We start from the raw sequence: 115,343 nt of genomic DNA, 5'->3' as shown, positions 1-115,343 counted from the left end.
GAAAGGCGCTGGAGACCAGTGGTCATGACAAGATGGTTCAAACCGTTCGGGGCACCGGTTATCGGTTCTCAACGCGCTACTGACCGCGCAGCGCTGGAGAATTTACCGTGTTAGAACGCTTATCCTGGAAGAGGCTGGCGCTGGAGCTGGCCCTTTTTTGTTTACCTGCTTTTTTGCTGGGGCTGATTTTTGGCTATCTGCCCTGGTTTCTGCTGGCTTCGGTGCTGGTTGCCTTGGTCTGGAATTTTTATAACCAACTCAAACTTTCCCACTGGTTGTGGGTCGATCGCAGCATGACGCCGCCGCCTGGGCGCTGGAGCTGGGAGCCACTGTTTTATGGCCTGTATCAGATGCAACAGCGTAATCGCCGTCGTCGGCGTGAGCTGGCGCTATTAATCAAACGTTTTCGCAGCGGGGCGGAATCTTTGCCGGATGCGGTCGTTATGACTACCGTTGAGGGCAACATTTTCTGGTGTAACGGATTAGCGCAACACCTGCTGGGTTTTCGCTGGCCGGAAGACAATGGCCAGCACATTCTCAACCTGCTGCGCTACCCGGAATTCAGCCAATATCTGCAACAGCAGGCGTTTGCCAAGCCGTTGACGCTGCAGTTGAATAACGATCACTTTGTAGAATTCCGTATTATGCCCTATTCCGAAGGGCAACTGTTGATGGTGGCACGTGATGTCACCCAGATGCGCCAGTTGGAAGGGGCCAGACGCAACTTCTTTGCCAACGTCAGCCATGAACTTCGTACGCCGCTAACCGTATTGCAGGGGTATTTGGAGATGATGAGCGATGAAGAGCGGGAGGGGTCATTACGCAGCAAGGCTCTCAATACCATGCAAGAGCAGACCAAACGCATGGATGGACTGGTGAAGCAACTGCTGACTTTGTCACGGATCGAGGCTGCGCCAAACATAGATATGAATGAGAAGGTCGATATTCCGTTGATTTTGCGCATATTGCAGCGTGAGGCGCAGTCACTCAGCGGTGGTCGTCATGAGATCAGCTTTCGGGTGAACGAAAATCTGAAGGTGTTTGGTAACGACGATCAATTACGCAGTGCGGTATCCAATCTGGTGTATAACGCGGTAAATCACACCCCGAAAGGCACCAATATTGAGGTGAGCTGGCAGCAGACTCCGCTGGGGGCGCAGTTCCAGGTCAGTGATAATGGGCCGGGCATCGGTGCAGAGCATATCCCTCGTCTTACCGAGCGCTTCTACCGTGTTGATAAGGCCCGCTCACGCCAGACTGGCGGCAGTGGGTTGGGTCTTGCTATTGTCAAACACGCCCTCAGCCACCATGATTCGCGCTTGGAAGTGCTCAGCGAACCAGGGCTTGGTACGCGTTTTATCTTTACCTTGCCTAAGCGGTTGATTGTCGCCGCAGATCTGTCAGAGAATGCAGTGAAAAATTAATGTGTGTCCCGCCATGACCCGACTTACCCAAACTCTGCTGTTCTGTTTGATGCTATTGCTTAGCCGAGGCGTTCAGTCTGCGCCCGAAGGTATGCTCTCAGGCAATCTTTCCAGCGTTGGTTCGGATACGCTGGCCAACCTTATGGCGCTGTGGGCGCAGGATTTCAGCCAGCATTATCCCAATGTGAATCTGCAACTCCAGGCGGCCGGTTCCTCTACCGCGCCAACTGCACTGGCAACAGGAGCCGCTCAACTTGGGCCTATGAGCAGGCCGATGAAAGCGGCGGAAGTGTCGGCGTTTGAACACCGTTACGGCTATTCCCCTCTGGCAGTGCCGGTGGCAGTCGATGCGCTGGTGGTGTTGGTTCACCAGGATAACCCGCTGCGTGGGCTTAATCTGCATCAGCTCGATCAAATCTTCTCGGCAACCCGCCGCTGTGGTGAGGAGATGCCAATCCGGCATTGGGGAGAATTGGGGCTACCCGGCAGTTGGCAACAGCGAACTCTGCAACGTTTTGGCCGCAATTCGGCTTCCGGCACTTACGGTTATTTCAAGTTGCGCGCGTTATGTGGTGGTGACTTTATGACTTTGGTGAATGAACTGCCCGGTTCGGCATCGGTGGTCCAGGCGGTAGCAGGATCGTTAAACGGTATTGGCTACGCCAGTATCGGTTTTCGCGTCAGCGGGGTGCGGTTGCTGCCATTAGCTGAAACTGGCGATCGCTATGTTGTGCCAAATGAAACCAATGTGCGCAATGGGAGTTACCCACTGGCACGCTATCTGTACATCTACATAAACAAGGCCCCCAATCAGCAACTGGAACCTCTGACTGCCGCTTTTCTTGACCGCGTACTTTCGGCACAAGGGCAGCGCCTGGTGAGTCAGGATGGCTATCTGCCGCTACCCCCGGATACGTTGCGTAAAACTCGTACTCTGCTGGGATTAGACAGCGAACCATAACGGTTGATGAATGGTATGTGAGTACTGACGTCGCTACTCTGCCTTGTGTCTGTCACTGGTTGATGAGTTACAAAATATGGGGGTATTGCGCATTTTTTGGTGGTTTACTGTTTTTTTCTTGCGTTAGTTAACACTTTGTTTCACATTTCGTGAGTTGGTTGTTTAAAAATAACACAAATCATGTAGTGTATATTTATTGATAACCCCTACGATCAACTGGGTGCGTGGTATTATCTGGTTTATCGCTCTGCTTTTGGCGATGAGTATTGCCTTTCAGCACTATAAATATTTAACTTAGCCCCCGTTGCTGGACTAATCTCCGCTTATCCCGCTGTTTTCAGAACACAGTATTGTTGGCAGCGAGGGAGCAATAACAACTAAAACCCTGCCCGTTATCACCAGTGGTTACCGTTTGATAAGGTCAAAATACCCGTTAGCGTGGGTTTTGTGTCTATCGGTCTGGTAATGAAAGGGCAGCCAGCAGCCTGAATGCGTTTTCTCAACACCATATTGGTAATTTTTTACTATTTAACAGGCAACACAACATCGTATGAGTCATCGTTTAGCATCAAAAGATATTCTGGCTTTAGGTTTTATGACCTTTGCCTTATTCGTCGGCGCTGGGAACATTATTTTCCCGCCAATGGTGGGTTTGCAGTCAGGTGAACACGTATGGACCGCCGCTCTTGGTTTTCTGATCACCGCCGTTGGCTTACCGGTGATCACCGTGATCGCATTGGCGCGCGTAGGCGGCGGTGTTGATGCACTGAGTTCGCCGATTGGCCGCAGTGCTGGTTTGCTGTTGGCAACGGTTTGCTACCTTGCCGTCGGCCCACTGTTTGCTACCCCACGTACTGCCACCGTTTCCTTTGAAGTGGGTATAGCGCCATTGACTGGCGACGGTGCGATGCCGCTGTTTATCTATAGTCTGGTCTATTTTGCGCTGGTGATCGGTATCTCGCTGTATCCGGGCCGCCTGCTTGATACTGTGGGCCATATATTGGCCCCGCTGAAGATTTTAGCCCTGGCCGCGCTGGGAATTGCTGCGCTGCTTTGGCCTGCAGGTGCTCCGATCCCGGCCGTTGAGGCTTACCAGAGTGTCCCGTTCTCTTCTGGCTTTGTTAATGGCTATCTGACGATGGACACGCTAGGGGCCATGGTCTTTGGTATCGTCATAGTGAATGCTGCACGCTCCCGTGGTGTGAAGGATGCCCGTTTGTTGACCCGCTACACTATCTTGGCCGGTTTGATCGCCGGGGTGGGGCTGACGCTGGTATATTTAAGCCTGTTTAAGCTGGGTTCCGGTAGCGGGGTTTTGACTCCTGACGCGACTAATGGCGCGGTGATCCTGCATGCTTATGTACAAAATACGTTCGGTAGCGTTGGGAGCTTCTTCCTGGCCGCATTGATCTTCATTGCATGTATGGTGACTGCGGTCGGCCTGACTTGCGCCTGTGCGGAATTCTTTGCTCAGTATCTGCCGCTGTCATACAAAACTCTGGTGTTCGTTCTTGGTGTGTTCTCAATGGTGGTTTCCAATCTGGGTCTGAGCCATCTAATTCAGATTTCGATCCCGGTACTGACGGCGATCTACCCACCTTGCATTGTGTTGGTGGTCTTGAGCTTCACTTTACGTTGGTGGAATAGTGCGTCACGAATTGTTGCCCCAGTGATGTTAGTCAGCCTTTTGTTTGGTATTCTTGATGCCGTGAAAGCGTCCAGCTTCCAGCACTTGATGCCAGCATGGACTGCTCACCTGCCGCTGGCAGCGCAGGGCTTGGCTTGGTTGCCTCCTTCGCTGTTGATGCTGGTATTGGTCGCAATTTATGATCGGGTTTTTGCGCGCAGCCAAGTGACTGCTCACTCTTAAACCGACGGTCTTGATTTTGGGCCACGGACTTGTCCGTGGCTTTTTTACGTTTAAAAAGACAGGTCACTTTCATGCCACAACAGTCACTCACTACAGCCCCAGCCAATAAGCTGAAGCGTGGTCTCAGTACGCGCCACATCCGCTTCATGGCGCTAGGTTCTGCTATTGGAACCGGTTTGTTCTACGGGTCTGCCGAGGCCATCAGAATGGCAGGCCCTAGCGTTCTACTGGCTTATCTGATCGGCGGTATCATTGCTTTCATCATCATGCGCGCACTGGGCGAAATGTCGGTCAATAACCCACAGGCCAGTTCGTTCTCACGCTATGCCCAGGATTACCTGGGACCGATGGCCGGTTACATTACCGGTTGGACCTATTGTTTTGAGATCCTGATCGTTGCTATTGCCGATGTAACGGCGTTCGGTATCTATATGGGGGTCTGGTTCCCGGAGGTGCCGCACTGGATTTGGGTATTAAGCGTGGTGCTGATCATCGGTGCCATCAACTTGATGAGTGTTAAGGTTTTCGGTGAACTTGAGTTCTGGTTCTCGTTCTTTAAAGTGGCGACTATTATCGTCATGATCGTGGCGGGGATTGGGATCATCGTCTGGGGCATCGGCAACGGTGGGCAACCCACAGGGATACACAACCTGTGGAGCAACGGTGGTTTCTTCAGTAACGGCTTTGTCGGCATGATACTGTCGTTGCAGTTGGTGATGTTTGCCTACGGCGGTATTGAAATCATCGGTATCACGGCGGGTGAAGCCAAAGATCCGAAAGTGTCGATCCCTAAAGCGATTAACTCGGTACCATGGCGTATTCTGGTGTTCTATGTCGGGACGCTGTTTGTGATTATGTCCATCTATCCATGGGATCAGGTCGGCACCAACGGCAGTCCGTTTGTACTGACCTTCCAGCACATGGGGATCACCATCGCGGCGGGTATTCTCAATTTCGTGGTGATCACCGCGTCGTTGTCGGCAATCAACAGTGACGTATTCGGCGTTGGTCGTATGATGCACGGTTTGGCAGAACAGGGGCATGCACCGCAGGTATTCAGCAAAATCTCCAAGCGCGGCGTCCCTTGGGTGACGGTGGTGGTGATGATGTTGGCAATGCTGGTCGCTGTGTACCTCAACTACATCATGCCTAAAAGCGTGTTCCTGGTGATCGCTTCACTGGCGACTTTTGCGACCGTATGGGTGTGGATCATGATCCTGTTCTCGCAGATTGCTTTCCGTCGCAGCCTGAGTAAAGAGCAGGTCAGCCAGTTGGCATTCCCGCTGCGCGGCGGCGTGTTTACGTCGGTCGTTGCCATCGTCTTCCTGGTGTTTATCATCGGCCTGATCGGTTACTTCCCAACGACGCGTGTTTCCCTCTATGCCGGGCTGGTATGGGTGGTGCTTCTGCTGCTGGGATATTACGTCAAGATCAGCCGGCAGAAGAAACAGAGCGTGCCGGTAGCTCAACAAGAGTAAGCTAATCTCTATCCGAGTAGACACGTTCCCTCTGGGAACATGTCTACTTACCATCCTAGTTGCAATCCACACCTATAAACGCGCGTCTAAAAAGCCGCTCAACGTCTCCGCCCCTCGCCTCATCCCCGAGTTTGTCGTTTAAAGATGAGGGGGAATTACACTCAACGTGGCATTGTGCCCGGCACATGCACAATGTTGTCGATTTCGTTTTGTACATCAGGAGAAGAGTCATGCTTAATGCCTGGCACCAACCGGTTCCACCCTTCTTGGTTAATAAGGGGCATCGTCTGGAGATCACGCTGTGGTTACAGGGTGATGATTTACCCGAGCAGGTACTCCTGCGCGCTGAACCGGACAATGAAGAGTGGCTGCTGATTATGAAAGGGCAGGCTGCTGATGGGTTATGGCGCTATCGGGCCAATCTGTCACTGCAGCAAGGGGAAGCGGTGCGCCGCTATTGCTTCAAGTTGCTGTGGGCAGATCGTCAGTTGTGGTTTGGCCCATTGGGCATGTCGTTGGTGCCACCGGGGCAACTGGCGCAATTTGCGCTGGATGAGCCGGACAACAGCCCATCCTGGGTAGCCGATCAGGTGTTTTATCAGATCTTCCCTGACCGCTTTGCCTGCAGTGGAGGAGCGCACGGCATTAAGAGTGGCAGCTATCATCATCATGCTGCGGGTTGTGATGTGGTGCGCCGTGACTGGCAACATCCGTTGGAAGATAAGGATGCTGCCTCTACCTTCTATGGCGGGGATTTGGACGGTATCAGTGAGAAATTGCCCTATCTGCAGCAATTGGGTGTCACCGCACTGTATCTGAACCCGATCTTCACCTCGCCGAGCGTGCATAAATACGATACCGAAGATTACTACCATGTCGATCCTCACTTCGGTGGTGATGAGGCATTACAGCGTTTGCGAGTGAGCACTCACAAGGTAGGGATGAAACTGGTGCTTGATGGCGTATTTAACCATACCGGTGATTCGCACCCATGGTTTGACCGTTATCAACAGACGGATAATGGGGCATGTCACAATCCTGACTCCCCATATCGCAGCTGGTTCAACTTCTACCCAGATGGAACACCGCTGACCTGGAAAGGGCATACTAACCTGCCCAAGCTTAACTTTGCCGAGCCGCAGGTGGTTGATGCGATTTATCGGGCGGAAAACAGTGTAGTGCGCCATTGGCTGCGGCCTCCGTACAGTATTGATGGCTGGCGGTTGGATGTGGTGCATATGCTGGGTGAAAACGGCGGAGCAGAGGGCAACCTGCATCACTTGGCCGGGATTTATCAGGCGATCAAGCAGGAAAACCCGCATTCCTATGTGTTAGGCGAGCATTTTGGTGATGCGCGCCGTTGGCTGCATGCCGGAGTAGAAGACGCCGCCATGAACTACATGGGCTTTGCCTTACCGGTGCGAGCTTTTCTGGCGGGCGTGGACGTAGCCTATCATCCTATTCGACTGGATGCGGCCACCTGTGCACAGTGGATGGATTGCTATCGCGCGGGGTTACCGCATAATCTGCAGATTATTCAGTTCAACCAGTTGGACAGCCACGATACTGCGCGTTTTCAGACGCTGCTGAAGAACAATCCGCAGCGCATGCAGATGGCTGCGGTATGGCTGATGGCGTGGATCGGCGTCCCTTGTCTCTATTATGGCAATGAAATTGGCCTGGATGGCGACAATGACCCCTTCTGTCGTAAAACCTTCCCGTGGGATGAGGAACAGTGGGATCGGTCTCTGTTGGCTCTTTTCACACGCCTGTCCGCATTGCGTAAACAGAGTAAGGCGTTAAGACGCGGCGCTTGCCAGGTCCTCTATGCGCAAGGGGAATCGCTGGTGTTTGTGCGTACTTACCAGCAAGAGCAGGTATTGGTCGCGCTTCAACGTAGCGGTAAAGGAGAAATAACCTTGCCCTATAATCCATTGCTGCGAAAGGGCAGATGGCAACGGTTAGAAGGTGAGGCCGAGTTGACTGCCACGGAAAAAGGCTTACAACTTACGCTAGCGGCTGAATCGGCCAGCGTATGGCGGCTACCGGGTTAATGCGAACCCCCGTTAACCCACCTATTGATGGGTTAACGGTACTCAAATATCAATATCCCACGGCGGATCCCGCAGGACGGCGAACGTCATTGGCTCCGTAGATAAAACCTTCGCGTACCCGGCCAGACACGGCAGAGTCATTGCCAGAGTCAGGCGGGCTGACCCCTGCCGCGCCGGGCAAACCAACCAAGATTAGCTCAGCGGCTCCCCAAGGGGTTTGCTCGACCATGTTGTACCCCATCTCTTTGAGTATTTTCAGGGTATCCATAGAAATGCCACGTTGTTCATAATACACCTCATCCGGTAACCACTGGTGATGGATCCTCGGGGTGTTTACCGCTTCCTGTGGAGGCATTCCGTGGTCAATCACGTTGAGGGCTGTCTGCAATGTGATAGTGATAATACGTGAACCGCCCGGCGAACCCAGCACCATAAAGATCTTGTTGTCTTTGGTGACCAGTGTCGGGCTCATTGAGGATAGTGGGCGCTTACCGGGGGCGATGGCATTTGCCGTTCCCTGTACCAGACCGTAGAGGTTTTTATCGCCCACTTTAACCGTAAAATCATCCATCTCATCATTGAGGAAGAATCCGGTACCCGGCGCGATCACCACCGCACCGAAGCGGCCATTAACGGTATAGGTGGTCGAAACGGCATTGCCTTGATGATCGACAATCGAATAATGGGTTGTTTCCGGTTTTTCGTGCGGTTCCATGCCTGGCTGCACGTTGACCGAAGGCGTGGCTTTATCCGCAACGATTTTTTTACGGATTTCGTCGGCGTAGCTTTTACTCACCAGACGATCGATTGGATTGCGGATAAATTCAGGATCGCCCAGATAGGTGTTGCGGTCCATATAGGCATGGCGCATCGCCTCGCTCATGACATGGATGGTGGCTGCCGAGTTAATGCCCATGCTCTTCAGGTCGTAGCCCTCAACAACATTGAGAATTTCACACAGTGTCACGCCTCCTGAACTTGGAGGCGGTGCCGAAACGAACTTATAGCCGCGATAGCTACAGGTGATAGGCGCGGTTTCGGTGACTTTGTAGCTGGCAAAATCGGCGGCAGTGAGGATACCGCCACCTTTTTTTGCGGCAGCTTCTACCGCCTGTGGGATTTTGCCCTGATAGAACGCGGAAGGCCCCTGTTTGGCGATGGCTTCTAGCGTGTTAGCCAGATCGGCCTGTACCAAACGGTCGCCCGGCTGGAGAGGCGAACCATCTGGGCGCAGGAAAATTCGGGCGGATTCCGGGTCCTGTCTGAAACGAGCGATCGTGGTATCGAGAATATCGGTATCGGCACGCGTCAGGATAAATCCCTCCCGCGCCAGTTTGATCGCCGGAGCAATGACCTGTTCACGGCTCAGTTTTCCGTACTTTTCCCGTGCGGTTTCCATCCCCATGACGGTACCCGGTACTCCTGCTGCCAGATAGCCGTAAAGACTGGCATCCTTTTTGACGTTGCCATCAGCATCCAGATACATGTTGGCACTGGCCGCTGCCGGGGCCGTTTCGCGGAAGTTGATAAATGTATCGGTACCGTCTGCCAGGTGCAGGGTCATAAACCCGCCTCCGCCGATATTACCGCAGCATGGGTTGACTACGGCCTGTGCATAGCCAACCGCAACGGCGGCATCCACTGCATTGCCGCCCATTTTAAGAATGTCTACGCCGACCTGTGAGGCTAGATGTTGCGATGTAACCACCATTCCATTCCGGGCTTCCACCGCCGGATTGGAGGCCGCGTACAGTTGGCTGCCCAGCAGACATGCTGTCAAAGCCAGTGGTTGACTCCATTTTTGCATAAACATGATGACTCCTGTCTGATTTTTTTATCGTGATTGGTACTCCCGCCAGTGAAGCAACGAGAAGGCGAACGTTTAAGAATAGCGATGGATAGGCAATGACGCGTGATAAAGGGGCAGGAAATGTGAAGCGAAATAGAGAAATACAGCCTAGCAGGCATAAAAAAACCGGCCAGCAGGGCTGACCGGTTTCAGACAGTTACAGGCTAAAATTACAGCTTGGAAGCGTTTTCGGACAGGTATTTTGCAACACCGTCTGGAGATGCGCCCATGCCTGCTTTGCCTTTTTCCCACTGAGCTGGGCATACTTCGCCGTGCTCTTCGTGGAATTGCAGTGCATCAACGGTACGGATCATTTCGTCGATGTTACGGCCAATTGGCAGGTCGTTAACGATCTGAGAACGAACGATGCCGTTTTTGTCGATCAGGAAAGAACCACGCAGCGCAACGCCTGCATCTGGGTGTTCGATGCCGTAAGCTTTCTGAATTTCGCGCTTAACGTCAGCAACCATTGCGTATTTCACTTCACCGATGCCGCCTTTCTCGACAGGGGTTTTACGCCATGCGTTGTGGACGAATTCTGAGTCGAAAGAAACACCTACAACTTCAACGCCACGCTTCTGGAATTCTTCATAACGGTGATCAAACGCGATCAGCTCAGAAGGACATACGAAGGTGAAGTCCATCGGCCAGAAGAACAGTACGGCTGGTTTGCCATTCAAGTGCTTCTTCAGGTTGAAGTTTTCTACGATTTCGCCACTACCTAATACTGCAGCTGCAGTGAAGTCAGGGGCTTGACGAGTTACCAGGACCATAATTACTCCTGTAATAGTAGTTCAAGGGGTTGATGTAAAAGCAGAGGCCAGTATAAGGGCCGCTACCCGGTGAATAAAGGGTAAAAGACCAATCAATGAGATAGTTTTTACCTATCAAACCGAGAATTTAAATGTGGCTGGCTTTAAAAATAACCTTTCCGTACAAAAGAGCAAGCGCTAAAAGCCACAGACTATTTGAACCAGACTATCACAATGTCTTGTTTTTGGCCTGTTGCATCATGCGCGGATAAAACTGCCAAAAGTGGGTCTCAAGCTGCTGATAATGGCGCTCCACTTCGCTAAAGGAGCCTGCCAGTGCTGCCAAACGTGGGCGGCGGCTGGCCATGCCTTGTAGCACTTCGGCAATAAACGGCAATTCAGCATAACGCTCCAGCCAACGCTCGGGCCAAAGATAGCTGTTCAGATTCTGGAAACGCGGTGGTGTTAGCAATAGATGGGGTTCGATCAGGCTTTGTGCTTGCTGCGTGAAATTCTGCAGGCTGCAGGTTGGTTCGAGTTGTTGCCAGTGGCGAGCCAGAAAATGATCCCAAACCACATCAAGCGTTATAGGTGCGACGCGGCGGAATTCTGCACTGAATGCGTCGCGGCAGGCTTTCACTTCCGGCAGCGTATCGGTGAGAACATCGACGCGGCGGTGCATCATGATGCCGGCAACCACCGTAGGATCGTAGGTACCTGTGGGATTACCGCGCACGAAGTCGGCGAGCAGGTTGCCCAGCAGCGAGCTTTCCGCAAGTTGGGCCAAATGGAGATGAGCAAGAAAATTCATCTGACAACTATACGCTAAATAATTCGTATTGCGTAAAAGCGTACTGCGCGTTTAACGCATCTGCAACATAACAAATAGTGAGGCAGTAATCTAAGTGGTGCAATTGTTCCTTATTCCTTGCTGCTAACCGCACACGGCTTTAGACTGTAGCGCTTGTTTTTCTCCAACCAGCTAATTATTGAATAAGTGAATATCCATGCGCGTTGCCGATTTTTCTTTTGAGCTTCCCGAATCTTTGATTGCCCGCTATCCGCAATCTGAGCGCAGCGCTTGTCGTTTGCTACAGTTGGATGGACCGAGCGGAGCCTTGACGCATGGTGTGTTCACCGATCTGCTGGACAAGCTGGAAGCTGGCGATCTGCTGGTATTCAACAATACTCGAGTGATCCCCGCGCGCATGTTTGGCCGCAAGGTCAGCGGTGGCAAGATAGAAGTGTTGGTGGAGAGAGTGCTGGATGAGCACCGGGTGTTGGCACATGTGCGCGCCTCCAAATCTCCCAAGCCTGGGGCCGAATTGTTGCTGGGTGACGACGAAAGCATTGCGGCGACCATGGTCGCCCGTCACGACACGCTGTTTGAGCTGCGTTTCAATGATGATCGAGACGTGTTTACCCTGCTGGATGCGGCTGGACATATGCCGTTGCCGCCGTATATCGATCGCCCTGATGAAGAGGCTGACCGTGAACTCTATCAGACCGTCTACAGTGAAAAACCGGGTGCCGTAGCAGCACCGACCGCCGGGCTGCATTTTGATGAACCGCTACTGGCGGCGTTGCGTGCCAAAGGTGTTGAAATGGCATTTGTGACGTTGCACGTTGGTGCAGGCACTTTCCAACCCGTGCGGGTGGAGACGATTGAAGAGCACGTGATGCATGCCGAGTATGCAGAAGTGCCGCAAGAGGTAGTGGATGCGGTGCTGGCCTGTAAAGCGCGCGGTAAAAGGGTGGTCGCCGTGGGCACCACTTCCGTGCGTTCGCTGGAAAGCGCTGCCAATGCCAGCCAGGATGCGCTGATCGCACCTTTCTTTGGTGACACCAGTATCTTTATCTATCCTGGATATCATTATCAGGTGGTCGATGCATTGGTAACCAACTTCCATCTGCCGGAATCGACTCTGATTATGCTGGTTTCGGCGTTTGCAGGTTATCGCAACACCATCAATGCCTATCAGCAGGCGGTGGCTGAGCAGTACCGGTTCTTCAGCTATGGCGATGCTATGTTTATCAGCCGTAATCCATTGGCGGAGAGTGAATCCGTCGGTGAATGCCCGTAATCTTTCAAATAGCCGCAGTGTTGACTGCGCTAGCTGTAACTTGAAATCCATAGGGTATGAATTCCCGGGCTATGCACACTGCGTGGCCCTGTTTTAAAGACGTTAGACTGTTTCTCTAACGCTGGAGGTTTTGTGAAGTACGAACTACAGACAACCGATGGCCGCGCTCGACGTGGCCGCCTGGTTTTTGACCGTGGCGTAGTGGAAACCCCGGCCTTTATGCCGGTAGGAACCTATGGCACGGTCAAGGGTATGACACCGGAAGAAGTGAAAGAAACCGGTGCTCAGATCCTGTTAGGCAATACGTTCCATTTGTGGCTGCGCCCAGGGCAGGAGATCATGAAACTGCACGGCGATCTGCATGATTTTATGCAGTGGCACGGCCCGATCCTGACCGACTCCGGTGGCTTCCAGGTTTTCAGCCTGGGTGCGATGCGTAAAATTAAAGAGGAAGGCGTTTATTTCCGTAACCCGATTAACGGCGATAAAGTTTTCCTGAGCCCGGAAAAATCGATGGAGATCCAGTACGATCTGGGATCTGACATCGTAATGATTTTCGATGAATGCACGCCTTACCCGGCAGATTGGGATTATGCCAAGCGTTCAATGGAAATGTCGCTGCGCTGGGCACAGCGTAGCCGCCAGCGTTTTGATGAGCTGAATAACAAAAATGCGTTGTTCGGTATTATTCAGGGCGGAGTTTACGAAGATTTACGAGATGTTTCCGTAAAAGGGCTGGTGGATATTGGCTTTGATGGTTACGCTGTGGGCGGTTTGGCGGTAGGCGAACCAAAAGAAGATATGCATCGCATTCTTGAGCATGTCTGCCCACAAATTCCGCAAGATAAGCCACGCTATCTTATGGGGGTTGGTAAACCGGAAGATCTGGTTGAGGGTGTTCGTCGTGGCATCGACATGTTTGACTGTGTGATGCCAACGCGTAATGCGCGTAATGGCCATTTGTTCGTGACTGACGGTGTGGTAAAAATCCGTAATGCCAAGCACAAGGATGATACTTCCACGCTGGACAAGGAGTGTGATTGCTATACCTGTCGTCATTATAGCCGTGCCTATTTGCATCATCTCGATCGTTGCAACGAAATACTCGGTGCGCGGTTGAACACGATCCATAACCTGCGTTATTACCAACGTTTAATGGCGGGTTTACGCCAGGCTATTGAAGAGAGTAAATTAGAGCAGTTTGTTACGGATTTTTACGGTCGGATCGGCAAACCGGTTCCGCCTTTAAATACCCAATAGATTTCAAGCTGTAGCAAGGCGGCGGCCGAGCGAATCCCCAGGAGCTTAGATAGCTAAGTGACTGGGGTGAAAGAGGGAAGCCAACACCGCTTCAGCTTGAAAGATGACGGGTATAACACTTGAATTAATAATTGATAACTTAATGAGGGAATTTCAATGAGCTTTTTCATTTCTGACGCCGTCGCATCCGCAGGGGCTCCGGCTCAGGGAAGCCCGTACTCTCTGATCATTATGCTGGTGGTGTTTGGTCTGATTTTCTATTTCATGATCCTGCGCCCACAACAGAAACGCGCTAAAGAGCACAAAAAACTGATGGACTCCATCAGCAAGGGCGATGAAGTGTTGACCACCGGTGGCCTGATTGGCCGTGTCACCAAAGTGGCGGACACTGGTATCATTGCCATCGCGCTGAATGACACCACGGAAGTGATGATCAAGCGTGACTTCGTGGCGGCCGTTCTGCCGAAAGGTACTATGAAGGCCCTGTAATTTTGTTTTCCCTAAGGGAATTGCCGTGCTAAACCGTTATCCTTTGTGGAAGTACCTGATGTTGATCGTTGTGATCCTCGTCGGTCTGCTTTATGCGCTTCCCAACATTTACGGTGAGGATCCGGCCGTACAAATCACTGGCGCGCGCGGTGTCGCCGCCAGTGAAGCTACGCTGGACCAAGTCCGTATCGTATTAGAAAAAGAGAAGATTACGAGCAAGTCGATTGCGCTGGAAAACGGTGCCATCCTCGCTCGTTTCAGCGATCCTGATATCCAGTTGCGTGCCCGTGAAGCCTTGATGGCGGAATTGGGTGACAAATATGTTGTGGCATTGAACCTCGCTCCTGCCACACCAGCTTGGTTGAGCTTGCTCAATGCAGAACCGATGAAACTGGGTCTGGACTTGCGTGGTGGTGTTCACTTCCTGATGGAAGTTGACATGGACACCGCACTGGGCAAGTTGCAAGAGCAAACCATGGATACCCTGCGTAGCGAACTACGCGAAAAAGGTATTCCTTACGCCTCAATCCGTAAGCTGGAAAACAACGGCGTAGAAGTCCGATTCCGTGACGATGCTGCCCGCGATCAAGCAATCGGTTTTATTGCACCGCGTCAGCGCGATCTGGTGCTTTCTGCCAACGGGGCCAACACCCTGAAAGCGACAATGACAGACGCTCGTTTGAGCGAAGCGCGCGAATACGCGGTGCAGCAGAACATTACTATCCTGCGTAATCGTGTTAACCAACTCGGCGTTGCCGAGCCGTTGGTACAGCGTCAGGGTGCTGACCGTATCGTTGTTGAACTGCCTGGTATTCAGGATACGGCACGCGCCAAAGAAATTTTGGGGGCGACCGCTACGCTGGAATTCCGTCTGGTTAATACCAACGCCGATGCGACTGCTGCAGCCAATGGCCGTGTTCCTGGTGATTCTGAGGTGAAATTTACTCGTGAAGGTCAACCTATCGTGCTGTACAAGCGCGTGATCCTTACCGGTGACCACATCACTGACTCCACCTCAAGCACCGATGAATACAACCAGCCACAGGTTAATATTTCGCTGGACAGTGCCGGTGGTACAACCATGTCGAACTTCACCAAGGATAGCATCGGTAAGCCGATGGCAACCCTGTTCGTGGAGTACAAAGACAGCGGCAAGAAAGACAGCAATGGCCGTTCAATTCTGGTGAAGCAGGAAGAAGTGATCAACGTGGCGAATATTCAGTCGCGTCTGGGTAACAGCTTCCGTATCACCGGTATCAATAACCCGAACGAAGCTCGTCAGCTTTCGCTGCTGCTGCGTGCCGGTGCGTTGATTGCCCCAATCCAGATTGTGGAAGAGCGGACTATCGGGCCAACGCTGGGTCAGCAGAACATTACCCAGGGCTTGGAAGCTTGCCTGTGGGGCTTGGTGGCATCCATCGTGTTCATGGTGGTCTGGTATCGCAAGTTTGGTCTGATTGCTTCAACCGCACTGATGGCCAACCTGGTGCTGATTGTCGGCGTGATGTCACTGTTGCCGGGGGCTACGTTAACCATGCCGGGGATTGCCGGTATTGTGCTGACGCTGGCGGTGGCGGTTGACGCCAACGTACTGATAAATGAACGTATCAAGGAGGAACTGAAGAATGGACGATCCATTCAGCAGGCCATCCATGAAGGCTATAAAGGCGCGTTCTCCAGTATCGTTGATGCCAACATTACTACCCTGATTACCGCGATCATTCTGTACGCAGTAGGTACTGGTTCGATCAAGGGCTTTGCCATCACCACCGCAATAGGTGTGGCGACGTCCATGTTCACCGCGATTGTCGGTACTCGTGCCATTGTCAACCTGCTTTACGGCGGCAAGCGCATTAACAAGCTGTCTATCTGAGGAGTGCGTTGTGGCACAGGATTATACTGTTGAACAACTCAACTACGGCCGTAAAGTCTATGACTTTATGCGTTGGGATTACGTGGCCTTCGGCATCTCATTGGTGCTGTTGATTGCGTCTATAGCCATTATGTCCGTGCGTGGTTTTAACTGGGGGCTCGATTTCACCGGTGGTACGGTGATTGAAATCAACCTGGAACAACCCGCAAATCTGGATCTGATGCGCGATACGTTGGAGAAAGCCGGGTTCAAAGACCCGATTATCCAGAACTTTGGCAGCAGCCGTGACGTTATGGTGCGCATGCCGCCAGCAACTGGCACCGCAGGTCAGGAACTGGGTAACAAAGTCATCAGCGTTATCAACGCTGATGTCGATAAAAATGCAACAGTTAAGCGGATTGAGTTTGTCGGCCCAAGCGTAGGGAGTGAATTGGCGCAAACCGGTGGCATGGCGCTGCTGGTGGCGTTGATCTGTATCCTGATTTACGTGGGTTTCCGTTTTGAATGGCGCTTGGCGCTGGGGGCAGTTATCGCTCTGGCGCACGACGTGGTCATCACCATGGGTGTATTGTCTCTGTTCCATATAGAGATTGACCTGACTATTGTCGCTTCTCTGATGTCGGTTATCGGTTACTCTCTGAACGATAGTATCGTGGTATCTGACCGTATTCGTGAGAACTTCCGCAAAATACGCCGCGGTACGCCTTATGAAATCATGAACGTCTCGCTGACGCAGACCTTGAGCCGTACCATCATGACCTCGGCTACCACGCTGATGGTGGTGCTGATGCTGTACATCTTCGGCGGCGCGATGCTGCAGGGCTTCTCTCTTACCATGCTGATCGGTGTGTCAATCGGTACCATATCCTCTATCTACGTCGCCTCTGCGCTGGCGTTGAAACTGGGTATGAAACGTGAGCACATGCTGCAGCAGAAAGTAGAGAAAGAGGGGGCAGATCAGCCCTCTATCTTGCCGTGATTTAATCTGTTGTACCTTCGACTAAATAAAATGAGCGCCAAAGCGGCGCTCATTTTATTTGCCAGTCTTGCCCGATTACTGCGTAACCGCCGGTGCTGCCGACTGTGGGGTTAAACCGTGCAGGCGAATATAACCCAACTGCTGTGGCGTGACTCCGCTCAATCGTAACTCAAACACCTGCTCGGTTTTCGGTAACAGTGAACTGCGGCTCTGAAGCGGTTGTGACTGAGCTTCCGCCGAGATCGGCATACCGGTTGCGGTATCCAACGGCCCCCATTCCACGGTAGCGGTAAAGTTGGGGAGGAATTGACCGGGCAGCGCTCGGATCGACAGCATCGCCTGGCTGCCGTTAGCTTCGCTCTTGACCTCGCTCAGTGAAACACTCAGTTCGCCCACGCTGCTGTTTAATCTGGCGGCACTGTTGGCATTCGGCAACAGGTAAACGCCAGTGGAAGAGTTCTGGTTAAGCCTGTTCTGGCGCTCTAGTGCAAGAGCCTGCTCGGCTAACGTGCCCAACATTTGTTTCAGCTCAACCACCTGGCTTTTTAGTTTCGGTACTTCACGGTTCTGCGCGCAACCCGCCATAAGAATCAAGGCAGCGATCATACAGACCTTACGATAACTGATTGTCATGTTTGCGATTTCCTTTTAGTCGTGCCTGTACCAGCTTAACGATATAGGTCGGTAAAGTCATACTGTCATCCTGTTGTGGCTGGTTTATCACTCATCCTGGCTTCAAAATGCAACAAATGGCCGGCGGTCTTTGTTGTGGCCGCAGTTCGGGGTAAACTGTTATTAATTATAAGAACACTTATCAGGACGAGTTATGCACTGCCCTTTCTGCGCTGCCATTGATACCAAAGTTATTGATTCCCGCCTGGTGGGTGATGGCTCGCAGGTGCGCCGTCGTCGCCAATGTGTGGTTTGTAATGAACGTTTTACTACTTTTGAAGTGGCTGAGCTGGTGATGCCACGGGTGATCAAAAGTGATGAGGTTCGTGAACCCTTTAATGAAGAAAAGTTGCGTCGTGGCATGCAGAAAGCACTGGAGAAACGCCCGGTCAGTGCCGATGACGTGGAGAATGCCATCAATCACATCAAATCCCAGTTGAGAGCGACTGGCGAACGTGAAGTGCCTACCAAGATGGTCGGTAATCTGGTGATGGATGAGCTTAAAAAATTAGATAAAGTGGCTTATATCCGTTTTGCTTCGGTTTACCGCAGTTTTGAAGATATTCGTGAATTCGGCGAAGAGATTGCAAAACTGCAAGACTAACAGGATCCTCATGCATAACGATGAGTTTTACATGGCTCGCGCTTTTGAACTGGCGCGACTGGGGCGCTTCACCACCACACCGAATCCGAATGTAGGTTGCGTTATTGTGCGCGATGGCAATATCGTCGGTGAAGGCTATCACTTGCGAGCTGGTGAACCCCATGCTGAAGTTCATGCCCTGCGTATGGCAGGCGAACGCGCTCAAGGCGCTACGGCTTATGTCACGCTTGAGCCTTGCAGCCACCATGGCCGCACACCGCCTTGTGCTGATGCGCTGGTTGCCGCTGGTATCAGCCGTGTGGTTGCTGCGATGCAGGATCCCAACCCGCAAGTTGCCGGTCGTGGATTATACCGGCTGCAACAGGCGGGGATTGAAGTCTGTCACAGCGTCATGTTGGCAGAAGCTGAGGCGGTCAACCTTGGGTTTCTTAAGCGTATGCGCACAGGATTCCCTTATGTACAGCTTAAGCTAGGCACATCGTTGGATGGCCGTACAGCCATGGCATCTGGTGAAAGCCAGTGGATCACTTCACCGCAGGCTAGGCAGGACGTGCAGCGGCTGCGGGCTGAAAGCTCGGCGATCCTCAGCACCAGTGCTACCGTTCTGGCAGACGACCCTTCGCTGACAGTGCGTTGGGATGAACTGGGCGATGAAATCCGCCAGATCTACCCGCGTGAAAACCTCAGGCAGCCGCTACGGATTATTTTGGATAGCCAGAATCGGGTCAAGCCGCAACATAAAATCATACAACAGCCTGGCACCACTTGGTTGGCGCGGCTGCAGCCGGATGACCAGCTCTGGCCGGAAACTGTAGAACAGCTGTCGTTTCCTGCTCACGGCGGCGGCATCGATCTGGTTGTGATGATGATGCAATTAGCTAAACGACAGGTAAATAGCATTTGGGTTGAGGCTGGGGCACATCTTGCCGGTGCACTATTACAAGCCGGGCTGGTGGATGAACTTCTGTTATACGTTGCACCCAAATTATTGGGTGACAATGGCCGAGGTCTATGCTGCCTGCCGGGGTTGGATCGCATTGCCGATGCACCGGAGTTTGTCTTCAGTGAAGTACGCCAGATTGGTCCCGATTTGCGCCTGCGCCTGCGTTTAAAAGCCTGAAGTCGCCTTTGCATGCTGGCGTGGTTAGTGTTTTGCAAAACCGCCGCGCAGGCAGGCAAAGAATATGATAGAATCCGCCCCCCTGCGGGGTTATTGAACCCATTTTTAAGGAAAGCCCATGAAAGTTATCGAAGGTGTTGTTGCTACTCCTAATGCCCGTGTGGCGATCGCAATTGCACGTTTTAACAATTTCATCAACGACAGCCTGCTGCAAGGCGCTATCGACGCGCTGAAACGTATTGGCCAGGTTGCTGATGACAACATAACTGTTGTCTGGGTCCCAGGAGCATACGAATTGCCATTAACCGCACGTGTGCTGGCTAATACCGGCAAGTATGATGCGGTTATTGCTCTGGGTACCGTGATCCGTGGGGGCACCGCGCACTTCGAATATGTGGCGGGCGAAGCCAGTTCTGGCCTGGGTAATGTCTCACTGAACACTGAGATCCCGGTTGCCTTTGGCGTTCTGACCACCGAAAGCATCGAACAAGCGATCGAGCGTGCAGGCACCAAAGCAGGCAATAAAGGTGCAGAGGCAGCCCTGACCGCACTTGAAATGATTAATGTTATCAAAGCTATTAAAGCCTGAATTTAGTTTAAGGGGAATTCCGTGAAACCTGCTGCTCGTCGCCGTGCTCGTGAGTGCGCTGTTCAAGCGCTTTACTCTTGGCAGTTGTCTAAAAATGACATTGCCGATGTTGAACACCAGTTCCTGACGGAGCAGGATGTCAAAGATGTTGACATCGCCTATTTTCGTGAACTGCTGTCTGGCGTGGCGGTGAACGCTGGTATGCTGGATGGCCTGATGGCTCCATACCTGTCACGCCTGCTCGACGAGTTGGGCCAGGTGGAAAAAGCCGTGCTGCGTATTGCGCTGTTCGAGCTGAAAATGCGTGAAGATGTCCCTTACAAAGTGGCTATCAATGAAGCCATCGAGCTGGCGAAAACCTTCGGGGCCGAAGATAGCCATAAGTTTGTGAATGGCGTGCTCGATAAAGCGGGCCCTAGCATTCGTAAGAAAAAGTGAAAAATCAGGGCCGGGAAACCGGCCCTGATTCATTGGGAATATCAAACATGGCATGCGGCGAATTTGACCTCATAGCCCACTATTTTGACCGGTTCAAGAGTTTGCGCCGGGATGTACAGTTGGGCATTGGAGATGACTGCGCACTTCTGACAGTGGCAGAAAAACAGCTTTTAGCCATCAGTACCGATACCCTGGTTTCAGGTATTCACTTTCTGCCGGACATCAATCCGGCAGATCTCGGTTACAAAGCATTGGCGGTTAACCTGAGCGATCTGGCTGCCATGGGCGCCGATCCTGCTTGGCTTTCGCTGGCATTGACGCTACCTGAAGTAGACGAAGAGTGGCTTAAGGCGTTCAGCGATAGCCTGTTCGAACAGCTTAATTACTACGGTATGCAGTTGATCGGTGGGGATACCACCCGTGGGCCGCTCAGTATGACGTTGACCATTAATGGCCTGATCCCTGTAGGGCGAGCATTGACCCGCTCGGGGGCCAGGATCGGTGACTGGATTTATGTGACCGGTACGCTGGGGGACAGCGCCGCTGGGTTAGCGATCCTACAACAACGCTTGCAAGTGAATGAGCGCGTTGCCCGTGAATATCTGCTGGCAAGGCATCTGCGCCCGCAGCCGCGTGTATTGCAAGGCCAGGCGTTGCGTGATTTGGCCAGTTCGGCGATCGATATTTCAGATGGCCTGATTTCAGATTTAAAACATGTGCTTAACGCCTCTCAGTGCGGTGCGCGTGTTGAACTCGATGAGTTACCCATGTCGCAGGTTCTGACCGGTAACACTGATGCTGAGCAAGCTCTGTGCTGGGCTTTGACCGGTGGTGAAGATTATGAGTTATGCTTTACTGTGCCCGAGATCAATCGTGGTGCGCTGGAAGTGGCGCTCAGCAATTTAGGCGCAGATTACACCTGTATTGGTCAAATCGGCCCGCAGTCCGAAGGGATGAAGTTCTACCGCGATAATCGAGAGATCGTATTACCGTGGGGAGGGTTCGATCACTTCAGTGGTGAGCAAAAATCATGAAGGATGAAGCCAAAAGCCGGTTACGCATGAGTAACCCGTGGCACTTACTGGCTACCGGGTTTGGCAGTGGGCTTTCGCCAGCCATGCCTGGAACCATGGGGTCGCTGGCCGCTATTCCATTCTGGTGGTTGCTGATCCAACTGCCATGGCAGCTTTATTCGTTACTGGTCATGTTCAGTATCTGTATCGGCGTGTATTTGTGTCACCGGACAGCCAAAGACATGCGGGTACACGATCACGGTAGCATCGTCTGGGATGAGTTTGTCGGTATGTGGATCACTCTGATGGCGCTGCCGGTAAACAGTTGGCAGTGGGTGGCTGCCGGATTTGTGCTATTCCGTATTCTGGATATCTGGAAACCCTGGCCGATCCGTTGGTTTGATCGTAACGTGCATGGCGGTATGGGGATCATGGTCGATGATATTGTTGCTGGTGTGCTTGCTGCCGTTATCATCTATCTGATTGGTCATCATTGGCCGATAGGGCTATTCTAAGCTGAGCCGATCAACGACCAGCGGAGTAAATCCGCTGGTTTGCCGCAGTTTTATTCAAAACCTATCACACGATGTGGCACATAGGCCGCTTCCAATAACGCCATCTCTGCAGGTTTCAGCACTAGCTCAACGGCGGCAACGGCGTCTTCGAGATGCTCACTGCGTGATGCGCCAATTGATTACAGCTTTACCAAGCAGAGCAGCTAAGCCAGCGCAATCTGTGCCCGCAAAACGCCGCGCTCTTCCGCAAGCGCTGCGACACGCTCGGCAATCAAGGCATCAATGCCTTCTGCCGCGCATAGCGGGTGCATCTCGCGCCTTTTAAGTCGGGTAGGCGTTAATTAACCCCAATTTATAGCAACCAAGTCTCGATCTGACGTTGAATACCGGCAGCATCCAGGCCCAGATCGCTGCGGATCTCTTCCTGGCTACCTTGCGGGATGAAATAATCAGGTAGGCCAATGTTTAGCACGGGTATCACACGGCGTTTCGCCATGAGCAACTCGTTAATACCGCTGCCTGCCCCGCCCATAATGGCATTCTCTTCCAGTGTCACCAGTACCTTATGGCTTGCAGCCATCTCCAGCACCAGTTGTTCATCCAGCGGTTTTACAAAGCGCATATCTACCAGCGTGGCATTCATCGCTTCGGCTACCTGTTGGGCTTCGGGTAGCAAAGTGCCGAAGTTGAGGATCGCAACTTTCTCGCCTTCGCGGCGTACGATACCTTTGCCAAGTGGCAAGGAAGCTAATGGCTCCAGATTTGCGCCTGTACCGCTACCCCGAGGATAACGGACTGCCGTCGGGCCATCATTATAGTGATAACCGGTATACAGCATCTGACGGCATTCGTTCTCGTCACTAGGCGTCATGATCACCATATTCGGGATACAGCGCAGGAAAGAAATGTCGAACGCACCCTGGTGAGTTTGGCCGTCGGCCCCCACTATACCGCCGCGATCTATGGCAAACATCACCGGCAGATTCTGGATCGCCACATCATGGATCACCTGATCGTAGGCGCGCTGCAGGAAGGTGGAGTAGATCGCCACAATCGGTTTATAGCCGCCAATTGCCAGGCCAGCGGCGAAGGTAACTGCGTGCTGCTCGGCTATTGCGACATCAAAATATTGCTGCGGATATTCACGCGAGAACTTCACCATACCTGAACCTTCGCGCATGGCCGGTGTGATAGCCATCAGTTGGCTATCTTTGGCTGCGGTTTCACACAGCCAGTCACCGAAAATCTTTGAATATGTAGGTAATCCACCGGCACTTTTCGGCAGGGTGCCACTGGCGGGATCAAATTTGGGTACGGCGTGGAAGCTGATGGGATCCTTTTCCGCAGGGGCATAACCACGGCCTTTCTTGGTCATGATATGCAACAGTTGGGGGCCTTTCAGATCGCGCATATTTTTCAGGGTAGCGGCCAGCCCCTGCACATCGTGGCCGTCTACTGGCCCAATGTAGTTGAAACCCAGTTCTTCGAATAGCGTTCCAGGCACAACCATACCCTTTAGATGCTCTTCGGTTCTTTTTAACAGCTCTTTGATCGGGGGGAGGCCCGAGAGTACCTTTTTGCCGCCTTCACGTAGCGTGGAATAGAGCTTGCCTGATAGTAGCTGAGCCAGATGATTATTTAGGGCACCGACGTTTTCGGAGATCGACATTTCATTATCGTTCAGTATCACCAGCATATCCGGGGTGATGTCACCAGCATGGTTCATAGCCTCAAAGGCCATGCCCGCGGTGATGGCACCGTCACCGATAACACAGACGGTACGGCGATTTTTACCTTCACGTGCTGCCGCTACGGCAATACCCAAACCAGCACTGACCGAAGTCGAGGAGTGGCCAACAGACAACACGTCATACTCGCTTTCTGCACGCCATGGGAATGGATGCAAGCCATCTTTTTGACGGATGGTGGAGATACGATCCCGTCTGCCTGTCAGGATTTTATGCGGGTAGGCCTGGTGGCCAACGTCCCACACCAACTGGTCGAATGGCGTATTGTAGACATAATGCAGTGCCACCGTCAGTTCGACGGTACCCAGTCCAGACGCAAAATGACCGCTGGAACGGCTAACGCTGTCCAGCAGATATTGCCGCAGTTCGTCACACAGCTTCGGCAGGCTTTCTTTTGGCAATAAGCGGAGTTCTTCCGGTGTTTCCGCGAGTGCCAAGGTCGGGTATTTGGCTATATCAAGACTCATTCGATACTCATATCAGAGGTGTTGACGTCATACGTTAATTGTCGCGTTCAATAATGAAGCTGGCTAACGCACGCAATGGCGCTGTGTTATAAGATTGTGTTTCTAAAGAGGCTAATGCTGCCAAGGCTTCCTGATAGAGATCCCACGCTTTTAACTTCGCGCTGTCAAGCCCGAGTAGGGCAGGATAGGTACTCTTTCCAAGTTGCTGGTCTGAGCCTTGACGTTTACCGATTTTTGCGGTTTCACCAACCACGTCAAGAATGTCATCCTGAACTTGAAATGCCAGGCCTATTGCGGCTGCATAACGGTCAAGCGCTGGCAACGCTGCGCGGCCTGGTTCACCGGCTGCCAGCGCACCCAGACGAACTGCCGCGCGGATCAGCGCGCCCGTTTTATGGCGGTGGACCTGTTCTAGCGCCTGTAGGTCTATCTGTTTACCTTCGGCTTCCATATCCAGGTATTGACCCCCACACATACCCGCTACGCCGCTGGCACTGGCCAGTTCGGAAATCATCGCCAGACGATCGCGCAAGGCAACATCAGGCATATCTGCATCGGCCAGGATCGAGAAAGCCAACGTTTGCAGAGCATCGCCCGCAAGAATGGCGTTGGCCTCACCGAATTTTATATGACAAGTTGGCTGACCACGACGCAAATCATCGTTATCCATGGCAGGTAAATCGTCATGGATTAGCGAGTAGGCATGAATGCACTCCACAGCCGCAGCGGGAGCATCCAGATTATCCAGACTCAATCCAAACATCTGCCCGGTGGCATAAACCAGAAAAGGCCGCAGCCGTTTGCCGCCTAACAAGGCACCGTGGCGCATGGCTTCAACCATTTTGCCATTATTGAACGGTAACGGCGCGATGTAGTCCAGCAGTGCGCGATCGCTGCGCAGGCGGAAGGCCTGTAACTGTTCGTGGAACTCAGACATTGTAATTACTCAGCGTCCGGGGTAAAGGGAGTCAACACAGCATCGTCGCTGTGGTCGTTAAGCAGGATCTGGACCCGCTGCTCGGCCTGCTGCAGTTTTTGTTGACCCTGACGTGCCAGCTGTACGCCGCGCTCAAACTCATTGAGCGCATCCTCCAGCGGCAACTCACCAGACTCCAGCCGCGTCACGATACTCTCAAGTTCACTCAGGGAGTTTTCAAAGCTGATGCTTTGTTCTTTACTGTCTGACGGTACTGGTTTTTTCGGCATAGTTTTCTTTCTACATCAATATGTGAACCGTGGGGCCAGAGCCTATCCTAGCGGATCCTGATTAGCAAATCATGGCACGTCTGTATGGTTTTTCGCGCGGGATACCATCAGATGATGATATACTTCGCGCCCGGATAAAATTGATAAAACTGCGGGCTTGCCGAACGTTTTATCAATCTTATCGTCATTGTATACCTAATAGCTTGTAAGTTGCAGCCAACCGCCGCCGCTCGGAAGATTGAGGGTATTAAACTTTTACCCCGTAATTTCTTATCAGATAATAAAGACCGCCATGAAGTTTATCATTAAATTGTTCCCGGAAATCACCATCAAGAGCCAATCTGTGCGGTTGCGCTTCATTAAGATCCTGACGACCAATATCCGTAACGTCCTGAAGCAGTATGATGAAACTCTGGCGGTGGTCCGCCACTGGGATTTTATCGAGGTACGCGCCAAAAACGAAGAACGGCGTCCAGTGATAACGGAGGCATTAACGCGTATTCCCGGCATTCACCATATTCTGGAAGTGGAAGATCGTGCTTATACCGATGTGCATCATATCTTTGAGCAGGCGCTGGAAACCTATCGTGAACAGTTGGAAGGCAAGACATTCTGTGTGCGAGTTAAGCGGCGTGGCAAGCATGATTTCAGTTCACAGGATGTAGAACGTTATGTCGGTGGGGGCCTGAACCAACATATCCAAAGTGCACGCGTTAAGCTTTCGCACCCACAGGTAACGGTGAATCTGGAGATTGAAGACGACAAATTGCTGCTGGTCAAATCCCGCCGTGAAGGTATTGGTGGCTATCCGATCGGCACGCAGGAAGATGTGTTGTCATTGATTTCTGGCGGTTTTGATTCCGGGGTTTCCAGCTATATGCTGATGCGGCGCGGTTGCCGTGTACACTATTGCTTCTTCAATCTGGGGGGCGCAGCGCATGAAATCGGTGTGAAGCAGGTGGCGTACTATCTGTGGAACCGCTTTGGCAGCTCCCATAAAGTGCGTTTTGTCGCCATCGACTTCGAGCCTGTTGTGGGTGAGATCCTGGAGAAAGTGGATGATGGCCAAATGGGCGTGGTGCTAAAACGTATGATGGTTCGTGCCGCTTCTCAGGTTGCCGAGCGCTATGGTGTGCAGGCTCTGGTGACCGGTGAAGCGCTGGGGCAGGTTTCCAGCCAGACGTTGACTAACCTGCGCCTGATCGACAACGCTTCCGATACCTTGATTCTGCGCCCGCTGATTTCGCATGATAAAGAACATATCATTGATGTTGCACGTGAAATCGGCACGGAAGACTTTGCCAAGACCATGCCGGAGTATTGCGGTGTGATCTCGAAAAATCCAACGGTTAAAGCGGTAAAAAGCAAGATTGAAGAAGAAGAAAACAATTTTGACTTCGAGATCTTGGAGCGTGTGGTACGCGAAGCGCGTAACGTTGATATCCGTACTATTGCTGAAGAGACGCAGCAGCAGATCGTTGAAGTAGAAACCGTTGCCGAGTTTAGCGCTGATGAGGTGATTCTAGATATCCGCTCTATAGACGAACAAGAAGAGAAGCCGTTACAACTGGTACAGGTAGACGTTAAACCTTTGCCGTTCTACAAGTTGAGTAGTCAGTTTGGCGATCTTGATCAAAGCAAAACCTATCTGCTGTATTGTGACCGTGGAGTGATGAGCCGCCTGCAAGCGCTATATTTACATGAGCAAGGTTACACCAACGTTAAAGTGTATCGCCCGTAACCGTCTCTAAAAATAGCAACACCGTGTTTTAACGGTATTGAGGTTGATGACAAAGTCGCCTTCTGACCCGAGATACCCGGGCCTAGCGCACCGAGGGGCGCTCCGACGGTTTACGTCGTTACGACCCCATCGGCACGCTCTCCCTAATAACGGGGTTTGTCAGCAGTCTGAATACCGTATTTTAACGGTATTGCTATTTAGTCATTCATCCTTAATCGCGGAAATCGTACATACCGGGAATGAGTACCAATTGTGCTGCTATCTCTGCGGCTTTGGCTTTTCCCAGAAGTAAATCGATTAGCTTTAAGGCGAACTCCATGGATGTACCTGGCCCTTGGCTGGTTAACAGATTGACGCGTGGATCGAAAACCACGCGCCTTTCCATCCACTGCTCCTGTGGGATCTGCTCCTTCAAACCGGGGAAACCGGTCATATTGCCCACAGGGAACAGGTTGTGATGCTGTAATACCAGTGCCGGGGCAGCGCAGATGGCGGCTACAATTTTGCTCTGCAGATGCATTTGACGCACTTTCTCTACCAATAACGGACTATCACGGAAGCACTCCGCACCTTTTAAGCCCCCTGGCAATACGATCGCGTCAAAGGCTTCGTCCACGATCGCGACGAGTGGTGCATCGGCCAGCAATTTCACACCGCGCGAGCAGACAATAGTCAACCCGCCATCTCCGGCAACGCTGGCAGTCGTCACTTTTACACCTGCACGAACCAGCAAATCGATGACAGTAACGGCCTCGGTTTCTTCACTACCAGGTGCCAGGCAAACCAGTGCCGAAACGCTCATACTCATTTTCCTTTTGTTTAACCATTTCAAATAGATGGGTGTTCTCTGTCAAGGTCAAGCCATGGCTTCGCCCGCGGCGGAGCAAATACCCGGTAATGTAGTCGATTTCGGTATGCCGCTGAGCACGAATGTCCTGCAGCATAGAGGATATGTTGTCTGCTGTGCTCTGGATAACTTGCATGACATAGAATATCAGGCCTTCGCATGAGGTATGGTAACCCTCCATCTCCATCACGCTGATAACTTCACGGCAGATGCGTTCTATCTGTTCTGGGTAACGTTGTAGATCACCATTGCGGCAGTTATACATGACAGTCAATGGATTGATAGCACAGCTTACTGCCAGTTTACGCCAATTGGTTGCCGCAATGTGGTTATGCCAAGCTACATCAGGCAATGCCTGATGTAGTATTTCTGCCAAGTGGCTGAGGTGTGTAGCCTGCGGTGTTGTAGGGCCAATATGAGTGATCCCGTTGGCGACATGAACAATAGCGTTACCTTCATGGCGTGCAGCATGGGTAGTGGTACCATGCAGTATCGGTTGATTGTGCGGTGGCAATTCATTCTGAGCACCCATGCCATTGTGCAGCAGTAAAATAGCGCATCGAGGGTTTAGTTTGGGGAGCAATGGGGTCACTGCGCCAGAAATCTGCCAGGCTTTCAGTGTTACCAGTAATAGTTCACTCTGCAACAGGTGCTCAGGATCGTTAGTTGGCAAATTACGGTTGAACGTGGTGCCGTCGGGCTCAATCACGTTCACCGCACAAAACGGCTGTGGTACCCGTAACCATCCCTGTACATCGTGGCCCTGTTGATAGAGCCTTGAGAGCCAAAGTTGTCCGAGCGCACCGCAACCAAGAATTGTTATTTTCATTCAATCTCCTTGGTGTCCGGGAATACCGCTGATTAATCTTGCTGATTATAGGCTTTTCTGGGGCTGAACGTCTTGTTTAGCTGTGTGATCAGAATTTTGCCTGAGGCTACAAAGCAGGTATTATGCACCGCATCTAAATTATTGCGCCACAGCAGGCAGGCGCCTATTCAGGAGGAAGAAGTATGCCATCTTTCGACATCGTTTCCGAAATCGATATGCAGGAAGTTCGCAATGCCGTTGAGAATGCCACTCGCGATCTCAGTACCCGCTGGGACTTCCGCAATGTGCCAGCCAGCTTTGAGCTGAATGAGAAAAATGAGAGCATTAAAGTGGCTAGCGAGTCTGACTTCCAAGTGCAACAACTGCTGGATATTTTGCGTGAAAAATTGAGTAAACGCAGTATTGATGGCGGAGCACTGGAGATCCCTGAAGAGATGACTCACAGCGGTAAAACTTACAGTGTTGAAGCGAAACTGAAGCAAGGTATTGAAACCACATTGGCGAAGAAAATCGTTAAGCTGATCAAAGACAGTAAGCTGAAAGTGCAGGCACAAATTCAAGGAGATGAAGTACGTGTTACAGGCAAGTCACGCGATGACCTACAGGGCGTGATGGCACTGGTACGCGGTGCCGATCTCGGGCAGCCTTTCCAGTTCAAGAATTTCCGCGATTAAGATGCGTATAAGGGCCGGTTTATCGGCCCTTTCCTTTAAAGCTAAAGCGATTCTACCAGTGCTTCCAACTGACCACGGTTAGTCTGTCGGGTATCGACTTTCACGTAGGCGCTGCGCTCCTCAGGTACCACCACCGCTTCCGCTACGCCTGGCTGCGCCATCAGGCGGGTTTGCAATGCGGAATCCTGCACTGCCAGTTCAGACAGCGTAATACGCAGGCTGCTGACATAAGGCGGTTCTTTCATTGTGCTACTGATCATAAACCAGATTGCTGCAATGATGGCACCGGCAATAAATACCAGCCCCGCACCCTGCAGACCATATAGCCAACCACCAAGGCTGCCGCCGATAGCGACACCAATAAATTGGCTGGTAGAGTAAACCCCCATTGCTGTCCCTTTATAACCTGCTGGAGACTCTTTGCTGATCAGTGAAGGCAGAATGGCTTCCATCACGTTAAATGCCATAAAGAACAACTGCACGCCCGCAATGATGCCCCATAGATGCATGCCGGAGAACCATAGCAGTACTTCTGCACAAAACAGCACAGCTACGCAGCCCATAAAGACCTGTTTCATGCGACGGTATTTTTCTGCGTAGATGATAAAGGGCACGACGGCAGCGAAGGAAACCAGCATGGTTACCAGATAGACCTTCCAATGCGCACTCGCCGCCAGCCCGGCTTTCTCCATTGCCAGAGGCAGCGCGATAAAGCTCGACATCAGCAAAATATGCAGGCACATGATGCCGAAATTGAGTTTGAGCAGACGAGAATTGCTAAGTACCTTGCTGAAACTGCCGCGTACGATGCTCGATTCGCGGTTTAAAACGTGATCGCTCGCGGAAGGAACCACGGTCACTGTGATCACGATCCCCGCCAGAGCTAACACGGCAATCATCCAGAACAGCGCATGCAAGCCGAAAGCATGGGTGACTATCGGGCCAACGACCATGGCAATGGCAAAGGTGATGCCGAAACTGACGCCAATAAATGCCATCGCTTTGGTGCGATTTTGCTCACGGGTTAAATCTGACAGCAATGCCATAACTGCCGCTGCAATAGCCCCGGAACCTTGTAACGCTCGGCCAAGGATGATCCCCCAGATGGAACTGCTGACAGCCGCTACCACGCTGCCCAGGGCAAAAACCAGCAGCCCGCCAACGATCAGCGGTTTGCGGCCAATACGATCGGAAACCAACCCAAATGGTATTTGGAAGACCGCCTGTGCCAGGCCATAGATGCCAATGGCTATACCAATCAGTGCTTCGCTGGCACCGTTCAGTGCCATGCCATAAGTGGTTAGAACCGGCAGCACCATAAACATGCCAAGCATGCGTAGTGAAAAAACGGTTCCTAGGCCCCAGGTTGCACGACGTTCCTGGGGCGTCATTACATTGTCGTTCATTGTGACCTCAGTATACCCGGCGTCTTTCAAGCAGTGGCGTTAATAATTGAAGAAGTTTGGCATTAGCCTGACAACGCAACGGTTTAGTCCCCAGACAGCTTGGCTGAACAGCGTGAACCTGAAGGAATAATGCCTACAAATCTGCGCTATTCTAGTGTGTGGGGCAGGGGGGGTAAATCGAATGTTGTTTAGCAGATATTTCATCAACAGCGGGAGAAATAAAATGGGCCGCTGAGCGGCCCATTCACACAGAAATTCACTTACCAGGCATAGGTTAACAAGGTTTCTGGCGTTGCACTTGCACTAAAGTCGATAGACATCATCACACTCAATGAAGTAATAGCAACGATTGAGAACACAAAGAGTTTTCTTGCCCAAACGCTGTCATTTTCGGTTTTGTAACCGCGCAACGCCATACCCAACCACCATACGCTGACTGCCGCCGCGACGATCAGGTATTTGTAACCGGCATACCCGCCAAGAGTCAGCATCAGAGTGGCAATCATAAACGCCAGAATGTACAGAGTGATGTGGTTCTTGGCTACAGAGATCCCTTTCACCACCGGCAATACCGGGATATTGGCTGCCTGGTAATCTTTAAAGCGGAAGATGGCAATCGCATAGGAATGCGGCATCTGCCACAGGCTGAAGATTGCCAGCAGGATCAATGCACCAGCGTCAAACTCATTGGTCACCGCGCAATAACCAATCACTGGTGGCGCGGCTCCTGATAAGCTGCCGATTAACGTGCCGTATACCGAATGGCGTTTCATGTACAGGCTATAGACTCCGACATAAACCACAAAGCCCATTACCGCCAGCCACATGGCCAGCGGGTTGGCTGCCATATACAGCAGAACAAAACCAGCAATACCCAGAATGGTAGCGTAAACCAGGCTGGCACTCGGCGCGATCAGGCCTCTCACCAGCACCCGGTTCTTCGTTCTCTCCATTTTCTTGTCGATGTCACGGTCAATGTAGTTGTTAAATACACAGCCCGATGCGACCACCAACGAGACGCCCAACAGGGTGGCGAGAAACAGGGGATAGTCAATGCTCCCTTTGGAAGCAAGCAGGAACCCCCCAACGACAGAAATTAAATTGCCGAAAATAATTCCTGGTTTAGTTACTTGCAGGTATTGCTTAATCATCACGTCCAGCTCGGCTCTTAATCGACCATCATATTGATGTTGAGGTTGTACATAATCCACAGTGAACCCACAACAACGATACCGATGATCAAAGCAGTGAACAGCAATGCCACCAGGTTCCAGCGTTCTTCCGATGAAGTGTTCATGTGCAGGAAGTAGATCAGATGAACGATCACCTGGATCACTGCCATACCGACCACTACCGCCAGGATGGTAGAATGAGAGGCTGAGCCACTCATCACCATCGCAAATGGAATTACCGTCAGGATGATCGACAGAATAAAGCCGATCAAGTATGACTTCACGCTGCCATGGCTTGCGCCGCCGTGAGAGGTTTCATGGGATGAATGGCTCATTACATAACCCCCAGCAGGTAGACAACGGTAAATACACAGATCCAGATCACGTCCAGGAAGTGCCAGAACAGACTCAGACACATCAGACGGGTTTTATTGGTTGGATTCAGGCCACGCTTGCTTACCTGAATCATCATGACAATGATCCACACCAGACCAGTGGTCACGTGCAGACCGTGGGTGCCGACCAGCGCAAAGAAGCTGGAAAGGAACGCACTACGGTCCGGGCCGAAACCTTCTGCAATGAGGTGATGGAATTCATAGATCTCCATCGCTACGAAGCCGAGACCGAACAGGAAGGTGAGGAACAGCCAGCTATTAACGCTGCCAACCTTGCCCTTGTTCATGCCGATCATCGCCATACCGTAGGTAATGGAGCTGAATAGCAGCAAGAAAGTTTCGACCAGAACAAATTTCAGGTCGAAGATATCTTTCCCTGAAGGACCGCCAGCAGTCCCATTTACCAGTACTGCATAAGTTGCGAACAAGCTCGCAAACAAAATACAGTCGCTCATTAGGTAGATCCAGAATCCGAAGACCTTGGTATCACCTGCGTCGTGGTGCCCATGCTCTGCATGGGCTGCGTTATGCTTAGTCAGGATATCAGTTGACATGTTTCACGCCTGCTTTGCTGATTTGTTCATAGCGTTGGTTTTCAATGCGCTCGATCTCTTCTACCGGCACATAGTAATCAACATCTTCATCGAAGCTCTTGATGATCCAGGCAACGATCATGCCTACGAAGCCGACAATCGCCATCCACCAGATTTCCCAGATCATCGCGAAACCGAATACCAAGCTGAAGCCAGCAATAATCACACCGGCACCGGTATTCTTCGGCATATGGATCGGCTCGTATTTCGCTGGTTTCTTATAGGCTTCACCTTTTTCTTTCATGTCCCAGAATGCATCACGATCGTGAATTTCTGGCACTACAGCGAAGTTATAGAACGGTGGTGGAGAAGAAGTTGACCACTCCAACGTACGTGCGCCCCAAGGATCGCCGGTCAGATCACGGTTCTGCTCACGGTCGCGAACACTGACGATAATCTGAATGACCTGGCACAGAACACCGCAGGCAATCAGCGCAGCACCACAGGCAGCCACTAATAGCATCGGATGGAACTCAGGGTTGATATTCTGACTCAAACGACGAGTCATACCCATAAAGCCCAGCACATACAGAGGCATGAACGCGACGAAGAAGCCGATGATCCAGAACCAGAAGGCGCGGATACCCCAAGTTTCATTCAGACGGAAACCAAAAGCTTTCGGGAACCAGTAGGTCAGACCCGCGAAGCAACCGAAGACAACACCGCCGATAATAACGTTATGGAAGTGTGCAATCAGGAACAGGCTGTTGTGCAACACAAAGTTTGCACCAGGGACCGCCAGAAGCACCCCGGTCATACCACCGATTGAGAAGGTGATAATGAAGCCAATCGTCCACAGCATCGCTGAGTTGAACTGGATACGCCCCTGATACATGGTGAACAGCCAGTTGAAGATTTTCACCCCGGTAGGGATGGAAATAATCATCGTCGCAATCCCGAAGAAGGCGTTGACGTTCGCGCCGCTTCCCATGGTAAAGAAGTGGTGCAGCCAAACGATAAACGACAGCAGGGTAATGGCGATAGTTGCCCACACCAGCGAGGTATAACCGAACAGACGCTTCCTTGAGAAGGTTGCGGTCACTTCGGAGAACACACCAAACACTGGCAGAACCAGGATATACACCTCTGGGTGGCCCCAGGCCCAAATCAGGTTGATGTACATCATCATGTTGCCACCCATATCATTGGTAAAGAAATGGGTACCCAGGTAGCGATCCAGGGTCAGCAACGCGATAGTGACGGTCAGAATAGGGAAGGAAACGATGATCAGCACGTTGGTACACAGTGCTGCCCAAGTGAACACAGGCATTTTCATCATCGGCATGCCAGGGGCACGCATTTTCATTATAGTGGCGAAGAAGTTCACGCCAGTCAGCAGTGTACCCAGGCCTGAAATCTGCAGACTCCAGATCCAATAGTCTACCCCGACCCCCGGGTTGTATTCTTTACCGGAAAGCGGTGGATAGGCCAGCCAGCCTGTTTGCGCGAACTCACCGACAGCCAGGGAAAGGTTGATCAGCACCACCCCAACTACGAAGAACCAGAAGCTCAGTGAGTTCAGGAACGGGAAGGCAACGTCACGGGCACCAATCTGCAGCGGAACCACCAGGTTCATCAGGCCAACTACCAACGGCATCGCCATGAAGAAGATCATGATAACGCCATGAGCGGTAAAGATCTGATCATAGTGGTGTGGCGGCAGGAACCCTGCTTCACCAGCTGAGGCCAATGCCTGCTGACCACGCATCATGATTGCGTCGGCAAAACCACGTATTAACATCACCATCGCGACGATGATGTACATGATACCAATTTTCTTATGGTCGACAGACGTCAGCCATTCGCTCCACAGCCACTTCCACTTGCCTAAATAGGTAATCAGCGCCAGCAGCGCAAGGCCACCAACGATAATTGCAGCAACGGTGACCATGACGATCGGTTCATGGAACGGAACCGCATCAAGTGTTAATTTTCCGAACATCAGATTATTCCTCGGCTCCGGCGTTAGTATGTTCACCCATGTCCATACCATGGCTCATGTCCATGCCTTCATGCGCGGAAGCTTCTGCGCCTTTGTGCGTGTGCATGTCACCCATGAATTTGGCGATGGTCTCTTTGAACAAATTCGGTTTGACACTGGAGAAGTACTCAACCGGGTTATTTTCACTCGGCTCGGCCAGTTTGTTAAAATCGCTGATAGTGTTGAGGGTATTCTGTGACTCTTTCACTTTGGCAACCCACTGATCGAAGTCGCCTTCGGTTGGGGTGACAATCGCAGTGAATTTCATGCCAGAGAACCCTTGGCCACTGTAGCTGCTGGAAATACCTTTGTATTCACCGGCTTCGTTACCGATCAGGTGCAGTTTGGTCTGCATCCCGGCCATTGCATAAATCTGCCCACCCAACTGAGGAATAAAGAACGAGTTCATTACCGAGTTAGAGGTGACTTTGAATTCGACAGGAACATCTTTTGGAAACGCCAACTCATTAACCGTTGCAATACCTTGCTCTGGATAGATGAACAACCATTTCCAATCTAACGACATCACTTCGATGGTCATTGGCTTTTTGTCAGTGACAATCGGCTTGAATGGATCCAGCGCGTGGGTCGTTTTCCAGGTAATGGTACCCAGGATGGCGATGATTATGATTGGAATGGTCCAGACAACAGCTTCAATTTTGTTGGAGTGTGACCAGTTTGGTGTGTACTTGGCATCTTTGTTGGAGGCGCGATACTTCCAGGCAAAGGTGAACGCCATGACAATGACTGGAACCACTACGATCAACATCAAGCCGATCGCTGTGAGGATCAGTGTACGTTGTTCAACACCTATTGCGCCTTTGGGATTCATCAAAACCATATTACAGCCGCTGAGTATTACAGTGGCTGCAATTAGAGATAGCATCCCAAAAATTTTATTGTATTTCTTAAGTCTCATCTAACGACCTCAATTACAAAGGCTCTATTGTCGTTTCATGTGTACAAGCATTTTACGGGAAGGTTGCAGTACTGTAAACATACTTAGAGGAGTGTCAGCGCCTTGTAGACACTTTCTGTTAAGGGTGTCACACATGTTACGCCATGTGGCAATTTATTAATAGCAACAACGTGTTGGCAGGCTGAATCGTGCCGAGCATGCGCCATATCAAGGAAAACCAACAGTATGCAAGATGATTAAGAGACAAGGTACGATTATAAAACCGAAAGAAAGGTTTAATTAATGTAAAATATTTGTTTAATTAAAGTGAATTTAATTTTATTTCCGAGTGAAACGCTCAGGTAAAAAATAACTTTAGTAAGAATATTCTTTTTTCAACGTAATAAATTCGTTTTTATGATGATTTTTATCAGCCCGCAATTCTTGCTGGCTGATAAAAATCAGACTAACTGTGTGCGCCGAAGTGCCAGATAGTCGAGCAGACTACCCATGATAATACCTATCAGGCTCAGGATGGCTCCTGTTTGCAGTAGCTGAATGGCAAGATTTGGCCATTCGGTCCAACCTAGTGCGTTGGTAATCAATAGCAACAACCATATAGCGAGCAGTGAACAGCCTAAGGTCAGCAGGCGTACAGCCCATTGGTAAGCTCGGCGGAATTCAGTTCGCGGCATAAAGCTATCGGTCCGTTGAGTATACTCCAGCGTTTGGCGGCAAATGGCCAACAGCAGCAAACCGGGCAGGGCAGCAATAATCGAGAACAGATAGAACAGCGGCCAGCCATGTGCCCCGACAAACCAACCGGCAATTGGCCCGACATAAACGCGCCCTACGGCAGAGAGTGCCGAGAGTAATGCAAACTGGGTAGCAGAAAAAGATTTGTTGCACAGAGTCATCAGCAGGGCAACAAACGCCGCCGTGCCCATGCCACCGCAGAGGTTTTCCAGAAAGATTGCGCTGCCCATGGTGATAATACTTTTATCGGTAACCGCCAGGAGCCAATAGCCAATGTTGGAAACGGCCTGCAGAATACCGAATAGCATCAATGCCCGGAACAGACTCAGGCGTTGCATCAGTACTCCGCCAAGCAAGGCACCGACAATAGTAGCAAACAGCCCAAGCGTTTTATTGACCAGGCCGACCTCTCCGGCATCAAACCCGACGCCCCTGATCAGAAAGGTGGTACTCAGGCTACCGGCAAACGCATCCCCCAACTTGTACATCACAATCAGCAGCAAGAGCAGCCAGGCATTGTTGCGCGCAAAAAAATCACGCAGTGGAGCGATTACCGCTTGCTCCATGGTGCGTGGTGCTGGAATGCTGTTGTCCGGTTCTGGTGCCATCAATGTGGCAACTATACCGATCAGCATCAGCCCGGCCATCAACCAGTAGGTAGCCTGCCAGCCAAAAAAGCGATCTGCCAACCATAGCGCCAAGCCACCCGAAACCAGCATCGCCAGCCGGTAACCCAGTACCGAAACCGCCGCACCGGCACCACGCTCTTCCGCCGCCAGCAGATCGGTCTTATAGGCGTCAAAAACAATATCCTGTGAAGCAGAACAGAATGCGACTAACACTGCCAGTGCAGCAAGCCACCACAAATGCTGGGTAGGGTTCATAAACCCCATGGCGACAATGGCGAACACCAGTAATATTTGACTAATTAACAACCAGCCGCGCCGCCGCCCGAGGAATGATGGCGTATAGCGATCCATAAACGGTGACCAGAGGAACTTGAACACATAGGCCTGACCAACCAGCGAAAAGATACCAATGGTTTTCAGATCGATGTTCTCAACGGTCATCCAGGCTTGCAGCGTGCCAGAGGTCAGCGCTAACGGTAATCCTGATGCAAAACCCAGAACTAGAAGGATGACAGAATTACGCTGAGTAAAGATATTCAGATACTGTTTTGACATGAGATCCTTGTCTGCGCTGCCCGCTAACCGAGCAGCACAAGGTCTTTGAACCGTAATATTTCGAGTTGCACGCGCAGTAGCATTCATCGGCCCGCTAGTGGTATGGCAATGATTGCTATCTTGCCGCAGCTCGAATTATTCAGAGTAATAACTGATTAACGCGCGTTTTGTTTGATAAACTCGCTGACGCTGGTGTCTTGCGCCATGTCGGCAATCACGTCGCCTAATACGGTATTGACCGCATTGGTGATTTTGTCGTTAGTCGCAGTAAAGGCGCCTTGGACGTTGTAGGTTGAACGGTAGTTTTTCACCTGCTTGCTGCCATTTTTCGCTTGCGCAATAATCGAAATATCTGCTTTGGTGGTGATGTTGTAACGCAGGTTGCCTTCGGATACATCGGCAAACAGGTTGTTGACTACGATCTGTAAATCAACCGCGCCAGATGGCCCAATCATATAGCCACGCGCTCCCATTTGTTTCTCCAGCACTTCCTGTAGCAAGAAACGTAGGTCACGTGAAGGCGTAAGCGTAATCAACTGGCCATCACGGTTCACTTTCGCCAGTGCTTGGTCTGGGCGTTGGTCCGCGCCATTAATGCTGATAGTGATACCTTGCAGGGTCGGATCCTGCTGTGGCAGTACGATTTTCGGGGTAACGTTCAGCGTATTGGTGCTGGTAGCACAGCCAGCAAGCATCAATGCAGCCAGCAGTGGGAAAAATAATTTTTTAAACATATTACTGTCTCATTAATCGTGGTTTCATACCCTTCCTCTTTCAAGTCACGGCACACTGGCTGTGGCTGGAAATATACTGGGTACAGCTAATGGGTGCTTGGTAAACAAAGCAGTAGAGCCAACAACAAATTGCCAACATCATAGCATTGCCGCCAACAGGAGGAAGCGTTGAACGTTGCCAAAGAGCAAATTTTTACTCGGCAAGAATAAAAACTGGCTATTTCAGCCTGCTTGCATCTTGAAATTACTTGGGTGTGGCTATGTTCTCGGGCGGGTAAAACCGACTAATATTGAGCAGAATGGGCATGGTAATCTGCCGGTGCTGTAAGGAGGTTTTATGGTGGGTAAGCAAATAGAAGCAAAATTGCGGGCCGCGTTTGAACCCGTGTTTCTGGAAGTCGTTAATGAAAGCTATCGTCATAATGTTCCAAAGGGTTCAGAAAGCCATTTCAAAGTGGTGCTTGTCAGCGAGCGCTTTGTCGGTGAACGGTTTCTGACCCGCCATAGGTCAATCTATGCCGTGTTGGCGCAAGAGTTGGCAGACGGTGTACATGCGCTGGCGTTGCATACTTACACCAGCAAAGAGTGGGAGGATTTGCAGGACAAGGTACCTGCTTCCCCACCTTGTCACGGCGCCGGAACAGAGGCTTGAAACCTAAAATTTACGGTATCAGTGGAACTTTAACCATAAATTAAGGTATTACTACTGACGAATTTTGCAACGGCCTACGGGCCGTTGCTGTTTTTGACGACGACAAAGCTGATATGCAATGCAGTGCTGATGGCCTTGCGACAAAGGCATCGGGATGGGAAACCGGCAAAGTGTGAGTTTTAACGCGCCAGCAACGCCTTACCATCCTCGACTAGCTCCGCTTGCATCGCTATAATGTCGCGTCTTATTTTTCCGGAATGGTTTCGGGACGCTCTCGACATCAGGGAACTCGGTTTTTAATTTAGCCGTCCTGGTTCTTGGAACGGAGTTGACCGAGCACTGTGATTTTTTTGAGGTAACAAGATGCAAGTTTCAGTAGAAACCACTCAAGGCCTTGGGCGCCGTCTCTCAATTACTGTACCCGCTGATGTTATCAATCAGGCAGTAAAGAAAGAGCTGATCAAAGCAGCTAAAAGCGTGCGTATCGACGGTTTCCGTAAAGGCAAAGTGCCGATGAACATCGTTGAACAGCGTTATGGCGCTTCTGTCCGTCAGGACGTGCTGGGCGATCTGATGCAGCGCAACTTTGTTGACGCCATCATCAAAGAAAAAATTAACCCGGCCGGGGCACCAAACTATATACCGGGTGAGTATAAAGAAGGCGCTGATTTCGTTTTCTCCGTTGAATTCGAAGTTTATCCAGAAGTTGAGCTGAAAGGTCTGGAAAGCATCGAGGTTGAAAAACCGGTTGTTGAAGTTAACGACGCTGATGTTGATACCATGCTGGAAACTCTGCGCAAGCAGCAGGCAACCTGGAAAGAAATTGATACTGCAGTGACTGCGGAAGATCGCGTGACCGTAGACTTCAGCGGCTCTATCGATGGTGAAGAGTTCGAAGGTGGTAAAGCGTCTGATTTCGTCCTGGCTATGGGCCAAGGCCGTATGATCCCAGGCTTTGAAGAAGGTCTGGTTGGTCACAAGGCTGGCGAAGAGTTCACAATTGACGTCAACTTCCCTGATGATTACCACGCGGAAAACCTGAAAGGGAAAGCGGCCAAATTCGCTATCGTGCTGAAGAAAGTTGAACAGCGTGAATTGCCAGAGCTGACTGAAGAGTTCATCAAGCGTTTTGGTGTTGCTGATGGTTCTACCGAAGGCCTGCGTGCTGAAGTGCGTAAAAACATGGAGCGCGAGCTGAAAGGTGCCGTACGTAATCGTATCAAGTCTCAGGCAATCGACGGCCTGGTAAGCGCTAACGAAATCGACGTACCTGCCGCTCTGATCGAAGGCGAAATCGATGTTCTGCGTCGTCAGGCTGCGCAGCGTTTTGGCGGCAACGAGAAACAAGCGATGGAATTGCCTCGCGAGCTGTTCGAAGAACAAGCTAAACGTCGCGTTGTTGTTGGCCTGCTGTTGGGCGAAGTGATCAGCCAGAACGAGCTGAAAGCTGATGAAGACCGCGTTAAAGCACTGATCGAAGAAATGGCTTCTGCTTATGAAGATCCGAGTGAAGTTATTGAGTTCTACAGCAAAAACAAAGAGCTGATGAACAACATGCGCAACGTTGCTCTGGAAGAACAAGCGGTTGAAGCACTGCTGGCTAAAGCGAAAGTTACTGAGAAAGCGACAACGTTTAGCGAGTTGATGAATCAGGCGCAACCTGCGTAACAGTTGGCAAGATGCAGGGAACACAGCCTTTTGTTAAGTGCAGTACGAGCCGTTAACGCTTTGTTCTGCAACATCAGGTGGTTCCTTAAAAAGCCCGTAGCCTCGGTTACGGGCTTTTCTTTTGCCACGTAACTGATTAATCACAGGTTAACTGTGGCAATATGAACTATATTAATTTTGTCACGAGCAAACGGTGGCTGTGTAATATGAGCTGTTGTGGTCTTGCCATAATAAGGAAACAGGGGAAATTGTTCTCTGGGCTTGAAATTCCGCCAGTGGCCCCCAAATTCAACAACAGTCAGGGCTTTTACCCAGCAAGCAGAATGATAACGCCGTCAAATCAGTGTGTAGCCTGTCGGTAGCTTGAACGTAGTCATGATGGTCGTTCTCAAGTAGAATCGACGGACAATGGCGCCAAGGCAATTTCTATTAGGAGACGGTAATGTCATACAGTGGCGAAAGAGAACAATTTGCACCTAACATGGCACTGGTGCCAATGGTGGTAGAGCAGACTTCGCGCGGGGAGCGTTCTTACGATATTTATTCCCGCCTGCTGAAAGAGCGTATTATCTTCCTGACTGGTCAGGTTGAAGACCATATGGCTAATCTGATTGTGGCGCAGATGTTGTTCCTTGAAGCAGAAAGCCCAGAAAAAGACATTTTCCTTTATATCAACTCTCCGGGTGGGGTGATCACTGCGGGCATGTCCATTTATGACACCATGCAGTTTATTAAACCTGATGTTAGCACCATCTGTATGGGCCAGGCATGTTCAATGGGGTCGTTCCTACTGACTGCGGGGACCAAAGGCAAGCGTTTCTGCCTGCCGAACTCACGTGTGATGATTCACCAGCCACTGGGTGGTTACCAGGGGCAAGCCACGGATATTGAAATCCATGCGCGCGAAATTCTGAAAGTGAAAGCGCGTATGAATGAGCTGATGGCACAGCATACTGGTCAATCGTTGGAACAGATCGAACGGGATACCGAACGCGATCGCTTTATGACAGCGGAAGAATCGGTAGAGTACGGTCTGGTTGATAGCATTCTGACACACCGCAGTTAGAAACACGCGGCAGGCGAGCCGATAGGCTATAGTATTCAGAGCATGCGAAGCGTGCCTTTGACTACATTATCGACGTTCCCGGTAAAAAGTTGGGCGCACTGCCGCCGTGATCTCCTGCGGGACAAAGACAAAAGAAGAGGTTTGACTTATGACAGATAGACGCAAAGACGGTTCAGGAAAGCTGCTGTACTGCTCTTTCTGCGGCAAGAGCCAGCATGAAGTGCGTAAGCTGATTGCCGGTCCGTCAGTGTATATCTGCGATGAATGTGTTGACCTGTGTAACGACATTATTCGCGAAGAGATTAAAGAAGTTGCCCCGCATCGCGAGCGCAGCTCATTGCCGACACCGCATGAAATACGCCGCCATCTTGACGACTATGTTATCGGTCAGGAGCAGGCGAAAAAAGTACTGGCTGTGGCGGTCTATAACCACTACAAACGCTTGCGCAACGGCGATACCAGCAATGGCATCGAATTGGGCAAAAGCAACATTCTGCTGATTGGCCCGACCGGTAGCGGCAAAACGCTACTGGCAGAAACGTTGGCGCGTTTACTGGATGTGCCCTTCACCATGGCCGATGCAACCACGCTGACTGAAGCTGGTTATGTGGGTGAGGACGTGGAAAATATCATCCAGAAACTGTTGCAGAAATGCGACTACGACGTGCAAAAAGCCCAGCGTGGTATCGTTTATATCGATGAAATCGACAAGATTTCACGCAAGTCTGACAACCCGTCCATAACCCGAGACGTATCAGGTGAAGGCGTGCAGCAAGCGTTGCTGAAGCTGATTGAAGGCACTATTGCGGCTGTTCCACCACAGGGCGGGCGTAAACATCCCCAGCAGGAATTTCTGCAGGTTGATACTTCGAAGATCCTGTTCATCTGTGGCGGTGCATTTGCTGGCCTGGATAAAGTGATCGGTCAGCGGGTAAATACCGGTTCAGGGATTGGGTTCGGTGCAACGGTGAAAGGGGAATCTGAAAAGGCGACTGAAGGTGAGTTGCTGCTGCAGGCTGAGCCGGAGGATTTGATCAAATTTGGCTTGATCCCGGAGTTTATCGGCCGTCTGCCAGTGGTGGCTACACTCAGCGAACTGAGTGAAGAAGCACTGATTCAGATCCTTAAAGAGCCGAAAAATGCGTTGACCAAGCAGTATCAGGCCTTGTTCAATCTGGAAGGTGTGGAGTTGGAGTTCCGTGAGGAGGCTCTGAACGCCATTGCCAAGAAAGCCATGGCGCGTAAAACAGGTGCTCGTGGCTTACGTTCCATCGTTGAGGGCGCACTGCTGGATACGATGTACGATCTGCCATCGTTGGAGAGCGTGGATAAAGTGGTGGTTGATGAATCGGTTATTGCGGGTCAATCCAAGCCGCTGCTGATTTATGGAAAACCGGAAGCCCAAGCATCTGGCGAATAATTAGCCACTGAAACCAGCGTGTTAATCTTAAATTGGGGGATTTTGTCCCCCATTTCTTTTTCTATACATTCTTGCCGTTGAATGTAAGAGAATCATCCCCATATACTCATAATCAAGATTTTGTGAAACGTTTGATGCTTGCGTCTCATGAGATTCCCCCTAAACCCGGCGGAAATTAAACTAAGAGAGAGCTCTATGAACCCTGAGCGTTCCGAACGCATTGAAATCCCCGTTCTGCCATTGCGCGACGTGGTGGTTTATCCGCACATGGTGATCCCGTTGTTTGTTGGCCGGGAAAAATCGATTCGGTGCCTCGAAGCCGCAATGGATCACGATAAAAAGATCATGCTGGTGGCACAGAAAGAGGCCTCGACGGATGAACCTGGCATTAACGATTTATTCTCTGTAGGTACTGTCGCGTCTATTTTGCAGATGCTGAAACTGCCCGACGGCACGGTTAAAGTGCTGGTTGAGGGCTTGCAGCGTGCGCGTATTACCACGCTTTCTGACAGTGGTGAACACTTTGCGGCACAGGCCGAATATCTTGAGTCACCTGCTATTGATGAGCGTGAGCAAGAAGTGCTGGTACGCACCGCCATTAATCAGTTTGAAGGTTACATCAAGCTGAACAAAAAGATCCCACCGGAGGTGCTGACGTCATTAAACAGCATTGATGATGCTGCGCGCCTTGCAGATACGATCGCCGCACATATGCCGCTGAAGATCGGCGACAAGCAATCCGTACTGGAGATGTTCGATATTACCGAACGTCTGGAGTACCTGATGGCCATGATGGAGTCGGAAATCGACCTGTTGCAGGTTGAAAAACGTATCCGTAACCGCGTCAAGAAACAGATGGAAAAGAGCCAGCGCGAGTACTATCTGAATGAGCAGATGAAGGCCATTCAGAAAGAACTGGGCGAGATGGATGATACCCCAGATGAACACGAGGCTCTGAAGCGCAAGATTGAAGCGGCAAAAATGCCGACTGAAGCCCGTGAGAAAACCGAAGCGGAACTGCAAAAGTTGAAAATGATGTCACCGATGTCTGCGGAAGCAACCGTAGTACGTGGTTATATCGATTGGATGCTACAGGTGCCGTGGAATGCGCGTAGCAAGGTGAAGAAAGATCTGGTCAAGGCTCAGGAAGTGCTCGATACCGATCACTATGGCTTGGAGCGAGTTAAAGACCGCATTCTTGAGTATCTTGCCGTTCAGAGCCGTGTCAGCAAAATCAAGGGCCCGATCCTTTGTCTGGTAGGGCCTCCAGGTGTGGGTAAAACCTCGCTTGGCCAATCTATCGCACGTGCAACGGGCCGCCAGTATGTTCGCATGGCGCTTGGTGGCGTGCGTGACGAGGCGGAGATCCGCGGTCACCGCAGAACCTATATCGGTTCCATGCCGGGTAAGCTGATCCAGAAAATGGCTAAAGTGGGGGTGAAAAACCCGCTGTTCCTGCTTGATGAAATCGACAAGATGTCATCCGATATGCGTGGCGATCCGGCTTCTGCTTTGTTGGAAGTGCTGGATCCTGAACAGAACGTGGCGTTTAACGATCACTATCTGGAGGTGGATTACGACCTGTCAGACGTGATGTTCGTGGCAACCTCTAACTCAATGAACATTCCGGCGCCACTGCTTGACCGTATGGAAGTGATCCGTCTTTCCGGTTATACCGAAGATGAAAAACTGAATATTGCCAAACAGCATCTGTTGCCGAAACAGCTTGAGCGTAATGCGCTGAAGAAAGGCGAACTGACGGTCGACGATAGTGCCATTACCGGCATAATCCGCTATTACACCCGCGAAGCCGGGGTGCGTAGTCTGGAGCGTGAAATCTCTAAACTGTGCCGGAAAGCGGTGAAGTCGCTGCTGATGGATAAAAAGCTCAAGCACATTGAGATCAATGGCGAAAACCTGAAGGATTACCTGGGTGTTCAACGCGTCGATTACGGTCGTGCAGATACGGAAAACCGCGTGGGCCAGGTTACCGGTCTGGCGTGGACGGAGGTGGGTGGCGATCTGCTAACGATTGAAACCGCTTGTGTTCCGGGTAAAGGCAAACTGACTTATACCGGCTCGCTGGGGGAAGTCATGCAGGAATCCATCCAGGCTGCATTAACCGTGGTGCGTGCGCGCGCGGAGAAATTGGGTATCAATGCCGATTTCTATGAAAAGCGCGATATTCACGTTCACGTGCCGGAGGGTGCAACGCCGAAAGATGGTCCGAGTGCCGGTATTGCCATGTGTACAGCTCTGGTTTCATGCCTTACTGGCAACCCGGTTCGTGCAGATGTTGCCATGACGGGTGAAATCACGCTGCGTGGTCAGGTATTACCGATAGGGGGCTTGAAAGAGAAGCTGCTGGCTGCACATCGTGGAGGGATTAAAACCGTGCTGATCCCTTACGAGAACAAACGCGATCTGGAAGAGATCCCAGATAACGTGATTGCTGATCTGGTGATCCATCCGGTACAGAAAATAGATGAAGTTTTGAACATCGCGTTGCAAAACCCGGCCTTCGGGGCGATGCCGGTCACTGTAAAATAGTGACCTATAGCATAAACCATCGATAAAACTTACGCTGGCAAGCCATTTCGGACTTGCCAGCGTTTTTTTGTGCCGCTAAGTTAGAACCCTGTCGGGTTACGTTTAGCCGCCGTTTGGTGGCTTGCCAAGGCACGATGGGATTGATATAACAGCTGCGCTGTCGTAACCGTAGGTTTTTTTCGGTGCGACGTTTGAATTCTAGAGGGGATGATAGAGTGAACAAGTCACAACTGATCGACAAAATTGCCGCGGGTGCTGATATTTCCAAAGCTGCAGCAGGGCGTGCTTTAGATGCAATCATTGCATCTGTTACCGAGTCCTTGAAAGAAGGGGATGATGTAGCTCTGGTTGGTTTCGGTTCTTTCACCGTGCGCGAACGTTCAGCTCGTACCGGTCGTAACCCGCAAACGGGTAAAGAGATCAAAATCGAAGCAGCCAAAGTTCCGGCATTCCGTGCAGGTAAAGCGCTGAAAGACGCTGTAAACTGATTCTTGCGTCTATATTCAAGTTTCTTCAAGTTGCAGGTAGAAGGCAACTAAACGCAGCCAACACTGCTGTAACTCGAAGGGTGATGGATATAATCAGTTAGCGTCAAAGGTTTTGGTGTAAACAATCACCTGACGCAGCGGTATTGGTAAGGTAAGATATGAGGCGCATCGTGTTGATGCGCTTTTTTATTTTTGTCGCAGGGAACGCGCCTGCACAAGGGTTTTTAATCCATATCACAGCGGAGTGTTGTCACACTATGATGGACAATTTACGCGCGGCTGCTAACCACGTCGTGCTAAAAATCATCCTGGCCCTGATTATCTTGTCATTCATCTTGACTGGGGTGGGTAACTACCTGATAGGCGGTTCCGGCGATTATGCAGCGAAAGTAAATGGCCAGGTGATTGATCGCGCCCAGCTGGAACAGGCTTTTCAGAGTGAACGTAGCCGTATGCAACAGCAGTTGGGCGACCAGTTCTCTGCGTTGGCTGGCAACGAAGGTTACATGCAGCAGCTTCGTCAGCAAGTACTGTCGCAGATGATCGACAAGGTACTGCTGGATCAGTATGCCAAGAAATTGGGCCTGACAGTCAGTGACGAACAGGTGAAAAATGCCATTCGTAAAGAGCCTTATTTCCAGACCGACGGTCAGTTCGATAACGCCAAGTATCTCGATCTGATTAACCGCTCCGGCTTTAGCCCTGAAAATTATGCCCAGTCTATGCGTCAGCAACTGGTCAGCCAGCAGGTGGTTCAGGGGTTCGGCAGCTCTGATATTATCCCACCGAGCGAAGCGCAGGCGATGGTTGCGCTGATGTTGCAGGAGCGTGATGTTCGCTTGGCAACAATAGATTTGAAAGCTCTGCAGGCCAAGCAAACGGTCAGTGATGATGAATTGAAGGCGTACTACGAGCAGAACAAGAATAGTTTCATCGCGCCTGAAAGGGTGAAGGTGAGCTATATCCTGCTTGATGCGTCGGCAATGCAAGATAAAGAGACCGCGACTGAGGCCGAGATCGGTGCATATTACGACCAGCACCAAAGCAGCTATGGCCAGCCGGAGCGGAAAAAGTACAGCATTATCCAGCTGAAAACTGAAGCAGAAGCCAAGGCAGTGTTGGAAGAGCTGAAAAGTGGTGCTGATTTTGTCGCGCTGGCAAAGGAAAAATCTACCGATATCATCTCCAGCCGTAACGGTGGTGCAATGGATTGGATGGAACCTGATACGACGCCAGACGAAATAAAGCAGGCTAATCTGGCCGAGAAAGGTCAGTTGTCTGGCGTGGTGAAATCATCGGTTGGTTATCTGGTCGTCCGTTTAGATGATATCAAGCCTGCGCTGGTGAAGCCATTGAGCGAAGTACATGATGCTATCGCCAAGCAGGTGAAGCAGGAAAAAGCGGTTGATGCCTATTACGCGTTGCAACAGAAAGTGAGCGAGGCGGCAACCAGCGACAACGAATCTCTGGCTTCTGCAGAACAGGCAGCAGGTAGCAAGGCGGCGCAAACCGAGTGGTTTACTCGTGAAAGCGTCCCTGACGCGCTGAATTTCAAACCGGTTGTGCAATCTATCTTTGACGGTTCTCTGATCGGCGAGAATGGTGCGCCAGGCAGCAACTCTGATGTGATCACTGTAGATGGCGATCGTGCATTTGTTATTCGCGTGATGGGTCATCAGCCGGAAGGGATTGAATCTTTCGACAAAGTGAAAGACCGTGTTGTCGAGATGGTGAAACGTAATAAGGCATTGCAGGAAGCCAAACTTCAGGGCGAAAAACTGCTGGTTGAGCTGAAGCAAGGTAAGGGCGATGAGGCAATGCAGGCAGCGGGTCTGAGCTTTGGTAGCGTACAGAAAATGACACGCGCTGGAGAAGACAGCCAACTGATAGAAACCGTATTCTCACTGCCACATCCGCAAGATGGTAAAGCGGTCTACGGTATGTCTCAGGATCGTCAGGATAACGTAGTGTTGATTGCTCTTGATACAGTAAGACCAGGTACGCTACCGGAAGATGAAATGAAAGCTTTCGTTGGCAAAATGGAGCAAAATGCAGCAGGTGTGACCTTCGACTCCCTGCTGGCAACTCTGCGTAAAGAAGCCACGATCAAAATGGGTGCGGCTGAACAACAGCCTCAATAAGCACCGCATTTCTCTGCAACAAAATGTAAAACACTAAGGCCGCTTTCGCGGCCTTTTCCATATTTGTACTTTGTTAATTGCTGATTATCTGCCTCTGCGGCAAGGTGGCCTTGCTGATAAACACAAGGAGGATTCAGCATGAAATTAACCGAAAATAAAGCTGTTACCCGTTTCTATCTTGCCCTGAAGCTGCTTCTCGTTGCTACATTGTTCAGCTTGCCGGGGGCATCGGCTTTCGCCGTAGAAAAACCCTCGCAAGTACAGAAGCAGGTTCTTTCTACACCCCCTAAGGCGGCTGATGCACCTGCGAGTAGCAAACCGCAGGTTGAGGGTGAAGCAAAGGTGAACATAAATCAGGCAGATGCGGAAGAGCTCGCAAGCGTAATGAAAGGGGTTGGGTTGAAAAAAGCAGAGGCAATTGTCCGGTATCGGGAACAGAATGGGCCATTTACCGAGATTGAGCAATTGCAGGAGGTACCTGGGATTGGGCCATCGATAATGGAAAGGAATCGTGATCGGCTGAAAATGTGATCCCGCTCGCGGCTGCGTGGCAAAGTGCCATTGCTGCCGCTTTCCTCTGCTATATTCCACAGGTCATACCAGTTACCCATCGCAAATACTTTGTCTTTAGGCATATCACCCGTTGGCAAGAGATCAGCCCAATAGGACACTCCGAAGACTCAGGTTTAGCCCACTATCATCAGAGGCAGGAGCGGTTATTTCACTATGCAAACTTATATTACGGTTCGTGGTTATCATCTTGATTTTTATCAACATGTTAATAATGCGCGTTATCTGGAATTCCTAGAGGAAGCGCGTTGGGAATGGCTTGAAGATCTGGAAGCGTTCCATTGGATGACGCAGAATAACGTTGCTTTTATCGTGGTTAACATCAATATCAATTACCGTAAGCCAGCAGTGCTGGGTGATAAGCTGCGTATCGATAGCAAAATGCTGCAATTAAATGGCAAGAGTGGTGTGCTGAGCCAGCAAGTAACGCTCGAACCGGAAGGGACACCGGTAGCTGATGCCACACTGACATTTGTCTGTATCGACTTGAAAACCCAGCGCGCATTACCCATTGAGGGAGAACTGCTCGAGCATCTGGTGGCGTTGCAGCAGAAGGATATACAGCCTTGATTCATTGGCTTAGTTATATCCTTTATTTCAAGTTGCTTGGGTGTTAGCTGAGTTACCAGGCCATACTGGGTCTCACCCAGTCACATAGTTAGCCATGTGACTGGGGATTATGAGCCTCGATTAGGCCATCCTAGGGGGTTGCATAAGCGGTTTCTATTTGATTGAGCTTCAAATCAGTCCGATTTTTTGTTTCATGCTGGCCATAACAACGGTTTTGTTATGCTTATATTGCTGTAGTCCGTTAGCGCGTAAGTGGCAGGCTGCGCATTCACCACAGCCATCGCCTTGGATACCGTTATAGCAGGTGAGCGTATCGTGGCGGATGCGCTCCATTTGCTGGTAATAATCCGCCAACGCCCAGGTTTCTGCCTTGTTAAGCCACATCAGCGGCGTTTCAAAGCGGATAGCGCGTGCGATACCTAATGTAATAGCGTGATTAAGCGCCTTGACGAATTCGTCACGGCAGTCTGGATAACCAGAAAAATCGGTTTCGCAAACGCCGGTTATCACAGCTTCTGCCTGCACCTGGTAAGCGTAAATAGATGCCAGCGTCAGGAAAAGGATATTGCGGCCAGGTACGAAGGTATTTGGCAACGCCTCTTGTGGCGAACTTTGGTGATCTGGAACGGGTATGTTGTCACGAGTCAGGCTACTGATTGCCAACTCATTCAGTAAACCAACATTCAGCACCTTATGTGCTTTGGCTCCCAACTCTTGAGATAACTTTTCTGCAACCTCTATTTCAGCGCGATGACGCTGGCCATAATCAAACGTGATGCAGTGAACTTCATCGTACTGTTGCAATGCCCGAATCAAGCATGTCGTGGAGTCTTGTCCACCGCTGAAAACGACGACTGCGCGCTTCATAGGATCTACCTTCTGTATAGAAGCCATTCCCGATGCACAATCGGGCGGCTGATTTATGCTCCTGAACTAAAACGATCAGGCTGTATATCTAAGTGACTACAAGTTTCAGGTATGTTGCCTCCTGTCGTGCAGGAGCCCGCTTGTGCGGTTATGGTACCAGATATGATGTATGTACCGTAGGAAGTTGACAACTCCGTTACCCTTAAAGCTACGGCGGTGCTGGCTTGCAGGGCAACTTGTGGTTACTTGAGTATAACTGGTTACTGAGTTGAAGGTTCCAGTGGCGGCGGTAACCAGGCTTGGCAAAAATCAAACCAGCCGTAGGCGGTGAGCATCACTCCTTGAATGCGTGGTGGCGCACTTACCTGATACTGATAATTGAATAGCGGTGTCAGGATCGCGGCATCCATTAATTGCTGGTAATAATCTTTCAGCAGGCGATAGCGTTCATGTTGTTCTGGACACTGTTGGATATGAAGCAGGATTTTTTGCTGATATTGCCATCTCTCTTCAGACAGTATCCCCTTCCACAACACATCGCGCCTTAACCAGCTTTCCAGGGTAGCCTCTGGTGCCTCACCAATCAGATTATCAGCCAGTAACAGGTCGGCTTGAGCAATCTGCTCGCTGCTTTGCCAGCGTTTGTTTGAGGAATAGCGGATTTCTAATTGGCAGCCCTGTTCTGCCAATAACTGTTGCAAAGATTGGGTCACTGTTTCCAGTTCGATCGGGGGATGGTACAGCAACGTCAATCTGGCTGGCAGTTCAACATCCTCAATCTGATGCTCGGGGATTGCCCAGCCGGGTAGCATCTCATGGCTAGGTGTAATCACTCCATGTTGGATGGGCAGGTTAGCCAGTAATCCTGAACGTTGGATCAGCATTAACAGCTTTTGACCTTGAGCTTCACTCAGGATATTACGGCGCTGATTGATAGCTAGGTAACACCATCCCAGACTCATGCTGCGCTGCACCGGCCGTGCCTGTGCCAGTTCCTCCTGTTGACCAATGGTGATCCGTACCGGATGCTGGCAAGAGGCACCCGTACCATTAGTCTGTAAATCGGGGGTGATCCAGTATTCAATGCTTTCTAGATAAGGGTGCTGGAGATGATAGTAAGGGTGCTGTTGCAGCCTTACCATATGGGGTTCATTCATAACCAGTTTGAATGGGCCTGCGCCCAACGCGGGTAATTCGGGGTGTGTCATCAGGCAGGGAAGTTCCGCCAACCTGTGCGCTAGCCAGTAATCGGGTATCTCCAGATCGAACTGAATGCATAATGCATGAGGCATACATACGGCTGCCACACTCTGCAATAAAGGCTGGCTGCGTGGATGTTGGCACAACTTTTTGAGAGTCTGCAGCAATTGTTGGCCTGTCAGTATCTCCCCATTATGCCAGCGTAATTGGCTGCGCAGAAAGAATTGCCAACGCAAACCATCTTCGCTGACCAGCCAATGATGTGCCAGGTCGGGCTGCGGTTCGGGGCAACCGGTATTAAAGCGCGTTAATCCGGCATAAATGGTGGCAACCAGATGCTGCTCTGCGCGGCCATTTAGCGATAGTGGATCCAGTTTTTCCAGTGCACGATAGTAAGGGATACGAAGCGTAGGGTTTCCTTCCTGCCACTGGCCGCCGAGGTGAGGGCTCAGCAACTCATGTAAATGCTGCGGAGCAAGCTGCGCCATCTCCAATGCGCCCTGATGATCGCCCAGTTGCAACAGGTGTTGCAGATAGGCTGTCCGCAACTCATCGGGAGTCTTTAGACATTGCAGTTGTGCTCGTTTGCCACGTCCGGCTTGCGAATGCCAACTTAACCACCCTTGTTCTTGCAGTTGCTGCACCAGAGTGCGTGCATGGCGTTCACTGCAATAGAACATGGCGGCCAGTTCTCCAACTGTAATCGCCACCGGCGTAACGCCTATTTGTTGATACAAACGTTGATATTGGCTGAGGCGATGAACCAGACGCATAGTGATATCCTTCGTCTTTGAGTTAGGGGTATAAATCCGGAAGTGTTTATGCAAATTGTTCACTATTACTTCCGTAAATACCACTTCATACTGCACCGATTGTAGTAACGTCACATTCAAGAGGTTTTTATGTATCGCCTGGCGGCTTTCGATATGGATGGCACTTTACTGACTCCCGAACATCGAGTCGGGCCAGAAACGCTGGCCGTGCTGAATCAGCTTATCGAAAGAGGTATGACAGTAACGTTTGCGACCGGGCGACATTACCTGGATGCACAGCCGATCATGGCGCAGTTGGGATTACGAGGCTACCTAATCACCGGTAACGGCACCCGAATCCATGATGAGCAGGGGCAGCAACTGCATGCCACGGATTTACCGCCAGATATCGCTGAAGAAGTTTTGCACACCCACTGGCGAACCGCAGCCAGCATGCACGTCTTTCGAGACGAAGGCTGGTTGACTGAATATGCAGTACCAGAAATGTTGGCGGCCCATCATCTCAGCGGTTTTAGTTTTGAATTGACGGATTTACGAAGCTTACCGGCGTTTGGTAACAGCAAAATCTGCTTTTGCGCACCTCATGAATCATTAATTGAACTCCAGGGGCAACTACGTGAACACTTTGGTTCGCGTGTCGATCTGTGTTTTTCTGCTTACGACTGTCTCGAAGTGCTGCCGCAGGGGTGTAATAAAGGAGCGGCTTTGGACCGGTTAAGCCGTCATCTGGGATTGACTCTGGCAGACTGTATGGCCTTTGGCGATGCGATGAATGACAAAGAAATGCTATCGGGGGTGGGGCACGGTGTGGTGATGGGTAATGCTCTACCACAGTTAAAATTAATGCTGCCCCAGCTACAGGTTATTGGCCACTGTGAACAACAGGCGGTGGCTCACTATTTACAACATTGGCTGCGTTCACCACACCTCACCTATTCCCCCGAATTATGAGGTTTAACTCTTGCAGCCAGCCGGGTAGGACTACCCGGCTTTTTTATATCTGCTAAAGCTCTTTCAGTTGAACCAGCCAGGGAGTCAGATCCCCGATGTTTTGGCTGACCCACTCCGGATTGTAGTAGGTGTCCAGATAGCGTTCCCCACTGTCGCATAACAGCGTAACGATCGCGCCTCGCTCGTTTCTTTCCCGCATCTGTTTAGCCAGTTGCATCGCGCCCCAAACGTTAGTGCCGGTTGACGCGCCCACTTTACGGCCCAATAGGGTTTCCAGCCAATGAATGGTAGCAATGCTTGCCGCATCAGGCACTCGCAGCATATTGTCTATCACCGAAGGGATAAACGATGGCTCTGCACGCGGGCGCCCAATTCCCTCAATCCGGCTGCCGCAACTGCCAATGATTGTACGGTCGCCATGATGGAAGCAGTCATAGAACACCGAGTTTTCAGGATCGACTACGGTCAGTTGCGTATCATGACCCTGATAGCGAATATAGCGGCCTAGCGTGGCTGAGGTGCCACCGGTACCTGCACTCATCACAATATGTTTTGGCACCGGATAGGGTTCACTGGTCATCTGGCGGAAAATACTGTCAGCGATGTTATTGTTGCCGCGCCAGTCGGTGGCGCGCTCGGCGAAAGTGAACTGATCCATGTAGTGCCCGTTCAATTCTTTCGCCAGTTCTTCCGATGCCGCATAAATCTGCGCTGCGTGATCAACAAAATGGCAACGGCCACCGTAAAAAGCAATTTGCTCGACTTTACGCCGAGCGGTACAAGAAGGCATCACCGCGATAAACGGCAAACCGAGCAAGCGGGCAAAATAGGCTTCTGAGACGGCAGTGCTACCTGAAGAGGCTTCAATAATCGGGGTATTCTCTTTAATCCAGCCATTGCACAAGCCGTACAGGAACAGCGAACGTGCCAAACGGTGTTTTAGACTACCTGTTGGATGCGTGCTTTCATCCTTAAGATAAAGATAGATCCCGGGGAATGCTGGCAGATCCAAGCGGATCAGGTGCGTATCCGCCGAACGTTTTAAGTCCGCTTCTATCTCTCCGACTGCATATTTTATCCAAGCGTTGGTCATTATCTGGCCTCAAAACAGTGGGCTTATTTACAATCCAGCATAGCGTTTTTATAGGAAAAAAAGGTTGCCATTTATACTGTTTAATCGCTTAATGGGAGAAATTTTTTCTATTAAATGACCATATGCTGGATAAAACAGACCGAAAACTGTTGTGCATGCTGCAACAGGATTGCACCCAATCACTGCAAACACTGGCGGAATCGGTGAATTTGACTTCTACGCCGTGCTGGAAAAGGCTTAAAAGGCTGGAAGATGATGGCTATATTCGCGGGCGAGTTGCTTTGCTGGATAATGAAAAACTCGGGCTTGGGCTAACGGCTTTTGTTCTGATAAAAACCCAGCAACACAGTAGCGAATGGTATCATAAGTTTGTCGAGCTCGCCGCGCAGATGCCCGAGGTTCTGACTTTTTATCGCATGGCGGGAGAGTACGATTACCTGATGCAGGTGGTTGTGGCCGACATGAAAAGCTATGACAACTTCTACAAACGCTTGGTGAATGGCGTACCCGGTTTGATTGATGTTACCTCCAGTTTTGCAATGGAAACCATCAAAAGTACCACGGCGCTGCCGGTGCCGGAATGAATGGTTCACGCTACTTTTTCCCTGAGTAAGCTGGCCAATCATCTGTAGTAAACCCATCTGGAATATAACCGCGTGAGATTATTTGCTCAAATCGGCTGGTACTTTCGCCGTGAGTGGCGCCGCTACCTGGGGGCAGTGGTACTGCTGATCATTATTGCCATGTTGCAACTGCTGCCACCAAAACTGGTCGGTATCATTGTTGACGGCATCACTGAGAAACAGATGTCGACCAACGTGCTGATGGCATGGCTGGGGCTAATGCTTGGTACGGCGATCGTCGTTTATCTGCTGCGCTATGTGTGGCGGGTGCTGCTGTTCGGTGCTTCCTATCAGCTTGCCGTGGAATTGCGAGAAGATTTCTATCGCCAGCTCAGCCGACAGAATCCAGCCTTTTACCTGCGTCACCGCACCGGCGATCTCATGGCTCGTGCCACCAATGATGTGGATCGCGTGGTCTTTGCCGCTGGAGAGGGGGTTTTGACGTTGGTGGACTCCCTGGTGATGGGGCTTGCCGTATTAATCGTGATGAGTACTCAGATCAGTTGGCAGTTGACCCTGATTTCGCTAATTCCTATGCCTATCATGGCGATTGCGATCAAGCATTACGGCGATCAACTTCATCAGCGCTTTAAAGCGGCGCAGGCGGCGTTTTCTACCCTCAACGATCAGGCGCAGGAAAGCATGACCAGTATTCGCATGATCAAGGCGTTTGGCTTAGAAGCTCGTCAATCCAGCCAGTTTGCCGAGGTTGCAGCGCAAACGGGGGCGAAGAACATGCACGTAGCACGTGTCGACGCGCGTTTTAATCCGACGATTTATATCGCGATTGGTGCCTCTAACCTGTTGGCTATCGGCGGTGGTAGCTGGATGGTAGTGAACGGCTCCCTTTCTCTGGGCCAACTGACCAGTTTCGTGATGTACCTGGGGCTGATGATCTGGCCGATGCTCGCCTTGGCCTGGATGTTCAATATTGTCGAGCGGGGTAGCGCAGCCTACAGCCGCATCCGCAGCTTGTTGCGAGAGGCACCTGCTGTGCAAGATGGTGAACTCGAAATCCCAGCTGGGCGCGGCAATCTGCTGGTTGATATCAAACTGTTCAATTACCCGCAAACCCAAAAACCCGCGCTGCATGATGTTGCACTGCAACTGCAACCAGGGCAAATGCTGGGCATCTGTGGGCCAACCGGTGCGGGGAAATCGACGCTGTTATCCCTGATCCAGCGCCAATTTGACATTGAGAGTGGCCAAGTCAGCTACCACGGTTTGCCGCTTACCCAGATAAAACTCGATGCATGGCGTTCACGTATATCGGTAGTGAGCCAGACCCCCTTTCTGTTCTCAGATAGCGTGGCTAATAATATTGCCCTGGGTAACCCTGCGGCAACGCAAGAGCAGATTGAGCAGGCTGCGCGCCTGGCCAGTGTCCATGAGGATATTCTGCGGTTGCCTCAGGGTTATGAGACCGAAGTGGGGGAACGCGGCGTAATGCTTTCTGGTGGCCAGAAACAGCGGATCTCCATTGCACGAGCTCTGCTGCTGGATGCCGAAATTCTGATCCTGGATGATGCGCTCTCTGCGGTTGATGGACGTACCGAGTACCAAATCCTTTACAACCTCCGCAGTTGGGGGAAAAACCGTACGGTGATCATCAGCGCGCACCGTCTCTCAGCCTTGACTGAGGCCAGTGAAATTCTGGTAATGCAACAGGGAACGGTCGTACAGCGTGGGCGGCATGCGCTACTGGCGGCCCAACCCGGTTGGTATCGTGATATGTACCGCTATCAGCAGTTGGAAGCCGCGTTGGATGAGTCTCCTGAAAACGCAGAGGAGGCCTTGGTCGATGAGTAAAATGCAACAGTTGTGGCCAACGCTGAAACGGCTGTTGGCTTACGGTTCTCCTTACCGTAAACCACTGGGGCTGGCGGTGATGATGCTGTGGATTGCCGCTGCGGCAGAAGTCGCCGGTCCGATATTGATTGGCTATTTTATCGATAACTATGTTGCCAGGGGCCAGTTACCGCTGAAGATTGTCGGCGGTTTGGCCGTAGCCTATATCCTATTGGAACTGCTCGCTGCGGTAATGCAGTATTTCCAGGCGATCCTGTTTAATCAGGCCGCCGTCGGCGTAGTGCAGAGGCTGCGCATTGATGTGATGGATGCGGCACTGCGTCAACCATTGAGTGCATTCGATACCCAGCCCGTTGGGCAATTGATCTCGCGGGTGACCAACGATACCGAAGTGATCAAAGATCTGTATGTCATGGTGGTGTCCACGGTACTGAAAAGTGCAGCGCTGATCGGTGCAATGCTGGTGGCGATGTTCAGCCTTGACTGGCGTATGGCGTTGGTCGCGATTTGCATATTCCCCGCTGTATTTACGGTAATGGGGATCTATCAATATTACAGCACGCCGATTGTTCGCCGGGTACGCAGTTATCTTGCAGATATCAACGACGGTTTCAATGAAGTGATAGGTGGAATGAGCGTGATCCAGCAGTTCCGCCAACAGCAGCGTTTTGGTGAGCGCATGAGTGCGGCAAGCCGCTCGCATTATATTGCACGGATGCAGACCTTGCGGTTGGATGGTTTCCTGTTACGGCCTTTGCTCAGCCTATTCTCTGCACTGGTATTGTGTGGTTTGCTGATGTTGTTTGGCTTCAGCGGGGAAGGGGCTATCGGGGTAGGGGTATTGTATGCCTTTATCAACTACCTTGGCCGCTTGAATGAGCCATTGATTGAGTTAACTGCCCAACAATCGATTTTGCAGCAGGCAGTGGTCGCGGGCGAGCGCATCTTCGAGCTAATGGATCGCAGCCAGCAGCGTTATGGCAGCGACGAGCGTCCGTTGGCAAGTGGACGTATCGATATCAGTGGCCTGAGTTTCGCCTACCGTAGTGACAAAAAGGTGTTGCAGCACATCTCACTGAGCGTCCCTCCACGGGGTTTTGTTGCCTTGGTTGGGCATACCGGCAGCGGTAAGAGCACGCTGGCTAACTTGTTGATGGGGTATTACCCATTAAGTGAGGGTGAAATTCGTTTGGATGGGCGCCTGCTATCCAGCCTTTCGCATAGAACCTTGCGGCAAGGCATAGCCATGGTGCAGCAAGATCCGGTGGTTATGGCTGAATCAGTGTTGGCCAACGTGACGCTTGGGCGCAATATCAGCGAGCAAGTGGTCTGGAAGGCGCTGGAAACGGTGCAACTGGCGGAGTTGGTACGAGGATTACCTCAGGGGATCCAGACGCGTCTTGGGGAGCAGGGGAATAATTTATCGGTTGGTCAGAAGCAATTGCTCGCTATGGCACGTGTATTGGTGCTGGCTCCCAAAATCCTGATCCTCGATGAAGCTACTGCTAACATTGACTCAGGTACTGAGCAGGCGATTCAGCGTGCGCTGCGCCTGATCCGTGAACATACGACGCTGGTTGTTATTGCCCACCGCCTTTCCACGATTGTCGATGCTGATTCTATCCTGGTACTGCACCGTGGTCATGCGGTTGAGCAGGGTAACCATCAGCAACTCTTGGCACAGCAGGGGCGTTATTATCAGATGTACCAGTTGCAACTGGTAGGGGAGGAACTGGCTGCGTGTGCTGGCGAAATCCCCCAACCGCTTTAGGCTGTGTCCCTCCATTTCCCGTGGTGCCGTCGCAGACCCAAAAGCCTGTTATCAAGGCGGAGGGTGAAGGGCAGAGTGGCTCTCTGTTCAACAGCCTACTCCTCCCATCAAAAGCTCCTCAATCAAGGAGCTCTTGATTTTTGCACCACAAACAAACCTTCACTGTTTTGCAGTTATCATCGCTGCACGTTTTGATGGCGCAGTGCACTAAAATAGTGCAAAACAAGATCCGTTATTGGTACCGTAACGGATAGTCAGTGCCATAATCCCTACCCAACCTTCATAACGCACTGAATCATAATGAATAATTATTTATGGCACAGTCTTTGCTTATCTAGAATTGTACCAAGAGTGAGTTTTCTAGGCTTAATTCGCGGAGAGGCAATATGAAACTGGTTACCGTGGTGATCAAACCATTCAAGTTAGAGGACGTGCGTGAAGCCTTATCCTCCGTAGGTATTCAGGGGCTGACCGTCACTGAGGTTAAGGGTTTTGGTCGCCAGAAGGGCCATGCTGAGCTCTATCGAGGAGCTGAATACAGCGTCAATTTCTTGCCCAAAGTCAAAATTGACATTGCTATTGCCGATGATCAGTTAGATGAAGTCATTGATGTCATCAGTAAAGCGGCCTATACCGGAAAAATTGGTGACGGCAAGATTTTCGTTGCCGAATTGCAACGCGTCATTCGTATTCGTACTGGCGAAACAGACGAAGCGGCACTTTAAGCACCAGCTCGGTCAAGTGAATGGGGATGGATCGATTATGAGAAGACTTTTATCCATGTTGGGCCTGAGTTTGGTAACCCTGGTTCCTTCTTTGGCTATGGCCGCTCCTGCTGTGGCAGATAAGGCTGACAACGCGTTTATGATGATTTGTACCGTGCTGGTGCTATTCATGACGCTGCCTGGTATTGCGTTGTTTTACGGTGGATTGCTGCGCGCCAAGAACGTACTTTCGATGTTGACCCAAGTTACGGTGACCTTTGCTTTGGTGTGCGTACTGTGGGTTTTCTATGGTTACACGCTGGCTTTCAGCGAAGGGAACGCCTTCTTTGGCGGTTTTCAGACGGTGATGCTTAAAGGGATCGGCATAGATAGCGTGACCGGCACTATGAGCCAAATGATCCACGTTGTTTTCCAGGCTTCCTTTGCCTGTATTACCGTAGCTTTGGTGGTGGGGGGCTTTGCCGAGCGTATTCGCTTCTCTGCAGTGATCATCTTCGCCGCTATCTGGTTCACCATTTCCTACCTGCCGATTGCGCATATGGTGTGGGGTGGTGGATTGTTGGCAAAAGATGGTGCTCTGGACTTTGCTGGTGGAACCGTTGTGCACATCAACGCGGCCAGTGCTGGTTTGGTAGGGGCTTACCTGCTTGGCAAGCGCGCCGGATTTGGCAAAGAAGCGTTCAAGCCTCATAACCTGCCGATGGTATTTACCGGGGCCTCTATATTGTACATCGGTTGGTTCGGCTTCAACGCCGGTTCAGCCAGCGCAGCCAACGGGATTGCCGCTCTGGCATTCCTCAACACGGTCATAGCTACGGCGGGTGCAATTCTCTCTTGGACCTTTGCTGAGTGGATAATGCGGGGTAAACCTTCGCTGCTGGGAGCTTGTTCAGGCTGTATTGCCGGTCTGGTTGCGGTAACTCCTGCGGCAGGTACCGTGGGCGTGGGGGGAGCGCTGATTATTGGCCTGTTGGCGGGGGTGGCTGGCCTGTGGGGGGTAGTAACGCTGAAGAAATGGCTGAAAGTGGATGATACCTGCGATGTGTTTGGTGTCCACGGCGTGTGCGGCATTGTTGGCTGCCTGCTGACCGGTGTGTTTACTGCTTCATCACTGGGCGGTACGGGCTATGCAGCGGGAGTGACCATGGGCCATCAAATGTGGATCCAACTATTGAGTGTGGTTGTGACTCTGGTGTGGTCGAGCGTAGCGGCGTTTATCGCTTTCAAAGTGGCCGGTGCGATTGTGGGGCTGAGAGTACCTGAAGAACAAGAGCGTGAAGGTCTGGATGTTAACAGCCATGGTGAAAATGCCTACAACCAGTAACACAGGTAATGCCATTAACTGAATTATCGATAATTAACATGTACAAAGAGGGGCGATGGCGACATCGCCCCTCTCTCTTTTTATGCATCGCGCTGACGCATAACGCCTTCTTGCACGGAAGTGGCTATCAGCACTCCGTCACGGGTATAGAACTGCCCACGCACGAAACCACGAGCGCCGGAAGCCGAGGTGCTTTCCACTACGTAAAGTAACCAATCATCTAAACGGAATGGGCGGTGGAACCACATAGAGTGATCGATGGTGGCAACTTGCATCCCTGGTTCAAGGAAACCGATGCCATGTGGCTGCAGTGCAGTGGGTAAGAAATTGAAGTCAGAAGCATAGCCGAGCAGATACTGATGGATACGCTGGTCATCTGGCATAGCGCCGTTGGCACGGAACCAAACATGTCGAATAGGTTCTTCAATGCTCCCTTTCAACGGATTATGGAATTTTACCGGGCGCATCTCGAGCGGCTTTTGGCCAATAAACTTGTCACGTACTTTCTCTGGCAACATGTACGCCAGTTTTTGCGCGATTTCAGACTCTGACAACAGGCCTTCTGGCGGAGGCACGTCCGGCATGGTGTTCTGGTGCTCAAAGCCTTGCTCGGGGATTTGGTAAGAGGCTGTCATGTAGAAAATAGGCTTACCATTTTGAATGGCGCTCACACGACGTGCACTGAAACTATTACCGTCACGCAGAGATTCTACATCATAAATAATGGGTTTGCTGCTGTCTCCTGGACGCAGGAAATAGCTATGAAATGAATGAACACTACGCTCTAAAGGAACGGTTTGTTTTGCGGCGTACAGTGCTTGGCCAACGACTTGCCCGCCAAATACTTGGCGTAAGCCCAGATCCTCGCTCTGGCCGCGAAATAGACCCTCTTCAATTTTTTCCAGGTTCAGCAGGTTAAGGAGGTTTTCTAGTGCCTGACTCATAAAGTAGCGTTCCTCGTAGTCATAATGTTAGGGCAGTGTGCTTAATATGATGGCAGGACGTCAATTATATTGCATTGTCTGGTTGGTAACCGTTGGTGAACTGTGGATGTTTTGAGCTTATCGAGTGATGTTAATTATCAGTGTTATTAAGTAGCTGAGTGGTTCCAATGCTGCTCTCTGGGGATTTATCAGAATTATACTCTATTTTTAATGTTTAATATGGTTTAAGTTGTTATCTGTTAAATAACAATAAAGGATAAATAACTATGAGAAATTGGAAGATAGTTGGGGGTGCAATTGCGCTGACAATCTTGTTAGCAGGCTGTTCCCCCAAGAATATGGATGCTCCCACTCAGGCTACCGATACCTCTGCCGTAGCGCAAATGCCGATTCAGGGCCCGGTAGTGCAGGGTACAGTTAACATTCGCCAACGTATTGCTTTGCCGCCTGATGCAGTCCTGACGGTGACACTGTCTGATGCATCACTTGCTGATGCGCCTTCAAAAGTCATCTCACAGCTCGCAATCCGAACAGAAGGTCAGCAGGCACCTTTCAGCTTCGTATTGCCGTATACACCTGATGAAATCCAACCTAATGCGCGCATTATCCTGAGCGCAGCGATTACGTCGAATGGTCAGCTTATGTTCATTACGGACACGATCCATGAAGTGATCAACCGTAACGGAACCGGCGCTGATTTATTGCTGGTTCCTGTGCAGAATACTTCGATTCAGGTGACACCAGCGTCAGCTCAGTAACGCTAAGTCTCTTCAATAGCCTTTGGGGCATCCTCAAAGGCTATTTTGTTTACTCCCAGCGCCAGCCGTAAACGGCCAGATTTATCTGCCCTTGCGCGGAGAATTCAACTCCTTCAGCCTTTAATGCCTGCTTTTGCCGGATGTAGTCATCACCACGCAGTGAAATTTCTCCATGGCGGTTAATGACTCGATGCCAGGGCAAAGAACTACCTGCCGGAAGTTTTTTCAATACTCCCCCAACCTGCCTCGCTGCACGTGATGAGCCGGCCAACCTCGCCACTTCGCCGTAGGTGGTTACCTTGCCATAGGGTATAGCGGCAATCACGTGAAATACGCGTTGACGAAATGTGGCGTCTTCAAGTGCCATACTTCTCTTCCTGCTGTAAAAACCGTTAGTGAAGTGTGCCACAGCCGGAGTGGGTAAGAAAACAGCGGTTGCTCTGGGTTGGCTTGCTATTTGGTTAGCCATCACCGATAATGCCCACCGCTTCGTAAGTTAATGAAGCCGTCAATGGGGGCCCTGTTGGTTCTCCCGCAACACTAACTTGTGAACTCGGTCAGATCCGGAAGGAAGCAGCCGTAGCAGGTGACGTGTGTGCCGGGATGTAGCTGGCAGGGCTCCCACCCAATTCTATTCTGCGATTCAAAAATGCACCGGCTGACGCCGATTATCTGCTCATAACGCTTCACGATTGCAGTAAAGCAACATCTCACGGATAAAATCTGACCAACACTTTGCGCTGTTTACCATAGCGTCACATTGCCCGCAGAGATATTGCGGCATTTTTGAAAGGGAATGTCAGCCTGCCGGAGTGGTCAGTGGCAAGAAACCGCCATCTAAATTAAACAATACGTTATCATGACGACTTTTTAAACTTTATACGGATCACTACTTTTACTATTAATGATTACTATTTTGCTACAGCTTTATATCATACACTTAGATGATGGATAATTAACCACTTTCATTTGCAGCGGCAATAGTCTTAGGGCACAGAAACGCCGTAGCGCTGTACAAAACACAGTTCACCAAAATTAATTGAAAACCTATTTCAATTGCTTCCGCAGCATTTCCAGCAAAGAAGCAATCTTTCAAAATTCAAAAAATACTAACCAGATCAAAGATCGATGCAGATAATATCATCGGCTCAACGCTAATTTCTTTGATTATCTTACGTATTTCCAAACAGCTACGGGGATTTTATCGTACAGCTTGTTCATGGTCAGCTCAGCAAGGCGATGGTCTGCCGCGGAGTAGAAAAGCTCCAGCTCATCGTTAGATAGCTCGTACTTGTTTTTCTCAATAACACGTTCAAGAGTTTCAATCGTAGTGCATTTACGCAAACGCATCAAATAGTCAATTTTAGTCATGGTAACCTTTAATCTTATTAACTGTAGAATTAATTGAGGATAATTATCCTCTAAGTTTTCATTGTGGTACAGGTGCCCTCTCCTGAGAACATTCTGAATGTTCGCGCCTTGGTTTTTTCCCAACGGCGTAAGTCTGAGTCATTAATACCGTAACTACTGAACAGAGTATAGGTATCGTCGAGGTATTCTTCAACTACCCCCGACAAATCACTTTCTTCCACGTATTTAATTTTAAAACTCATTACAAATGAAGCAATATGTTCAATCAGCTCATTAAGCTGGAGATTGACGGAAGACGTAGGATCGTTTACCCAACCATGATGGCTGTCACCCAAGGTAGCGATGCCTTCGTCAGACAAATTTTCACACAAGAACTTGAGTTGAGCAATATCGTGCCTTTTTGGCGAATACTCATCCATATCATCCCCCGTCAGTCTTAATATCGGTGTTGATAACACTCTGTGAGTACACTGACTTACACCATATACTCGTTATACTCCACGCCGCATGCGTGTTGGCTGCACCTACGAGCTCCAGTCACATAGCTCTCTATGCTTCAGGGGCTCTCGAGCTTGCCTCCTTCATGTAACACGAATTATTTAAAGTATAAGCAAAAGAAGCTTGATACATGTAGTGACTTAATAAGCTTCCTGCATAATAAATATAAATCATTTTTTACCATCTGGCATTTTACTATTACCTAAACTTACAATTCATCAATAGTAGAAGAACATATGTTACCGATGGAGCAAAAAACCAAACCCTTTTCCCACAGGGTAAAAATAACAACGTCATTAATGTGTTTGCCACGGCTGATATCCAAGTATGCGCTAAAAATTGACCGATGCTGGAAGTAACTCATTGAATACTCGTTTTTGTTGATCTGCTCTAAGACCCTACAACAAAATGGGTATTGCCAAAGCAAAAAACACCATTGCTATCAGGACAGGCGTCAACTCAGGCCATTGTTCAATAAACACTTTCACTAAATTGCTCATTGAAAGCGTGTTTACTTCAGGGCAAATGATCGGCATAACGGCTATCTGGATGGCCTACATACTAGCCCCCTATCTTACTCCTTTTCTCTCCTTAGTGGGCAAACTTTTCGTTGAATAACGTTATTTTGCTTGCATTGGAAATATCCTAGGGCAGTGGGGGGCCTAAAGTGAAGAGCAGTGTTTTGATGCGGGAGATGAGGATTACGCGACTGCGGGTCTCTGCTGAGCGTGCTGGCCAAGGTTTTAGAGGGAGTGCAGGAACAAGATAGAAACCCCGCTAAGCGGTAACGGGGTTTAGACGGCAGATAGAAAGCCCGGTATTAACGTTTTTTCTTATAGCCTTGTACCGCTTTGAAACGTGGGTTGGACTTGCAGATCACGTAGATACGCCCATGGCGGCGTACAATTTTACAATCCGGATGGCGATTCTTTGCCGAACGCAATGAACTCAAGACTTGCATAATAATCCCTCGTTATTTTCTGCTGCCGATCAACCGGCCAAAACGTTTCTGGAAGCGTGCGGTGCTGCCTTCCTTCGAGAACTCTTTCTGCTTACCGGTAAAGTAAGGATGGGAAGCGGAAGAGACGTCAATAGTGACATAAGGTAAGCTTTCTCCATCAAGGTCGATAGTACGTTCGGTCTTGATGGTCGAACCTATTTTGAAGTAGGTATCAGCACTGAGATCGTGGAAGACCACGGTGCGGTAGTCTGGGTGAATGCCAGTTTTCATAATCAACTCATCTGTTATGTTATAATATAACAATAATTATGCATCTCCTCAGATTCATGTTCAACAGTAAAATGCATTTTTTAATGAGAATTATTTTCACCAATGAAATGACAGGCAAAGAAAAGGCCGCTCTGAAAGCGGCCTTCGGTTTTAACCAGAAAAGAATCAGTGATGCTTAACCGGGTGGGTATGTTCCAGATCTTCAGACTTTTTGCCGAAGCGGCGGCGGACCACCACAAAGAACACCGGTACAAAGAAAATAGCCAATACGGTTGCGGCTATCATTCCCCCCATAACACCGGTACCTACCGCGTTTTGAGCACCAGAGCCCGCACCACTGCTGATAACCAGCGGCAGAACCCCCAGAATAAAGGCTAAAGAAGTCATTAGGATAGGGCGCAGACGCATACGAACAGCCTCCAACGTACCTTCGATCAGCCCTTTACCTTCTTTTTCCATCAGGTCTTTGGCAAATTCCACTATCAATATTGCGTTTTTCGCCGAAAGCCCAATGGTGGTCAGCAGGCCTACTTTGAAATAAACATCATTTTCCAGCCCTCGCATTGTTGTGGCCAACAACGCGCCCACAATACCTAATGGGACGACCAGCATTACCGAGAATGGAATAGACCAGCTCTCGTATAGTGCAGCCAGACACAAGAACACCACTACCAGCGATATTACATACAGAGACATAGCCTGGTTACCGGATAGGCGTTCCTGATAAGACATGCCGGTCCAATCATAACCTATGCCGCTTGGTAGTTTGCCTGCAAGTTCTTCCATCAGGTTCATGGCTTCACCGTTACTCTTACCCGGAGCTGCCTGACCGAGGATCTCCATGGATGGCAGACCATTATAGCGTTCCAGACGAGGTGAACCGAACTCCCATTTGGCACTGGAGAATGAGGAGAACGGAACCATTTGGCCGGTGCTACCACGCACATACCAGTTATCAATATCACTTGGTAACATACGGAACGGCGCTTCAGCCTGCAGGTAAACCTTCTTCACACGGCCACGATCGATAAAATCGTTAACGTAAGCCCCACCTAAAGACGCGCTCAGAGTGGTGTTGATATCACTGAGGGAAATACCCAGTGCCTGCGCTTTTTCCTGGTCAATTTCCAGCCTGAACTGTGGCGTATCTTCGAGACCGTTCGGACGCATACCGACCAGCATGTCAGGATGTTGTGCTGCCATACCTAACAGCTGGTTTCGAGCCGCAGTCAGTTTGTCATGGCCCAGGTTAGCCTGATCGATCAACTGGAAGTCAAAGCCGCTTGCGCTACCCAGTTCAATGATTGCTGGCAGATTAAAGGCGAATACCATACCGTCCTTGATCTGAGAAAACGCCCCCATCGCTCGCCCTACAATCGCGGCCACCTTATTTTGCGGGCCATGACGTTCAGACCAGTCTTTCAGACTGACGAAGGCCAAACCGGTATTCTGCCCCTGTCCGCTGAAACCAAAACCGTTAACAGTAAACACGGAGTTAATGTTGTCTTTCTCATTGGTATGGAAGTAATCGTTTACTTCATCCAGCACTTTCTGGGTTCGTTCCTGTGTAGCACCTGCAGGGAGTTGCACCATGGACAACAGCATGCCCTGATCTTCCTCCGGCAGGAACGAAGAAGGCAGACGCAGGAACATCAGGCCCATGGCGATTACCAGCAGCACATAAATCACCAGATAACGGCCAGTGCTGCGCAAGATGTTTGCTACGCTATCGGTGTAATGATGGGTGCTCTTCTCAAACATGCGGTTAAACCAGCCGAAGAATCCGGTAGTCGCACCATGATCGCCTTTGGCAATCGGTTTGAGCATCGTGGCGCAAAGCGCCGGTGTCAGAATGAGCGCTACCAGCACCGACAGCACCATCGCCGAAACGATAGTAATCGAGAATTGACGGTAGATAGCACCGGTTGAGCCACCGAAGAAGGCCATTGGGACGAACACCGCCGACAGCACTAGCGCGATACCTACCAGAGCACCCTGGATCTGATCCATCGACTTGCGGGTGGCTTCTTTAGGCGGCAAGCCTTCTTCCGCCATCACACGTTCAACGTTTTCCACCACGACGATGGCATCGTCAACCAGCAGGCCGATGGCTAGTACCATCGCGAACATCGTCAGGGTGTTGATCGAATACCCGAAGGTCGCCAGTATTGCAAATGTGCCCAACAAGACTACCGGTACAGCGATCGTTGGGATCAACGTGGCGCGGAAGTTTTGCAGGAACAGATACATCACCATAAACACCAGAATGATCGCTTCAACCAGCGTTTTTACCACTTCATAAATGGAGATTTTAACGAATGGGGTGGTGTCGTAGGGGTAAACCACTTTTAGGCTGGAAGGGAAGAACGGTTCCAGCTTGGCCAGTTCGGCTTTAACTGCAGATGAAGTATTCAACGCATTGGCGCCGGTAGCCAGTTTGATACCGATACCGGAGGCGGGTTTACCGTTGTAGCGGGCGATCACGTTGTAGCTCTCACCGCCCAGCTCGACCTTGGCAACGTCACTCAGACGCACCTGCGAACCATCAGCATTGACTTTCAGCAAGATCTTACTGAACTCTTCCGGCGAGGTCAGGCGGGTCTGCGCAATGATTGATGCGTTCAACTGCTGGCCTTTCACCGGCGGTGTACCACCAAGCTGGCCTGCTGCGATCTGGTTGTTCTGGACGCGGATACTTGCAATAACATCCCCAGGGGTTAACTGGAAGTTGTTAAGCTTGTTTGGATCGAGCCAGATGCGCATCGCATATTGGGAGCCAAACAGCTGCACGGTACCAACACCGGAAGTACGGCTGATTGGATCCTTGATGTTGGAACCTACATAGTCCGCGATATCTTCCTGCGTCATACTCCCGTCTTCAGAAATAAAACCGGCAACCATCAGGAAGCTGCTGCTTGATTTCTCAACGCTGACGCCTTGTTGCTGCACTTCCTGTGGCAACAGCGGCATAGCCAGTTGCAGTTTGTTCTGCACCTGTACCTGAGCGATATCCGGATCGGTACCAGAGTCGAAGGTGAGTGTGATCTGAACACTGCCTGACGAGTCACTGCTTGAGGACATGTACAGCAGGTTATCGATACCGTTCATGTTCTGCTCGATGACCTGCGTCACTGTATCCTGCACTGTTTTCGCGTCTGCGCCCGGGTAGTTCGCGGAAATCGTCACTGCCGGTGGCGCAATCGTAGGATATTGCGCAATAGGCAGCTTCATTATCGACAGGATACCTGCCAGCATAATGATGATGGCGATTACCCACGCAAAAATGGGGCGATCTATAAAGAACTTAGCCATGTATTACCGGCTCCTTTTTAAGACTTCTTCGCGGGTTCAGACGCAGCTTGTGGCTCGCCAGACGCTTGGCTGTCAGCCTCTTGTGCCTTCACTTGAGCACCCGGTCTGACTTTCTGCAGGCCGGTAACAATGACGCGATCGCCAGGTTTCAGCCCGGCAGTCACCAACCATTTATCCCCAATTGCCTGAGAAGCGGTCAGCGTACGAACTTCCACTTTATCGTCTGCACCAACGACCAGTGCCGTTGCTTCACCGCGAGGGTTACGTGTTATACCCTGTTGCGGAACCAGCAATGCATCGCTGCGAACCCCTTCTTCCAGACGTGCACGTACGAACATGCCTGGTAGTAACCCATCGTTCGGGTTAGGGAAAATGGCACGGATGGTGATGGAACCGGTGGTTTCATCAACGGTAACATCGGAGAATTCCAGCGTGCCCTCATGTGCATATTCCTGCCCATTCTCAAGCAGTAACTTCACTTTGGCCTTGCCGTTTTCCTGCTGCAGAGTGCCGTCAGCCAGTTCGCGTTTCAAACGAAGAAAATCGTTGCTGGATTGCGTGACATCGACATACATCGGATCCAACTGCTGTACGGTCGCCAACGCGTTTGCCTGACCGGAGGTGACCAACGCACCCTCGGTTACCGCTGATTTACCAATACGGCCTGAAATAGGCGAGGTAACTTTGGTATAGGCCAGGTTGATACGGGCAGTTTCTACAGCGGCTTTGGCTGCAATAACGGCGGCATTAGCCTGGTTTTGCGTGGAAACTGCGGTATCGAAGTCTTGCTTACTGATAAAATTGGTGCCCAGCAACGGTTTATAGCGGTTTACCGTCAGAGAAGCGATTTCCGCTGCTGCTTGCGCTTTGGCCAGTTCGCCTTTAGCACTGTCGTAAGCCGCCTGATAGGTAGCCGGATCGATTTGATACAGTGAAACTCCCGCCTTGATATCGCTGCCTTCAGTAAAGTTACGCTTCAGGATGATACCGCTTACCTGAGGGCGAACTTCGGCGACGCGATAAGCAGAGGTGCGGCCAGGAAGATCGGTAGTAATATTGAGAGGTTCAGCCTTCAATGTGACCACGCCAACGGTAGGCATTGGGGGCTTGGCACCTTGTTGCTGGTTTTCTTTATCATTACATCCTGTAAGCACTAGGCCGAATGAAAGCATCAGAACTACCGCCAGAGGCGTTAACCCTCTGTTTTTGTTCATAGAAAAACCTCAAGTGTCCGATTTCAAATTGATCAATGGATCACAAGCTTTTAAACCCATTGCTGCGTAAATTTATTGTGCGTGCTATGGTACATACATTCGCGAATGTATGTAAATCATACCCCCCCTAAAAAACAACGTCATGGCACGAAAAACCAAACAGCAGGCGCTAGAAACACGACAGCAGATCCTTGACGCCGCGGTAAGAGAATTCTCTGAACGTGGCGTTTCAGCTACATCGCTGACAGATATTGCAACCGCAGCGGGCGTTACGCGGGGGGCAATTTACTGGCATTTCAAAAATAAAGTGGACCTGCTTAACGAAGTTTGGGAGCTGTCAGAGTCAAAAATAGGCGATCTGGAAATAGAGTATCAAGCAAAGTTTCCCGATAATCCACTGCGTATTTTAAGAGAAATTCTGATTTACATTCTTACCGCTACGGTTGATGACTGCCGACGCCGCGCATTAATGGAGATCCTTTTTCACAAATGCGAGTTTATTGGCGAAATGATGCCGTTGCACGAAGCGCGCAAAGTGTTATACCTCGAGAGTTATGAACGTATCGAAAGGGTTCTCCTCGATAGCATGGAACATGGCCAACTCCCGGCCGATCTTCATACTCGCCGTGCGGCTATCGTACTTCGTGCCTATGTGACTGGCCTGATGGAAAACTGGTTATTCACACCGGAAAGCTTTGATCTGAAAGCTGAAGCGGGTGTATTAGTAGATACTTTTATTGAAATGGCGCAGTTAAGTCCCTCTTTACGCATGAAGCCGCCTGCGCAGAAAGACTCATAAGCATATAAGGAGAACAGGTTATGTCATCCGTTTTAATGATTGCCAACGGTGCCGCTTACGGTCAGGAGTCGTTGTTCAACGCGTTACGACTGTCTATAACCCTTAAAGAGCAGCAACCCGATCTCAATCTTAAACTTTTTTTGATGTCTGATGCTGTCGTGGCAGGCATTGCTGGGCAGCAACCGCGTGAGGGGTACCATCTGCAACAGATGCTGGAGATCCTTACCGCTCAGCAGGTACCGGTTAAACTGTGTAAAACTTGTGCTGACGCGCGAGGTATCAGTAATTTGACATTGGCGGATGGCGTAGAGATTGGCACGCTGGTGGAACTGGCTCAGTGGACACTGGCAGCGGAAAAAGTACTCACTTTCTGATGCGTATTAGGCTGTGTTCTCAATCAACCACCTGCGGCGTTGATCTGAAACAGAGACACAGCCTTTAGCCCTGCGGTTCATCATCAGCAACGTATTTGTTGTTCATTGATGCTCTTTGCGCATGGTAATCTGGGTGCTTCATTGTCAAACCGACGTTAAATCATGTGTCGCTGGCGTATTGCTCTCTCCTATTTGGCTGATTCCAAACATACTGGTGTTGCCATGCCCCGATTAATCGTGCCATTTCTGCTGTTACTCGCCACACTTTTTCTGCTGCCAAGTGCCTACGCGGGGCCGAGTGGTGATTTGCCTTCGCGCGCTGACATTCAAAGCCAGATTGATGCATTGAACAAGCAGAAAGCCCTGACTCCAGCAGAAAAACTCTCTCAACAGGACTTGGCTCGCACCATGGAACTGCTTGATGCTATTGAGCATACCAGGCAAGAAGCCAATCAGCTCAAGCAGCAGCTTCAACAGGCGCCAGCGAAGTTACAGCAGGTGATGAGAGACATAGAGGCACTGAAAAATCCCGCCAATGAAGCTGTCACCCGCTCTGAACTGATGCCGCTTTCCTTGCGTCAGTTGGAACGCCGCCTATACCAAACGCTGGATGAGCTGCAGGATGCGCAGGAAAGCCTCTCTACCTATAATAGCCAGCTTATCTCGCTACAAACTCAACCGGAGCGTGTACAGAGCGGTATGTACAATGCCTCTCAACGTCTGCAGGAAATCCGTAAACTACTCAATGACCGAGCACCTGGAAAAGAACTGCTGCGCACCAGCCAGCAGATAATGCTCAATACTGAGCAGACGTTGCTCAATGCCGAAATTGATTTGCAGCGTAAAAGCCTGGAAGGTAATACCACGTTGCAGGATTTGCTGCAGAAACAGCGTGATTACACCACCATGAGTATTGAGGCGCTGGATCATCGGGTACAGGTTTTACAGGACGTAGTGAACAGCAAACGTTTGACGCTGTCGGAAAAAACCGCAAAAGAGGCCCTGAGCCCGGAAGACGCTACGGATATTCAGAACGATAAGCTGGTCAGTAAAGAACTCAACGTCAACCGTCAAATCAGCCAGCGCTTGATTAGCGCCACGGAAGAAAGCAACACGCTGTTTCAGAAAAACATTCAGGTAAAGAACTGGCTCGATCGGGGTTTGCAATCGGAACAGAACCTGAAAGAACAGATCCAGGTGCTGAAAGGTAGCCTGGTTTTGTCGCGCATTCTTTATCAGCAACAGCAAAGCCTACCACCGGGCACACTGGTTTCGGATATGAGTAACCGCATTGGTGATTTGCGGCTGGAACAGTTTGAAATTAACCAACAGCGTGATGAATTGTTCAGAGGCGATGACTTCATTAATAAACTGGTGGCCGACAGTAAAGAGAAAGCTGCTGGTGAAGTCGTCGATGCGTTGAGCGAAATTATTGATATGCGCAGAGAGTTACTCGATCAACTGAATCGTCAGTTGAGTAACCAGTTATCGCTAGCTATTAATTTGCAGCTTAATCAACAACAACTGACCAGTGTTTATAACTCGTTACAAGACACACTGACACAGCAGATTTTCTGGGTTAACAGTAATAAACCTATCGATCTGACTTGGCTGAAAGGCTTACCGGAGGCGGTGAAAGCGCAAGTGACCAGGCTGGATTTCAAATTTGAGCCCAGGCAGTTAGTTTCAGGTGGCCTGCGGGCACTGGTTTTTCTCATTCCATTGCTGACTGCCATTGGATTGCTGCGCTGGCGTTACCATCTGATCGATGCCCATTTGCAGAAGCTGGCCAATGATGTGGGCCAACTAAAACGTGATACTCAACTGCATACTCCCAAAGCTATCCTGTTGACGCTGCTAAAGGTTCTACCCGGCACACTGTTAATTCTGGGTGCTGGGTTGTGGCTCTATCGGGCAGATTTCAGCATTAGCGATTTCCTGTGGGAATTATCACAGAAGCTGGCGTTATTCTGGCTGATTTTTGGTTTTACCTTCCGTATGTTGGCACCTGGAGGGATTTCGGAGCGCCACTTTAATGCCCCCATCGATCGCTGTGCGCATTATCGCCGTCAGACAATACGGCTTGGTCTGGCCCTGTTACCGCTGATTTTCTGGTCAGTATTGGGGGAAAAAGCGCCATTGCATCTGGTGGAAGATGTTATTGGTCAGGTGGTGGTGATCCTGACTCTTGGGCTATTAACGGTGCTGATGTTCCCGATTTGCCGCGATGGTTGGCGTGAAAAAGGCGCACACACGGTAAGACTATTGATGGTGACGACGCTTGCAGCTACGCCAGCGATCCTGCTGGGGCTGATGTTTGCGGGCTATTTCTATACGACATTGCGTCTGGCAGGGCGCTGGATTGACAGCCTTTATCTCTTTTTTCTCTGGAACATTGTTTATCAGACGGCAATCCGCGGCCTGGGTGTAGCTGCTCGCCGTTTGGCTTATCGCCGTGCGGTAGTTCGTCGCCAGAATCTGGCAAAAGAGAAAGAAGGCGCGGAGGGCGTTGAACCGATAGAAGAGCCGCCATTAGCGTTGGATCAAATCAACCAGCAATCACTGCGGTTAACCACCATGGTGTTGTTCCTGATCTTCGCCAGCGCATTTTATGCAATTTGGTCGGATCTGGTGACCGTAATCTCCTATCTCGACAGCATTTCACTGTGGCATTACACCAGCAATGTGGCAGGCAACGTGATACCTCAAGCGGTGACGCTGGGAAACATGCTTGTCGCGCTGGTTGCGCTGATGGTTGCATACGTAATGACGCGTAACTTGCCGGGGCTGTTGGAGGTGCTGGTACTGTCGCGATTACAATTGCGGCAGGGGACATCCTATGCCATTACCACCATCCTGACCTATTTGATTACTGCGGTGGGAACGCTAACCGCACTGGGGTCGTTAGGTGTTTCTTGGGACAAGTTACAGTGGCTGGTTGCAGCGTTGTCGGTTGGGTTAGGATTCGGTTTACAGGAGATTTTTGCCAACTTCGTTTCTGGCCTGATTATTCTCTTTGAGCGTCCAGTTCGTATCGGCGATACCATCACCATCGGAACATTTTCGGGTACCGTCAGTAAGATCCGCATTCGAGCTACCACTATCACTGATTTTGATCGCAAAGAGGTGATTATTCCCAATAAGGCATTTGTGACAGAGCGGCTGATTAACTGGTCATTATCGGACACCATTACCCGCGTGTTGATTAAAGTTGGGGTGGCGTATGGTTCCGATCTGGATAAGGTCAAAGCCGTGTTACTGCAGGCGGCGCGTGAGAACCCGCGTGTTATGACCGATCCTGAGCCAATGGTGTTTTTCCTCAACTTTGGTGCCAGCACGCTGGATCATGAACTGCGTTTGTACGTGCGCGAGTTACGCGATCGCAGCTACACCGTAGATGAATTGAATCGTTCAATCGATCGCTTATGCCGCGAGAATGGTATCAACATTGCCTTCAACCAGTTAGAAGTGTATCTGCATAACCAACAGGGTAGTGAAGTTCAAGAGGTTAAGAGGACGCAGGCAGCAGGGGACGAAAGCCTAGCCTGACGGGTGATATCACTTGAGCATGGGAATATATGCTAGTGGGCTATGATTATTGGCCCATGGGCAAATAAGGAGTTGTTGTGCCCGCATGTTGCATCTTCTCCTGAAAATCTCTTCTGACGATGTCAAGGGCAGCCAGCGCAGTTGCAGGGTCGATCTCGTTACATTCCAGCAGGTAGATTAAATCTACGGCCAGTTGCAATTCCGGTGAAGCGTTTTCTATCGACATAAGTCCAACGTTTGTATTGGTGTAATGTTCATCGCCTATTGTCTTTCTGAGTTTGTGACAACTCGAAGTAAAAAAATAGGTGCAGTTTCTAAGCTGAGTATAGAGAACATACAGCGAGGAGGGGAATAATCATTAAAATAATGTGATAAATATTCAAAAACCGTTTTCTTTTCGTTCTATGCTGCGCTCAATACGTGCCAATGCTTGCCTGCAACGCACGAGTCTGCCTTCGATCGTTGCCAGTTCCTGCTGTAGTTTCTTTTGTGCAGCGAAGGTAGTCTGCTGGCCGAGCAGGCTTTCACGATCCTCGATCATGGATATCAAACGGCGTTCATAGTCCTGATGTTCGGCAAGCTTGTGATATAGATCGACGTCTACCACTTCCTTCGGCTGGTTTTTGCGCCGTAACGTTTGAGTTGCCAGTTCGCGCTGCAGCGCAGTGAGTTGAGCCACCAGTTTTTCCGCCAGAAAAGCAACATGAGCGTTACGGTTGCTACTTACTGCTGCCTGCAACTGAGCAAAATTCTTCTGTACCTCTGCCAGATAATCACGCAATCGCGTACCGTGGTTGGAGAAAAGCGCAACATCGAACCTTGCCTGTCGGATTGAAACGTCGCCTCTTGGCTGAATTTCGCTCGCTAATGCAGCTATTTGCTGTTCTAGCGTCTGTAAAAGGCGGTGCGTACTCACGGGAGTTCCCTTTATAAAGCAGTCAGAGCCTAAGCTTGCCCGTGAACGGTTTGTGAAACAAGTGTCCACTGGATAAACCTGCCAACTGGCCGAACAATGGATACAGGTGCTACAGTAAGTTGCCATTATGAAGGACAAGGAAAGGCATGACTCGTTGGTTGTTGATTATTCTGGGTTGGCTGGCCGTAGTGTTGGCAACGCTTGGCGTGGTATTGCCGCTGGTGCCGACCACACCCTTCCTGTTGCTGGCTGCCTGGTGCTTTGCCCGTTCCTCACCCCGTTTCCATCACTGGCTGCTATACCGTTCCTGGTTCGGTGCCTATTTACGCCATTGGCAGCGGCACCGTGCTTTACCTCCGGGGGCTAAGTGGAAAGCCGTATTGGTTATTGTGCTGACGTTTGCCGCGTCATTCTGGTTGGTAAAGCTCTGGTGGGTGCGCATTGTGCTGATGGTGATGATGGTTATATTACTGACGTTCATCTTGCGACTGCCGGTAATTGACCTGTCGCAACAAAAACAGCGCTGATCGTGCTGCGTCGGTTGCATTTATCTGGCAATTTGCATAGATTTGAGCGTTTTCGTGCGCAGGTATCCTTCCGCCGTTTTTTTCGCTAACGGTGGCAGTTGAAAGCCTGTGTGGAAGTTATCAGAGCGTTTTATCAGGCAATAACTATGACCGCGACTGCGCAGCAGCTTCAGTATATTAAAGACAGTATCAAAACCATTCCCGACTACCCTAAGCCGGGTATTCTGTTCCGTGATGTGACCAGCCTGTTGGAAAACCCGCTTGCCTATGCGTCCAGCATTGAGCTGTTGGTTGAGCGTTACCGTGATACGGGCGTCACCAAAGTGGTCGGTACTGAAGCGCGTGGTTTTCTGTTCGGTGCGCCGGTTGCACTGGCATTAGGCGTTGGTTTTATACCGGTACGTAAGCCAGGTAAATTGCCACGAGCCACTTTAAGTGAAAGCTATGAGTTGGAATACGGCACTGACAAACTGGAAATTCATACCGATGCCATCGTGGCAGGAGACAAAGTGCTGGTGGTGGACGATCTGTTGGCTACTGGCGGCACGATTGAGGCTACTGCTACGCTCATCCGTCGTCTGGGTGGGGAAGTGAAGGATGCGGCATTCATTATCAACCTGCCGGATCTCGGCGGTGAAACGCGCCTGAACGGCTTGGGCATTGAGTGTTACTGCCTGGTTAACTTTGCAGGCCACTGATCTGTAATCGCCTGGTTGTGCCTCTGGATTGACTGCCATCGGCGTCAGCTAACATCAGAGAGACAGCCTGATACCATATCGGCCTCGCGGATCGTCGCGGGGCTGTGTTAGCATGGCCCTCCAGATTACTCGACATCTCCGGTATTAATGAGCTATCAGGTTTTAGCCCGTAAGTGGCGCCCTCAAACGTTTGCTGATGTGGTAGGACAGGAACATGTCCTCACTGCGCTGGCCAATGGCCTAAAGCTTGGGCGGATCCATCACGCCTATCTGTTCTCGGGCACGCGTGGCGTAGGTAAAACCACCATCGCGCGTCTGCTGGCTAAAGGCCTCAATTGTGAAACGGGCATCACTGCAACACCTTGTGGGCAATGTGATAACTGCCGTGAGATCGAACAGGGGCGATTTGTCGATCTGATTGAGATAGACGCGGCTTCCAGAACCAAAGTGGAAGATACGCGCGATCTGTTGGATAACGTGCAATATGCCCCTGCACGTGGCCGTTTCAAGGTCTATCTGATCGACGAAGTTCACATGCTCTCCCGCCACAGCTTCAATGCTTTGCTGAAAACGCTGGAAGAGCCGCCCTCGCACGTTAAATTCCTGCTGGCAACCACCGACCCACAGAAGCTTCCGGTGACTATCCTGTCGCGTTGCCTGCAATTCCACCTCAAGGCAATGGATGTAGACCAGATCCGCCTTCAGTTGGAAACCATCTTGCAAGCCGAGCACATCACCAGTGATGCTCGTGCACTGCAACTTTTGGCAAGGGCCGCCGATGGCAGCATGCGTGACGCCCTTAGTTTGACCGACCAGGCAATTGCTATGGGGCAAGGGCAAGTCACCACTGACACGGTCAGCCAGATGCTCGGTACGTTAGACGATGAGCAGCCACTGGCCATTCTGGAAGCACTGGTCAGTGCCGACGGGGAAAAAGTCATGGTTCAGGTTGCTCAGGCGGCCTCGCGCGGTGTGGATTGGGAAAGCCTGCTGGTAGAAACGCTGGCGTTATTGCATCGCGTCGCCATGGTACAATTACTACCATCGATGCTGGACAATCACTTTGCGGTCATCGAACAGCGGTTACGTGAATTGGCACGCACATTACCACCGGCTGACGTACAGCTTTATTATCAAATCCTGCTGAACGGTCGCAAAGAACTGGCTTATGCGCCCGATCGTCGCATGGGGGTTGAAATGACCCTGCTGCGTGCACTGGCGTTTCATCCCAAAGCCACGATCCCGGAACCTGCAGTCACAGCAACCGTTCAGATAGCACCGCCACAAGTGAATACAGCCGCTACGGCACAACCGAATCTTCAGGATACGCCACCACCGTTAGGGCAAGGCGCACCGGCGCAGAGTAACCCCTCAACGAATTTACCCGATGCTACCGCGCAATTGTTAAAGGCGCGAACCCAGTTGCTACGGCAGCAGGGGGCATCTACCCCAAAAAAGAATGAGCCGGCGGCGCCAGGAAAAGCGCAGCCGGTAACCTCGGCACTGGAGCGGTTGGCTTCAGTGACCGAGCGCAGCCAGCAACGTCAGGCTGAGAAGCGTGTGGCAGAAAAACCGGCCAAGCCGGAGGCTTATCGCTGGCGGGCGCAAACTGAACCTGAGGCCGCGCCGGAACCAGTGGCAACGCCAAAAGCGTTACGTACGGCGCTTGAGCATGAAAAAACACCCGAATTGTCAGCTAAACTGGTGGTTGAATCTCTAGCACGCGATCCTTGGGCGGCGGAAATCGACCAACTGAAAATACCGAAGCTAGTTCAGCAATTGGCATTGAACGCTTTTAAACAGCAGTTGGAGCCAGGCCGTATTTGTCTCCACTTGCGCTCTTCGCAGCGCCATCTGAATTCACCTTCAGCGCAAAAGACGCTGGCAGAGGCACTCGGTGAATTATACGGTAGCGCAGTTGAACTCACCGTGGTGGAAGACGATAATCCGGCGGAGCGGACCCCGCTGGAGTGGCGGCAAGCTATTTATGAGGAAAAGCTGGCGCAGGCTCGCCAGTCCATCGTTGCGGATACCAATATTCAGACGCTGCGCCGGTTCTTCGACGCAGATCTCGATGAAGAGAGTATTCGCCCTATTTAACGCGGCGCACAGTGCGCTGCCAATGCAATGAGAGACGACTATGTTTGGTAAAGGCGGTCTGGGTAACCTGATGAAGCAAGCCCAGCAAATGCAGGAAAAAATGCAGCAGATGCAGGAAGAAGTTGCCAAATTGGAAGTAACTGGCGAATCCGGTGCTGGCCTGGTGAAAGTGACCATCAACGGGGCGCACAACTGCCGCCGCGTGGAAATTGACCCAAGCCTGATGGAAGATGACAAAGAAATGCTGGAAGATTTGATCGCTGCAGCGTTCAATGACGCAGCACGCCGCATCGAAGAGACCCAAAAAGAGAAAATGGCGTCTGTATCCAATGGGATGCAACTGCCACCCGGCTTTAAGATGCCGTTCTGATGCAAACCAGCCCGCTTCTGGAATCCTTGATGGAGGCGTTGCGCTGCCTGCCGGGTGTTGGCCCCAAGTCGGCGCAGCGTATGGCGTTTCAGTTGCTGCAACGCGATCGCAGCGGGGGAATGCGCCTGGCGCAGGCGTTGACTCGTGCAATGTCGGAAATTGGCCACTGTGCCGATTGCCGCACCTTCACCGAGCAGGATACCTGTACCATTTGCAACAACCCACGTCGTCAGCAAAATGGTCAGATCTGCATTGTGGAGAGCCCGGCGGATATTCACGCTATTGAACAGACTGGCCAGTTTGCCGGGCGCTACTTTGTGTTGATGGGGCACCTATCACCGCTGGATGGTATTGGTCCTGGTGATATTGGCCTTGATCGGCTGGAACAGCGGCTGGAAAAGGAAACCATCACAGAGGTTATCCTTGCAACCAACCCAACGGTTGAGGGGGATGCCACGGCGAACTACATTGCAGAAATGTGCGGTCAGTACGGCGTACTTGCCAGCCGAATTGCCCACGGTGTCCCGGTGGGCGGTGAGCTAGAGATGGTTGACGGCACCACACTGTCGCACTCTCTGGCTGGGCGCCACGCGATCAAATTCTGATGTTTCTCTGCGGGGCGGTTCTCTGCCCCGTTCTCACTTGCCAAAAATTTACCCGTCAGCCGCTTGAAAAACCGCTTGGTTAACCCCATTTGATACGCATTGTCTGATTTGGTCGTTACTGTCTTTGAGGTTATCAATGAGTATGAAAGGTCAAGAAACCCGTGGGTTCCAGTCTGAAGTAAAACAGTTACTTCATTTGATGATTCATTCGCTGTACTCCAACAAAGAAATTTTCCTGCGTGAGCTGATCTCCAACGCTTCCGATGCCGCCGACAAATTACGCTTCCGTGCGCTTTCCAAACCTGAACTCTATGAAGGTGACGGTGAGCTACGCGTACGCCTCTCTTTTGATAAAGACAAGCGTACCCTGACGATTGCCGATAACGGCATCGGCATGAATCGCGAAGAAGTGATTGAAAACCTGGGAACGATTGCCAAATCTGGCACCAAAGCCTTCCTAGAGTCTATCGGTTCGGATCAGGCGAAAGACAGCCAACTGATTGGTCAATTCGGTGTTGGCTTCTACTCGGCATTCATCGTTGCCGACAAAGTGACGGTACGCACACGCGCAGCCGGTGCATCAGCAGACGAAGGCGTGTTCTGGGAGTCTGCAGGTGAAGGCGACTACACCATTGCCGATATCAGCAAGGCCGATCGTGGTACCGAAATTACCCTGCATTTGCGTGAAGGCGAAGACGAATACCTTGACGGTTGGCGTTTGCGTTCAGTGATTGGCAAATACTCCGATCACATTGCACTGCCGGTAGAGATCGAAAGCAAGAATGAAGAAGACGACACTGTCACTTGGGAGAAAATCAACAAGGCGCAGGCTTTGTGGACTCGCAGCAAATCAGACGTGACTGATGAAGAGTACAAAGAGTTCTACAAGCACATAGCCCATGATTTTACCGACCCACTGAGCTGGAGCCACAACCGTGTTGAAGGCAAGCAGGAGTACACCAGCCTGCTGTATATCCCGGCTCAAGCGCCGTGGGATATGTGGAATCGCGAACACAAGCATGGGCTGAAACTGTATGTTCAGCGCGTGTTTATCATGGATGACGCCGAGCAGTTTATGCCGAACTATCTGCGTTTCGTGCGTGGTCTGATTGATTCCAACGATCTGCCGCTTAACGTTTCCCGCGAAATCCTGCAGGATAGCCGCGTTACCCAAAGCCTGCGTGGCGCACTGACTAAACGTGTGCTGCAGATGCTGGATAAGCTGGCAAAAGATGATACTGAAGGCTACCAGAAATTCTGGCAGCAATTCGGCCTGGTGCTGAAAGAAGGCCCAGCGGAGGACGGCAGCAATAAAGAAGCCATTGCCAAACTGCTGCGCTTTGCTTCTACGCACAATGACAGCTCGGCGCAGACCGTTTCGCTGGAAGAGTATGTTGGCCGCATGACCGAAGGCCAGGAGAAGATTTACTACATTACTGCTGACAGCTATGCGGCGGCGAAAAGCAGCCCACATCTGGAGTTGTTCCGCAAGAAAGGCATCGAGGTTCTGCTGCTGTCCGATCGTATTGACGAATGGATGATGAGCTACCTGACCGAATTTGACGGTAAGGTATTCCAGTCGGTCAGCAAAGCAGATGAAGCGTTGAACAAACTGGCAGATGAAACCGAAGAGCAGAAAGAAGCCGAAAAACAGCTTGAGCCATTCATTGATCGCGTCAAAACGCTGTTGGGCGAGCGCGTGAAAGATGTGCGTCTGACCCATCGTTTGACCGATACGCCAGCGATTGTCACCACAGATGCAGACGAAATGAGTACTCAGATGGCAAAACTGTTTGCGGCTGCAGGGCAACCCGCGCCGGAAGTGAAATACATCTTCGAGTTGAACCCGGAGCATGCGTTGGTGAAACGAGCTTCGGACGTGGGCGATAACGAACAATTTGCCGAATGGATCGACCTGCTGTTGGATCAGGCCCTGTTGGCAGAGCGCGGCACGCTGGAAGATCCAAACCAGTTTATCCGCCGTATGAATAAGCTATTGTCGGCGTAATGCCTAAGATGTGCCCCGGTATGATCGTCCGGGGCATATTATCTTCATTTCAGTATTAATTTTTATCTTGCTTGCCACGTTTCAGCCAGGTTTTTCCGCAATCGATTTCCCTCGCTCACCTTGAGCCAACCCCCTCGGAAATGGTAAGGTTGAGTGTTTTCGCAATTTTATAAAAACTCAAACCCAATAGACTTCAGGTTCAATGATCAGGTTACTTCAAGTGACGGGCGGCCAAAGCGGCTGCAACTTGAAGTATGACGAGTATCGGCCTGAACGATGGCGGGAAATACATAGCAAGGGGATTTACGCAATGCGTATCATTCTGCTGGGCGCTCCAGGCGCAGGTAAGGGTACTCAGGCTCAATTCATCATGGAGAAATACGGTATTCCGCAAATCTCTACGGGTGATATGTTGCGCGCAGCCGTGAAGGCCGGAAGTGAGCTGGGCAAGCAGGCTAAAGAAATCATGGATGCTGGCAAGCTGGTCACCGATGCGCTGGTTATTGCGCTGGTGAAAGAGCGCATCACGCAGGAAGATTGCCGTAACGGCTTCCTGCTGGATGGTTTCCCACGCACCATTCCTCAGGCTGACGCGATGAAAGAAGCCGGCATCAAGGTGGATTACGTGCTGGAATTTGACGTGCCAGATGAACTGATCGTTGATCGTATCGTTGGCCGCCGTGTGCATGCACCATCAGGGCGTGTGTACCACATCAAATTTAATCCGCCGAAAGTGGAAGGCAAAGACGACGTTACGGGCGAAGATCTGACCACCCGTAAGGATGATCAGGAAGAGACCGTGCGTAAACGCCTGGTGGAATATCATCAGATGACCGCACCACTGGTGTCTTACTACCATCAAGAAGCGGCGGCAGGGAACACGGAATACCATAAAATTGATGGTACCCGTAAAGTGACAGAAGTGAGCGCTGAGCTGGCGAACATTCTGGGCTGATCCGTTTTATGTTGCTGTAAACAACGCCGGGCTTGATGTCTGGCGTTTTTTTTGCTTCTTTTACTCGCACACATCGATCCTTACGGTACTTTGCAGGCAGCCACTCATTGAGCCGATGGAAACAGTCGCATGAACAGGCAGGCAAATTTTCTGGAAGAAGCCACCGCGCGTCAAATCGTACAGCGTGCGATGAGCATTATTCACCACTCAGTTAATGTGATGGACAGCAACGGCGTCATTATTGCTTCAGGCAACGCATCCCGCCTTTATCAGCGCCATGAGGGAGCGGTATTGGCCTTGACGGAAAACCGCGTTGTCGAGATTGACGCGGCCACGGCACGCAACCTGAAAGGCGTTCAACCCGGTATCAATTTGCCGTTCAGTTTCCGTAATCAACTGGTAGGAGCAATCGGTATTTCTGGCGATCCGGCAGAGGTACGTGCCTACGCTGAGCTGGTAAAAATGGCGGCGGAACTGATGGTGGAACAGGCCGCGATGCTCGATCAGTACCAGTGGGAAAAACGCTACCGGGAGGAACTGGCCAACCAACTGTTACAAGGAAAGAGTGAGCCAGGATCGCGGCAGGCGATGGCGGCCTATTTAGGGCTTGACCTGCAACAACCGCGTATTGTCTGGATTGTGGAACTGCACGAACCGCAACCTCAGACGCTGAGAGAGGTGCTGGCGATATTAGAGAGCATCCAGCGTGAGGCATTAATCACCTTGACCAGCTTTAATGAACTGGTGTTGTTGCGTCCGGCTAGTGTTAAACAGGGCGTGTGGGATGCCCAGCAGGAGCGTATGCAGGCGCAGCAACTGCAACACGAACTCCAAAAACGTTTTAATCTGCGCCTGATCGTCGGAGGCTTTTTTACCGGCGAGGAAGGGGTACATCGTTCTATTCTTACTGCTCGAGCAACGCAAACCATGGCTCGGCGCCTCAATTTGCAGCACCGCACGCTGTTTTATGAAGACTATCCGTTACCTTCGCTGTTGTGTGATTTGGGCGAAGACTGGCGTGCGCAGGAGCTTTCCCGGCCATGGCAATCTTTAAGTGGCAAGGATGAAAAAGGCGTGTTGAGAAATACGCTGCGCCACTATTTTCATCATAACTGCGATCAAACCCAGACTGCGGCGCAATTGCATATACATGTCAATACGCTGCGCTACCGTCTTCAACGTATTGAAAAAAATACCGGTCTTAAGATCAATCAGTTGTCGGATGTTTTACAGCTGTATATCGGTATGCTTATGCACGACTGATTTGTAGTAACCCACAAAAATCAGGCGATTTATTCTTTTTTATCTGTGTTTTCGCATCAAGATTATTGATTGCCAGCAGGGTATGGTGTTCATTAATTATTGTAAGACGCTATACCCTTCATACTTCAGGTTGCTTGGGTGTTGGCTGCGTTACTCGGCCCATGTCGGGCCTCGCCCCTTCGGGGCCGCTGCAAGCAGCGTTCAAATCTGCCAAGTAGATTTGTCGCTCACCCTAGTCACATAGTTTACCTATGCTCCTAGGGGTTAATGAGCCTCATCCCTGAGGCTCACCCTGCGGGCAGCGCAAGTACTGTTCAAATCGGTTCCTGACCGATTTGTCACTCAGTGGCCGCCTACAAGCAACTCGAATTATTTTGGGTATATCCCAGAATATTAAGGTGTTGATAATGAACAAACTGAAAAAAGTGGTAATCGCTCCTGATTCATTTAAAGAGAGCCTGAGCGCTCTGGATGTTGCTAAAGCCATCGAGCGCGGGTTCCGGCAAATCTATCCGGCAGCGCAGTACGTCAAGTTACCCATGGCCGACGGCGGCGAAGGTACTGTCGATGCTATGGTGGCCGCCAGCGGCGGGGAAATCATCGATGTCACCGTGAGAGGGCCGTTAGGGAAAAGTGCTAATGCATTCTATGGCTTGCTGGGTAATGGGGAAACGGCAGTCATCGAAATGGCGGCCGCATCGGGCCTGCATTTGGTGCCGGGTGACGAACGCGATCCTCGAGTCACAACCAGCTACGGAACTGGTGAATTGATTCTGGCGGCACTGCAACGTGGGGTGAAGTCGATCATTCTTGGCATTGGCGGCAGTGCGACCAATGACGGTGGGGCAGGCATGATGCAGGCATTGGGTGCCAGGTTACTGGACAAAGACCGCCAGGATCTGCAACCCGGTGGTGCGGCACTGGCGCAACTGGCGCATATCGATCTCAGCCAATTGGATCCTCGGTTGCAGCAGGTGCAGATGACCGTTGCCTGTGATGTTGATAATCCGCTGTGCGGCGCGAAGGGGGCCTCGGCAATATTTGGTCCACAGAAAGGGGCTAGCGCAGAAATGGTTCAGGAACTGGATCGCGCACTGCTGCATTATGGGACCTTGTTGGAGCAGGCTACTGGCCGTGAGGTATTGCTGGCTCCTGGTGCGGGCGCTGCGGGTGGAATGGGGGCAGCCTTGCTTGGTTTCCTCAATGCCCAACTACGGCCGGGGATCGAAATAGTGATAGAAACGCTGCAGTTGGCTGAAGCGGTGCGTGGTGCTGATTTGGTGATCACCGGGGAAGGGCGGCTTGATAGCCAATCGATCCACGGCAAAACACCAATCGGCGTAGCGCGGGTAGCCAAACTGCAGCAAATTCCGGTGATTGCCATAGCAGGTAGCTTGGCCAAGGATTATCAAATCGTTCACCAACACGGCATCGACGCGGCTTTTTCGGTAATCGACCGCATTGTTACCTTGCCTGAAGCGCTAGCGGATGCGGCACACAACCTGGAAGTGACGGCGCGCAATGTGGCTGCGGTATGGCGAATGGCACAGCAATAGCTTGGCTGTGTCCCTTAACTGGACGCGAGAGCCGCTGGCGGTCATTTACGCGCAGAGCAAGGCGTGAGCCGTGAGGTTTGGTGGGCCAAATAAGCGGCGAACAACGCAGAAATGCGCGCAAATGGCCCCAGCCCTGTGGGTCTGCGACGGCACCACGGACAGTTAAGGGACACAGCCTAGGCATGACCTGTTGCTGATATCGGTTCCGGCTAACGACTTTTCCGCTACAATAGGCGTTACTGATGGTTATTAATACCCTGACAAATAACAAGGTTTTGCCTAATAGGAAAGGGAACTGAGATGAGACAAGAAAAACACGGGGTCTTGCTGGTGAACCTGGGGACGCCAGATGCGCCAACCCCGAAGGCGATAAAACGCTATCTGAAAGAGTTTCTCAGTGATAACCGTGTTGTGGATACTTCGCCGTTGATCTGGTGGCCGATTCTCAACGGCATCATTCTGCCGATCCGCTCACCGCGCGTGGCCAAACTTTACCAGTCAGTCTGGATGGATGAAGGATCGCCATTGCTGGTGTATAGCCGCCGCCAACAGCGCGAGCTGGCGGCACGGATGCCCAATACTCCGGTGGAATTGGGTATGAGCTACGGTTCACCGAACCTTTCACAGGCCATCGACAGCCTGCTGGCGCAGGGGGTAACCAATCTGGTGGTGCTGCCGCTGTATCCGCAATATTCCTGTTCTACCAGCGCAGCCGTTTGGGATGGCGTTGCGCGGGTACTCAAAGGGTATCGGCGCTTGCCTTCAATTAGCTTTATTCGTGATTACGCCGAGCATCCAGCCTATATATATGCACTGCGGCAAAGTGTTGAATACGCCTTTACCCAGCATGGTCAACCAGACCGTTTGCTGATGTCATTCCACGGTATTCCTAAACGTTATGCTCGCTTGGGGGATGACTATCCACAACGCTGCGAAGATACCTATCGCGCATTGGCGGCCACATTACCTTTGGCCCCCGATCGGGTAATGATGACTTACCAATCCCGCTTTGGCCGTGAACCCTGGCTGACACCCTATACCGATGAAACGCTGAAAAGTCTGCCTGCGCAGGGGGTGAAGCATATTCAACTGATTTGCCCTGGTTTTTCTGCGGACTGTCTGGAAACGCTGGAGGAGATCAAAGAACAGAATCGAGAGATTTTCCTTGAGGCAGGCGGCGAGAAATTTGAATATATCCCGGCACTTAATGATGACGCTGCCCATATCGACATGATGCAACAGCTGGTGGCTCAGCGTCTGTAGGCCTAAATCGGGCAGAAATGTGCTAACATTCTCTGCCTGTTTATAGCCAATACCACCACTCACATGAAATTTCCTGGTCAACGTAAGTCCAAACACTATTTTCCGGTGAATGCCCGCGATCCGTTATTACAGCAGACACAACCTGAGAATGAAGTCAGCACTTCCTATGTCGTCGGTATCGATCAGACGTTGGTGGATATCGAAGCTAAAGTGGATGATGCGTTTGTCGAACGCTATGGTCTGAGCCTTGGCCATTCGCTGGTGATTGAAGACGATGTTGCCGAAGCTCTGTATCAAGAACTGAGCGAAAACAACCTTATCACGCATCAATTTGCTGGCGGTACCATCGGCAACACCTTGCACAATTACTCGGTGCTGGCTGACGATCGTTCGATCCTGTTGGGTGTGATGTGTAGCAATATTAAAATCGGCAGCTACGCCTATCGTTATCTCTGTAATACCTCCAGCCGTACCGATCTCAACCACCTGCAGGCCGTGGATGGCGCTATTGGCCGCTGCTTTACGCTGATCGGTGAGAGCGGTGAGCGTACCTTTGCCATCAGCCCGGGGCTGATGAATCAGTTGCGTCCTGAAAGTATTCCTGAAGAGGTCATTGCAGGCGCTTCAGCGTTAGTGTTGACCTCTTACCTGGTGCGCTGTAAACCGGATGAACCAATGCCAGAAGCTACCATGCAGGCCATCGCGTTTGCTAAAAAGCATGACGTGCCGGTGGTTCTGACGTTGGGCACCAAATACGTGATTGCTGATAATCCGCAGTGGTGGCGCGACTTCCTAAAAGAGCACGTTTCAATTCTGGCAATGAATGAAGATGAGGCGCTGGAACTGACCGGGCTTAGCGATCCGCTGACAGCGTCCGATATGGCGTTGGATTGGGTGGATCTGGTGCTCTGTACTGCCGGGCCGAGTGGCCTTTATATGGCCGGGTACACTGAGGAGGCCAATAAGCGAGTGACTCAGCACCCACTGCTACCGGGTCATATTGCCGAGTTTAACCGTTTCGAATTCAGCCGCGCAATGCGCCGCGAAAATTGCGAACAGCCGCTGCGCATCTATTCCCATATTGCTCCCTATATGGGAGGGCCGGAAAAAATCATGAACACCAATGGGGCGGGTGACGGTGCATTGTCTGCACTGCTGCATGATATCGCAGCCAACGGTTACCACCGCAACAACGTGCCAAACTCCAGTAAGCATGTGCGCAGTTATTTGACCTACTCCTCTTTGGCGCAGGTATGTAAATATGCTAACCGTGTGAGTTATCAGGTACTTAATCAGCACTCACCGCGTTTGACGCGAGGGTTGCCCGAACGTGAAGACTGCCTGGAAGAGTCATACTGGGAACGGTAATTGCTAAACAGGGGCGCTTTGCATTGCACCCCTGTTTCTTTATTGGCTTCAGATTGGGCAAGCACCCAGTTTTTCTTCTTCTGAAAGCGTCTCTAATTTAAGGATATTCAGCATACTGTTGGCAATCTCACGCTCCCCCATTACCACCTGATCGGCACCACGGTCGGAAATATACGAAACTTCGTCATCGTAATGTGCACGGGCAATGATCTCGAGATCGGGTCTTCTGGTTCGGGCGGAGGCGACAATCTCCCCAGCCTCATAGCCGTTCGGGATTGTCAGCAATAACCAGCGTGCGCAGTCTATGCGCGCCAGATCCATGACTTCCGCGTTGGCGGCATTGCCGAGCACCGTTTTGATACCCTGCTCACGCAGCGCTTCCACACGGGGGCGGGAACTCTCAATCACCACTAACGGGATGCCCGCTTCGATTAGCTTGGTCCCCAGCAGGCTCCCTACGCGGCCATAACCGACCACTAATGCATGGTTACACATGTCGACCGGGATCTGCTTCTCGTCTTCTATCGCCTCTTCCAGGCTCTGTTCTTCAATGGTCTCGGTTTTCGACAGATAACGCTCTAACAGAGTAAACAGCAACGGGTTCAACATAATTGACAGGATCGCCCCGCCGAGCACCAGATTGCGCGCGTGCTGATCCAGCATACCCAGAGTGACCCCGAGCCCGGCGAGAATAAAGGCAAATTCACCGATCTGTGCAAGACTGGCGGAGATCGTCAGCGCAGTCCGATTAGAGTGCCCGAACATTTTTACCAGCAGGAATGCCGCTGCCGATTTGCCAAACAGGATGATCGTTAACGTTGCCAATATTGCCAGCGGTTCCTGGATCAGGATCATCGGATCGAACAGCATACCGACAGAGACAAAGAACAGCACGGCGAACGCGTCGCGCAGCGGTAACGTATCGTGTGCGGCCCGGTGGCTCAATTCTGACTCGTTCAACACCATACCGGCAAAGAAGGCCCCTAGGGCAAATGAGACGTCAAACAAGCCGACAGCGCCGTATGCAATACCCAAAGCCAGTGCCAGTACCGCCAGGGTAAACAGCTCACGTGAGCCGGTACTGGCGGTTTTTGCCAGGATCCACGGAACCAGGCGGCGCCCAACGACAATCATCAGCGCTATGAAGGCGATAACCTTGCCGATAGTGATTGCCAGTTCAGTCATCAGATTGGTGGTACTGGAGTCATCACTGTTGAGCATATTGCTGAAAGCAGGCAACAGAACCAACGCCAGAACCATCGCCAAATCTTCAACAATCAGCCAACCGATAGCGATTTGCCCACGCTGGCTGTCAATCAGTTGCCGCTCTTCCAGCGCACGCAGCAATACCACGGTACTGGCAGTGGACAGACACAGGCCGAACACCAGACCAGAGACCAGATCCCAACCCATCAGTTTGGACAGCCCCATTCCCAGCAGCGTAGCGACGGCAATCTGTGCCACGGCACCAGGGATAGCGATAGATTTTACTGCGAGAAGGTCTTTGAGAGAGAAATGCAGGCCAACACCGAACATCAAGAGGATCACGCCTATTTCCGCCAGTTCCGGAGCCAAAGAAGTATCGGCAACAAAACCGGGGGTAAACGGGCTGGCAACCACACCTGCGGCAAGGTACCCCACCAGTGGTGAGATGCGCAGGCGATTCGCCAGCATGCCAAAGAGGAACGCCAGTACTAATCCTCCGACTATTGTGGTGATCAAGGGTGTTGAATTATGCATCCAGACTCCTTCCAGTTGTGCGTCACATCAATTTTACTAAAAGATACATTTAGTTTATTGCATTTGCTTTAGCGACGCTTGGCTAATTTGGCTTTTTTTGTATAAAAGTAGGTTACCGAACTATTTTTCAGGCAAATGAGAGAATCAAGACTTAATAAGTAAAGTGGTATGAATTTTCGATGAAGATAACCCGGTAAAGTAGCCTGACTAAACCGGGTATAAGAAAGGGTTATAGCTACTTCTGTTCTATATTCGGCAGTAATACGGTGACAATGCCTATTAGCGGCAGAAATGCACAGATTTGATAGACCAGTTCAATGCTGGTCAAATCGGCAACATAACCAAGAACTGCCGCACCTAAACCGCCCATACCGAAAGCAAAACCGAAGAATAAGCCGGAAACCATCCCTACTTTTCCAGGGATCAGCTCTTGCGCATAGACCAGAATGGCCGAGAAGGCGGAGGCCAATATAAGCCCAATGATCACCGTCAAAATCCCCGTCCAATACAGAGAAGCATAGGGTAAAACAAGCGTGAAGGGGGCAGCACCAAGGATAGAGCCCCAAATAACATATTTACGCCCGAATTTGTCACCTAAAGGCCCGCCAATAATGGTTCCTGCTGCTACCGCGAAAAGAAAAGCAAACAGGTGGATCTGGGCATTCTGTATCGAAACATCGAACTTATGCATCAAGTAAAAGGTGTAATAGCTACTGATGCTGGCGAGATAGAAGTATTTAGAGAAAATCAGCGTCAGCAGAATGCCCAGGGAGAACATTACCGTACGTTTTGGCAACGGTTTGACCAATAAGGCGGATTTAGGCTTACCTTGGGCTGCTCTGTGCTGCTGCTGATACCATTTACTGACTTGGAGCAGAACCACAATAGCTAACAGTGCCGCCAATGAAAACCAGGCGACATTCCCTTTACCATAAGGCGCGATAATCAGCGCCGCCAACAATGGCCCGAGCGAACTACCAAAGTTCCCCCCCACCTGAAATAGCGATTGTGCCAGGCCGTGTCGCCCTCCAGAGGCCATCCGTGCCACACGGGATGATTCCGGGTGAAATATGGAGGAACCGGTGCCAACCAGTGCAGCAGCCAGTAATACCAACGGAAAAGTATTGGCAACCGAAAGCAGCAGTAACCCGCTTAGCGTAAAACCCATACCGACGGGGAGAGAATAAGGCTGCGGATGTTTGTCGGTATAGTAACCAATCAGCGGTTGAAACAGCGATGCAGTAAGCTGATAAGTCAGGGTGATCATACCGATTTGCACAAAACTGAGGTTGAAATCGGCACGCAGGATCGGGTAAATCGCCAGGATCAGCGATTGGATCATGTCATTGAGCAGGTGAGAAACACTGATAGCGCCCAGAATGGAAAAAGCAGTGCCCTTAACCGCGCTGCTTTTTACCGGGGGCATAGCGGCTTCACTACGATCAGTCATATTATTATTAGCCTGGTAATTTATTGGGTCGGGGCTGACATCTTATACCGTTCGTCTTTCACCCGACAACCTTGCCGACGGCCTGCCCCTGACAATATTTTGGCGCAGCACCCCCCATAACCAACGCATCCGGCATAATCCAACACGTGTCACAAAAATTTGAAATAAGATGTTGATAATTAGCGCTACAATTTTGCACTCATCAAGAATGCTCATCATTTGCAATGGAGATCTGCCATGCGCTTTTCGTTCAAAACTGCCGCAGGTGTGCTGGCCGCTTCCCTGACATTATTTTCAGGAGCAGCCGGTGCTTGGGAAAAGGATAAAACCTACGATATAACCATCCTGCATACCAACGACCATCACGGCCATTTCTGGCAGAATGACTATGGTGAATATGGCCTGGGTGCCCAGAAAACGCTGGTGGATAGCATCCGTAAGGAAGTGGCAGCCAAAGGGGGCAGCGTGCTGTTGCTGTCGGGAGGGGATATCAATACCGGCGTGCCAGAATCTGATCTGCAGGATGCGGAACCGGATTTTCGCGGGATGTCGCTGATTGGTTATGACGCCATGGCGATTGGCAACCACGAGTTTGATAATCCGCTCAGCGTATTGCGCCAGCAAGAGAAATGGGCCTCTTTCCCTCTGTTGTCTGCCAATATTTATCAGAAAAGCACCCAACAGCGGCTATTCAAGCCCTATGCTTTGTTTGACAAGCAGGGGATCAAAATTGCCGTGATCGGCCTGACGACCGATGACACCGCCAAGATAGGTAACCCGGAGCATTTCACCGATATCGAATTCCGCGTTCCCGCGCAGGAAGCTAAAAAGGTTGTCGATCAGCTACGCAAAGATGAAAAGCCGGATGTGATTATCGCTGCCACCCACATGGGCCATTACGATGATGGTAACCATGGCTCCAATGCGCCTGGCGATGTGGAAATGGCACGCAGCCTGCCAGCAGGCTACTTGGACATGATTGTTGGCGGACATTCCCAGGATCCGGTCTGTATGGCGAGTGAAAACCACAAGCAGGTCGATTATGTGCCGGGAACGCCATGCGCACCCGATCGCCAGAATGGTACCTGGATCGTTCAGGCCCATGAATGGGGAAAATACGTTGGCCGAGCTGATTTCCAGTTCCGTAACGGTGAATTGAAGCTGACTCACTACCAACTGATCCCGGTCAACCTGAAGAAGAAAGTAGAGAAAGCGGATGGCAGCAGTGAGCGGGTGTTTTATACGCAGGAAATTGCCGAAGATCCAGCCATGATGAAACTGCTGACGCCGTTTGAGCAGAAAGGCAAGGCACAGCTGGATGTGAAAATTGGTAGCGTTGACGGCAAACTGGAAGGCGACCGCAGTAAAGTCCGCTTTGTGCAGACCAACCTCTCAAGGTTGCTGCTGGCTGCACAAATGGAAAGGACCAACGCTGACTTCGCAGTGATGAGCGGTGGTGGGGTGCGTGATTCGATAGAAGCTGGCGATATCACCTATAAGAGTGTGCTCAAGGTACAGCCGTTTGGCAACTCGCTGGTGTATGTTGATATGAAAGGCCGTGACGTTGAACAGTATCTGGAGACAGTGGCAAATATGAAAGTCGATTCCGGTGCCTATGCCCAGTTTGCCAACGTTAGCCTGGTGGCGGACGGTAAGGGCGTCAGCAACGTCAAAATTAACGGTGAGCCGCTACAGGCCGATAAAACCTATCGTATGGCTACGCTAAGCTTTAACGCGCTGGGAGGTGATGGCTATCCGAAGGTCAGTACTCTGCCAAGCTACGTGAATACCGGATTTATCGATGCGGAAGTGCTGAAACAGTATATCGAGAAGCACTCACCGCTGAATGCGGCGGCTTTTGAACCGAAGGGCGAGATTGTTTACCAGTAATGCTTTTCGCTGACTTGCTTAGGTAAATTCAATCTGTCGGCCCTTTTCCTCTGTTAGGGCTGACAGACTCAATCCCGCTTGGCAATTTCGGCGAAGGTTGCGGACAGCAGGCTGCCCAAATCGCCGGGAGCGAGTTCAATATCCAGCCCACGTTTGCCACCAGAAACATAAATAGTGGCGAATTGCTGTGCTGGGGCATCGATCACCGTAGGCAAACGTTTCTTTTGCCCCAGTGGGCTGATCCCACCCACCAGATAACCGGTAACCCGTTGCGCCATTACGGGATCGGCCATTTCAGCTTTCTTGGCACCGAGCGCTTTAGCGACTTTCTTTAAATCCAGTTGGGTTGCTACAGGGGCCACCGCTACCGCCAGATCCTTAGCATTACCATTGAGGGAAACCAGCAGCGTTTTGTAAACCTGTTCGGCGTTAAGACCGAGTTTTTTCACCGCTTCGTCACCAAAATTGGTTTCTTCACTGTCGTGGTGATAGGGGTGAAGGGTAAATGCCACCTTATGTTTTTCAAGTAGGACAACTGCGGGCGTCATAATTGGGTTTTCCAAACGGGTAGAAATTTGCCATAGGAAGCAACAAAACTACAAAAATGTAAACGGATGAGCAACTCGTATTGGCAAAAAGTAAAGGCGGTTGCTAATAGGCACAACAGGTTGTTACCCTAATGTCAGTGAGCGTTGATGCGATCACTCCACGTATAACTAAAATATGAAAAATTCCTCTTTGACTGGCCAATAGCGATATTGGCCACTTTTTTATCTGGCTTGCAGCATATCTGGAAGATTGTCTTCGCCATACAGATGCAATGCGCCCACCGCTACCACATAATTACCCGGCGGCAGTGCCTCTAGCTTTTGCTGCCAGTTGCGATTACGGCGGTGCATCAGCACATCATAGAGCCCGGCACTGAAGGTAGTGGGCAGGGTTTCCAACACCGAATTCGGCTTGGTATGCAACCACCAACTCACCATGGTTTGCAGCAAACGTGCATTGGTGTGCCAGTGCTCAAGCGTATCGTGTAGCAGAGCCATGCCACCTTCAGGCAACTGTTCCAGCATATCCAACTGTTCCTCTGCCCCTTCCAGCTCAATCACCGGCATCTGTTGTGCTTTGGCTGCCTGTAATAACTGATAGTCGATGCCGTACTCGGCACGTAGCCCAAGGCGTTGCGCCTGTCGGGCTTGCATCATCAGTGCGATCTGCCAGCCGGGTAGGGCAGAAAGTGTTGCTACGTCGGTCCCCAGTTCCTGGCACAGCTCTTGTAAGCGTTGAAATTGCTGCTGCGAAAGGCGCTGCGCGATAGCGGGCTGCAGGCCACTTTGGCCAAACGGCGAAGAGGACGTGGTGATATCGGCTTCAACGATCAGTGCGTCAGCCTGGAGCAAACGTGCGGTTAGGCGTTCAGGTAAAGGGGCCATATCGATGGTCCCCATATGAATACTGCCGATCAGATGAAATTGCCGCTCGCCAGGTAGCGAAATATCCAACGCCGGATAGGCGTAACTCATAGGGGAAATGAAACCGAGAAAAGCGGCAATGCGGCGTAACAATTGACCCATACAACGTGGCTCCTGATGATTCCCGGCAGGGGCAAATTGCTCTCTGCCGGGTTCGGCGTTTTCCCCATGCTAAACGCTTACTGCCGCACAAGAAAGCGCTGGTTCGCCACCGCCTACGGTTTGGGCTTAAAGCGCAGTAACCGGTTGGCATTGCTGACTACCGTAATGGATGAAAGCGCCATTGCTGCACCAGCAATTTCCGGGCTGAGCAAGCTGCCGGTCAGCGGGTACAGCACTCCGGCGGCAATGGGAATGCCAAGCGCATTGTAGATAAATGCTCCCAACAGGTTTTGCTTCATATTGCGCAGTGTGGCTTTCGAGATGGCCAGCGCATCCGCTACCCCGTTCAGGCTGTGGCGCATCAGTGTTATCGCGGCTGTTTCAATGGCGATGTCGCTGCCGCTGCCCATGGCGATGCCAACATCGGCCTGCGCCAGCGCCGGGGCGTCATTGATGCCATCCCCGATCATTGCCACGCGGTGGCCTTGTGCCTGCAACTGTTTGATAGCTTGTGCTTTACCATCTGGCAATACGCCAGCAATGACGCGATCGATACCTGCCTCTTTGGCAATCGCATTGGCGGTGACCGCATTATCACCGGTCAGCATCACCAGTTGATACCCTTGCCGGTGTAGGCGCTGCAATGCGCTGATACTGTCACTACGCAGTGGATCGCGGACGGCTATCAAGGCGGCAGGTTGACCATTAGCAGCCAGAATTACCGGCGTAATGCCCCTTTCGGCCAGTTGCTGCATCTGCTTTTCAAGCTCTAAAGTTGTTACCTGGTTTTCCTGCATCAGCCTGACGTTCCCTAACAACAGGCTTACCCCTGCAACCTGACCACTGACACCAGCACCGCGCAGTGTGCGGAAGTGTTCCACTTCGGGGAGTGTCTGGCCTTTGGCATGGTCGACGATGGCGCGCGCCAAGGGATGGTTAGCGCCTTGCTCCAGCGCTGCCGCCCAGCGTAATGCCTGCTGTTCATCCACCTGATTAAAGGTAATGATTTCCACCACCTTCGGCTGGCCTTCTGTTAGCGTGCCGGTTTTATCAAACACCAGCGTATCCAGATTACTGGCCTGTTGCAGTGCATCGGCGTCACGTACCAGTACGCCAAACTCTGCGGCGCGGCCAACGCCAGAGATGATCGACATCGGGGTTGCCAATCCCAAGGCACAAGGGCAGGCAATAATCAGCACTGTGGTGGCGATCACCAAGGTGTAGACCAACTGTGGTTGCGGGCCAAAGAAGTACCAGATTGCCGCGCTGAATAACGCGATGGCCACAACGCAGGGGACAAACACCGCAGATATTTTATCTGCCAACTGACCTATGGCCGGTTTACTGCTTTGCGCCTGACGCACCAGTTTGATAATGCGTGCCAGTGTGGTTTTCGTGCCTATCGCCGCCGCGCGGAACAGGACGGTACCGTCGTCCACCACCGTGCCTGCATGAACCGTATCACCCAGGCTTTTCTGTTGTGGCACAGCCTCGCCGGTCAACATGGCTTCATCGATCCAGATCTCGCCCTGAACGATCTCGCCGTCAACGGGAATGCGATCGCCAGTAGTCAAGCGAAGGATCATACCTAGTTGTACTTCTGCCAACGGAATGCTCTTTTCACCCTGTTCAGTGACTAATCTGGCGGTTGGCGGCGTAAGATCCAACAACCGCTCTAACGCCAGGGAAGAGCGCTGGCGTGCGCGCTGTTCGATCGCATGGCCCAGGTTGATCAGGCCGATAATCATTGCGCTGGCTTCGTAATACAGGTGCCGTGCTTCCATTGGAAAAAAGTCAGGCCAAAGATTGACGCTGATGGAAAACAGCCAGGCGGCACCGGTGCCCAATGCGACCAGCGTATCCATGGTGGCGCTGCCGTTCATCAGTGCACGCCAGGCGTTACGATAGAAGTGGCCGCCGGCGAATACCATCACTGCCAGGGTCAGAAAGCCGACCACTAGCCAGGGGCGCTGGTTTTCTGGCGTTAACGACATACCACCACCAAACAAACCCCAAGCCATCAGCGGAATGCCCAGTGCCAGGCCTAATGCCGCCTGCCAGCGAAAGCGTTTCATAGCGGCTTGCGCTGTCTGCTGTTGACGCTCGCGGCGTTCAGTCTCATCCTGAATGATTTCAGCACCATAACCGGCTTTTTCTACTGCGGCTACCAGCGCCTTTGGCGTCACATTGCCGGTAACCAGCGCGCTGCGCTCAGCCAGATTGACTCGCGCAATTTCAACACCAGGAACGTTTTGTAACGCCGTTTGGACTTTGCTGACGCAACTGGCACAGGTCATACCACTGAGTAATAGCTGCATGCTGTCGTCGTCAGAATCGGTTACCGGAAAAGAATAGTGGGCCGCTGCCTGTGGTTCCGGCAACGCTGGGGCAGATTCAGTCAGCGGCTCAGTTTTTGGGTGGTGGTCTGCTCCCGTGCGGGTGGCGTGAAAGCCTGCATCTTCCACGGCGGCGATCAACTGTTCTGGGGCCGCTTCACCATAGACTTTGGCACTTTCAAGAGTAACATCAGCGGCGATCACACCCGGTACTGACTCCAACGCCTTACGGGTGCTGCCCACGCAATGCATACAGGAAAGGCCAGATAGTTGTAATTCGGTATCCGCCTGTGTTGCCACTTCCGCCTGATAGCCAGCGGCAATGACACTGTCAATCAGCTCAGGAACTGAAGCTTCCCCAGTAATTTTGGCATAACGGACGTTGACGTTGGCCTGCTCAACATCATTACGACTTTCGAGGGCTTTTTTCACCCTCTGTGCGCAGTTCATACAGGAAAGCCCCTGTAGCGCAAGCACGGTAGTTTGTGACATGGTTATGTTCCCGCAAAAATGGCAGTCGCTTAAGACTTGACCGCCTTGGTTGTTGTCATCGAGAATAAGGTTAAACCTTCCAGTAAGGGTAAGGTCAAGGGGGAAAAGTGAATATCAGCACTGTTGCCAAAAAAACCGGACTGTCCAGCAAAGCAATCCGCTTCTATGAAGAGAAAGGGGTAGTTACCGCGCCGATCCGCACGGATAACGGCTACCGCAGTTACAGTGCGCGGCATGTCGAAGAACTGACTCTGTTGCGACAAGCTCGCCAGGTTGGGTTCAACCTTGACGAGTGCCGTGAGCTGGTGGCGCTATTCAACGATCCGGCGCGCCACAGTGCCGACGTTAAGTTACGTACACTGCAAAAAGTAGCCGATATTGAGAAACACATCAGTGAACTGGGTGAGATGCGCCAGCGGCTACTTGCTCTGGCAGAGCAATGCCCGGGTGATGAAGGAGCTAACTGCCCAATCATCAATAACCTGGCAGGCTGCTGCCATAAGTCTTAACGAATAATTGCGCGGATCACCAGGGTTACGCCTTCGACAGCGACCACTTCCACCTCAGTGCCGACGGGCAAATCCTCGTTAGCCTGGGCACGCCAACTGCTATCGCCAATGTTTACCCGGCCAAGGCCGTTTTGCATTGGTTCCGTCAGCGTGGCGCGGGTGCCAATCAACTGACGATTGCGCTGGTTAAGAACCTGCGAACCGCTGGTTGAAGCTGTTGAACGCTTGCGCAGCCAATACCACCACAGGTAAGCCACGGCGATAGTGATGACTGCAAAGACGGCTCCTTGCCACTCCCAGTCTAGCTGCGGGAGCAACCAGACCAGAAGCCCCACCAATACCGCTGAAATACCACTCCACAGCAGATAGCCACTGGCGCCAAGCATTTCTGCTGCCAGCAGCAATCCGCCAAGGGTGATCCAGAACCAATAGGGGTTCGCCGTGATTTGTTCAAGCATGATTACTTGCCTTTGCCTTCTTTCAGCAACTCGGTAATACCGCCAATGGACCCCAGCAGGCTGCTGGCATCCAGCGGCATCATGATCACTTTACTGTTATTGGCAGAACCAATTTTTTGCAGTGCATCGGTGTATTTCTGCGCCACGAAGTAGTTGACGGCCTGAATATTACCGTTGGCAATAGCATCGGAAACCAGTTGCGTTGCTTTTGCTTCCGCTTCGGCTGCACGTTCACGGGCTTCAGCCTGCAGAAAGGCTGATTGACGCTCACCTTCCGCTTTAAGGATTTGCGACTGTTTCTCACCTTCTGCACGCAGTATTGCTGCCTGACGCACGCCTTCCGCCTCCAGAATATCCGCACGCTTGGTACGTTCAGCTTTCATCTGCGCGTTCATTGATGCAATCAGTTCAACTGGTGGCCGGACATCACGGATTTCGATACGCGTGATTTTAACGCCCCAGGGATTGGTCGCTTCATCAACGATATGCAGCAGACGGCTATTAATGCTGTCGCGCTGCGATAACATTTCATCGAGTTCCATTGAGCCGAGGACGGTACGGAAGTTGGTCATGGTCAGATTAACAATTGCCGACTCGAGGTTACTGACTTCATAAGCGGCGCGTGCTGGATCGACAACCTGAATAAAGCAGACGGCATCAATTGCCACGTTGGCGTTATCGCGGGAAATAATCTCCTGAGAGGGGATATCCAGCACCTGTTCCATCATATTGATTTTTCTGCCTACGCGGTCCATAAACGGCACGATAACGTTAAGGCCGGGCATCAGCGTTCTGGTATAGCGGCCAAAGCGCTCAACCGTCCATTGGAAACCCTGCGGCACAATTTTTATGCTGGCGAAGACAATGATAAGCGCAACAACGATCACAATCGGAATAATGGTAAACATGGCACAACTCCAAGTCAGAGGTATTAATAGATATTACGTCAGCGCTGGAGGAAAGCCTAATTTCTAGCCTAATCCAGAGGTAAAATAAATTCATGGATCAGAGGATCATTGTTCTGGAATAGCGTAATGATACTTTTCACCACTTCACCACTAAGATGGCTCGACCATGCCAGTGAAAGGTTTGACTGATGCCGAGGGTGTTGCGGCTTCTTCTGCAGTAATTCTCCGCTATCTAGGTAGGGCTGGCAGAGAGTATGTGGCAAAAAGCCGATACCAACGCCACGTAAGTGGCATGCCAGCTTGGTGTGCAAATCGGGCACTTTGATCTCATGCTGCCCAGGGAGTAACCAGGCAATACGCTTGGCGAGATTGCGAGAGGTATCTTCAACATTGATTGCCGGGTATAGCCGCAACTGATCCTCGCGCAGCGGTTCGGTTGCATTGGCCAAGGGATGATCAGGGGAAAGGGCGAATATCCAGTCGATCTTGCCCAGTGGCAAGACGTTGATCGTGTTCTCTAGAGACTCATTACCTGCCGCGCCAATTGCCAGATGGCAGTCTTCATTGAGTAATGCATCCCATACTCCCATATAGACCTGGCGTGAAATATGAAACTGTGTAAAAGGGAAGCGTTGTTGCAGGTATGCCAGTAAACGTGCCACCGCCACCGGGCTGTACAGCAGGTTATTGATCACAATATTGACCTGATGCTCAACCCCATCGTTAATCTGCCGCAGTTCATCGGGCATGGAATCCAGCCAGTTATGCCACTGGCGGCAGCGTTCCAGCAGATAATGCCCTGCGGGTGTCAGGCTCACGCTACGGGTGGTACGAATAAAAAGTTGAGTACCGATACTCTCTTCCAGCATTTTGATGCGATAGCTGATGGTCGCGGTAGTTTTGTGCAGCAGTTCTGCTGCGCGAGAAAAGCTCTGGCACTCTGCAACCTTGATAAAAGAGCGAATTGTTTCATGATCCAGCATGTCGATTCCTTAGCAGTGCGACCATCATCCCCTGAACGCTTGAAAAGAATCTACTTGCCTTACTCCACTCTGGTTAGCTACAAATCCCAACCTCATGATTGCGATCACACTTTAGTCCTGTTTTTCAGCTTAGGTAACAACCTTGTTAATAAGTTGTTTTTCATTGGCTTGTTTTTTAATTAATTGATTATAAATGATTTTTTAATGCCTTGGGCTAAAAAGTGTGCGCATGATCTTGTTGTGGAAAATTTTTCCAATTATGACTTTCAAATTGAACACTCTCTGATTAGAGTTAGCCAAGTACCAGTGTTCCATTTTGAAACGATCTTGGAGAAATCTATGGATTTGGTTGCTGCAGAATTAACGCCGGAAGCTTTTGCACCTTATGGTGATGTGCTGCAAATTGAAGGATCGCACTTTTACCATATCAATGATGGTAAAACAGAAAGGTATCATGACCTTGCAAAAATAGAGGTTTCCGATGGTCACCGGGTTTTGGTCAGTATTAACCGATCTGAACCTTGCGATCTGCCGATGGAGTTTTCCGTGTTGGAGAAGCACCCACTATCGTCACAAGCTTTTATGCCGATGAATGGCGAGCGTTTCGTGGTGATTGTTGCTGAGGCGGGGGATGAAATACCGCTCAAGACGCTGCGGGCGTTTATCACTAACGGCAGGCAGGGGATAAATTATCACCGCAATGTCTGGCATCACCCCCTATTCGCTTTTGGCAAATCAACCGACTTTTTCACCGTTGATCGCGGGGGGGGTGATAACTGCATCGTCAAACAATTACCTCAACCTTATCGGGTTGTACTTTGATAGCGCTGTCCCTCATTGCACAGGCTGTTTATTATATACTCGTCATATTTCAAGATGCCTGTGTGTTAGCAGCGGATAATCGCTCTTTAGCGGCGCAATCAGTAACGTTCAAATCTGTTGCTGACAGATTTGCCGCTCACCCGGTTGCATAGTTATCTATGCTATTACGGGGGCGTACAGGCTTACCGCCTTCATGCAACTTGTATGGCGGGTAGAATTAAGCTGAATGAAGGAAAGCCTGAATGAACGAATTACGAAGAAAAGGGAGACCCACAACAGAATCAGGAGTAGCGAAAGGAGCTCAAGCGCTGGATCGCGGGTTGGAGATCTTACAATACTTGGCGAATGCAGGGGGTAGCTCATCCGTTTCCGTGTTATCGGAAAAGTTGGCTTTGCCTCTTTCAACAACCTTCAGGTTATTGAAAGTATTGGAAAAGTCAGAGTTTGTTTTTCAGGACCCGCAACTTGGTTGGTGGCATATAGGTATTCAGTCATTCACCGTGGGGGCGGCCTATATGAACGATCGTGATGTGGTTTCGGTCGCGGGTCCTTATATGCGGCGCCTGATGCTGCTATCTGGCGAGACTGCCAACCTGGCGATCAGGAATAATTTTGACGCGGTGTTGATCCGCCAGTGTGAGTGTCAGGCCATGATCAGGATGTGTGCACCGCTGGGTAGCCGTTTACCGCTGCACGCATCCGGGGCGGGAAAAGCACTACTCTATCCGCTGGCTGAAGAAGAAATGCTGGATTTGATTGTGCGTTCGGGATTGCACTCCTTTACCCCGAAAACACTCACCAGCGTGAATTTGCTGAAGAAAGATCTCTCTCTATCGTTATCTCAAGGTTACACCACGGATAATGAAGAACATGCTCTAGGCCTGAACTGCCTGGCTTCAGCGATCTTTGATCGTAACAACTGTGTCATTGCGGCAATTTCGATTTCCGGGCCGAGCTCACGTGTTGGAGTTGAGCGTTTCAAAGAGTTGGGGGAATTGGTCCGTGACGTGGCTAATGACATCAGCGCTGCACTTGGCGAGTCGCGCAGCAAAAGCGCAGATGCTTAAAACAGAGCCTGTGGCCGTGCCGTAACGGCTACAGGAGAAGATATCTCCCCGTCTGTAACACAGGCGGTTTTTTTGAACTGATTATAAATTTGGAAAATTTTTCCAAAAATTTAGGAGAGTGTTATATGGCAATAATGCGAGCAGTTGATGCAGCGATGTACGTACTGGAAAAAGAAGGTGTAGATACCGCATTCGGCGTTCCTGGAGCGGCGATCAATCCATTCTACAATGCCATGCGTAAGCACGGCGGTATCAAGCATTATCTGGCGCGCCACGTTGAAGGTGCCTCCCATATGGCTGAGGGGTATACACGCGCAAAACCGGGCAATATTGGTGTCTGTCTTGGTACTTCTGGGCCTGCGGGAACGGATATGATCACCGCGCTTTATTCCGCTTCTGCAGACTCGATCCCAATTCTATGCATTACCGGGCAAGCCCCACGCGCTCGTTTGCATAAAGAAGATTTCCAGGCGGTAGATATTGAATCCATTGCCAAGCCGGTCACTAAAATGGCGGTGACCGTGCTGGAGCCTGCGCTGGTGCCTCGCGTACTGCAGCAGGCATTTCACCTGATGCGCTCAGGACGCCCCGGCCCGGTTTTGGTTGATCTGCCTTATGACGTGCAAATGGCAGAGATTGAGTTTGATCCAGAAACCTATTCCTCACTGCCTGCCTACAAACCGGCAGCAACGCAGGCGCAGATCGACAAAGCGTTGGAGATGCTCTGCGCGGCACAAAAGCCACTGATCATTGCTGGCGGGGGAATCCATAATGCCGACGCAGCCGATTTGCTGCAGCAATTGGCTGAAATCTGCAATGTTCCTGTGATCCCGACGTTAATGGGATGGGGAGCTATCCCTGATGACCACTCACTGATGGCGGGGATGGCTGGATTACAAACATCTCACCGTTACGGGAACGCCAACCTGCTGGATTCGGATCTGCTGCTGGGTATCGGTAACCGTTGGGCTAATCGTCATACCGGATCGGTCGATAAATATACCGCCGGTCGTAAAGTGATCCATATCGACATTGAACCTACCCAGTTGGGACGTGTGATTTGCCCAGATCTGGGGATTGTTTCAGACGCCAAAATTGCCTTGCAAATGCTGGTGGCGAGGGCTCGCGAACGTGCGGCTGCCGGGAGTCTGCCAGACCGTTCACAGTGGGTTGAAACCTGCCTCCAGCGTAAGCAAACGCTGCTGCGCAAAACACATTTCGACAACGTGCCGATCAAACCCCAGCGTGTGTATGAAGAGATGAATCGCGCGTTTGGTCGTGATGCCTGCTACGTCACCACTATCGGGCTTTCGCAGATTGCAGCAGCGCAAATGCTGCATGTTTTCAAACCGCGCCACTGGATCAACGCCGGGCAGGCGGGCCCACTGGGTTGGACCATTCCTTCAGCGCTTGGCGTATGTGCCGCAGATCCCCAACGCAAAGTTATTGCGTTATCGGGTGACTACGACTTCCAGTTTATGATCGAAGAGTTGGCAGTCGGGGCGCAATTCAAGCTGCCTTATATCCACGTGCTGGTAAACAACGCTTATTTAGGGCTGATCCGTCAGTCGCAGCGTGGTTTTGATATGGACTACTGCGTACAGCTCTCATTCGAAAATATCAACAATGCGGAAATCGGTGAATACGGTGTTGATCACGTTAAGGTGATCGAAGGATTGGGCTGCAAAGCGATCCGCGTAACCAAACCTGAGGATATTGCCCCGGCCTTTCAACAGGCGCAAGAGTTAATGCATCAGTACCGTGTTCCTGTAGTGGTGGAAATCATCCTCGAACGCGTCACCAATATTTCTATGGGGACGGAGTTGGATAACGTGACGGAATTCGAACCGGTTGCTGAGTCGCCAGAAGATGCACCAACGGCGGTCAGTTACTTCAATTATTCTTAGGGAGAAAGAGTATGCCAAAGTTTTCAGCAAACTTATCGATGCTGTTTAACGAGGTTGATTTCATGCAGCGTTTTCGCTGTGCCAAACAGCATGGATTCACGGCGATTGAATATATGTTTCCCTACGACTATTCCGTGCAGGCGTTGCAGGGAGCACTGGAGGAAAACCAACTCACGCAGGTATTACAAAACCTTCCTGCAGGGGATTGGGCTGCGGGTGAACGTGGGATAGCCTGCCTGGCCGGGCGAGAGTCTGAGTTTCGCGATGGCGTGGGGATCGCGGTGGAATATGCCCGTGCTCTGGGTTGCGCGCAAATAAACTGCCTGATTGGCAACCCGGATAAATCAGTCGCCCAGCATAAAACTGACGAGATCGTGGTTGCCAACCTGAGCTATGCGGCAAAAGAGTTGGCTAAAGCGAATATCCGTTTATTGGTCGAGCCGATCAATAAATACGATATGCCAGCTTTCTATCTGCAAACTACCCGTCAGGCTTTAGAGCTGATGGAGTGGGTGGATAGCCCCAACTTGTTTATTCAATACGATATTTACCATATGCAGCGCATGGAGGGGGAGCTCACCCAAACCATGGAAAAACTGCTGAAGAAAATAGCGCATATCCAGGTCGCCGATAATCCGGGGCGCCATGAGCCTGGAACCGGAGAAATCAATTACGACTATCTGTTCCGCGCATTGGACAGAATGGGCTATAGCGGTTGGGTTGGCTGTGAATACAAACCCGCGACGACGACGGCTGCCGGTCTGTCCTGGCTCAAACAATATCAAAGTTGAGGGAAATATCATGAAAGTAGGCTTTATTGGTTTAGGAATTATGGGAACGCCAATGGCGGAAAAATTGCTGGAAGGTGGCCATCAACTGTATGCCAATACCTTGAGCCAGGTTCCGTCAGTATTACTCGAAAAAGGGGCTACCGCCTGCGCAACACCGAAACAGGTAGCCGAGCAGGCTGATGTTATCTTTATCATGGTGCCTGATACACCGCAGGTTGAAGAGGTATTGTTTGCCGCCAACGGCTGCGCCGAGGCACCGCTCAAAAACAAGGTTGTGGTGGATATGAGTTCTATCTCACCGCTGGATACCAAAGCATTCGCCAAACGTATCAACCAACTGGGTGCCGATTATCTGGATGCACCAGTATCCGGGGGGGAAGTAGGAGCCAAGCAGGGCACTTTGACCATCATGGCCGGCGGTGACGAAGCGGTATTTGGCCGGGTAAAACCACTGTTGGCATTAATGGGTAAAAATATCACCCTGGTGGGGAAAAATGGCGATGGTCAAACCTGCAAAGTTGCCAACCAGATCATAGTAGCACTAACAATTGAGGCGGTTTCCGAAGCGTTGATTTTCGCCTCAAAAGCAGGTGCCGATCCGGCACGGGTGCGTGAAGCGCTAATGGGCGGCTTTGCTTCATCACGCATTCTTGAAGTGCATGGTGAACGGATGATCAAGAGAACCTTCGAGCCCGGTTTCCGTATTTCATTGCACCAAAAAGATCTCAACTTAGCACTGCAAGGAGCCAAGTCCTTGTCACTGAGCCTACCGAATACGGCATCCTGTCAGCAGTTGTTTAACCTTTGTGCGGCCAATGGTGCCAAAGATCTGGATCATTCTGCGCTCGTGCAGGCATTGGAAATTATGGGTAACCATAAAGTGTCTGGGTAATTATACCCTTCATACTTCAAATTGCTTGGGTGTTGGCTGCCTTCGTTCACCCTAGTCACATAGTTTATCTATGCTCCTAGGGCTTCACTCAGTGGCCGCCTACAAGCAACTCGAATTATTTTGGGTATATATCTTATAAAAAAGTAGTTAATCATAACGGTTGTTGCAGTGGTTTGGTATCACTGCACGCCGTTAATGAAAATAAATCGCGTGTTGGTTAAATATAAAAGCAAGCGTTAATAAATGCTGTGAGAGAACAGTAGTGTTAGAAATAATTTAACTATCGCTATTGTTTTGGATGAATTAATTAACTAATAAACAAATCATTTGTTATCTTTGCCAAAAGTAATTATTAATATACTGTTTTATGTATTGAAGTCGCCATTCTAAAATTTACTGCTTTTTTTGATAAGATATTTTTAGCTGTTAAAGATTCGATTAAGGTTTTGTATGAGCAGGTAAATCTCACTGAATCGATTTTCTTATTTAATATAAGAAGGACTTGTCATGGAATCTATCAGTAGCAAGCAACGGGAATGTTATAAGCAACGCGGTTATCACGAAGATCTGTTACCCAAAGAAGGCGATAAGAAAAACTGGAAAGCAATTAATTACTTTACCTTATGGATGGGCTCTGTTCATAACGTACCAAACTACGTGGCAGTAGGCGGGTTTTTTATTCTGGGGCTTTCTACGCTCAGTATTATGGCGGCAATTATATTAAGCGCATTTATTATTGCCTTTGTGATGGTTATGAATGGTGCTGCCGGATCGAAATATGGTATTCCGTTTGCCATGATCCTCCGAGCCTCTTATGGCGTGCGTGGCTCATTGTTACCAGGGATCCTCAGAGGCTGCGTGGCCGCCATCATGTGGTTTGGTTTGCAATGCTACGCAGGTTCACTGGCTTTTCTGATTTTGATCGGCAAATTGTGGCCGCAGTTTCTGACCTTGGGCGGGGATTTCAATCTGTTGGGGATCGGCCTGCCGGGACTAATCGCCTTCCTGATCTTCTGGGCGGTGAACGTGGCCATCGGTCTTGGGGGCGGCAGCATTCTCAATAAGTTTACCGCTATTCTCAACCCTTGCATCTACGTGGTGTTTGGTGGCATGGCCATTTGGGCTATCTCACTTGCCGGGCTGGAAGAGATTATTGCCTATGTTCCGGCTAATGCGGATGTTACCAGCAATAGCGGATTTATGTTCCTTGTTGTCATCAATGCGGTGGTGGCGGTATGGGCGGCTCCGGCGGTTAGTGCATCGGACTTTACCCAGAATGCCAGCGGCTTCCGGCAACAGGCTTTGGGGCAAACGCTGGGATTGGTGGTGGCTTATCTGCTATTTGCTGTTGCCAGCGTCTGTATTTTGGCCGGAGCAAGTATTCATTACGGTGTTGATACCTGGAACGTGCTGGACATCGTACAGAAATGGGATAGCGTTTTTGCCTCGGTCTTTGCCGTGCTGGTTATTCTGATGACAACAATCTCCACCAATGCGACTGGTAATATTATCCCCGCAGGATATCAGATAGCAGCTATTGCACCCAAAAAACTGACCTATAAAAATGGAGTGATCATCGCCAGTATTATCAGCCTGATAATCTGCCCGTGGAAGTTAATGGAGAATCAGGAAAGTATTTATCTGTTTCTTGATGTAATTGGCGGGATTTTAGGGCCGGTGATCGGGGTAATGATGGCTCACTATTTTATCGTGATGCACAGCGATATCGATCTCGACACGTTATACACCGAACCTGGAAATTATAAATACTATGATAACGGATTTAATAGCGTGGCTTTTATTGTGACTCTGGTAGCAGTGGTGTTATCTCTGGGAGGGAAATTTATTGAAATACTAGAGCCACTATCACGAGTTTCATGGTTTGTGGGTGTCATCAGTGCATTCTGTTTGTATGCATTAATCAAAAGTAGAGCAGTTGTTAATCGGCAAGAATATACCTGAAGTGAATGTGATAGCGAAGTAAATAACCCTTGACGTAAAGATACGATACTTTTATTTCACAAAGGAGAATTATAATGTCATACGATTTGATTATTAAAAATGGAACGGTTGTTTTTGAGCATCAGGCTATTATTACGGATATTGCAGTCAAAGAAGGTAAAATAGCTGCGATTGGCAATGGCCTTACCGGGGCTAAAACGGAAATCGATGCTAGCGGAATGGTTGTGGCACCCGGAATGGTCGACGCCCATGCGCATATGTCTGAACCAGGGCGCACCCATTGGGAAGGGTATGAGACGGGTACACGTGCGGCGGCAAAAGGTGGCATTACCACTATGATCGAAATGCCGCTGAATCAACTGCCGGCAACCGTAGACAGAAATACCATTGAAATGAAGTTCTCTGCGGCGGAAGGCAAACTCACCATTGATGCTGCGCAATTTGGTGGATTGGTTTCCTATAATCTGGACCGCCTGCATGAGCTTGATGAAGCGGGTGTGGTGGCCTACAAATGCTTTGTGGCAACCTGTGGCGATCGTAGCGTCAGCAATGATTTTCGTGATGTAAACGATTACGAATATTTCAAGGGGCTACAAATCCTTGCCAAGCGAGATCAACTGGTTGCCGTTCACGCAGAAAATGCCCTGATTTGTGATGAGTTGGGGAGAGAAGCCAAAGAGGAAGGTCGTGTCTCGGCCCATGATTACGTGGCATCTCGCCCGGTATTTACCGAGGTTGAAGCTATCCGTCGGGTGCTGTATCTGGCTAAAGTTGCTGGCTGCCGTTTGCATATTTGCCATATAAGCAGCCCTGAAGGGGTGGCTGAAGTTACCCGCGCACGTCAGGAAGGGCAGCAGGTCACTTGTGAATCCTGTCCACACTATTTTGTCCTGGATACTGCACAGTTTGAAGACATTGGCACGTTGGCGAAGTGCTCACCGCCAATTCGTGATGCGCAGAATCAACGGGGTTTATGGGATAAACTGTTTAATGGTGAGATAGACTGCCTGGTTTCCGATCACTCACCTTGCCCGCCAGACATGAAAGCAGGCAATATCATGCAGGCATGGGGAGGGATCGCCGGTATTCAAAACTGTGTCGACATCATGTTTGACGAAGCGGTACAGAAAAGAGGGATGTCACTGCCTGACTTCTCTAAATTGATGTCTACCAACGCCGCCGATATTTTTGGCTTGAAACACAAAGGGCGTATAGCTTTAGGTAAAGATGCGGATCTGGTGTTTATTCAACCCAACAGTAGCTACGTGTTGACCAACGACGATCTGGAGTATCGCCATAAAGTGAGCCCGTATGTTGGCCGTAAAATCAATGCTCGCGTAACGAAAACCATCCTGCGCGGTGAAGTGATTTACGACATCAAGAGCGGCTTTGGGGCGCGCCCAATAGGTAAGTTTGTATTGAAAAATCAGCAATAAGTATTGGTAAACAGCGCGTTCATCATCTGGTGGACGCGGCTGTCTCTACCTGAAATAGACTTTTAAAAGGATAGTGTATCCATGACTGGATATCGGTGGTGGCGAGGTCATTGGCTGTCAGGCTTTCAGTGGTTTTTCTTTATCTTCTGCAATACAGTGGTTGTTCCTCCAACGTTACAGTCGGCGTTTCAGTTATCGCCCAGTGTGACTTTTTGCATCACCCAATATACTTTTCTTGCCACCGCTATCGCCTGCTTATTCCAGGTGATGCTGGGGCACCGGCGCGCGATTATGGAAGGCCCAACAGGCCTATGGTGGGTGACAATATTAACGCTGACCCTGGCTGAGTCAGTAAATGGTACGCCTTTACCGGTGATCGGTGGCAGTCTGGCTGTCGGGATCATGTTGTCAGGCATCTTGACCATTTTGATTGGTGTGACAGGGATAGGGCACCGGCTTGCTTCACTGTTTCGCCCGGCAGTGATGGGAACTTTTATGTTCCTGCTGGGCGCACAACTGGTGACTATTTTTATGAAAGGCATGCTTGGTTTGCCTTTTGGCGTCTCTGCGGGCCCGGTGGTGATTGACTATCAGGCCTTCTCTCTGGCGATTGCGGTTATGCTGCTGATCGTGATAACGATTGTTTTCTTGCCGCGTGAGATTGGTAAATATGCGTTACTTATCGGAACAATAGTCGGTTGGATAGCTTACAGCTTCCTGTTTAAACCCCAGGCGTTGGATATTAGTGAACACCAATGGTTACTTTTTCCTCTGGGGGAACCACATGATCTGCGGCCAGGTATTATCATCAGCGCTTTGCTGACTGGGCTGGTCAATATTTCCAATACCTTTGGTGCGATACGCGGGACTGACTCCTTTTATGGCGATCAGCTTGCCAATAAGGCCATGTATCGCCGCAGCTTTGTTTCTTCCGGCCTATTGACTTGCCTCTCGGCTCCATTAGGGGTGGTGCCATTCTCACCGTTTGTTTCTTCTATTGGTCTGATTACCCAAACGCAGGATAGCAGTCGGCAGTCATTTATCATCGGTGGTCTGCTTTTTCTGCTGATAGGAGTGAGTATGCCGCTGGTCAGGTTCTTCTGCGGTATTCCTTTGACTATTACTAGCGCGGTAATGCTGGTCTCTTATCTACCGCTACTCTATTCGGCTTTTTTCTTTTTCAATCAGGTCACGCTAACTCCCAGAAATGTCTATCGTTTGGCGTTACCGCTATTTTTCGGGATATTCTTCATGAGTATGCCTGCCGCCTTTTTACACAGCGTACCTGTAATGATCAGGCCCTTGTTGAGCAATGGCCTATTGATCGGCGTGATCCTGGCCATCATTCTAGAAAATGCATTGCCTTGGGATCGACTTAAGTAATGTCATTTTCTTAGTTACTAATGAAAAATGATGTTTAGACCTTAATTCATTCAAGTTGCAGGGCAAGAACGCAATGCGTTTTTGTCATGTAACTTGAAGAGCGACGAGTATAGCTAATTATTTTAAAAGTGCTATCGCATAAGTAGGCGGTGGCACTTAGTTTACCTTGAAATCCATATGGATATGCATTCTGACTCCATGGCTATAAATCTGATAAACGTCAACGCGCAAGAAAACTTTTGTCTGATATACCTTAATTGAGGGGGGGCGGCGATTGGAAAAATTGTTTCTTGGTGCTTTGAAGTGGTTTTTTTATGAATAATGAGGAATGAGTATGTTTAATAAAAAGTTATTTGCCAGCATTCTGTTTATTACCTCCAGTCTATCATTTTCTGCATTCTCTGCCGAAAAAGTCATTTATATCGATGAACTGAATTCGATGAGCCAGGAAAAATTTGAGCAAGCGTTGGGTAATATATTTGAAAAAGCGCCTTGGGTGATCCAACAGGCAGGGGAAAAACGGCCTTATAAGGGATTCGTTGATCTGTATGAAGGTATTATTGAACCATTGAAAACAGCCCGCCCTGATGTATTGCTGGCATTGATTCAAAGTCATCCTAATCTGGCTTGTAAAGGCATTCGTACCGCTGATATTACGGCACACTCGCAAAGTGAACAGAGCGGGGCTGGGTTGGATCAGTGTACACAAGAAGAGGCAGACCTGTTACTAAATCTCAATAAGGATTACCAAAAGAAATTTGGTTTTCCATTTATGCTAGCCATCAAAGGTTATAATAAAACTGAAATTATTGAGCAGTTCCAGAAACGTATTAACAACGATAAACAACAGGAGTTTGATGGCGCTCTGCAACAGGTGTATAAAGTGGTTCTCTGGCGGTTACTTGATACAGTGAAATAAATTAAAAAATCGGTCGATGATATTGCATCGACCGAAATAAGGGGGGTGGTTTTTACCTAAAAATAAGCGTAAGAGAAAACTTAGAACTCGACGTCGCGGTTACAATCTTTAGAGTAAATATAGCTAAAACGCTCTTTTCCAACGCCGTAGGCTGCCTGTGGTACATAAGCAGCCATAAAGATATAGTCGCCTTTCTTTACTGGTACCCATTCATTATCGAGATTATAAACTCCAGTTCCGCTCAGAATATAGGCGCCGTGTTCTTGGACATGAGTTTCAATGTAACCATGGCTAGCGCCAGGCTCAAAAGAAAGAATATGAATATTCATATCAAACCCCAGATCTTTAGGTAGCAGATCTTGTAAAATCACGTCACTCATACCTTCATAGTGGATCTTTTCGAGGTTGTTCACATTATCACTGATGATACGTGCTTCGTAACCTTTGATACGATTATAGACACGCTTATACAGGAATAACTGGCTTGGCTTGCCAGCATTATCATTATGCAGGTGCAGAAGAACGCCAGCAGGGCAGTAGAGATAGCCACCGCTGGTCAGCGAGTAAGACGTATTGTCGGCTGAGGCACTGATCTTGCCGTCGATCACATAGACAAACGTTTCAATGTTTTCCCCCCCAAAACCCTGACTATTGTTACCATCAGCGTGCAGCGTCACCAGATAGTCGACAAAACTGGCACCCAACTTCGGCGTAGAAAGAATAGTGACATCGCAATTTTCGAAACCAGGGATAATGTTGCGTACCAGGCCTTCTACGGGAATCAATGCGTAGTTATTGCGTTTGATTACTGAACGAGATGATAGAATATCGGTTGGATAGCCAATTTGATTGTTGAGATAACCCACGTTAATTCTCCTAAGTCATAAATTTGCTTCTACCCTTCGTAGGCAGAAGTATGTTAATGCGCCAGTGTGGTCAAATTATTCTTGGTAAGCCAGTTGATAGAGTGTTTGTGCCAAGATTTTGACTCCTTCAGACAGGTCGCAAACGGCCGTTTTCTCTGCCGGATTGTGGCTGATGCCAGCAATACTGGGAACGAATATCATCACCGTTGGTACATGTGGAGCGAAGATTTGAGCATCGTGCCCGGCACCGCTGTGCATCAGCCGATAACTTAATCGCTGGCTCTCACAAAGGTGGACAATGTTCTGTACTAACTGTTTATCCATTGGAATAGGGGCTTCATCCATCCACAAGTCAATACTGGGGACAATATCCATTTCTGCGCAAATACGTTGAATATCGGTTTCTAACTGCTGTGTAAAACGCTCCAGCGTTTCCTGATCGGTATGACGACAGTCAATGGTGAATTGAGTATAACCCGGCACCACATTGACGACATTGGGTTTGGGGTCTACTTTGCCGAAGGTGAGTACCAGTGGATCCCCTTCAGCCTGTGCTTTAGCGATCGACTCACAGCAGATACGGCTAAAAGCGTGGATAGTATCCCGGCGATAGCTCATGGGGGTGCTACCGGCGTGATTGGCCTCCCCTTGCAAGGTAATACTATAACGGCGTTGCCCGACGATATCGGTTACGACACCGATGGTTTGCCCTTCCGTTTCCAATACCTTACCTTGTTCTATATGTAACTCTACAAAGGCGGTGAGATCGGTACGTGGAGATTGATTTTTGGGCGGGAAATTGAAGCCTGCGTTCTGCATGGCATCAACAAAATTAACGCCTGCCTTGTCACAGATAGATTTGACCTCTTCGCTGTTTGCCGTACCGACTACGTTCTTACTTCCCCAGAAAACATAAGGGAAGCGGCTACCCTCTTCTTCCGCAAGGGAAATCACTTCCAGAGTCCGCAACGGTGTTCCATAGGTTTCTTTTAGATACTTGATTGCCAGATAGGCGGCTTCGATGCCAAATTGCCCATCGAGATTGCCACCGTTGACTACGGTATCGATGTGGGAGCCAGAAAGAATAACTTGGTCAGGATACTTACTGCCTTGAAGACGGCCAGATAAATTGCCAATTGCATCGTAGGAGGCGGCCAAACCAACGGCTTCAAAAGCTTGCTTCAGCGCCTGTTGGGCATCAAGCCACTCTTTGGTATAGAGCAATCTGGTCATACCGCCGCTGGGATCTGCACCTATCTTGGATAGCCAGCCGGAGGTTTCGCTAATTTCTTGTCGGAAATCCTTCATATTGCCTGCCCGCTTTAAATTTCCCTGTTATATTGGGATCATCGGTAGAAAATAGGATGGCGATATACCCTTCATACTTCAAGTTGCTTGGGGGTTGCCCACATGCAACTTGAAGTCATTTGGGGATAGCTCTAGATTGAAAATAGAGCATCACCGTTCTTGTTAAATTATTCGAGTAATTAACTGGCAAAAGGATCTTTATGATCGTAGGAGCGCTGATATATATCATCGGAAATCAGATATTGATAAATATCATCAACAATATCAATGCCATTTTTTTCATTTTCTATTTCACGCATATGGCTGCCTTGGCCAGGATAGAGCACTTTTGCCACACCTGGTGCCGGTTTTATTTCATTCAGCTCTTTCATCACTTGGCTGATATGCTTACGGAAAGCGCTTTCGTTAGTGAAATAGCCAGGATTAAGCACAATATGCAGTTGGCCCAATTCCCGGCCTGCGCTCAGATCGTGATACATCGAACTGACATGTTTGCCGAAAGGCAAGCCGAGTAAAACACCGGAAAGGATATCCACCATCATCATCAAACCATAACCTTTTGGCCCGGCAATCGGCAACAACCCGCTGACGGCAAAAGGATCGGTGGTGTTCTTACCTTCACTGTCAACGGCCCAGGTATCCGGGATGGGCACATTGCGTGAACGGGCATCCAGCACCTTGCCCCAGGCTTGAACGGTGGTGGCCATATCAAAGGTAATAATGTCATCACCCTCGGCAGGTGCGGAGAACGCAATCGGGTTGGTGCCGTAGTACACTTCTGCGCCGCCGTACGGCACCACCATCGGATCTGACTGACACAGTGAAATACCCACCATGCCGGCGCGGGAGGCTTGCTGCACAAAATAAGAGAGCGCGCCGCTGTGGCCGATGCGGCGAACGCCCACCACCGCCACACCGTTCTCTTTCGCCATTTCAATGGCACGATCCATACTCAACTTGGCAGCGACGTGCCCGGCACCGTTATCCCCATCAAATACGGCACTACAGGGGCCGGTTTTTTCGAACGTGAAGTGCGGGTTGTTGTTGGTTCCGCC

General features: G+C 50.7%; 101 protein-coding genes, 1 other RNA gene and 1 other annotated feature (2 of these 103 only partly in view). Of the genes, 61 read left to right on the top strand and 41 right to left on the bottom strand.

All coding sequences use genetic code 11. The features are described from left to right. The 6 genes from phoB to malZ all read left to right on the top strand — a co-directional run. A protein-coding gene (phoB, locus tag SAQUA_RS18190; protein ID WP_380674657.1) for a phosphate response regulator transcription factor PhoB crosses the window boundary here: on the top strand, window positions 1–83 show its 3' portion. The gene continues 607 nt to the left of window position 1, outside the view; only the last 83 of its 690 coding nucleotides appear in the window; its start codon lies beyond the left edge, outside the window; the stop codon is at window positions 81–83. A gap of 24 nt (window positions 84–107) precedes the next feature. Next, window positions 108–1,424, top strand: coding sequence for a phosphate regulon sensor histidine kinase PhoR (phoR, locus tag SAQUA_RS18185; RefSeq protein ID WP_380674659.1), 1,317 nt, complete (start codon window positions 108–110; stop codon window positions 1,422–1,424). A 13-nt stretch (window positions 1,425–1,437) separates the two neighbouring features. Continuing rightward, window positions 1,438–2,385 (top strand): PstS family phosphate ABC transporter substrate-binding protein, encoded by a 948-nt coding sequence (locus SAQUA_RS18180; RefSeq protein ID WP_380674661.1) that lies wholly within the window; start codon window positions 1,438–1,440, stop codon window positions 2,383–2,385. A gap of 550 nt (window positions 2,386–2,935) precedes the next feature. Next, a complete protein-coding gene (gene brnQ, locus SAQUA_RS18175; RefSeq protein ID WP_380674663.1) occupies window positions 2,936–4,255 on the top strand; it encodes a branched-chain amino acid transport system II carrier protein in 1,320 nt (439 codons plus the stop codon). A gap of 71 nt (window positions 4,256–4,326) precedes the next feature. Beyond that, window positions 4,327–5,733, top strand: a complete 1,407-nt coding sequence (proY, locus tag SAQUA_RS18170) for a proline-specific permease ProY (RefSeq protein WP_380674665.1) — start codon at window positions 4,327–4,329, stop codon at window positions 5,731–5,733. Between the two features lie 230 nt (window positions 5,734–5,963). Further along, window positions 5,964–7,787 (top strand): maltodextrin glucosidase, encoded by a 1,824-nt coding sequence (gene malZ, locus SAQUA_RS18165; RefSeq protein ID WP_380674667.1) that lies wholly within the window; start codon window positions 5,964–5,966, stop codon window positions 7,785–7,787. A gap of 49 nt (window positions 7,788–7,836) precedes the next feature. Here the strand turns inward: malZ and ggt are convergent, their stop codons facing one another. The 3 genes from ggt to SAQUA_RS18150 all read right to left on the bottom strand — a co-directional run bounded on the left by ggt (window position 7,837) and on the right by SAQUA_RS18150 (window position 11,199). Further along, window positions 7,837–9,600 carry a gamma-glutamyltransferase gene (gene ggt, locus SAQUA_RS18160; protein WP_380674669.1) on the bottom strand — a complete coding sequence of 588 codons (1,764 nt, stop codon included), beginning with the start codon at window positions 9,598–9,600 and terminating at the stop codon, window positions 7,837–7,839. A gap of 206 nt (window positions 9,601–9,806) precedes the next feature. Beyond that, entirely contained in the window at window positions 9,807–10,409 is a 603-nt protein-coding gene (locus SAQUA_RS18155) for a peroxiredoxin C (protein ID WP_380674671.1), read from the bottom strand. Window positions 10,410–10,617: 208 nt separating this feature from the next. After that, on the bottom strand, window positions 10,618–11,199 hold the full coding sequence (locus SAQUA_RS18150) for an ACP phosphodiesterase (protein WP_380674673.1): 582 nt from the start codon (window positions 11,197–11,199) through the stop codon (window positions 10,618–10,620). Between the two features lie 196 nt (window positions 11,200–11,395). Between SAQUA_RS18150 and queA the strand changes: the two genes are divergently transcribed. The 5 genes from queA to secF all read left to right on the top strand — a co-directional run bounded on the left by queA (window position 11,396) and on the right by secF (window position 17,073). After that, on the top strand, window positions 11,396–12,472 hold the full coding sequence (queA, locus tag SAQUA_RS18145; RefSeq protein WP_380674675.1) for a tRNA preQ1(34) S-adenosylmethionine ribosyltransferase-isomerase QueA: 1,077 nt from the start codon (window positions 11,396–11,398) through the stop codon (window positions 12,470–12,472). A gap of 132 nt (window positions 12,473–12,604) precedes the next feature. Next, entirely contained in the window at window positions 12,605–13,732 is a 1,128-nt protein-coding gene (gene tgt, locus SAQUA_RS18140; protein WP_380674677.1) for a tRNA guanosine(34) transglycosylase Tgt, read from the top strand. A gap of 156 nt (window positions 13,733–13,888) precedes the next feature. Further along, window positions 13,889–14,221 (top strand): preprotein translocase subunit YajC, encoded by a 333-nt coding sequence (yajC, locus tag SAQUA_RS18135; RefSeq protein ID WP_015671164.1) that lies wholly within the window; start codon window positions 13,889–13,891, stop codon window positions 14,219–14,221. Window positions 14,222–14,246: 25 nt separating this feature from the next. Next, window positions 14,247–16,094, top strand: coding sequence for a protein translocase subunit SecD (secD, locus tag SAQUA_RS18130; RefSeq protein WP_380674680.1), 1,848 nt, complete (start codon window positions 14,247–14,249; stop codon window positions 16,092–16,094). A gap of 10 nt (window positions 16,095–16,104) precedes the next feature. Continuing rightward, a complete protein-coding gene (gene secF / locus SAQUA_RS18125) occupies window positions 16,105–17,073 on the top strand; it encodes a protein translocase subunit SecF (RefSeq protein ID WP_380674682.1) in 969 nt (322 codons plus the stop codon). A 75-nt stretch (window positions 17,074–17,148) separates the two neighbouring features. Here the strand turns inward: secF and SAQUA_RS18120 are convergent, their stop codons facing one another. Then, window positions 17,149–17,706, bottom strand: coding sequence for a DUF3251 domain-containing protein (locus SAQUA_RS18120; RefSeq protein ID WP_380674684.1), 558 nt, complete (start codon window positions 17,704–17,706; stop codon window positions 17,149–17,151). 193 nt (window positions 17,707–17,899) lie between these two features. Here SAQUA_RS18120 and nrdR point away from each other — a divergent pair, with 193 nt between their 5' ends. The 6 genes from nrdR to pgpA all read left to right on the top strand — a co-directional run bounded on the left by nrdR (window position 17,900) and on the right by pgpA (window position 22,024). Next, window positions 17,900–18,349 (top strand): transcriptional regulator NrdR, encoded by a 450-nt coding sequence (gene nrdR / locus SAQUA_RS18115; RefSeq protein ID WP_380674686.1) that lies wholly within the window; start codon window positions 17,900–17,902, stop codon window positions 18,347–18,349. Window positions 18,350–18,359: 10 nt separating this feature from the next. Continuing rightward, complete coding sequence (gene ribD, locus SAQUA_RS18110; RefSeq protein ID WP_380674688.1) at window positions 18,360–19,469, top strand: bifunctional diaminohydroxyphosphoribosylaminopyrimidine deaminase/5-amino-6-(5-phosphoribosylamino)uracil reductase RibD; 1,110 nt, start codon at window positions 18,360–18,362, stop codon at window positions 19,467–19,469. Between the two features lie 118 nt (window positions 19,470–19,587). Beyond that, entirely contained in the window at window positions 19,588–20,058 is a 471-nt protein-coding gene (ribE, locus tag SAQUA_RS18105) for a 6,7-dimethyl-8-ribityllumazine synthase (protein WP_037394682.1), read from the top strand. Between the two features lie 21 nt (window positions 20,059–20,079). Next, complete coding sequence (nusB, locus tag SAQUA_RS18100) at window positions 20,080–20,496, top strand: transcription antitermination factor NusB (RefSeq protein ID WP_380674691.1); 417 nt, start codon at window positions 20,080–20,082, stop codon at window positions 20,494–20,496. A 47-nt stretch (window positions 20,497–20,543) separates the two neighbouring features. Beyond that, on the top strand, window positions 20,544–21,530 hold the full coding sequence (gene thiL / locus SAQUA_RS18095; RefSeq protein ID WP_380674693.1) for a thiamine-phosphate kinase: 987 nt from the start codon (window positions 20,544–20,546) through the stop codon (window positions 21,528–21,530). Next, window positions 21,527–22,024: a phosphatidylglycerophosphatase A gene (pgpA, locus tag SAQUA_RS18090; protein ID WP_380674695.1), complete on the top strand. Its 498-nt coding sequence runs from the start codon at window positions 21,527–21,529 to the stop codon at window positions 22,022–22,024. Before thiL ends, pgpA begins: the two co-directional genes overlap by 4 nt. 352 nt (window positions 22,025–22,376) lie before the next feature. Here the strand turns inward: pgpA and dxs are convergent, their stop codons facing one another. From dxs to xseB, 3 genes are read right to left on the bottom strand one after another with little or no spacing between them, the layout of a single operon-like run. After that, on the bottom strand, window positions 22,377–24,239 hold the full coding sequence (dxs, locus tag SAQUA_RS18085) for a 1-deoxy-D-xylulose-5-phosphate synthase (protein WP_380674697.1): 1,863 nt from the start codon (window positions 24,237–24,239) through the stop codon (window positions 22,377–22,379). 34 nt (window positions 24,240–24,273) lie between these two features. Then, window positions 24,274–25,176 carry a (2E,6E)-farnesyl diphosphate synthase gene (ispA, locus tag SAQUA_RS18080; RefSeq protein WP_380674699.1) on the bottom strand — a complete coding sequence of 301 codons (903 nt, stop codon included), beginning with the start codon at window positions 25,174–25,176 and terminating at the stop codon, window positions 24,274–24,276. Between the two features lie 5 nt (window positions 25,177–25,181). After that, window positions 25,182–25,445: an exodeoxyribonuclease VII small subunit gene (gene xseB, locus SAQUA_RS18075; RefSeq protein ID WP_380674701.1), complete on the bottom strand. Its 264-nt coding sequence runs from the start codon at window positions 25,443–25,445 to the stop codon at window positions 25,182–25,184. A 292-nt stretch (window positions 25,446–25,737) separates the two neighbouring features. Here xseB and thiI point away from each other — a divergent pair, with 292 nt between their 5' ends. Then, window positions 25,738–27,186 (top strand): tRNA uracil 4-sulfurtransferase ThiI, encoded by a 1,449-nt coding sequence (thiI, locus tag SAQUA_RS18070; RefSeq protein WP_380674703.1) that lies wholly within the window; start codon window positions 25,738–25,740, stop codon window positions 27,184–27,186. Window positions 27,187–27,397: 211 nt separating this feature from the next. Here thiI and yajL read toward each other — a convergent pair whose 3' ends face one another. Then, the gene (gene yajL, locus SAQUA_RS18065; RefSeq protein WP_380674705.1) at window positions 27,398–27,988 is read right to left on the bottom strand and encodes a protein deglycase YajL; all 591 of its coding nucleotides are present in this window, start codon (window positions 27,986–27,988) and stop codon (window positions 27,398–27,400) included. Beyond that, window positions 27,951–28,862 carry a 2-dehydropantoate 2-reductase gene (gene panE / locus SAQUA_RS18060; RefSeq protein WP_380674707.1) on the bottom strand — a complete coding sequence of 304 codons (912 nt, stop codon included), beginning with the start codon at window positions 28,860–28,862 and terminating at the stop codon, window positions 27,951–27,953. Before panE ends, yajL begins: the two co-directional genes overlap by 38 nt. Window positions 28,863–29,044: 182 nt before the next feature. Here panE and SAQUA_RS18055 point away from each other — a divergent pair, with 182 nt between their 5' ends. Beyond that, window positions 29,045–29,536 (top strand): YajQ family cyclic di-GMP-binding protein, encoded by a 492-nt coding sequence (locus tag SAQUA_RS18055; protein WP_380674709.1) that lies wholly within the window; start codon window positions 29,045–29,047, stop codon window positions 29,534–29,536. A gap of 41 nt (window positions 29,537–29,577) precedes the next feature. Here the strand turns inward: SAQUA_RS18055 and SAQUA_RS18050 are convergent, their stop codons facing one another. From SAQUA_RS18050 to SAQUA_RS18015, 8 genes are all read right to left on the bottom strand, one after another. Next, window positions 29,578–30,942 carry an MFS transporter gene (locus SAQUA_RS18050; protein ID WP_380674711.1) on the bottom strand — a complete coding sequence of 455 codons (1,365 nt, stop codon included), beginning with the start codon at window positions 30,940–30,942 and terminating at the stop codon, window positions 29,578–29,580. Between the two features lie 260 nt (window positions 30,943–31,202). Beyond that, on the bottom strand, window positions 31,203–32,093 hold the full coding sequence (gene cyoE / locus SAQUA_RS18045) for a heme o synthase (RefSeq protein WP_380675059.1): 891 nt from the start codon (window positions 32,091–32,093) through the stop codon (window positions 31,203–31,205). Between the two features lie 17 nt (window positions 32,094–32,110). Next, a complete protein-coding gene (locus SAQUA_RS18040; protein WP_380674713.1) occupies window positions 32,111–32,449 on the bottom strand; it encodes a cytochrome o ubiquinol oxidase subunit IV in 339 nt (112 codons plus the stop codon). Continuing rightward, entirely contained in the window at window positions 32,449–33,063 is a 615-nt protein-coding gene (locus tag SAQUA_RS18035; RefSeq protein ID WP_380674715.1) for a cytochrome o ubiquinol oxidase subunit III, read from the bottom strand. The genes SAQUA_RS18040 and SAQUA_RS18035 overlap by 1 nt, the downstream gene beginning before the upstream one ends. After that, on the bottom strand, window positions 33,053–35,044 hold the full coding sequence (gene cyoB, locus SAQUA_RS18030; RefSeq protein WP_380674717.1) for a cytochrome o ubiquinol oxidase subunit I: 1,992 nt from the start codon (window positions 35,042–35,044) through the stop codon (window positions 33,053–33,055). The genes SAQUA_RS18035 and cyoB overlap by 11 nt, the downstream gene beginning before the upstream one ends. Before the next feature lie 4 nt (window positions 35,045–35,048). Next, window positions 35,049–36,002, bottom strand: coding sequence for a cytochrome o ubiquinol oxidase subunit II (gene cyoA, locus SAQUA_RS18025; RefSeq protein WP_380674719.1), 954 nt, complete (start codon window positions 36,000–36,002; stop codon window positions 35,049–35,051). 440 nt (window positions 36,003–36,442) lie between these two features. Next, a complete protein-coding gene (gene ampG / locus SAQUA_RS18020) occupies window positions 36,443–37,921 on the bottom strand; it encodes a muropeptide MFS transporter AmpG (protein WP_380674721.1) in 1,479 nt (492 codons plus the stop codon). A gap of 155 nt (window positions 37,922–38,076) precedes the next feature. Continuing rightward, window positions 38,077–38,655, bottom strand: coding sequence for a lipoprotein (locus SAQUA_RS18015; protein WP_380674724.1), 579 nt, complete (start codon window positions 38,653–38,655; stop codon window positions 38,077–38,079). A 337-nt stretch (window positions 38,656–38,992) separates the two neighbouring features. Here SAQUA_RS18015 and bolA point away from each other — a divergent pair, with 337 nt between their 5' ends. The 9 genes from bolA (at window position 38,993) to SAQUA_RS17970 (ending at window position 49,780) form a co-directional block, all read left to right on the top strand. Further along, the gene (gene bolA / locus SAQUA_RS18010; RefSeq protein WP_380674726.1) at window positions 38,993–39,307 is read left to right on the top strand and encodes a transcriptional regulator BolA; all 315 of its coding nucleotides are present in this window, start codon (window positions 38,993–38,995) and stop codon (window positions 39,305–39,307) included. Between the two features lie 363 nt (window positions 39,308–39,670). Then, window positions 39,671–40,975 carry a trigger factor gene (gene tig, locus SAQUA_RS18005; RefSeq protein ID WP_380674728.1) on the top strand — a complete coding sequence of 435 codons (1,305 nt, stop codon included), beginning with the start codon at window positions 39,671–39,673 and terminating at the stop codon, window positions 40,973–40,975. Between the two features lie 442 nt (window positions 40,976–41,417). Next, window positions 41,418–42,041, top strand: coding sequence for an ATP-dependent Clp endopeptidase proteolytic subunit ClpP (clpP, locus tag SAQUA_RS18000; protein WP_380674730.1), 624 nt, complete (start codon window positions 41,418–41,420; stop codon window positions 42,039–42,041). A gap of 148 nt (window positions 42,042–42,189) precedes the next feature. Then, the gene (clpX, locus tag SAQUA_RS17995; protein ID WP_380674732.1) at window positions 42,190–43,461 is read left to right on the top strand and encodes an ATP-dependent protease ATP-binding subunit ClpX; all 1,272 of its coding nucleotides are present in this window, start codon (window positions 42,190–42,192) and stop codon (window positions 43,459–43,461) included. A 195-nt stretch (window positions 43,462–43,656) separates the two neighbouring features. After that, the gene (gene lon, locus SAQUA_RS17990; protein ID WP_380674734.1) at window positions 43,657–46,011 is read left to right on the top strand and encodes an endopeptidase La; all 2,355 of its coding nucleotides are present in this window, start codon (window positions 43,657–43,659) and stop codon (window positions 46,009–46,011) included. Between the two features lie 215 nt (window positions 46,012–46,226). After that, window positions 46,227–46,499 (top strand): nucleoid-associated protein HU-beta, encoded by a 273-nt coding sequence (gene hupB / locus SAQUA_RS17985; RefSeq protein WP_380674736.1) that lies wholly within the window; start codon window positions 46,227–46,229, stop codon window positions 46,497–46,499. Between the two features lie 257 nt (window positions 46,500–46,756). Continuing rightward, window positions 46,757–48,640 (top strand): peptidylprolyl isomerase, encoded by a 1,884-nt coding sequence (ppiD, locus tag SAQUA_RS17980; protein ID WP_380674738.1) that lies wholly within the window; start codon window positions 46,757–46,759, stop codon window positions 48,638–48,640. 138 nt (window positions 48,641–48,778) lie between these two features. Beyond that, window positions 48,779–49,171, top strand: coding sequence for a ComEA family DNA-binding protein (locus tag SAQUA_RS17975; RefSeq protein WP_380674740.1), 393 nt, complete (start codon window positions 48,779–48,781; stop codon window positions 49,169–49,171). A gap of 195 nt (window positions 49,172–49,366) precedes the next feature. Beyond that, window positions 49,367–49,780 (top strand): acyl-CoA thioesterase, encoded by a 414-nt coding sequence (locus SAQUA_RS17970; protein ID WP_380674742.1) that lies wholly within the window; start codon window positions 49,367–49,369, stop codon window positions 49,778–49,780. Window positions 49,781–49,948: 168 nt separating this feature from the next. Here SAQUA_RS17970 and queC read toward each other — a convergent pair whose 3' ends face one another. Both queC and SAQUA_RS17960 read right to left on the bottom strand, forming a co-directional pair. Continuing rightward, entirely contained in the window at window positions 49,949–50,647 is a 699-nt protein-coding gene (gene queC / locus SAQUA_RS17965; protein WP_380674744.1) for a 7-cyano-7-deazaguanine synthase QueC, read from the bottom strand. A gap of 260 nt (window positions 50,648–50,907) precedes the next feature. Further along, complete coding sequence (locus tag SAQUA_RS17960; RefSeq protein ID WP_380674750.1) at window positions 50,908–52,620, bottom strand: SgrR family transcriptional regulator; 1,713 nt, start codon at window positions 52,618–52,620, stop codon at window positions 50,908–50,910. A gap of 129 nt (window positions 52,621–52,749) precedes the next feature. Here SAQUA_RS17960 and cof point away from each other — a divergent pair, with 129 nt between their 5' ends. Continuing rightward, a complete protein-coding gene (gene cof, locus SAQUA_RS17955; RefSeq protein ID WP_380674752.1) occupies window positions 52,750–53,571 on the top strand; it encodes an HMP-PP phosphatase in 822 nt (273 codons plus the stop codon). A 52-nt stretch (window positions 53,572–53,623) separates the two neighbouring features. Here the strand turns inward: cof and SAQUA_RS17950 are convergent, their stop codons facing one another. After that, a complete protein-coding gene (locus tag SAQUA_RS17950) occupies window positions 53,624–54,664 on the bottom strand; it encodes a PLP-dependent cysteine synthase family protein (RefSeq protein WP_380674754.1) in 1,041 nt (346 codons plus the stop codon). Window positions 54,665–54,786: 122 nt separating this feature from the next. Between SAQUA_RS17950 and SAQUA_RS17945 the strand changes: the two genes are divergently transcribed. From SAQUA_RS17945 to amtB, 5 genes are all read left to right on the top strand, one after another. Beyond that, window positions 54,787–55,248 carry an Lrp/AsnC family transcriptional regulator gene (locus SAQUA_RS17945; RefSeq protein WP_380674756.1) on the top strand — a complete coding sequence of 154 codons (462 nt, stop codon included), beginning with the start codon at window positions 54,787–54,789 and terminating at the stop codon, window positions 55,246–55,248. Between the two features lie 72 nt (window positions 55,249–55,320). Beyond that, window positions 55,321–57,096, top strand: a complete 1,776-nt coding sequence (locus SAQUA_RS17940) for a SmdA family multidrug ABC transporter permease/ATP-binding protein (RefSeq protein WP_380674758.1) — start codon at window positions 55,321–55,323, stop codon at window positions 57,094–57,096. Further along, on the top strand, window positions 57,089–58,867 hold the full coding sequence (locus SAQUA_RS17935) for a SmdB family multidrug efflux ABC transporter permease/ATP-binding protein (protein WP_380674760.1): 1,779 nt from the start codon (window positions 57,089–57,091) through the stop codon (window positions 58,865–58,867). The genes SAQUA_RS17940 and SAQUA_RS17935 overlap by 8 nt, the downstream gene beginning before the upstream one ends. Window positions 58,868–59,253: 386 nt before the next feature. After that, a complete protein-coding gene (glnK, locus tag SAQUA_RS17930; RefSeq protein ID WP_002208627.1) occupies window positions 59,254–59,592 on the top strand; it encodes a P-II family nitrogen regulator in 339 nt (112 codons plus the stop codon). A gap of 37 nt (window positions 59,593–59,629) precedes the next feature. Continuing rightward, entirely contained in the window at window positions 59,630–60,916 is a 1,287-nt protein-coding gene (gene amtB, locus SAQUA_RS17925; protein ID WP_380674763.1) for an ammonium transporter AmtB, read from the top strand. 80 nt (window positions 60,917–60,996) lie between these two features. Here amtB and tesB read toward each other — a convergent pair whose 3' ends face one another. Beyond that, the gene (tesB, locus tag SAQUA_RS17920; protein WP_380674765.1) at window positions 60,997–61,860 is read right to left on the bottom strand and encodes an acyl-CoA thioesterase II; all 864 of its coding nucleotides are present in this window, start codon (window positions 61,858–61,860) and stop codon (window positions 60,997–60,999) included. A 266-nt stretch (window positions 61,861–62,126) separates the two neighbouring features. Here tesB and SAQUA_RS17915 point away from each other — a divergent pair, with 266 nt between their 5' ends. Further along, window positions 62,127–62,618 carry a YbaY family lipoprotein gene (locus tag SAQUA_RS17915; RefSeq protein ID WP_380674767.1) on the top strand — a complete coding sequence of 164 codons (492 nt, stop codon included), beginning with the start codon at window positions 62,127–62,129 and terminating at the stop codon, window positions 62,616–62,618. A 49-nt stretch (window positions 62,619–62,667) separates the two neighbouring features. Here SAQUA_RS17915 and SAQUA_RS17910 read toward each other — a convergent pair whose 3' ends face one another. Beyond that, window positions 62,668–62,985: an MGMT family protein gene (locus SAQUA_RS17910; protein WP_380674769.1), complete on the bottom strand. Its 318-nt coding sequence runs from the start codon at window positions 62,983–62,985 to the stop codon at window positions 62,668–62,670. Window positions 62,986–63,139: 154 nt separating this feature from the next. On the opposite strand from SAQUA_RS17910, the gene ffs reads away from it, so the two are divergent. Next, window positions 63,140–63,236, top strand: an RNA gene (gene ffs, locus SAQUA_RS17905) — signal recognition particle sRNA small type. 549 nt (window positions 63,237–63,785) lie between these two features. Here ffs and SAQUA_RS17900 read toward each other — a convergent pair. The 6 genes from SAQUA_RS17900 to SAQUA_RS17875 all read right to left on the bottom strand — a co-directional run bounded on the left by SAQUA_RS17900 (window position 63,786) and on the right by SAQUA_RS17875 (window position 70,244). Continuing rightward, a complete protein-coding gene (locus tag SAQUA_RS17900) occupies window positions 63,786–63,989 on the bottom strand; it encodes an HHA domain-containing protein (RefSeq protein ID WP_317693163.1) in 204 nt (67 codons plus the stop codon). A gap of 50 nt (window positions 63,990–64,039) precedes the next feature. After that, window positions 64,040–64,408 carry an Hha toxicity modulator TomB gene (gene tomB / locus SAQUA_RS17895; protein WP_380674772.1) on the bottom strand — a complete coding sequence of 123 codons (369 nt, stop codon included), beginning with the start codon at window positions 64,406–64,408 and terminating at the stop codon, window positions 64,040–64,042. 899 nt (window positions 64,409–65,307) lie between these two features. Continuing rightward, window positions 65,308–65,448 (bottom strand): type B 50S ribosomal protein L36, encoded by a 141-nt coding sequence (ykgO, locus tag SAQUA_RS17890; RefSeq protein WP_380674774.1) that lies wholly within the window; start codon window positions 65,446–65,448, stop codon window positions 65,308–65,310. A gap of 12 nt (window positions 65,449–65,460) precedes the next feature. After that, window positions 65,461–65,718 carry a type B 50S ribosomal protein L31 gene (locus SAQUA_RS17885; RefSeq protein WP_380674776.1) on the bottom strand — a complete coding sequence of 86 codons (258 nt, stop codon included), beginning with the start codon at window positions 65,716–65,718 and terminating at the stop codon, window positions 65,461–65,463. Window positions 65,719–65,883: 165 nt separating this feature from the next. Next, a complete protein-coding gene (gene acrB, locus SAQUA_RS17880) occupies window positions 65,884–69,030 on the bottom strand; it encodes a multidrug efflux RND transporter permease subunit AcrB (RefSeq protein WP_380674778.1) in 3,147 nt (1,048 codons plus the stop codon). Between the two features lie 17 nt (window positions 69,031–69,047). Continuing rightward, window positions 69,048–70,244 carry an efflux RND transporter periplasmic adaptor subunit gene (locus tag SAQUA_RS17875; RefSeq protein ID WP_380674780.1) on the bottom strand — a complete coding sequence of 399 codons (1,197 nt, stop codon included), beginning with the start codon at window positions 70,242–70,244 and terminating at the stop codon, window positions 69,048–69,050. Between the two features lie 142 nt (window positions 70,245–70,386). Between SAQUA_RS17875 and acrR the strand changes: the two genes are divergently transcribed. From acrR to mscK, 3 genes are all read left to right on the top strand, one after another. Further along, on the top strand, window positions 70,387–71,043 hold the full coding sequence (gene acrR, locus SAQUA_RS17870) for a multidrug efflux transporter transcriptional repressor AcrR (RefSeq protein ID WP_380674782.1): 657 nt from the start codon (window positions 70,387–70,389) through the stop codon (window positions 71,041–71,043). Window positions 71,044–71,063: 20 nt separating this feature from the next. Then, window positions 71,064–71,417: a DsrE/DsrF/TusD sulfur relay family protein gene (locus SAQUA_RS17865; RefSeq protein WP_380674784.1), complete on the top strand. Its 354-nt coding sequence runs from the start codon at window positions 71,064–71,066 to the stop codon at window positions 71,415–71,417. Window positions 71,418–71,639: 222 nt separating this feature from the next. Further along, window positions 71,640–74,966: a mechanosensitive channel MscK gene (gene mscK / locus SAQUA_RS17860; RefSeq protein WP_380674786.1), complete on the top strand. Its 3,327-nt coding sequence runs from the start codon at window positions 71,640–71,642 to the stop codon at window positions 74,964–74,966. A 46-nt stretch (window positions 74,967–75,012) separates the two neighbouring features. On the opposite strand, the gene rsmS is transcribed toward mscK, so the two are convergent. Together rsmS and priC are read right to left on the bottom strand one after the other, a co-directional pair. After that, window positions 75,013–75,192 carry a pleiotropic regulatory protein RsmS gene (rsmS, locus tag SAQUA_RS17855; RefSeq protein ID WP_380674788.1) on the bottom strand — a complete coding sequence of 60 codons (180 nt, stop codon included), beginning with the start codon at window positions 75,190–75,192 and terminating at the stop codon, window positions 75,013–75,015. A gap of 153 nt (window positions 75,193–75,345) precedes the next feature. Beyond that, a complete protein-coding gene (gene priC / locus SAQUA_RS17850; protein ID WP_380674790.1) occupies window positions 75,346–75,882 on the bottom strand; it encodes a primosomal replication protein PriC in 537 nt (178 codons plus the stop codon). Window positions 75,883–76,028: 146 nt separating this feature from the next. On the opposite strand from priC, the gene SAQUA_RS17845 reads away from it, so the two are divergent. The 11 genes from SAQUA_RS17845 (at window position 76,029) to SAQUA_RS17795 (ending at window position 88,595) form a co-directional block, all read left to right on the top strand. Beyond that, window positions 76,029–76,409: a DUF454 family protein gene (locus tag SAQUA_RS17845; RefSeq protein WP_380674792.1), complete on the top strand. Its 381-nt coding sequence runs from the start codon at window positions 76,029–76,031 to the stop codon at window positions 76,407–76,409. 146 nt (window positions 76,410–76,555) lie between these two features. After that, window positions 76,556–77,107 (top strand): adenine phosphoribosyltransferase, encoded by a 552-nt coding sequence (gene apt, locus SAQUA_RS17840; RefSeq protein ID WP_380674794.1) that lies wholly within the window; start codon window positions 76,556–76,558, stop codon window positions 77,105–77,107. Between the two features lie 147 nt (window positions 77,108–77,254). After that, the gene (dnaX, locus tag SAQUA_RS17835; protein WP_380674796.1) at window positions 77,255–79,207 is read left to right on the top strand and encodes a DNA polymerase III subunit gamma/tau; all 1,953 of its coding nucleotides are present in this window, start codon (window positions 77,255–77,257) and stop codon (window positions 79,205–79,207) included. Further along, window positions 78,540–78,604: a sequence feature (DnaX frameshifting element), on the top strand. Its footprint overlaps the gene before it by 65 nt. A 40-nt stretch (window positions 79,208–79,247) precedes the next feature. Further along, entirely contained in the window at window positions 79,248–79,577 is a 330-nt protein-coding gene (locus SAQUA_RS17830; RefSeq protein WP_024913912.1) for a YbaB/EbfC family nucleoid-associated protein, read from the top strand. After that, window positions 79,577–80,182: a recombination mediator RecR gene (gene recR / locus SAQUA_RS17825; protein WP_380674799.1), complete on the top strand. Its 606-nt coding sequence runs from the start codon at window positions 79,577–79,579 to the stop codon at window positions 80,180–80,182. The genes SAQUA_RS17830 and recR overlap by 1 nt, the downstream gene beginning before the upstream one ends. A 142-nt stretch (window positions 80,183–80,324) precedes the next feature. Beyond that, the gene (gene htpG, locus SAQUA_RS17820; RefSeq protein ID WP_380675061.1) at window positions 80,325–82,190 is read left to right on the top strand and encodes a molecular chaperone HtpG; all 1,866 of its coding nucleotides are present in this window, start codon (window positions 80,325–80,327) and stop codon (window positions 82,188–82,190) included. A 310-nt stretch (window positions 82,191–82,500) separates the two neighbouring features. Beyond that, window positions 82,501–83,145 (top strand): adenylate kinase, encoded by a 645-nt coding sequence (gene adk / locus SAQUA_RS17815; RefSeq protein ID WP_380674801.1) that lies wholly within the window; start codon window positions 82,501–82,503, stop codon window positions 83,143–83,145. A 129-nt stretch (window positions 83,146–83,274) separates the two neighbouring features. Continuing rightward, the gene (locus SAQUA_RS17810; RefSeq protein WP_380674803.1) at window positions 83,275–84,408 is read left to right on the top strand and encodes a sugar diacid recognition domain-containing protein; all 1,134 of its coding nucleotides are present in this window, start codon (window positions 83,275–83,277) and stop codon (window positions 84,406–84,408) included. A 407-nt stretch (window positions 84,409–84,815) separates the two neighbouring features. Next, entirely contained in the window at window positions 84,816–85,964 is a 1,149-nt protein-coding gene (locus tag SAQUA_RS17805; protein ID WP_380674805.1) for a glycerate kinase, read from the top strand. 300 nt (window positions 85,965–86,264) lie between these two features. Beyond that, window positions 86,265–87,227, top strand: a complete 963-nt coding sequence (gene hemH, locus SAQUA_RS17800; RefSeq protein WP_380674807.1) for a ferrochelatase — start codon at window positions 86,265–86,267, stop codon at window positions 87,225–87,227. A 63-nt stretch (window positions 87,228–87,290) separates the two neighbouring features. Beyond that, entirely contained in the window at window positions 87,291–88,595 is a 1,305-nt protein-coding gene (locus tag SAQUA_RS17795) for an inosine/guanosine kinase (RefSeq protein ID WP_380674809.1), read from the top strand. A gap of 48 nt (window positions 88,596–88,643) precedes the next feature. Here SAQUA_RS17795 and ybaL read toward each other — a convergent pair whose 3' ends face one another. Both ybaL and SAQUA_RS17785 read right to left on the bottom strand, forming a co-directional pair. After that, entirely contained in the window at window positions 88,644–90,335 is a 1,692-nt protein-coding gene (gene ybaL / locus SAQUA_RS17790; protein ID WP_380674811.1) for a YbaL family putative K(+) efflux transporter, read from the bottom strand. 235 nt (window positions 90,336–90,570) lie between these two features. Further along, complete coding sequence (locus tag SAQUA_RS17785) at window positions 90,571–91,785, bottom strand: MFS transporter (RefSeq protein WP_380674813.1); 1,215 nt, start codon at window positions 91,783–91,785, stop codon at window positions 90,571–90,573. Between the two features lie 237 nt (window positions 91,786–92,022). On the opposite strand from SAQUA_RS17785, the gene ushA reads away from it, so the two are divergent. Then, window positions 92,023–93,675 carry a bifunctional UDP-sugar hydrolase/5'-nucleotidase UshA gene (gene ushA, locus SAQUA_RS17780; RefSeq protein WP_380674815.1) on the top strand — a complete coding sequence of 551 codons (1,653 nt, stop codon included), beginning with the start codon at window positions 92,023–92,025 and terminating at the stop codon, window positions 93,673–93,675. A 68-nt stretch (window positions 93,676–93,743) separates the two neighbouring features. Here the strand turns inward: ushA and ybaK are convergent, their stop codons facing one another. The 3 genes from ybaK to copA form a co-directional block, all read right to left on the bottom strand. After that, window positions 93,744–94,223: a Cys-tRNA(Pro)/Cys-tRNA(Cys) deacylase YbaK gene (gene ybaK / locus SAQUA_RS17775; protein WP_380674817.1), complete on the bottom strand. Its 480-nt coding sequence runs from the start codon at window positions 94,221–94,223 to the stop codon at window positions 93,744–93,746. Window positions 94,224–94,445: 222 nt separating this feature from the next. Then, the gene (locus SAQUA_RS17770) at window positions 94,446–95,249 is read right to left on the bottom strand and encodes a TraB/GumN family protein (RefSeq protein WP_380674819.1); all 804 of its coding nucleotides are present in this window, start codon (window positions 95,247–95,249) and stop codon (window positions 94,446–94,448) included. A gap of 113 nt (window positions 95,250–95,362) precedes the next feature. After that, complete coding sequence (gene copA, locus SAQUA_RS17765; protein WP_380674821.1) at window positions 95,363–98,077, bottom strand: copper-exporting P-type ATPase CopA; 2,715 nt, start codon at window positions 98,075–98,077, stop codon at window positions 95,363–95,365. A 107-nt stretch (window positions 98,078–98,184) separates the two neighbouring features. On the opposite strand from copA, the gene cueR reads away from it, so the two are divergent. Then, the gene (cueR, locus tag SAQUA_RS17760) at window positions 98,185–98,586 is read left to right on the top strand and encodes a Cu(I)-responsive transcriptional regulator (protein ID WP_380674823.1); all 402 of its coding nucleotides are present in this window, start codon (window positions 98,185–98,187) and stop codon (window positions 98,584–98,586) included. Here cueR and SAQUA_RS17755 read toward each other — a convergent pair. The 3 genes from SAQUA_RS17755 to allS all read right to left on the bottom strand — a co-directional run bounded on the left by SAQUA_RS17755 (window position 98,583) and on the right by allS (window position 100,935). Further along, window positions 98,583–99,044, bottom strand: a complete 462-nt coding sequence (locus tag SAQUA_RS17755) for an NfeD family protein (RefSeq protein WP_380674825.1) — start codon at window positions 99,042–99,044, stop codon at window positions 98,583–98,585. The genes cueR and SAQUA_RS17755 overlap by 4 nt on opposite strands. 2 nt (window positions 99,045–99,046) lie before the next feature. After that, window positions 99,047–99,952: an SPFH domain-containing protein gene (locus SAQUA_RS17750; protein WP_380674827.1), complete on the bottom strand. Its 906-nt coding sequence runs from the start codon at window positions 99,950–99,952 to the stop codon at window positions 99,047–99,049. Between the two features lie 68 nt (window positions 99,953–100,020). Then, window positions 100,021–100,935 carry an HTH-type transcriptional activator AllS gene (gene allS, locus SAQUA_RS17745; RefSeq protein WP_380674829.1) on the bottom strand — a complete coding sequence of 305 codons (915 nt, stop codon included), beginning with the start codon at window positions 100,933–100,935 and terminating at the stop codon, window positions 100,021–100,023. Between the two features lie 339 nt (window positions 100,936–101,274). Between allS and SAQUA_RS17740 the strand changes: the two genes are divergently transcribed. The 9 genes from SAQUA_RS17740 to uraD all read left to right on the top strand — a co-directional run bounded on the left by SAQUA_RS17740 (window position 101,275) and on the right by uraD (window position 112,114). Continuing rightward, window positions 101,275–101,757: an ureidoglycolate lyase gene (locus tag SAQUA_RS17740; protein WP_380675063.1), complete on the top strand. Its 483-nt coding sequence runs from the start codon at window positions 101,275–101,277 to the stop codon at window positions 101,755–101,757. Between the two features lie 242 nt (window positions 101,758–101,999). Further along, entirely contained in the window at window positions 102,000–102,824 is an 825-nt protein-coding gene (allR, locus tag SAQUA_RS17735; protein ID WP_380674831.1) for an HTH-type transcriptional repressor AllR, read from the top strand. A gap of 125 nt (window positions 102,825–102,949) precedes the next feature. Beyond that, window positions 102,950–104,731, top strand: coding sequence for a glyoxylate carboligase (gcl, locus tag SAQUA_RS17730; protein ID WP_380674833.1), 1,782 nt, complete (start codon window positions 102,950–102,952; stop codon window positions 104,729–104,731). Window positions 104,732–104,742: 11 nt separating this feature from the next. Beyond that, window positions 104,743–105,522 (top strand): hydroxypyruvate isomerase, encoded by a 780-nt coding sequence (gene hyi, locus SAQUA_RS17725; RefSeq protein WP_380674835.1) that lies wholly within the window; start codon window positions 104,743–104,745, stop codon window positions 105,520–105,522. 10 nt (window positions 105,523–105,532) lie between these two features. Next, window positions 105,533–106,414: a 2-hydroxy-3-oxopropionate reductase gene (gene glxR, locus SAQUA_RS17720; protein ID WP_380674837.1), complete on the top strand. Its 882-nt coding sequence runs from the start codon at window positions 105,533–105,535 to the stop codon at window positions 106,412–106,414. Between the two features lie 507 nt (window positions 106,415–106,921). After that, on the top strand, window positions 106,922–108,376 hold the full coding sequence (locus SAQUA_RS17715) for an allantoin transporter (protein WP_380674839.1): 1,455 nt from the start codon (window positions 106,922–106,924) through the stop codon (window positions 108,374–108,376). A 74-nt stretch (window positions 108,377–108,450) separates the two neighbouring features. Next, a complete protein-coding gene (gene allB, locus SAQUA_RS17710) occupies window positions 108,451–109,812 on the top strand; it encodes an allantoinase AllB (protein WP_380674841.1) in 1,362 nt (453 codons plus the stop codon). Between the two features lie 81 nt (window positions 109,813–109,893). After that, window positions 109,894–111,195, top strand: coding sequence for a uracil/xanthine transporter (locus tag SAQUA_RS17705; RefSeq protein WP_380674843.1), 1,302 nt, complete (start codon window positions 109,894–109,896; stop codon window positions 111,193–111,195). 334 nt (window positions 111,196–111,529) lie between these two features. Next, a complete protein-coding gene (gene uraD / locus SAQUA_RS17700) occupies window positions 111,530–112,114 on the top strand; it encodes a 2-oxo-4-hydroxy-4-carboxy-5-ureidoimidazoline decarboxylase (RefSeq protein WP_380674845.1) in 585 nt (194 codons plus the stop codon). A gap of 80 nt (window positions 112,115–112,194) precedes the next feature. Here the strand turns inward: uraD and allE are convergent, their stop codons facing one another. The 3 genes from allE to allD form a co-directional block, all read right to left on the bottom strand. Then, a complete protein-coding gene (gene allE, locus SAQUA_RS17695) occupies window positions 112,195–112,980 on the bottom strand; it encodes a (S)-ureidoglycine aminohydrolase (protein WP_380674847.1) in 786 nt (261 codons plus the stop codon). Between the two features lie 75 nt (window positions 112,981–113,055). Continuing rightward, window positions 113,056–114,288 carry an allantoate deiminase gene (allC, locus tag SAQUA_RS17690; RefSeq protein WP_380674849.1) on the bottom strand — a complete coding sequence of 411 codons (1,233 nt, stop codon included), beginning with the start codon at window positions 114,286–114,288 and terminating at the stop codon, window positions 113,056–113,058. A 179-nt stretch (window positions 114,289–114,467) separates the two neighbouring features. Further along, a protein-coding gene (allD, locus tag SAQUA_RS17685; protein ID WP_380674851.1) for an ureidoglycolate dehydrogenase crosses the window boundary here: on the bottom strand, window positions 114,468–115,343 show its 3' portion. Its footprint extends 174 nt past the window's final position; 876 of the gene's 1,050 nt are visible here — the last part of the coding sequence; its start codon lies beyond the right edge, outside the window; it ends in the stop codon at window positions 114,468–114,470.

The organism is Serratia aquatilis (genome assembly GCF_044865145.1).
Classification (GTDB): domain Bacteria; phylum Pseudomonadota; class Gammaproteobacteria; order Enterobacterales; family Enterobacteriaceae; genus Chania; species Chania aquatilis.
This window is presented reverse-complemented; position numbering and strand designations above follow the sequence as displayed.

Bases quoted from the DNA above. Each gene is read 5' to 3' on its own strand.
- mscK (WP_380674786.1), top strand. From the start codon at position 71,640: ATGCCCCGATTAATCGTGCCATTTCTGCTGTTACTCGCCACACTTTTT.
- hemH (WP_380674807.1), top strand. From the start codon at position 86,265: ATGAGACAAGAAAAACACGGGGTCTTGCTGGTGAACCTGGGGACGCCA.
- allB (WP_380674841.1), top strand. From the start codon at position 108,451: ATGTCATACGATTTGATTATTAAAAATGGAACGGTTGTTTTTGAGCAT.
- panE (WP_380674707.1), bottom strand. From the start codon at position 28,862: ATGAAAATAACAATTCTTGGTTGCGGTGCGCTCGGACAACTTTGGCTC.
- cyoA (WP_380674719.1), bottom strand. From the start codon at position 36,002: ATGAGACTTAAGAAATACAATAAAATTTTTGGGATGCTATCTCTAATT.
- thiI (WP_380674703.1), top strand. From the start codon at position 25,738: ATGAAGTTTATCATTAAATTGTTCCCGGAAATCACCATCAAGAGCCAA.
- SAQUA_RS18040 (WP_380674713.1), bottom strand. From the start codon at position 32,449: ATGAGCCATTCATCCCATGAAACCTCTCACGGCGGCGCAAGCCATGGC.
- acrR (WP_380674782.1), top strand. From the start codon at position 70,387: ATGGCACGAAAAACCAAACAGCAGGCGCTAGAAACACGACAGCAGATC.
- malZ (WP_380674667.1), top strand. From the start codon at position 5,964: ATGCTTAATGCCTGGCACCAACCGGTTCCACCCTTCTTGGTTAATAAG.
- pgpA (WP_380674695.1), top strand. From the start codon at position 21,527: ATGAAGGATGAAGCCAAAAGCCGGTTACGCATGAGTAACCCGTGGCAC.
- glxR (WP_380674837.1), top strand. From the start codon at position 105,533: ATGAAAGTAGGCTTTATTGGTTTAGGAATTATGGGAACGCCAATGGCG.
- SAQUA_RS18120 (WP_380674684.1), bottom strand. From the start codon at position 17,706: ATGACAATCAGTTATCGTAAGGTCTGTATGATCGCTGCCTTGATTCTT.
- tomB (WP_380674772.1), bottom strand. From the start codon at position 64,408: ATGGATGAGTATTCGCCAAAAAGGCACGATATTGCTCAACTCAAGTTC.
- dxs (WP_380674697.1), bottom strand. From the start codon at position 24,239: ATGAGTCTTGATATAGCCAAATACCCGACCTTGGCACTCGCGGAAACA.
- yajL (WP_380674705.1), bottom strand. From the start codon at position 27,988: ATGAGCGTTTCGGCACTGGTTTGCCTGGCACCTGGTAGTGAAGAAACC.
- htpG (WP_380675061.1), top strand. From the start codon at position 80,325: ATGAAAGGTCAAGAAACCCGTGGGTTCCAGTCTGAAGTAAAACAGTTA.
- SAQUA_RS17715 (WP_380674839.1), top strand. From the start codon at position 106,922: ATGGAATCTATCAGTAGCAAGCAACGGGAATGTTATAAGCAACGCGGT.
- SAQUA_RS17805 (WP_380674805.1), top strand. From the start codon at position 84,816: ATGAACAAACTGAAAAAAGTGGTAATCGCTCCTGATTCATTTAAAGAG.
- cyoE (WP_380675059.1), bottom strand. From the start codon at position 32,093: ATGATTAAGCAATACCTGCAAGTAACTAAACCAGGAATTATTTTCGGC.
- ribD (WP_380674688.1), top strand. From the start codon at position 18,360: ATGCATAACGATGAGTTTTACATGGCTCGCGCTTTTGAACTGGCGCGA.
- allC (WP_380674849.1), bottom strand. From the start codon at position 114,288: ATGAAGGATTTCCGACAAGAAATTAGCGAAACCTCCGGCTGGCTATCC.
- SAQUA_RS17960 (WP_380674750.1), bottom strand. From the start codon at position 52,620: ATGCGTCTGGTTCATCGCCTCAGCCAATATCAACGTTTGTATCAACAA.
- acrB (WP_380674778.1), bottom strand. From the start codon at position 69,030: ATGGCTAAGTTCTTTATAGATCGCCCCATTTTTGCGTGGGTAATCGCC.
- xseB (WP_380674701.1), bottom strand. From the start codon at position 25,445: ATGCCGAAAAAACCAGTACCGTCAGACAGTAAAGAACAAAGCATCAGC.
- ampG (WP_380674721.1), bottom strand. From the start codon at position 37,921: ATGTCAAAACAGTATCTGAATATCTTTACTCAGCGTAATTCTGTCATC.
- thiL (WP_380674693.1), top strand. From the start codon at position 20,544: ATGGCATGCGGCGAATTTGACCTCATAGCCCACTATTTTGACCGGTTC.
- ispA (WP_380674699.1), bottom strand. From the start codon at position 25,176: ATGTCTGAGTTCCACGAACAGTTACAGGCCTTCCGCCTGCGCAGCGAT.
- SAQUA_RS18035 (WP_380674715.1), bottom strand. From the start codon at position 33,063: ATGTCAACTGATATCCTGACTAAGCATAACGCAGCCCATGCAGAGCAT.
- SAQUA_RS17910 (WP_380674769.1), bottom strand. From the start codon at position 62,985: ATGGCACTTGAAGACGCCACATTTCGTCAACGCGTATTTCACGTGATT.
- SAQUA_RS17915 (WP_380674767.1), top strand. From the start codon at position 62,127: ATGAGAAATTGGAAGATAGTTGGGGGTGCAATTGCGCTGACAATCTTG.
- SAQUA_RS17740 (WP_380675063.1), top strand. From the start codon at position 101,275: ATGGATTTGGTTGCTGCAGAATTAACGCCGGAAGCTTTTGCACCTTAT.
- lon (WP_380674734.1), top strand. From the start codon at position 43,657: ATGAACCCTGAGCGTTCCGAACGCATTGAAATCCCCGTTCTGCCATTG.
- gcl (WP_380674833.1), top strand. From the start codon at position 102,950: ATGGCAATAATGCGAGCAGTTGATGCAGCGATGTACGTACTGGAAAAA.
- SAQUA_RS17785 (WP_380674813.1), bottom strand. From the start codon at position 91,785: ATGACTGATCGTAGTGAAGCCGCTATGCCCCCGGTAAAAAGCAGCGCG.
- SAQUA_RS17935 (WP_380674760.1), top strand. From the start codon at position 57,089: ATGAGTAAAATGCAACAGTTGTGGCCAACGCTGAAACGGCTGTTGGCT.
- SAQUA_RS18180 (WP_380674661.1), top strand. From the start codon at position 1,438: ATGACCCGACTTACCCAAACTCTGCTGTTCTGTTTGATGCTATTGCTT.
- nrdR (WP_380674686.1), top strand. From the start codon at position 17,900: ATGCACTGCCCTTTCTGCGCTGCCATTGATACCAAAGTTATTGATTCC.
- clpX (WP_380674732.1), top strand. From the start codon at position 42,190: ATGACAGATAGACGCAAAGACGGTTCAGGAAAGCTGCTGTACTGCTCT.
- SAQUA_RS17810 (WP_380674803.1), top strand. From the start codon at position 83,275: ATGAACAGGCAGGCAAATTTTCTGGAAGAAGCCACCGCGCGTCAAATC.
- apt (WP_380674794.1), top strand. From the start codon at position 76,556: ATGACCGCGACTGCGCAGCAGCTTCAGTATATTAAAGACAGTATCAAA.
- ppiD (WP_380674738.1), top strand. From the start codon at position 46,757: ATGATGGACAATTTACGCGCGGCTGCTAACCACGTCGTGCTAAAAATC.
- uraD (WP_380674845.1), top strand. From the start codon at position 111,530: ATGTTTAATAAAAAGTTATTTGCCAGCATTCTGTTTATTACCTCCAGT.
- rsmS (WP_380674788.1), bottom strand. From the start codon at position 75,192: ATGTCGATAGAAAACGCTTCACCGGAATTGCAACTGGCCGTAGATTTA.
- ribE (WP_037394682.1), top strand. From the start codon at position 19,588: ATGAAAGTTATCGAAGGTGTTGTTGCTACTCCTAATGCCCGTGTGGCG.
- proY (WP_380674665.1), top strand. From the start codon at position 4,327: ATGCCACAACAGTCACTCACTACAGCCCCAGCCAATAAGCTGAAGCGT.
- allR (WP_380674831.1), top strand. From the start codon at position 102,000: ATGAACGAATTACGAAGAAAAGGGAGACCCACAACAGAATCAGGAGTA.
- copA (WP_380674821.1), bottom strand. From the start codon at position 98,077: ATGTCACAAACTACCGTGCTTGCGCTACAGGGGCTTTCCTGTATGAAC.
- allS (WP_380674829.1), bottom strand. From the start codon at position 100,935: ATGCTGGATCATGAAACAATTCGCTCTTTTATCAAGGTTGCAGAGTGC.
- SAQUA_RS17975 (WP_380674740.1), top strand. From the start codon at position 48,779: ATGAAATTAACCGAAAATAAAGCTGTTACCCGTTTCTATCTTGCCCTG.
- brnQ (WP_380674663.1), top strand. From the start codon at position 2,936: ATGAGTCATCGTTTAGCATCAAAAGATATTCTGGCTTTAGGTTTTATG.
- tig (WP_380674728.1), top strand. From the start codon at position 39,671: ATGCAAGTTTCAGTAGAAACCACTCAAGGCCTTGGGCGCCGTCTCTCA.
- SAQUA_RS17900 (WP_317693163.1), bottom strand. From the start codon at position 63,989: ATGACTAAAATTGACTATTTGATGCGTTTGCGTAAATGCACTACGATT.
- cof (WP_380674752.1), top strand. From the start codon at position 52,750: ATGTATCGCCTGGCGGCTTTCGATATGGATGGCACTTTACTGACTCCC.
- yajC (WP_015671164.1), top strand. From the start codon at position 13,889: ATGAGCTTTTTCATTTCTGACGCCGTCGCATCCGCAGGGGCTCCGGCT.
- ykgO (WP_380674774.1), bottom strand. From the start codon at position 65,448: ATGCAAGTCTTGAGTTCATTGCGTTCGGCAAAGAATCGCCATCCGGAT.
- SAQUA_RS17845 (WP_380674792.1), top strand. From the start codon at position 76,029: ATGACTCGTTGGTTGTTGATTATTCTGGGTTGGCTGGCCGTAGTGTTG.
- recR (WP_380674799.1), top strand. From the start codon at position 79,577: ATGCAAACCAGCCCGCTTCTGGAATCCTTGATGGAGGCGTTGCGCTGC.
- SAQUA_RS17755 (WP_380674825.1), bottom strand. From the start codon at position 99,044: ATGCTTGAACAAATCACGGCGAACCCCTATTGGTTCTGGATCACCCTT.
- SAQUA_RS17950 (WP_380674754.1), bottom strand. From the start codon at position 54,664: ATGACCAACGCTTGGATAAAATATGCAGTCGGAGAGATAGAAGCGGAC.
- SAQUA_RS18050 (WP_380674711.1), bottom strand. From the start codon at position 30,942: ATGAACGACAATGTAATGACGCCCCAGGAACGTCGTGCAACCTGGGGC.
- SAQUA_RS17795 (WP_380674809.1), top strand. From the start codon at position 87,291: ATGAAATTTCCTGGTCAACGTAAGTCCAAACACTATTTTCCGGTGAAT.
- SAQUA_RS17770 (WP_380674819.1), bottom strand. From the start codon at position 95,249: ATGGGTCAATTGTTACGCCGCATTGCCGCTTTTCTCGGTTTCATTTCC.
- cyoB (WP_380674717.1), bottom strand. From the start codon at position 35,044: ATGTTCGGAAAATTAACACTTGATGCGGTTCCGTTCCATGAACCGATC.
- SAQUA_RS17875 (WP_380674780.1), bottom strand. From the start codon at position 70,244: ATGAACAAAAACAGAGGGTTAACGCCTCTGGCGGTAGTTCTGATGCTT.
- SAQUA_RS17830 (WP_024913912.1), top strand. From the start codon at position 79,248: ATGTTTGGTAAAGGCGGTCTGGGTAACCTGATGAAGCAAGCCCAGCAA.
- bolA (WP_380674726.1), top strand. From the start codon at position 38,993: ATGGTGGGTAAGCAAATAGAAGCAAAATTGCGGGCCGCGTTTGAACCC.
- amtB (WP_380674763.1), top strand. From the start codon at position 59,630: ATGAGAAGACTTTTATCCATGTTGGGCCTGAGTTTGGTAACCCTGGTT.
- SAQUA_RS17885 (WP_380674776.1), bottom strand. From the start codon at position 65,718: ATGAAAACTGGCATTCACCCAGACTACCGCACCGTGGTCTTCCACGAT.
- tesB (WP_380674765.1), bottom strand. From the start codon at position 61,860: ATGAGTCAGGCACTAGAAAACCTCCTTAACCTGCTGAACCTGGAAAAA.
- ggt (WP_380674669.1), bottom strand. From the start codon at position 9,600: ATGTTTATGCAAAAATGGAGTCAACCACTGGCTTTGACAGCATGTCTG.
- adk (WP_380674801.1), top strand. From the start codon at position 82,501: ATGCGTATCATTCTGCTGGGCGCTCCAGGCGCAGGTAAGGGTACTCAG.
- queC (WP_380674744.1), bottom strand. From the start codon at position 50,647: ATGAAGCGCGCAGTCGTCGTTTTCAGCGGTGGACAAGACTCCACGACA.
- dnaX (WP_380674796.1), top strand. From the start codon at position 77,255: ATGAGCTATCAGGTTTTAGCCCGTAAGTGGCGCCCTCAAACGTTTGCT.
- glnK (WP_002208627.1), top strand. From the start codon at position 59,254: ATGAAACTGGTTACCGTGGTGATCAAACCATTCAAGTTAGAGGACGTG.
- SAQUA_RS18055 (WP_380674709.1), top strand. From the start codon at position 29,045: ATGCCATCTTTCGACATCGTTTCCGAAATCGATATGCAGGAAGTTCGC.
- ybaK (WP_380674817.1), bottom strand. From the start codon at position 94,223: ATGACGCCCGCAGTTGTCCTACTTGAAAAACATAAGGTGGCATTTACC.
- queA (WP_380674675.1), top strand. From the start codon at position 11,396: ATGCGCGTTGCCGATTTTTCTTTTGAGCTTCCCGAATCTTTGATTGCC.
- ushA (WP_380674815.1), top strand. From the start codon at position 92,023: ATGCGCTTTTCGTTCAAAACTGCCGCAGGTGTGCTGGCCGCTTCCCTG.
- hyi (WP_380674835.1), top strand. From the start codon at position 104,743: ATGCCAAAGTTTTCAGCAAACTTATCGATGCTGTTTAACGAGGTTGAT.
- SAQUA_RS17970 (WP_380674742.1), top strand. From the start codon at position 49,367: ATGCAAACTTATATTACGGTTCGTGGTTATCATCTTGATTTTTATCAA.
- SAQUA_RS18150 (WP_380674673.1), bottom strand. From the start codon at position 11,199: ATGAATTTTCTTGCTCATCTCCATTTGGCCCAACTTGCGGAAAGCTCG.
- ybaL (WP_380674811.1), bottom strand. From the start codon at position 90,335: ATGCATAATTCAACACCCTTGATCACCACAATAGTCGGAGGATTAGTA.
- clpP (WP_380674730.1), top strand. From the start codon at position 41,418: ATGTCATACAGTGGCGAAAGAGAACAATTTGCACCTAACATGGCACTG.
- SAQUA_RS17945 (WP_380674756.1), top strand. From the start codon at position 54,787: ATGCTGGATAAAACAGACCGAAAACTGTTGTGCATGCTGCAACAGGAT.
- SAQUA_RS18155 (WP_380674671.1), bottom strand. From the start codon at position 10,409: ATGGTCCTGGTAACTCGTCAAGCCCCTGACTTCACTGCAGCTGCAGTA.
- SAQUA_RS18015 (WP_380674724.1), bottom strand. From the start codon at position 38,655: ATGTTTAAAAAATTATTTTTCCCACTGCTGGCTGCATTGATGCTTGCT.
- SAQUA_RS17705 (WP_380674843.1), top strand. From the start codon at position 109,894: ATGACTGGATATCGGTGGTGGCGAGGTCATTGGCTGTCAGGCTTTCAG.
- SAQUA_RS17865 (WP_380674784.1), top strand. From the start codon at position 71,064: ATGTCATCCGTTTTAATGATTGCCAACGGTGCCGCTTACGGTCAGGAG.
- SAQUA_RS17750 (WP_380674827.1), bottom strand. From the start codon at position 99,952: ATGTTTACCATTATTCCGATTGTGATCGTTGTTGCGCTTATCATTGTC.